The sequence below is a fragment of the Levilactobacillus cerevisiae genome, from assembly GCF_003946245.1.
In the GTDB taxonomy this organism is placed as follows: domain Bacteria; phylum Bacillota; class Bacilli; order Lactobacillales; family Lactobacillaceae; genus Levilactobacillus; species Levilactobacillus cerevisiae.
Genome location: NZ_RHNN01000006.1, coordinates 1 through 115,343, shown reverse-complemented (window position 1 = coordinate 115,343; position 115,343 = coordinate 1). Strand labels below are relative to the sequence as shown.

The window sequence follows — 115,343 nt, the reverse complement described above, 5'->3', positions numbered from 1 at the left end:
GGCTGGGAAAATGTCCCGGTTGGCTCGCACCATTTCAGCCAATTCATCATTCGCTTCCCGGCACAACTCGGCTGCTTGCTCCGGTTCCACGAAGTCCTCGGGATTGAGATTGACCGCCGAAATAATCTGTTGGTGGTCAGCGGGAAGTGCCGCTTTGTGCTGCTCAATGTCCGTTAAGAGGTCGTTTTTCATATAAGGAAACTGATCCATAATTTGCGGATGAATGACTGCCATTCGTGCCAAAAATTTCGGTGGTAAGACGTGGGCAAAGACATCAATGACTGTCATTTGCTGCCCTCCTAGTACCAACTCGGCTTATCACCGGCGGTACCGGCCTTGTCCAGGCCCACGCTCACGTTCTCATAAGTGCTGGGGTCGCTGATCACTTTAAAGGCAAAGTCGGCCACACTCTGGCGAGAAACCTCGGTCCCCTTAAAACCATCGGCCACCGTCTCAACTTCGTAATCGACCTCATCGTTATCGGTCAACCAGGCTGGCCGAATTTCGGTGAAGGTTAGTCCAGACTTTTCAACCAAGTCACTGGTTTTGCGGAAAGCTGGCAGGTAGGCGCCAATCATCTGTTCGTTCCACTCGCCGAATTTGCCAGTGACTTCGTTATGCGCGCCCAGTGAGCTGATGTAGATCAGTCGTTGCTTGCCCGTCTGTTGCATGGCGTCAACCACGCTTTGGGTCTGGGCGTCCAGGTCCTCTCCACCCAAGTTCGAGTAAACAATATCCGCGTCTGCCATGGCGTGGGCGACCACCGCCGTATCGTGGACGTCACCGTCAACCAAGGTCACCCGGGGATTGCTGGCAAGCGGTAAGAGCCGCGAAGCCTTGCGCAAGAAGAGGGTCAAGGTCACATCCGTTTCGTTTAACAAACGGGTCGTTAAAATTTGTGCCATGGCACCGTGAGCGCCAAGAATCATTACGTTTGTCATTAAAATTCCTCCTAAAATAATGCAGGTTCAGCGCTACAATCGCACAGGAACTGCATGACTCGTAATTTTATATCGTTTTTATCTTACCTTATTTAAGCCATTGGTGCTTCCCAGGAGCCTTTGGTATCAACGTTGGCGGCCGCTGCTAAATCCTCTAATTGACTGATTTCAGCAGCGCTCAACGTTAAGCCCATCGCCTTGGCTTCGCTCGGAATATACTTGGCCTTGGTGACGCCAATGATGGGCGTGGTGCCCTTGGTAATCGCGTAAGCCGTCGCTACCTCAGCCGCCGAGGCGTTTTGCCGTGCTCCAATTTCCTTCAGGCCAGCGGTTAACGCACTCACTTGTGGCAGCACCTGGTTGTAGATTTGACCACGCATGCTGTCGGCTGGGAGTGGATTGTCCACGCTGTACCGGCCGCTCAACAGGCCCTGTTCCAGCACCATGTAGGCAAAGAACGTCATGTCATGTTCGCGACAATAGTCAATGATGCCGGCTTCTTCAGATGACCGGTATAACAGGCTGAAATGGTTCTGAACGGCGGAAATCTGAATGCCGGCCTCACCCAGAATCTCGTTGGCTCGCTTGATCTGCGCGAGGTTGTGGTTGGAGACGCCCACCCGCTTGATTTGGCCACTCTTAACCAATGGAATCAGTTGGGGCGTCCATTTTTCCACGTCACCGGGGTTGTGAATCCAATAGATGTCGATGTAATCCGTGTGCAACCGTTTCAAACTGCCCGCGAGCATGTCCGCTACCTCGTGGTCACTGTCGCCCGCGGCCATCTGGGGCGTGAACTTCGTGGAGAGCTGGTAACTGTCACGGGGATAGTCCTGGAGCAGCTCACCAAGTTTGTCTTCGGAAGCCCCGGACCCGTAAGCGTAGGCCGTGTCCCACAGCGTTAATCCGGCAGCCATCGCATCGGCCACGACTGGCTTTAAGTCCGCAGCGGTCAAATGATTGCCAAAGACTTGGCCGTCCGGTGTGTCGCCCCAAGCCCAGGCACCTAACGCAATTTTCGGTTGATTTGTCAGTGTCATTTGATGATCTCCTTCGTTCATTTAATTTGTTGCCATTATCATACGGTTGTTGCCACACAATGTAAAATGCTTAGTCTTCATGCCGTGCCATTCAGTTCCTGTATACCTAGGGGATGCTCTGCGTCGACCACCCGAGGCATGCTTTCGGCCCCAACTTTCGCGCCACCAAGTGTATAATCATTAGCGAATACTAAAAACTTTTTGGGGGGGCTTTCAATTGCATACCGAACATAAATCCTGGTGGGGCGCGCCCCGCACCATTACCAACACCATCGCTAACCGTAAAATTTCCTGGCTGGACCTATTCTCGGACCTGGTCTACGTCGTCATCATCCACAGTTTCGTGGAAAACTTGTCGGCCCACTTCAACCTGTACGGCTTCGTCACGTTCTGGGTACTGTTCCTGTTCTTCTTCAACACCTGGACGAACATGGTCCTGTACTTTGACCTGCACGGAAAAAATAACCTCAGAAACGTCTGCTTCGCGCTCTTGCAAATTGTGGCGATCGCCGTCACCGCTACGTGTTCGCCGGGCACTATACCGGGTTCATCTTGGCATACTCGTTTAACCAATTGATTTACATGTACCTCTACCTGCGGACCATGATTGCCGACCCGCTACACGCCACCACGACCCAGCCGTTTTTGATTGCCTACGTCGTGGGTGAGGCGCTGTTCATTGGCAGTATTTGGCTCCCAAATTTGGCCGTGCAACAGGGTCTCATCGTGGTCAGCTTGTTGATCTTCATCGGTACCGTCATGGCTGAAAATGGCAATTTCGACCGAGAATTTCGCCAACGCCAGATTCCCTTTGAACTGAACTCGGCCGCCAGCTGCCCTGCTAGTCGCCGTAAGGCATGTGAATCAGGTACAAGTCCAGGTAGTCCGTCTGCAGGTTGGCCAGCGTCTTGTTAAACGAATCCATGGTTCGCTGGTACCCAGCGTCTTGAATCCATACTTTTGATGAAATGAAGAGGTCTGAACGCGCCACACCACTGCGTTTGATGGCCCGGCCGACCGCCGCTTCGTTGCCGTACGTCGCGGCCGTATCAATCAGCCGATACCCGGTATGCAGGGCGTCGACCACTGCCTGCTCGCATTGGTCCAGGTCTGTGATTTGAAAAACGCCGTAGCCCTGCAGCGGCATCCGGACGCCATTATTTAAGTTAGTGTAAACCACTAGTCATCAACTCCTTAGTTGGTAAGTGTTCTATCTGCGTTTCCAGGCGATTCAGGGAACCTTGCAAGTGAGCAATTTGGTCGCGCAACACGCCGGCTTGGTTGCGTAAAATTTCACGCTGCGATTCTCCAGTGTCGTCTTGTAAATCCAGCTGCGCCAACTGTTTGATTTCGTCCAGCGTCACGCCGCAAGCCCGCCAGTCGAGAATTTTTTGGAGCTGGGCAATCGTCGTTTCGTCATAGTCGCGCATCCCGCTGATCCGGGTGACCGGCGCAATCAAGGCAATTTGTTCATAGTAGCGTAGCGTCCACGCACTGGTGTGCAGGCGTTTCGCGGCCTCATTAATTTTCACTTGGCATCCCTCCTCGTTTCTATAAGTTTTCTGGTAGAATTTCTACCGTCGCCGACCGCGGTCCCGCCTGCAGCATTGGCAACAGGTAGTCACTCTCCACGTACTTGCGCCGATAAGCGGCGTCCACGGTGGCCGTCAGTGCGGGTTGACTGGCCACCGGGGTAAAGGTGACGTTGAAATTACACCCCGCCAAGTAAATCCGGCCCGCTCGTTGGGCCACCGCGGACTGGTACCATGACGATTGCGGTCCGTTCCAGGCGCGCACGTACAAGTGGTTGCCGACCACCACCGACCAAATCCAGGTCGGTGTGCCATAGGTCCGGCCATCGCTGTAAAATGGCGAGATGCGGAGATCATCGGCGACCGCAAACGCTTGCAGCCGGGTTGACGTCCATTCTTTCATGTTGCTCACTCCAATCATTTTTATTTACCAAGACTGCCGTCTGAGTTGACTTCGCCTATGTGGCATGCTTAGATTAAGGCAAGCACTATACAGATGAGTTATATGGCCCCATCTTCGGGTCAGTCAGCCAAAGGAGTCGATTATCTTGGAACTACGTGTGTTGCGTTACTTTTTAATGGTTGTTCAGGAAAAAAACATTAGTAAGGCCTCCGAGCGGTTACACGTGTCCCAGCCCACCGTGTCCCGGCAGTTAAAGGAGCTGGAAGACGAGCTCGGCACGACCCTCTTTGAACGGGGGAACCGGACTATTCAACTGACCACCGACGGCGAATACTTTGCCAATCAGGCCCGCCAGATTCTCTCGTTGACCGACAAGACGCTGGCCAACATTCATCAGGCCAAGGACATCAGCGGTTCCGTCTTCGTCGGTAGCGCCGAGGCCCGGAGCATGTTGACGGTCGCCCAGGCCATTGGCCACCTCAATCAAGCCCATCCCCACGTTCAAATTAACCTCGTCAGTACCGACGCCGCGAACATCCACCAACAACTCAGCTCCGGGGTCTTTGATTTCGGCGTCGTCATGGAGCCCGTCGATAAGACCGACTACGATTTCCTCCGGTTACCCGGCGAAAGTCGTTGGGGCCTGCTGGTGCAGAACAGCTCGCCGCTAGCGCAACAGGCCACAGTTAGTCTGGCGGACGTGGCGCAAACGAAACTGATCTTGCCTCAACAGGGCGGTGCCAATCGGATCCACGACCTCTTCGGGTTCACGCAAGCCAATTTAACCGTGACGGCCACGTACAACCTGCTCTACAACGCATCGCTATTGGTCTCCGCCGGGGTGGGCAACGCGCTGGGACTCGACGGCATCATTAACACCAATCAATCCGATCTGACCTTCGTGCCACTCGCACCGCGGATGTCTTCCGGCTCCAGCCTAGTGTGGTTGAAGGGCCAGCGTTTATCGGCTGCGGCCCAAGCCCTCTTGGCGCAGGTCAGAACAGAGTTGGCGCCAACCGACAACTAGTCGTTTTGTTCCGCCGCCGTCCCCTTGACGCGCCGCAAAACTCTGGCGGGCGACCCCACCACAATCATATTGGCCGGCACGTCCTTGGTCACGATTGCCCCAGCCCCGACGATGGCGTTTTCGCCCACCGTCACGCCCGGGAGAATCATGGCGCCGGCGCCAACCCAGGCATTCTTTTCAATGTGGATGGCCTGCGCCTGAACGTCGCGTCTGTGGGCGGGGTCTTCCAAATGGTTGACCGTAATCAGCATGGTCCCGGGGCCAATCAGTGCCCCGTCGCCTAGGTAAATGCCGCCCAGATCCACGAACATCACGCCCTGATTCACAAATACGTGGTCACTGATAAAGATGTGCGGCCCAAAGTCGCTGTGGACGGGCGCGTTGATTTCAGCCGACACCGGCACACTGTAGCCGACAACCTGACTTAACGTGGCGCGCCGCTGTTCAGCCGTTTGGTCAATGTGGTTGAACTTTTTCAAGAGTTCCTGGGTCCGCTGGACGGTCTGATTGATTTTTTGAAAATCCTCGCCCGTGAAATCCAAGGGCTTGCCCGCGAGTGCCCGTTGGAAAATTGCTGATTCTGTCATTTTTACCGCTCCTTTACGTGTTTCTATACCGAGTAGTATAGCTGGCGGGCACAACTATATCCAATACCTAGATTAAATCATTATTCATAGCTTTTAGGCATAGATAGAATCTTAAAAATCCCCGGTCACCGCCATTTCGCGGTAGCTGGGGATTTTTGTATACAGCTAACTCTGTTCGTAAATTGCCTTGAGACTGGCGACATCGGCTTTCGCCAACGACGTCCGCCCTTGGTCTAACGGATACATCACTGAAGTTGTTGCATTGCTGTGGTCGAGGCCTAACGCGTGGCCGAGCTCATGAATCGCCACTGAAGCGCGCAATGCCTCGGGATACGTGGCATTCAAGCTGGCCGTGGCCGCGTTACGCGAGGTCAGGCCGCTGATTGAAATCTTCTGCGTAATCTGTGGCCCCCCGTGACCCAATTCCAGGGTCGTGTCGCCCGCCGGCATCTGTTTGTGATAGGCCTTGAAGGTAATCTGGTTGCCACTTTGACTGGCCGTTCCCGGTACCAGCCGGACGATTCCGGTCTGATTATAAACCTGAACAGCCTGCTGAAAGGCCCGTTTCCCAGCCGCCGGGAGATTATCCGCAAACTGATAATGGTACGTGCGCCCCAACTGAACCCCTTGCACAATGGCTTCAATTGGCGTCGTCGTGACCTTAGCCTGACTAGCACGCTCCTTGGTATTGCGCCAAAGCGTGCCCTTGGTCCGCGTCGTTGTCGGCTGACTGCTACTTGACTGATTCGTGGTCGTGGTTGGCACGACCTGCTGGGCCACCACCGCGGTGAGCCGTTGCCATTCTTGACTGGCACGGGTCGTGGCCGCGTTTACCAGTTCCGGTTGCGTTCTCAACCACCCAAACGCCAATACCAGAAGGCCCACAACTGTCAGTCTTCTGAAAATTTTCACGTGACTATCTTCCTCTCTCAATCCCTTAGTAACCTCGGCTGTGCACACCGATTGCGTGAATTTTACCGGGTTTCACTAACGGATGCAATTGCTTGTACCTAGAAATCGTTTGATTTAATAATGTCTTAGGGTTTAAAAGAATCATGCTCACAAATATGAAACTGACATTTCCAACCTCGTATGTGCATAGACGAGTGTCAAAAAATCCGCGCCGATACGGGGGAGTATCAGTGCGGATTTTTTGATTGTTATGTTGCGTGTTGGTTATGGTTTCTTGATGGGAAACCTGGGTGATTCTTTGGGGCTTTGGTTCTTGGTACTTTGAGACTTTGTGTCTTTGGTACCTTAGTACTTTGATTCTTTAGTATCTTGATACCCTCGATACCTTGATTCTTTAGCGTTGCTTTAAATCATCGTTATTGGAAACTTGTTTGGTTCGGGATAGCTTAGGGACTTGGACTGGCTCTCGCCATTATATCCTGGTCCTGGCAGCCTCTGAAACGCGCTCCGCAGGGCAACTGGTTCCGCTTAACAACGCTAAGCAAATAACCCAAGCCCGGGGTTATTCACTTAGCGCCGTTAATGCTCGCCAGCTGACCGCCCTGCTCCGCGCTCTTTTCCCTAATCTCCCACCGGATGCCAGCCATTGGCGTCGCTCAGGCGGTTCAAGAAGGCCATGTCCTTGTCGTTGATTTCGAAATCTAATTGGGCGTTGGCTTCCACGTGGGCCATTGCGCGGGCCTTTGGTAGTGGCGCTACGCCATTTTGGATGACGAAACGTAAAGCCAGTTGTGGAATTGAGACGCCGTAGTTGCCAGCGACGCGTTCCAGTTCTGGACTGTCTACCAAGCCACCGGTTGCTAATGGTGAGTAGGCTTGGACCACGATCTTGTTGGCCTCAGCCGTCTTGACGATGGAGTCCTGCGTATGACCGACGTAGTATTGAATCTGGTCAACGGCAGGCGTCACTGTCAAGCCATCCCACGTTAACAGGTTTTCCAGGTCATGTGAATTGAAGTTCGAGACTCCAATTGACTTGGCCCGGCCACTGTCATAGATGTCTTGCATCGCACGCCAAACGTCGCGATTATCTGCGTCATGGTTGGAACCCATTTGGGCCCATGGCCATGGCGCGTGAATAATGTAAGAATCCACGTAGTCCAAGTTTAAGGCGGCTAAACTGCTGTCAAAATCAGCCAGTGCGGCGTCATAACTCTTGGATTCAGCGGGCAGTTTCGTTTGGACAAAGATGTCTTCGCGGGCCACGTCGCTAGCAGCGATGGCTTCGCCGACACTCTGTTCGTTTTCGTACGCCTTGGCGGTATCAATGAAGCGGTAACCGGCCTTCAGTGCGTTACTGACGGCATCGACCGTTTCCTTGCCTGGGCGCGTTTGCCAGGTTCCAAACCCAACCTTGGGCATCTTGAGTCCGTTATTCAAATCAAATGTATCCGTAATTGTTGGCATGTGTCATTCCTCCTTGATTGCTTATGGTTCTGAGTATAATACCTTCGTGTGGGACTAAGGCAAGGGAAATTTCAAATTTTTTTGCTGGCTTATCACCCAATCAGTTAATTTATTTATCTGATTTTTCTGGCTATTCACTAATCACGTGCTAAACCGTTAGAAATACCGTTAAATCACGGATTGGCGACCATTTAAAATCCTAAAGCGAACAGTAAATTCCACTACTATTTGCCATTTTAATCATGATTTGTATTTGCAATTATATTCAAACGGTATATACTTACGAATTGTAAGTGAAAGACAAGAAATTCTCCCGCGTTCTCGCAGACGCGGCTGACTAACCGTTGACACGAACTCGCAGAATAATGGAGGAATTTACCTATGGATACAACAACTACACAATGGACGACTGAACAATTAGAGATGTTTGCAAACAACCACACGTTAACCATGAAGCCTTACAACCCCGACATGACCACCTTTGAAGAGGAATCCCCTATCTGGGAAGTCATCGTGGATGGTAGCGTTTACTCCCGCGGCTGGAACGGCGACCAAACCAAGTGGTTTATGGCCGCAACGGCACAATGTGCTGGCGAAATCAGCGTAGGCGACAACAACTTCGCCACCCGTTTTGAAATGGCCGACCACTCCGCTGAACTGGACGCCAAGATCACCGCAGCCTACAAGGCCAAGTACGACGGCCAAAAGTCCCTGCCTAAGATGATTTCTGAGGGCCCCGTTTACGCGACGCTGCACGTCTTGCCTCGCTAAAATTACGAAAATAAACACGGACAGGCAATCCCCGCTAATTGAGGATTGCCTTTTTCGTGTTCCTCACCCATCATGACAGTGAACGACTGGCAGCTATTAGAGACGTCATGGTAAAAATTACTATTCTGGTGAGCATTCAACAACTGAAATTTGCCTGATCAACGTAGGCATGAGTGAGCCAAATTTAGGCTCAGCCGTAGGATTTTCCATTGGGGTTTCTTGGAAAATGGCGACTTTGAAACGCCGAGTTTGGCGGTTCAAAGCGAGGATCAAGACCGTCCTTCGGCTTGGGCCGTCCTACCGACAGCGTTCCAGCCTAAATTTGGCGAACGGCAAGCCGGCAGTCACCCACTAGTGTAACCGGTTACCATTGTGTTGCGGCTGGTTTCCGCCTACAATTAGGTTATGCTAAAACGCAAACCATCGTGGCTTACCAGCAACATCCTAATTTAGACGAAAGCGAGACCTAAATATGGCCTACATAGAAGTTAAAAACGAAACCAGATCCTTCACCCAGGGCGACCAGACCACCATTGCCAACGACGCCCTCACCTTTAGCGTGGAACGCGGCCAAGTGGTCACGATTCTTGGGCCCAGTGGCGCGGGCAAGTCGACGCTGCTCAACATTCTCGGTGGCATGGACAGCCCAACCAGTGGCCAAGTCCTGATTGACGGCACCGACATTGCCCGGTTCACGCCCAAGCAACTCACTACCTACCGCCGCCAGGACGTGGGCTTTGTCTTTCAATTTTACAACCTGGTCCCCAACCTGACCGCCAAGGAAAACGTCGAACTGGCCTCGCAAATTACCAGCGATGCCCGCGACGTGGACGAAACGTTGGGACTCGTGGGCCTGGCTGACCGCGCCGGCAATTTTCCCGCGCAACTCTCCGGTGGTGAACAGCAGCGGGTCGCGATTGCCCGGGCGATTGCCAAGAATCCCAAACTGTTATTGTGCGACGAGCCCACCGGCGCGCTGGATTATCAGACTGGCAAGCAGGTACTCCAAGTCATTCAGGACGGCGCGCGCCAGACCAATATGACCGTCATCATCGTGACCCACAACGGCGCCATTGCCAAGATGGGCGATCAAATTATTCATATTAATGACGCCAAGGTGCAGTCGATTCAGCAGAACCCCGACCCGACGCCCATCGCCGCCATTGAATGGTAGGTGGCGACCATGACAAAGAGTTTTTGGAAACTTTTACTGCGTGAAATTGGCAGCTCGAAGGCCCGGTTCATCTCAATCATGCTGATCATCTTTCTCGGCGTCGCTTTCTACACGGGGATTCGTGCTACGGGACCGGACATGTTGCAGGCGGCCACGGATTACTACGCCAAGCAGAACCTGGCCACCAACAGCGTGCAATCAACGGCTGGGGTGACCCAGAGCGACCTAGCCGTTTTGCACCAGCACCGCGACCAGATTTCGTATCAAGCCGTGAAATACTTAGACATCAATCAGTTGAATAACAATCAGGTCGTGCGGGTGGCCGAACTACCCAGCGGTAAGCTCAACCGAGTCACGGTGGTCAGCGGCCATTTGCCCCGGCGCGCAAACGAAATCGTGTTGGACCAGCAGGCGCGGACGTTACAGCCCAACCTCAAGCTGGGCGCGACCTACCGCATCGCTACAACCAGCGCTTTGAACCGCCAGTTTACCCGGCGGACGTTTAAGATTGTCGGCTTCGTGAACTCCCCGCGCTACATTGAGCGGACCACCCGCGGCGTGACGACCGTGGGCAAGGGAACGCTGGATTACTTCGCGCTGGTCAAGCCGGGCACGCTGACACAGACGGTTGCCAGCCGGGTGGATGTTGGCTTCAAGAATCTGCGCGGCGTCACGCCTTATACGGCGAAATATAAGCGCCTAAATAAGACCAATTCAGCCCAGCTCAAACGCTGGTTAGCCCCCCAAGCGGCCAAACGCCAGGCCCAACTCCAGCGACAGGCCCGAGCCAAACTTGCGCCACAAGCCGCTAAGGTCCAAGCACTAGCGCAACAGTTACCGGCCAATTCACCGGTTTTGCAAAAGGCACAGGCCCAAATCACCCACGCCCAGGCCGCCATCACGGCGATTGCCCAACCCACCTACCTGTTCTCGAGTCGCGCCGCCAATCCAGGGTACAGCGAATACCACGAGAATACGCAACGGGTCGTGGCACTGTCCGCGGTCTTCCCGCTATTTTTCATTGCGATTGCGGCCCTGATCTGCCTGACGACCATGACGCGGATGGTCGCCGAGTTGCGGGTCCAAATGGGGACACTGAAGGCTCTAGGCTACAGCAATGCCACCATTGGGAGTGAGTTTATTCTTTACGGCGGGCTCGCCAGTCTCTTGGGAACGTTGCTGGGCGTGGGTTTCGGCGTCAATTTTTTCCCCCGCTTCATCGCGCAGGCGTACGGCAGCATGTACAATCTGCCGGCCATCAACGTGCAATACCTCTGGGGCGACATTCTGATTGCGCTGGTGATTGCGCTGGCCTGCACCATTGGGAGCGCGCTGATTGTCCTGCGGGTCGACTTGCACAGCTTACCGGCCACGTTGATGCAACCGAAGGCGCCCAAGGCCGGGAAGACGCTCTGGCTGGAACGCTGGCACGGTCTGTGGCGGCGGCTGAATTTCAATCAAAAAGTCACGCTCCGTAATCTCTTTCGCTACAAGCAACGCCTCCTGATGACGGTGCTGGGCATCGCTGGCTGTATGGCCATGATGATCACCGGCTTCGGCCTGAAGGATTCTATCGGCGACATCAGTGTGAAACAATTCAATCAGCTGTGGCACTATGACGCCATCGTTGTTCGTAACGGTTCGCAAACGACGAAGCAACGACAGGCGCTCCACCGCCAGTCACTGTACAAAAATGACCTGGTCGTGAAACAATCCCAGGTCACGGTGGAACGTTCAGACGTCGCCAACCAAACGGCCACGCTGGGCGTGCCGCAACATCCCCAGGACCTGAACAGTTTTGTCGTCCTGCGGAACCGCATCAGTCACACCGCCTACCACCTCAACAATCGGGGCGCCATCATCGACGAGAAATTGGCCAAGCTCTACGACGTCAAGGTCGGCGACCAACTGCCAATCAAACTGGGCAATCGGTCACTCAAGCACGTGCGCATCGCGGCCATTGCGGAAAATTACGTCAACCATTTCATCTACCTGTCCCCGAGCTACTACCAGCAGATTTTCGGGGCGAAACCCGTCTACAATGGCAACTTGGTTCAGTTTAACCACCACGGGCAAAAGCAGCAGAACGCCTTTGCCAATAACCTGTTGAAGACTCTGGGCATGTTGAACGTCACCCTGCTGAGCACGGAAAAGAAAAACAATTTCCAGATGCTGGACACCATGAATCTGGTGGTCGTGATCTTCGTGGTTGCGGCTGGTGCGCTGGCGTTGGTGGTGCTGTACAACCTCACCAATATCAACGTTTCCGAACGGATTCGGGAGCTATCGACCATCAAGGTGCTGGGCTTCTATGACGGCGAGGTCACCATGTACATCTTCCGGGAGAACCTCATCTTGACGGGGCTGGGCATCTTCTTTGGCTGCTTCCTGGGCGATTGGCTGCACAGCTACATTTTAACTACGGCCGAGACCGACAGCCTGATGTTCTCCCCCGGCATTCACTGGGTGAGCTACGTCTACGCGGCACTGTTAACGCTGGCCTTTAGCCTGTTGGTCATGGCCATCATGCACCGAAAATTGAAGCGGATTAATATGTTGGATGCGCTGGCTTCGGTGGATTAACATGGCTTGTTTTTTAATACTAGCGTGGGAATTTGGAAAATCCTCACGCTAGTATTTTTTAACAGTTACGATGGTCTCATTACCCGCATTTCTGACGTATAATCAATTTGATAGATAAAGAAATTATTTCGCCCAAAACCAACACTGGAGGCAGCTCTATTGGAAACCGACAAATGGCTTAATGATTACACCAACTGGCTTCGCAGCCAATTCCAAGTCACACATCTTCAGAACAGCGAGAGTGATGAGATCAGTACGCCATTCCACAATAATATTGGCGATAACATTCGTTTGTATGTCTCAGCCCTGCCCAACAATCGTGTCCAACTGGACGATGACGGTGAAACGGTGAATAATCTGTCTTTGCTGGGCATCAATACCGATAGCGCTTTACGGAAACGCGTGATTCATAACACCTGCGAAGAATTTTCAATCACACGACACGAAGACGTTCTTCAAGTTACTGGTACCGTCACAGATTTTCCTGTGATGCAGCAACATCTAATCTCAGCTATTCTCAGGATTGACGACCTTAGTTTTTGAAAATTAGCCCTAGCGCTTCAATCCGACTACCTGCCTTAAAGGTTGCCAGCGAATTTAGCATTTCCTCCGACATTGACATCAGTGATCGTCAAAAGGGGCCGTGACCAACGTCACGACCCCTTTCCTATCTAAAAATTACTCAAACGCCGAATCCAGCGGTTTCACCAATGCTTGTAGCAATTGGTCCACTTGGGATTGGGACGTGAAGACGACTCGGTCCGCGAAGAGGGTGGCCGATTGTTGCGAGTGGTACGTAACCTCTTGCTTGGAGCCGGTTTGCGTGTCGATGACCGTTGCCTGTGCCACGGGATCACCAGCGTTGACGGTTCCCGAACTCATTTGCGCCGGGGTCAACTTGGTTTCCACCTTGGTGGTCAACCCAGCAGTCTTGTTCTGATACCAGACGCCGGCCTGACTATTGGTCGGTTCGGCCGTCACGGTCGTCGCTAACCCATTAGCCAACGAAATCCGCCGATCGGTCAGCGCGGTCGTTTCCAATTGGTACGACTTCTTCAACTGCTTAATCAGCTTATTCATCGCAGAGAACGTGGTGTCGCCCCCCAAAATCGTGGCAATCATCCGCTGCCCATTCACCGTGTAAGTCGCGGTGAAACACAACTTGGCGTTTTCCGTATAACCGGTCTTCAAGCCATCAATATTGGTCGCCTTGTCATAGTGTGACTGACCCTTTAAACACGTGTTTTCGTTATAAATTTCGGTCCCGTTGATGCTAGCTTCCTTCTGACTGGAAATCTGCACGATCCCTGGGTCGGCCTGAATCAGGTGTTGGGCCACCGTTGTAATGGCCTTCGCCGAAACCAGATTTTCTGCCTTTTTGCCCGTGTCTGGAAGCACCAAGTTGTAGTCCTTCAAATCGGTGTTGTCCAAGCCGGACGAACTGATGAAGTTGGCTTCAATGCCCCAGTCCTCACTCTGTTGATTCATCAACTGAATGAATTTGGCATTACTCCCAGCCACGTACTCACCCAAGGCCGTCGCCGCACTGTTGGACGAGGCAATCATGGCCGCAGCCACCAGTTGTTTGACGGTAAACGTCTCGCCCTTTTTCATCCGCAGTGAGGAGTAAGCGTAGCTGTGACTGAGTTTTAAAAGGTCCTGACTAATCGGGACCTGATCATTCCAGTTAATTTTGCCATCATTAATGGCTTTAACCGTCAAATAAACGGTCAGTAATTTCGATAATGAGGCGATGGGGTAGCGTTTGTCAGCGTTTTGCTGGTACAACACTTGCCCACTCTGCGCATCCATCACGTAGGCGGCTCGCGCCTGAACCTTGGTGACGGTCTTGGCAGCCGCACTAGTTGCCGGGCCACCACCCAAAAGGACTGCCAGCAAACTCAGCAGTACTCCCCGGCGGAGCCAACGTTTAAATAACACCACGAGCGTCAACGCTCCTTTCAATTTCGTACAGTCTATTATACAAAACCCACGGAGCGATGGCCGGTTGGCGGACAAACTTGCTAAAATTTTAACTTCTTATAAGTATATTTGTCATATTATTACCATAGTTTTAATTTTCAGAGCTGACACCGCTTCCAGTTTCGGGAATTACATCGGCTTAATCCCTTGAACAAACTGCTTCTGAACTGACGTCAATTGCTTATGGGGCAATTTAATAATGCCATATTTAAAGGTCGGAACGGCTGGCAACCCGAGGCCAGTCAGCTCATGTGCCACTAAGCTGTGTTGTTCAAAATCGTATAACCGATTCCGAACTTGGGTCGTCCGAATGATGGAAACCGCCTGGAACTTCTTCATGGTCTCGAGCACCACCCGGAACGCCGTTGACTGTAAAATCACGTTGAGTGGCCCCGTCTGGGCAGCAATTGCCGCCACAAATTCTGAAATATAATCATCAATGAACAACGCAAATTCCTGTTCCTTCAGCAAATCTAATGGGATGGGATCCGGGTAGTCCGCCAGGTAGTGATTCGTGGTCATGTACAATTTGAACTGTCCCTGCCCAATTTCGGTGAAGTCCAACGACTGGATTGTTTCCAGCTTGGCGGCGTTGACCGCCACAATTCCAATATCAAAATCGTTATTTTTGACGCCCGCAATAATCTGCTCACTGTCTGCTTCCGCCAAGTATGCCTTGAACTGTGGCTGGCGGTCCTGAAAAGCCAGTAGCCAATCCAACAGGGAATTGGGCACCTCGTTCATCACACCGATCCGTAGCGGGGGTTCGGCAACCTGCTTTTGTTGTTCAGCCAGCGTCTGCATCATCTGTAACTGCGATTCGATCTCCTGCGCGTGGCCAATCATCTTCTCTCCCGCCTTCGTTGGCCGGGTGCCGCTGCGGGTCCGGGTGAACAGTTTGACCCCCAGCTCGGCTTCCAAACTGTCCAACGACTGGCTTAATCCTGCCTGACTGATGTTCAGATTCCGTGCCGCCTGGGACAACGTTTGCGTGCGCTTCAGTTCAACTAAGTAGGCCATCTGTTCCAAGTTCATCGGTCATTCCGCCCTTCATTATTAGGTTAATTATACCGCAAAGAGCCGTGCGTCTTAACGGACTCACGGCTCTACCTCATGACAATTTATTTTTTAAACGCATCCAAATTATAGGACGCACTCGTTCCGTTCTTCAAAACGGACTTGTCCAGTGAGCCAGCCACGTGTAGCGGATAAATGGATTCACGACCGGGCAAGTGGGGTTCCATCTTGGGATCTGAGAACAGGTTAACCAGGCCCGGGGTCAACTTCGCTGCCTTCACCTGAGCTGGCGAAATTTCACGGATAATTTCATCCCCGCGGCCCTCACAAATTTTCAGACCAAACTCGGGATCGATCAACGTTGCCCGACCAACTGCGACGAGGTCAGTATCGTTTAAAGCATCGACCGCATCTGCCTCGGACATGACATTCCCCACAATCATCAGCTTGGTAGCTGGTGTTAAATTCGGCTTGGCCATTTGCGCGTACGTCTGCGCAACTCCAGCAGGCCGGGCGTTATATTGTGGTAATGATAAATGGATGTAGTCAAAGTCGAACGTTTCTGTCAGCTTTTTGATCAGTTGGTTGGATTCCTTGTAATCGTACCCCACGTTGTCGCCATGAATTTCTTCAGGACTCAAGCGGTAGCCCACGATAAAGTCGCTGGGGGCATATGCCTTCACCACCCGGAAGATTTCTCGGGCGACTTCCAAAATAAAATGCATCCGGGAATCCAGCGTTTGACCGCCCCATTCATCCGTTCGCCGGTTAGACCAGGCGGAGAAGAATTCCTGCAACAGGTAGTGGTTGGCGCCGTGAAGTTCGACGCCATCAAAACCGCAGTCGATGGCTCGCTTGGTGGCGGCCCCAAAGTCTTGGATAATCTGGCGAATCTCGGCGTCGGTCAACTCTGTCACTTCGTAGTCCAGAAAGCCAAAATCAAAGGCTGACGGCGCGTAAACTTTTTCGCCCTGCTTGGCTCTGTAATTGGACTCGCGCCCGGAGTGGACCAGTTGGAGAATGGCCTTGTTACCATCCTTCTTTAGCACCTTGGCTAATTTGGCAAAGCCTGGTTTCTGATCATCCTTGTATAACCCCAGCTGAAGGCGATTGTCGGCCCAAGAACGGGAGGGACCACCGGCATGACTGACATACGTGTATTCCACAATGACCATGCCGGCCGACTGGGACCGCGCATTATAGTAATCGATTGTATCCTGCGTCACATAGCCATCGTCTTTGCCACTGTTTGTCAGCATTGGCGACTGGACTAAGCGATTATTCGTGGTGGCGCCGTGGCGGAAAGTAACCTGGTCTGTTAAGTGTTTTGTCATGAGTGATTCCTCCTATTTCTTAATAGGTTCAGTGTACACTAGCATTTGTGAAAATAATAACAACTAGTTGTTTAACCCCCATAAGTTCAGCTTATGCTAGTCACTTCGCAAATCGTTGCGGGTGTCAGCTTAACAATCGCCAAAATAATCGCACGTCCGAGTATCCTTATCTTCAGAATTATCCTATTATCAGTCATAGCCCCCTAGTGACGGCCTTTTAATCCACCTGTCTGGCTAGTCCACCACTCACTCGACCATCACTCAGCGAGACTTCCCCCTTGACACTTTGCGTTTACAGATGTAAACTCAAGCCATGAATTAAGAATACACGTCTTACAAAAAAGGAGTTGTTACCCATGGCCACAGCAGTAGCCGTCACCATTTCCGACGCAGAATGGCGCGTCATGCGGATTGTCTGGACGCTCAAACAGACCGACAGCCGCACCATCATTGATTTACTAGAACAGCAACACGATTGGAAGCCCGCCACCATTAAGACGTTGATCGGGCGACTGGTTAAGAAGGGTGCGCTGGCCACCACCAAACAGGGCCGCCAGTTCATTTACACCCCGCTGATTCCCGAGCAAAACGCCATGGATACCGCCCTCACCAACGAGCTCAGTCAAATGTGTGCGATGCACCGGGGAACCGCGATCGCCCACGTGTTAGAGGAAACCGAAATGAGTCAGGCCGACGTCCAGAATTTGATCGACGTTTTGGCCAAGAAATTGCCAACCGCGCCGGCCTCAGTCCACTGTGACTGCCTGCCAGACGGTTGTGAAGGGAGCTGTGAAGAATGAAAAATGAACGAAATTTAGGCATGAGCCACATGAACATGCAGCACGACGCTAAGGGCATGGGTGCCAGCAAGATGGCGACCAGTGCCCCGGACGAAACCGAACACATGGATATGAGCAAGATGGATATGAACGACATGGATATGGACATGGGCGATGGCCACATGATGCACATGGGCAACCTGAAACGGAAGTTCTGGGTCTCCCTGATCCTTACCATTCCGGTCGTTCTGATGTCCCCCATGATGGGCATGCACCTCGTTCCCACCCAGTGGCTTTTTCCCGGGAGTGATTGGGTGGTCGCCATTCTCGGCACGGTGCTCTTCTTCTACGGCGGTGGTGCCTTCTTCAGTGGCGCCAAGGCTGAAATTCAAATGAAGCGGCCCGCCATGATGACCCTGATTGCCATGGGCATTGGCGTGGCGTACATCTACAGCATCTACGCCGTCATTGCCAACAACGTTTACCACGTCACGCCAGTTGTGAACAATTTCTTCTGGGAACTCTCAACCTTGATTGTAATTATGTTGTTGGGCCACTGGATTGAAATGAATACCATTATGAACGCCGGGTCCGCCGTAGATGCCTTGGGCAAGCTCTTACCACAAGAAGCCCACGTCCAGGACGACCAAGGAAATATTACCGACGTGCAGTTAAGTAACTTACAAGTCGGACAAACGGTGGTCATTCGTGCCGGTGAACAAATTCCAGCTGACGCTAAAATTATCAGTGGGACCTCAGCCGTTAACGAATCGCTGGTCACGGGTGAATCCAAGGCCGTGAACAAGTCCATCGATGATGAGCTGATTGGTGGTGCCGTTAATGGTACCGGGACCCTGACCGCTAAAGTCACGGGAACCGGGGATTCCGGCTATTTAGCCCAAGTCATGAAATTAATCACCGATGCCAAAGGGGCCAAGTCCAAGGCTGAAAATTTGGCCGACAAAGTTGCCGGCTGGCTCTTCTACGCCGCCCTCTTCGTCGGGATTCTGGCCTTCGTCGTCTGGTTAACCGTTGGTAACCTCGCCACCGCTTTACCCGTGGCCGTCGCCGTCTTCGTCATCGCCTGCCCCCATGCATTGGGATTGGCCGTACCACTGGTTGTCTCCCGGAGTACGGCTCTGGCCGCCCAAAACGGCCTCTTGATCCGTAACCGGACCGCCATGGAACAAGTTAATCAAATAAAGTATGCCTTAATGGACAAAACTGGCACGTTAACGATGGGTGAATTCAAAGTCAATCACCTGGTTAGTTTGGCCGCTGATTTAGATGAACAAACGGTCTTACAACGCTTGGCTGACCTCGAAAGTGGCTCCAGTCACCCACTGGCTACCGGGATTTTAACGGCCGCCAAAGCTAAGGGCTTAACGGTTACCGCCGCCACGGACACCCGTCAGGAAACTGGGATGGGCCAATTTGGGACCATCGCTGGGACCACGTACGGTGTCGTTTCCGTAAACTATTTGGAGAAAAAGCAGTTGGACTACGACCACGATCAGTTCAGCCAGTTCGCTGCCGAAGGAAACTCCATCAGCTACCTGGTTGCCGGCGATCAGGTGCTCGGCTTAGTCGCGCAAGGCGATCAGATCAAACCGAACGCCAAGATGTTAATTTCCTCACTGAAGCACCAAGGGATTACGCCCGTCATGCTGACTGGGGATAACCAAGAGACGGCCAACAAGGTTGCCGCAAGCATTGGCATCACTGAGGTCCAGGCACGACTCTTACCCGAGGACAAGGAACGCTTAGTCCAAGAGTACCAGCAGAAGGGCAAGATCCTCTTCATCGGGGATGGGGTCAATGATGCGCCTAGCTTGGCCCGTGCCGACATTGGGATGGCCATTGGGTCTGGGACCGACGTTGCGATTGAATCCGCCGACATCATCCTGGTCTCCAGTGATCCGGCCGACGTCATCCAGTTCTTAGACTTGGCTCGCGCAACTCACCGTAAGATGACCGAAAACCTTTGGTGGGGTGCTGGGTACAACCTGATTGCGATTCCACTGGCCGCTGGCGTGCTCGCGCCGATTGGCTTCATCTTGAACCCAATGGTTGGTGCGATCGTGATGTCGTTGAGCACGGTCATTGTCGCCATCAACGCCATGACCCTCAAGCTCAAGACGGTCGCAACTGACTAGCATTGTCCTTGTCCGCGCCTTACCGGGCAGGAAAAATATACTGGAACGCTGGGGGAGGACGCCCGAATCCAAAGTGCGGTCTTCGCGCTTGCTTTGAACCGCTAAAACCGCGTTTCAAAGACACCATTCTCTAAGCAAGTCACTTAGAGAATCCCCGGCTGAATATATTTTTCCTGCCCTCACGGCTGACACGGTGTGCGTCAGTTGCGACGGTGTTGCGAGTCACCTTAGGCTTCACTTTAGATTTATATTCATTTAAACCAAACCACCACGACTTAAAATGGCGTAAGACCTGTCACTTTTGACAAGCCTTGCGCCATTTTTGTACATATTGATTTCAGTAACGATTGCGTTCAGATCCCCACTTCAACGTTGGCGCTCACTCATGCCAGCTAAAAAGAAAACAAGCAGAGACAAGCAAAGCACCACCCGGGCTAAACCAGTCTTAGCCGTGAGGGCGGGGATAATAGGCTCAGCCGGGGATTTTCTAAGAGGTCTACTTAGAAAATGGTGTCTTTGAGACTCGCACTATGAGGCTCAAAGCAAGCCCGAAGACCGCACCACGGCTTCGGGCGCCCTCCCCCAGCGTTCCAGCCTATTATCCCCGCCCGGTAAGGCGAGTCAAAAACCAGTTTAGCCCGCGTTGGTGCGGAAGCGGTGGATTAGGCGAAGCATCTGGCGCCCATTTAACGACAGCACCATCACCGCTAAGATCACCAGTCCCCCGCCAATCAAGTCGAACTTGGTCAGCTGAACACTGAGGAACATCACGGAGAAGATGGTTGCCGACAGCGGTTCAAACGCATCCAGCAGGCTCGCCGTGGTGGGTAAAATATAGGCCAGCGCGTGCGCAAACATCAGGAACGGGATGACCGTGCCAAAGACGATAATGATAGCAATCATGCTCCAACCGACCCAGTTTAACGTGACGTGTTCCTGCCAGACGGGACCGAAAATATTTAGACAGATGCCAGCGACCAGCAGTCCCCACCCGGTAACGGAGACGGCCCCAAATTTTGGCAATAACGGTCGTGGCAACAACGTGTTGGTCGCCACACCAATCGCTGACAGGCCGCCCCAGAAGAGGACGACCGGCGAGATGGCCAGGCTGTTCAAATGGCCGTGGGTCACAATCAGCAGCGTCCCGACGAACGCCATGAACATCCCCAGCGCCTCTGGTCGGGTCGGCGTCACGTGCTTGAATAACAGGAAATACAGACTGATGATGAAGGGCCCGAGAAATTGGATGATGGTCGCAACTGGCGCGTTGCCCACCTTCACGGCCTCGAAGTAGCACAGCTGAACCGGCACCAATCCCAATAGGCCGTAGCTGATTACGCGCAGGCCAGTCGCTTTTTGCCGCCAAATTTCAAACGGCTTGATACCCGCGACCTGGCCGAAGACCAATAAGATCACGCCGGCGCTGATCATCCGAATCTGGGTGAGCCATAATGCCGTCACATGGGGATTTAACGTAAAGAGGGTACTCGCGGCAACCCCAGAGATTCCCCACAAAATGCAGGCCACACTCGCCAACAAGACGCCGCGTAAATGATGTTGTGGTTTCATGCGCGTCCCACCTTAGTCGTTGTTAAATTCATGCTCATTCCTCCCTTTTATTCATTCCCTTATGCCTAGTAAATCCTTCACGACCGCGGGCCTGACACCCACAGTCAGTCGTTCGATACTCATTTATGCAGCATTGACTATTATAACAAAGATGACCAATAATCCTGGCGAATTCAGGAAACTTTCACGAGATTCTTATTGTGAAGCGCTTTCCCTGTGCAACACAAAAACGAGTACCCTGAACAGAGTCCTCGTTAACTGATTAGGTGGTCTAATGACTATATAGCTAAAGCGAATGACTAAACGTCACACTTAATGGCTGGTGCAAAGCAATAGAAAGCCTAACCAATGTCTGCAATGATGGATTGCCATCGCCATTTTCAATCTGACTAATGATGCGTTCACTGATATTCGTCCGTTCGGCCAGCTGACTTCGTGACATTTGGGCCTTTTCGCGCGCTAAGACTAAGCTAAGGGCCAACTCTAGCTGGACCTTCTGTTGTATCATGCCGGGGCGAAAACGCGGGTCTACCATTCTCTCGGCAATCAAATCATCTACGTAGGCTGACACTGTATTTTTCGTCTGACTAATCACGTTCACATCCCAACTTTTCTCAGCAATCGTAGCATGGATACCAGGTAAAGCCACAGCTTTCGGCTTGGCCTGTGTGACCAGCGCTCATATCGACTTCTACTAAGTTTGGACACGCCTATTTTCAAAAATGCACACAAAAACGAGGACCCCCTAACAGAGTCCTCGCACAAAGCTTCATTATTTTTTCGGGCGCACGACCGTAATGAAATCAGTCAGCGCTTGGGGGTCGGTCAGCTGGCGGTTACACTGCGCACTGTCGCGACAGATGTAATTGCCATTACGGGTGTAGGTGCCCAGTCCAGAGCGTTTGGTCGTCGACACAAAGAGTGAGACGTTGCCAATCGTCTGGCAAATGCTGCAGACGCCCTTGACCACTTGTGGCGCCAGGTCGCCCTGGATGCCGATCAGCCGATCCTGATACGGGGCCACCAGATATTTCTTCTGGCTACCGCCGTCGTTCCAACCTAAATAGGTCAGTTCGTGTAAGTTCAAGCTGGGCCATTCCGGCTGCTTGAGCTTCTTCACCTTACGAAACAGCTTGCTCAACTGCTTGACCGACAGCTCCGGAAACGGGATAACTAGCGGTTCCAGCAACGGTAAAATCTCCGCCGCAGCCTTACGGGTTAACCGGTCGGGCTGTAGCCGCGTCAAGAATTCTTGGGCGCGGGGGTCGTCACCTGGCAGTAGCGGCTTAATCCGTTCTAACGTGGTATCGCGGACGATACTACGCATGTGTTTATCGTTAACGGATAGATAAGCGCTGACCAGCGTGTTGATTTGTTGGGTAATATAACTGTATTCGTAGGTGGAAATAGTGGGTTCCATGAATGTTGCTTCCTTTCAGATTTAAACCTGACACTTCTCTGAAAGGGTTTTGCAGAAAAGTGTCGCTAACTAGCAGCACTCATCCGTACAAATAACGATGCCATCATCGTCGATCATCTCCTTGCGTTCAGCTGTTTTAGCTGAAGTGCTTGTAAGTATACCGCAACCGCTGGGCCCGACGCAAGAAAAAGAGACTCCGCGATCACGAAGTCCCCTACTCCCAGCTCTAAATCTATGCCAGCCACTTTGATGGTAGTCGCCAGACATTTTCCATTATTTCATTTTTAAAGCCGAGTACAACCAAACCACGCTGACCGCAATCAGCGCGGCTTTGAGTCTATTCTACGATACTCATCCGTGCCGACACCCCCCTGACCATCCGGTTTGCTTGGCGAGCAAATTAAGGACCACTATCTGTTTGGTAACTGACCATTTTGGTGTCGGATATTTTAACCCCTAATATGGCTGGCTTAGCCACTAATTATTAGTCGAATGACCGGTGACAAACGACGATTTCGCAACAACCTCATTTGCCCACAAACCCATTAGTGGTATGCAATCAAATTTCACAGGATTTAATTTGAAACTAGAAAATTGGGTTGTCCCGTTTTCACGAGCATGCTATACTAACAACAACTTAAAAAGTTTCTGGGGATACCGTTAAACGGCACGAGAGGAAGTTGTGAACTTTGACCCATTGAACCTGTCAGTTAACACTGGCGCAGGGAGAAACGCACGGATGCTCTATCCTGGCGGTGACACTCCCCCGGTTAGGGCTTTTTTGATGGAAAGGTGGTTTTACATGAAACATCGGTTATACCCGCTCGGCAGCCTAGTGCTCCTGCTGGGAATCTGGCAACTCGCGGTGACCCTGCTGCACACGCCCGCGTTCATTTTGCCCAGTCCGGTGGCGGTCGCTCAGGCCCTGGTCACGGATGGGCAAGGCCTGCTGCAAAATTCGTGGGTCACGCTCTACGAATCCTTGATTGGCCTGGGGATTGCCTGTCTGTTAGCGTTCTGCACGGCGTTGGTCATGGACCGTTGGCAGTTGTTGTACCAATCGTTTTACCCGCTGCTGGTCATCTCGCAGACGTTGCCGGTCATGGTTTTAGGACCGCTACTGAGCCTCTGGTTCGGCTTTGGCATGGCCCCGAAGATCATCCTGGTCGTACTCATGAGCTACTTTCCCATTATCGTGGCCTTTTCGGAGGCGTTGGGCAAGGTCTCACTGGATCAGATTCGGTTTCTGCAAACGATGGGCGCGAAGAGTTGGCAGGTCTATCGCCTGTTAAAGATTCCGCGGGGCATGCAGGGCTTCTTCGCCGGCCTACGCATCGCCGCTACCTATTGCGTCAGCGGCGCCATCATTGGGGAATGGCTGAGCGCCGAAGCCGGCCTGGGTTATTACATGATTCGGGTGAAGAACGGCTACCAAATCGACAAGGTCTTCGCCGCCATTCTCTGCGTCATCGTTTTGAGTTTAGGGTTAAACATCGTCACTCGGGGTTTTCAAAAGTTATATTATAAAATAGTTATTCAAGGGAGATTATCATGAAATTAACGAAACTTTGGTTACTGGTGCCAGTCCTACTATCGCTGACTGCGTGCGGCACGTCTAAGAGTCAATCATCCGATTCCAAATCAGCTAAGAAGTTGACGGACGTGTCCATTGTGCTCGACTACGTTCCCAACACCAACCACACCGGGCTCTACGTGGCGAAGGACAAGGGGTATTTCAAGGCTGCCGGCCTAAACGTCAAAATTATTGAACCCGGCGATAACGCCACCAGTATCGGGATGGTTGGTGCCAACAAGGCCCAATTTGGTGTCAGCTATCAAGAGGATGTCACCTACGCCCACGCCGATGGCAAGAACATCCCCGTGAAGGCCATCGGAACCGTGATCAAGCACAACACGTCCGGTTTCGTATCGCTGAAGTCGAGCGGCATCACCTCACCTAAGGATTTCGCGGGTAAGACCTATGCCGGTTGGCAAACGCCTAGTGAAGAGGCCGTCCTGAAGGCAGTCATGAGCAAGGACCACGTCAACCCGAAGTCACTTAAAATTGTCGGTGCGACCGGCGATGGTCCCAAGAGCCTGGGCAAGAAGAACGACCTCCAGTGGTGGTTCCAAGGCTGGGACGTTATTCGGGCGAAGGACGACGGCATCAAGGTGAACTACATGCCGCTCCGCCAGCTGGACAAGCGTTTAGACTACTACACGCCGGTGATCATCACCAACAATACCCAGCTCAAGCAAAATTCCAAGCTGGTGCAGGCATTCATGAGCGCCACCAAGAAAGGCTACCAGGACGTCATCGCTCATCCCAAGGCGGACGCCAAGATTCTCCATAAGTATGCCAAGGACTATGACTTGAGCTTTTTAGAAGAGTCGCAAGCGTTCCTGTCGGCGAACTACACGGATGACGCGGCCAACTGGGGCAAAATGGACGCCAAGGTCTGGAACAACTACACCGGCTTCATGAAGGAATACGGTCTCATCAAGAAGGCCATTCCGGCGGACACGCTCTACACCAACCAGTACGTCGGTAAATAAGCATGACGATCACGCTGAAAAACGTTGGCCTGACGCTGGATAAGCTGGACATCTTAAACGACGTCACCGCCACGATTGCGGATGGCAGCTTCGTGTCGCTGATTGCGCCGAGCGGGGCTGGTAAATCGACCATTTTAAAATTGTTGACGGGGTTGTTACAGCCGTCCATGGGGACCCTCGCCGTCGACGGTCACGCCATCACCGGGCTCAACACCACGTTCAGTTACTTGCCACAGGAGGACATGTTGTTTCCGTGGTACGACGTCGATCAGAATATCACGCTGTATCAACGGATCAACCATCAACCAATCGATCAAGAACGGGTGACGGAGCTCCTCACGATCTGTGGCCTGCTGCCGTACCGCCACTTTCTCCCCCACCAGCTTTCCGGGGGGATGCGGCAACGGGTGGCTCTGTTACGCACGATGTTGAACCCCGCCAACTACCGGTTGCTCGATGAGCCGTTTGGCGCACTGGACGCGATGACCCGGGGCTTGATGCAGGATTGGCTACTGGGGCTGCCGGCGAATTTAAAACGAACGACCCTGTTGGTCACCCACGACATCGAGGAGGCCATCTACCTGTCCGACCGCATTCTGGTGCTCTCCGCGCGCCCAGCCCACGTGGTGCAAGACATCGCGTTGACGCCAGCGGTCCGCAATCGGGACTGGTTAGCGGCGCAGGCACCTTTGAAAGCCGAAATCTACGAGTTGTTGCGTGCGGATAGCTTGGCGAGTGCCAATCCCGATTAGCGGTAAATTGCCACCTGCGGCTGCCAGAGATTCCGGCTGCTATGGGGACCGCCTACGGCCTGAGAGGCGGTCCTCCGGCTCGGTTTGAAGCCTGGCAAAATTCGCCAGTCTCCAAACACGTCCCACGCTGTAAGCTGGTTCCCAGCTAACACCGTTGTCACAGCTGCCTGCATCTCTGGCCTCCTCCGGTTAATCTTGTTCTTCAACATGACGATGCTGTGATCACAGTCCATCTGACGAGGCGTGGGCCTGCATTCTTAGACAATGTTGTCGATATTCAAGTGTCATATCCCTGCCGTGTAGAGGGCGATGCCAACATTTCATCTTTCTATAGAACTCAAAAAATCCTGGATAGTCATCATTGGCTACCAGGATTTTTGATTACAGCATTTTCAGTTTTCTAGCCGGGACGCCGCCGACCAACGTGTTTGCTGGGACATCCTTGGTGACCACGGCACCGGCCGCAACTACCACGTTATCGCCAATCGTCACGCCGGGCATGATGGCCACCTTGCCACCGATCCAAACGTCATTGCCGATGGTGACTGGTGTTGCCTGCGCCAGATACTCTCGCCGACCGGTTGGCGTCAGGGGATGATTGACCGTGTAAATATCCACATTGGGCCCAATCATCACGTGGCTACCAATCGTCACCGGCGCAATGTCTAAGATGGTGAGATTGTAATTACTCAAGAAGTCCTCGCCAACGTGGATGTTCTGGCCGTTATCGCAGTTGAACGTGGCCTGAACGGAAACCCACTCACCGTGACTGCCCAAGATTTCCTTGATTTTAGCCGTCTGAGCGGCGGGATCAGTGGCTGGAATCGCGTTGAACTCCTGACACAGCTTTGCGGCTTGGGCCTTTCGTGCGGCCACCTCGTCGTCTAGAAAATGGTAAGGCTCGCCGGCTGCTAATTTTTGTAGCTCTGTTTTTGCCATTGTCTTTCACCTCGCGTTTAGCTTAACACTTAGAGCTGGCTGTCAGTCAAGGACGCCAAAAAATCCGGTCAGCCAAGACGCAGCGACCGGATTTTCATTTACTTTAACTTAAGCAATCCACCCACCAACGCTCAGGACACTGACCCTACCGGCCGGCGTGACCTTCACCTGGTACGTGTACCCCTGAATGTCAAAGTCCGATTGGGCCTTGAACGTCAGGTTCGTGGTTGTTTGGGTCATCGCTACGGACTGCTTGACCTTGCCCGCTGATGTGCGCGTCGTTAGTTTGACCGCCTTGCCGTCCTTAAAATCATAGACGGCCGTGGTACTGTTTTGCTTCAACAGGGCCACCCGTTGGACTTGGCCATTCTTCAATGCCACGCCAACCTTGACGTGACCGGCCTTATCCACCGTGGTCAACGCCGTCGTGTCGGCTGTCAAATTCCGGTTCAGCTCTCGTTTCAAGAGATCCGGATATTGGCCGCGGATGACCGCGCTCTGTGGCAACCAGCCAATCGCCTTGCCAGCCGCCGTTTCAAAGTACAAATAGCGCTTTTTACTGGTGGTCGTCAACGATTGAATCGCGTAGATTGTCTGGTAGCCGTACGTGTGGCCGTAATGGTTCGCCGCCGTCTTCCCCAAAGACTTGGCGGGCATGTTCCAAAAATCAGTTGTGGTGGTTGGCGTCCAGTAAGCGGTTTTCTTCATGGCCTTCATTTGCGCAATCTGTTGGTGATACTTCAGCTTGCTCAGGGCCACGTAACCGCCGACCAAGGTTGTCTTGGTCTTGGTGGCATTTGGGACAATGGTGCCGTGTGGCAACGCTTTGGCGCTAACCAAAGCGAGCCGCACGTAGCGTTTGCCCTTCACGGTGACCACCTTATCGACCGTCCACTTCTTAGTCGTGCTTTGGTCGGCCCCTAACACATCGCTGTGCTGGTAGGCCGCCCGCGGATAACTGTAAACTTTGGTGCCCTTCGTCTTAAACGTAAAGACCCGCTGCTTCGGATACGCCGGTAACGTGACTTTCTTGGCTGCGCGGGCAGTTGTCACGCCGCCCCACAAACACAGTCCCACACTGCTGGCCAAGATGAATTTCATCCACTTCATGGTTGTCTCCTCCTAGTCTATCCTCAACTTTTCACCACTCACTCTTTTTCTAGCGGCAATCAATTAGCCGCCAAGAGTCTGGGACAAAACCCCAGACTCACCTTGTGTCTCCAAAGCTATATTGTCGAAACGTGCGACAATATGCAGCGGGTTCCGCTTAAACCTGATAGCCAAATAATCCCAACCCGGGATTATCCGGCTATCAGCCTTAATGCTCACCAGCTAACCGCCTTTTGTCCCACTCTCTATTTTGTTACAGGTTTTGACCCTTTTCCCAAGCCGTCTTGGATAACAACAAGCCGTGTTTAACCAGGTCGTCGAACAGTTGGTGGGTTCGTTTGGAAATCTCACCCGCCGTTTCGGCATTGCTCTTGGTCAGGAAGGCTGTCGCGTCGCCCGTGATGCTGGCGTCGGTCGCTGCGACCCGAGAACGAGCATAGGACTGGCAACCTTCGCGGAAGGCGTTAACGGCTTCGACATACTCGTGGAAATGGGGTTCAATAATCACGGACAAGGTCTTATTCAACCAGTAAACGTTCTCGACATCAACTGAAGTCGTCGTGTTCTGGTAATCAACCGGCGTGTCGTCGATGTTCGTGAAGAATGGCACGTAAGGTGCGTAGGCGAAGAAGCCCATGGCGATCCACTGAATGGCGGCGTGATCGGCCGGTACATCGTTTCTAATTTGCAAAATGGAGGAACACTGATTCCGGTCCATCGCGATTGGCCGGTACTTCTTCTGGTCATCGGCTGAGCCGGAAGCGTAGGTGCCAAATGGATCGTACGGCGTGCCGTTGTAGTGTGAGCTCAAGAAGAACTGCACATCCTCAATCGCCAACTTCTTAGCGGGCACGCGGGTAAATGGCATGTCCTGGTCGGTTGGCTGTTGATCCGTAATTTCTGGATTGAATAACTTTTGGCCGTACCAGGTCCGCGGCGTGTTGTAGTACGCATCATCTTCACCGTGCGTGCCGAAGATTTCGCGGAAGTTAAAGGTGCCAGGCGTGGGGTTCAAATGGTTCTTTTCAACAAAGTCGACCAGGTCAGTCGCAACCAAGAAGTTGTCACTGTCGTTGAGGTCAACCTCTTGCATCAACGTCTGGTTAGGCGCGATGGCGTAAGTATTTTCTGGCAAACGCATGGCTGCCCAGTGATGACCACCGGCCGTCTCCAGGTACCAAATTTCATCATGATCGTTGAAGGCAATGCTGTTGCTCTCACCGGTGCCGTATTTTTCAAGCAGCGCACCCAAGCGTTGGGCACCCTCCTTGGCAGTCTTGATGTATGGCAAAACCAGGGTGACCATGGCTTCTTCGTTAATCCCATCGTCAACCAGTGGGTCGTAACCCAGAACGCGGGCGTTGGTCGCCGTGGTTTCGGTGGCACTCATGCCGACGTTTAATTCATTGATGCCGGCTTCTTCGTACTGGCCATCACTCTGGTCAGCCTGGGGCGTGCCGGTGTAGCGCAAAGCATGATCGGGTAAGGGAACGTTAACGCCCGTGGTAATTGACGTGAACGTGGCACCCGGTTGGTCCGTTGCTGGGTGGACCACAAACTTAATTGGATTGATGGGGCCGTAACCATCCTCGTTACGTGCCACAATGGTGGAACCGTCCATACTGGCGGCCTTACCCACTAAAATCTCGGTACAATCGGAACTTTTCTTCAACATTTTATGTTCCGCCCCCTTTTCTACCAGTATAGGATTATCGGGTGCTAAGGGCTAGGGGTTTCGCTAAATATTCCTAGATTGTGTCCCTCAAGGTATAAGGGAAGCCGGTAGTTAACCACAACAATGCCAATAGCTTAGTCTTCTACCTCTGCTATGTCGGTGGGTTATACCTACGTTGTCGTTTTCAGCGTCGTACAGCCAACTATAAAAAAAGAGTCTGGGATAAATCCCCAGACTCACGTTGTATCTCCAATGCTATATTGTTGAAACGTGCGACAAAAGGCAGCTGGCTCCGCTTAAAACTGATAGCCAAATAATCCAAGCCCGGGATTATCCGGCTATCAGCCTTAATGCTCACCAGCTAACCGCCTTTTATCCCACTCTCCCATTTAATTAACGCTTAATACTCACCATTTGGTACACGCAGACAGCGACGATCAGGACCCACCCAATCGTAAAGCCGATGACTAGCCACTCTGGCAAGCTATCGCGACTGAGGTCGACGAAGACCGCTGCGAGGAGCATGATGCCCACCGGTACCCAGTGAATTTTACGTTTCATTTCAACCACCCATCTTTAAACGCACGCCTGACAACAGCTTATTAAAAGTTGCGTTGCTCGCGAGTAACGGTACTAGCGTCGATGCGGTGACGGATGGCTTTCGCAATTTCTGTGACTACCAACACCACGATACCAGCTACAATTGGGATTCCCCAACCATAGACAAAGTTGACGGACGTGGTGTGGAAGACACCCTGCATGGCTGGCCAGTAAATAATCACAGCTTGCAGCACCAGCAAGAGCCCCACAATCGCGAAGCTCATCTTATTTCTGAAGAAGTATTTCGACAGCACGGGATGGTCATTTTGCAGGTTGAACAGATAGAAAATCTTGCCGAAGATGATCACGTTTAGCGTCATGGTACTCCCGATGACGGCGGAGAGACCCTGGCCCGTTAAGAGGTCGTAGGCAAACATCCCCAACCCAGAGATCAGTAGCGACACGTAGGTGACTTCGAAAATATCCAGCTTGGACAAGATTCCCCGGGTGACATCCCGTGGTCCCCGCTTCATGATGCCACTTTCGGCGGGTTCGAAGATGAAGGCAAATTGAATCGTCAAGGCGGACACCATGTTAATCCACAACAGTTGTGTGGGGAACAGGGGCAACTCTTGATCCATCAAAATACTGAGGACCACAATCAATCCTTCGGCGAAACTGGTTGGCAGTAAGAACCGAATCGTCTTCCGAATGTTATCGAAGACGTGCCGGCCTTCCCGCACAGCGCTTAAGATTGAGGTGAAGTCGTCGTCCGCCAACACCATGTCGGCGGAATCCTTGGCAACGTCGGTTCCCCGAATTCCCATGGCGACCCCAATGTCGGCTTGCTTCAAGGCAGGCGCATCGTTGACCCCATCACCGGTCATGGAAACCACGTGACCACGAGACTGTTGGGCCTTCACGATCCGCAATTTGTCAGCAGGTGTCGTCCGGGCAAACACGGTGTACTTGTCAATCTGAGCGGCCAGTTCGGCATCACTCAATTGCGCCAGTTCGGGACCGGTAATGGCCTTGGCCTGTTCGGACAGGTTCAGCTGTTGGGCGATAGCCGCGGCTGTTTCCGGGTCATCCCCGGTAATCATTTTAACTTTAATTCCGGCGTACCGTAATTGCCGCACGGCATCGGCCACTCCAGGACGTGGGGGGTCGATGATGCCGGCCATTCCGGCTAAATGGAAGTTCTGACCGACCGCGATATCGTCGACTTCATCGGCGTCGGCGGCTACGGGTTGGTACCCCAAGGCCACCACCCGTTTCCCCTGTTGCGTCAATTCAGACAACCGAGCTTGCCAAGCGGCTTCGTCCACGGTTTCACCCTGATCGGCCATCAAGCGCGTTAACGTTTGGGGCGCTCCCTTGACCAGCAGGTAGCGTTGGCCGCGGTGATCGACGAGTCGCGCCGAGTAGCGGATGGCGGAATCAAACGGTAGCGAATCAATTTCTTGGGGTGCCGGGTCCGTGCCGACCATCTTGTGGTAGAGCGCCGTTAACGCCCCATCGGTGGGTTCCCCGGTCAAGACCCACTGGCCATCTTCCTCATGGAATTCGGCATCGGAGGTCTGGCCGGCAATTTGGACCAGCCATTCCAAATCACTGTCAGCCTGCCAATCAACTTCTTGGCCCTCGTCATTTTGAATGTGGCCGGCCGCGTCGTAACCCACACCAGACACGGTATAGGTATCCTGCGGCGTCAAAATGTCGGTCACGGTCATTTCATTTTTAGTTAACGTCCCGGTTTTATCGGTGTTAACGATGTCGACGGCCCCCAGTGTTTCCACGGCAGGCAGCGTCTTAACGATAATATTTTGCTTGGTCATCGCCTGGGTTCCCATGGCAAGGACCACCGACGTGCTGGCCGGCAGACCTTCAGGCATGGACCCAACGACCATCGTGATTACGGCAATCAACAGGGTTGGTAAACTGTAGACGTGGGTGATCATCCCCAAGATAAATAACAGGACGGCCGCAATTAGAATGGCAATGGATAAACCCAAGCCTAAACTGTTCAAGTTTTTCATTAATGGTGTCGTCTGTTGCTTAACCTCGGCAACATTTTGCTGGATATGACCAATCTCGGTTTGGGTCCCGGTAACGGTCACGATTCCCCGGCCAGACCCATTGGTAACGGCGGTGGAGGCAAAGGCCTGGTTGGTCCGTTCGGCTAGCGCCAGGTCGGCCACGTCCAAGGGATCCTCCCCCTTTTCCACGGAATCCGTTTCACCGGTCAAGGCGGACTCTTGGATTTTTAAGTTATCCGCGTCGATCAATCGGAGGTCAGCGGGGACGGTATCCCCGGCTTCCAACTGGACGATGTCTCCGGTCACCAGCTCGCGCGCCGGCAACGTAATCTTCTGGCCGTCACGAATGACGACGGCCTCGGAAACCAGTAAAGCCTTGATGCGGTCCAAAGCGTTATCCGCTGAACGTTCCTGGAAATAGCCGATAAAGGCGTTCGCAATGATCACCAGGCCGATAACAATGGAATCGGAGTAGTGATGCATGAAAAACGTCATCAGGGCAGCCGCCGCCAGGATGTAGATGATGGAGTTGTTAAATTGCTTCAAGAAACGCAGTAAATTCGACTGTTTCTTGGCGGTCAACTCGTTGGGGCCATTTTGCTTCAGCCGCGCTTGGGCCTCGGCAGTGGTCAGGCCGGCATCTTTATCCGTGGCAAAGTCGACAAGTAAGGACTCAGTCGAACGTTGCCATAGGGGCGACTGCTGGCTGGGTCCAGGGTCAGTGGTTTCAGCTTCGGTGGGGGTACTAACGGGTTCTTTTGAGTCTTTAGGCATGTAAATAAATCTTCCTTTCTATTTGAAAAAATTCAGCTTAGCGGTCAGGAATTGGGAATGCAGCATACGGTTGGTGCAAGGCGTCCACCTCCAAATCTCATTTTTAGTTAATTAATTTTACCAAGTTTTCATGAAAATTGCATCCCATTAGGTTCGATTGCAACATACTTTTAATAATAGGCTAAAATGATAACGGTCACAATCAAACAAACTATTTTGATTAGCGGTAGAAATCAGCTACCATAACCAGTGAGGCACACAACTATTTTTGCCGGCTGATGCGCTTGACGGAAGTCCCTTTTCCCCGAATTAGTAGACAAACAAAGAAGGATGATTTGCATGAAAGCTTGGACGATTACGGGGCCTGCACCCCACACCTTGGATGACCTTACCCTAACCGATGTTCCCGAACCCACCCCCAGCGCCGATGAAGTGAAAGTTTACGTACGGGCCGTTGGCTTGAACCCGGCGGACTATAAGGTTATCGCAGATAGCACCACGACGGCACCGCGGGTCGTGGGCATGGACTGTGCCGGTGAAATTGTGGCAGTGGGCGCACACGTGACGGACTGGGCGGTCGGTGACCGGGTCATGTACCACGGCGATCTCCGCCGAGCCGGGAGTCTCGCAGAGTTTACGGTCACCACGCCGTTAAGTCTGGCGCCCATTCCCAGCAACGTGAGCTTTGAACTGGCGGCTGCCAGTCTGTGTGGCACATTGACGGCTTACCAGGCCCTGTATCGCAAGGCCAACCTGTCCGAATTACCAACGGTGCTCATTCACGCTGGTGGCGGGGCCGTGGGGATAGCCGCCCTACAATTCGCCCATGACCTGCATTTGAAAACCATTACCACGACCTCGGCGCGCAAACGGCCCTTGATTGAAAAGGTGGGTGCCGACGTGATTATCGACTACCACCAAGAAGACGTGACGGCCGCGGTCATGAAAGCAACGGATGGAAAGGGTGTTGGTCTGAGCATCAACACCATTGGGGGCGCAGAACTCGCCGCCGATGTCGACCGCATGGCTTACAACGGCCAAATTATTGCGATTGGCGACGGCATGCCGGCTGATTTAGACCTAGACAGCAAGGCCCTGGGCATCACCCGCTCCGCGCTAGGTGGCGTCTACCACTCGAACAATTCCCAAGAGATTGCCGACCTCGGTTTCATGGCCGGTGTCGTGGGCCAGAAGCTAGCCGTGGGTGAATTCGACCCCATCGTTGACCGGATTTTGCCCTTTGATGATGCCGCTGAGGGGCTAAAGATCTTACAGCGCGGTGAAAACTTAGGAAAATTAGTCATTCAAATTCAAAGCTAGTAAAAAGTCCGCAATCGTTGGCGTTCAACGGTTACGGACTTTTTAGATGGTACTATTTTGGCGGTACCCTTTAATGCGTGACGACGGTGAAGTTGGTCTGTGGTCGACCGGTCACAACGGGATGTGCCTTAAAATACTGACTGATCAGCTCTGCCATGTCGACATTAATCTCCCGAATGACCTTAGCGGCAGAAAACATGGGATAGTCACCACCGCCGTTGCCCCGGTACTGATTCATGGCAACCTCTAACGTTTGTGTCGGTTGGACCGCAACCCCGTGGTACGTCAATTGGGTCACTCGCTGGCCTACCGGTTGGGTGACATCAAACTGATACGACAGACCGCTGTACACGTCGTAATTGTACAGGGCTAACTTGGGACTAGTGAACGCCCTGGCCACGCCAACTTTTCCCTGATTGACCGCAAAGAAACTGGCACAGCGCTCCAGGGCGTTGCGCAACTCACGGCCGGTCACCCGCTCCACAACCAACGTATTAGGATACGGATAACTGTTGAGGAGTTGCCGGCGCGTCGTGTGACTGGCCAGGCCGCGAACATCGTCGTTGAAGAGGGCCGTCGCGGCAATGTCGACGCCACCCGCCGCCATTTCGACTTCATTCACAAATTGCAAATATGGATGTCCCTGTAGGCGTGCCATCATGGGGTCACTTACGGTTAAGGAGGCCCCGGTCAACTCACCAATTGGTTCGTCCAACCAGTCCTCGACCCGGGTCTTCACCCGTGCCGCGATGTGGCTTAACTGCTGATCAGGGTCTGCGTTGGCCGTGCTTAACAGCTTGGCCGTCTGACCGACAACCTGCTTGTGCGCATCTAAGGTCAGTTCAATCAGCCCCACGGCTGCACCCTTTTCGCCGGGTTGCGTCGTGGGGACGCCCTGATAGACCCCCGCAATCTGGCGGTGTTGGTGCCCGGTAACCAGCGCATCGATGCTCGGAACGGCCGTAAGTAAGCGATAGCCCTCATTTTCCCCGGTTAGTCGTTCGGTCGGCGCGCCCGTCTCCAGGTCAGCCTCAAACCCACCATGGTAGGCAACAATCACCACGTCGGCTTGCTCGCGCAATTGCGGCACTAACCGCTGCGCCGTTGCCACGGCTGAGGTGAATTCTAACCCGGCGACGTGCTCCGCGCGTTCCCAGACCGGAACGTATGCCGTGGTCAGGCCAAGAATCGCGATCTTCACGCCGTGTTTCTCAATGATTTGGTACGGCGCGTCAAGAAGTCCTTGCGCCATACCGCCACTGATGTTGGCGCCCAGCAACGGGTAGTTACGTTGGCTTTCGGCCTGGCGAATATAGGCTTGGCCGTAGTTAAACTCATGATTACCCAACACACCGGCGTCGTAGTGTAGTGCGGCCGTGAGTGCGGTGAATAAGGATTGGTCTGGTGACGGTGCCTGGGCTAGAAAACTTGCTAGCGGAGAGCCTTGAATCCAATCCCCATTTTCAATCGTGACAACAATCTCATCGGCCGTCGCCTCCGCTTGAATTTGGCGAATCACCGTGGCCGCCTTTAACATACCAAATGCCTGGTCATCCTGGCGATCACGGTAGTTGGTCGGATACACGTACCCGTGGACATCACTGGTGGAGAGAATTTTCACTTTCATTGTTAAATTAGCCTCTTCCGCAACTGTTCGGATAACGTATCAATTAAGAGCACCATCAACACGATTCCTAACAGAATAATCCCGACCTTAGGCCAGTTCCGGGTCTGAATCGCAAAAATCATGGGCGTTCCAATCCCACCGGCCCCGACCATCCCGAGGATGGAAGCGGACCGAACGGCTATTTCAAAACGATACAGCGTGTAGGAAAAGAATTCTGGCATGATCGTGGGAACTGTTGCCAAAGCAAAGACTTGCCCTGCTCGGCCACCAGCACTGACGATGGCCTCTTCAGACCCACGATCCATATTCTCAATGGCCTCACTAAACAGTTTCCCCAGCATCCCAATGGAATGGATGCTAACGGCCAAGACCCCCGCGTAGGAGCCCGGTCCAACGGCCTTGATGAACATAATTGCCAGCACAATTTCCGGGAAGGTCCGAATCAAAGTCAGCACGACCTTGCCACTGCCAGAACGGAGGAAAAAGTGCTCATGCGTCCCCCGTGCCGCCCAGAAGGCAAAGGGCACACTGATGACTGCCGAAACAATCGTCCCCAGAAAGGCAATCGCCAACGTTTGTAAAATCAACGAGGTCAGGTCTTCACCCGTCCCATCGTAGACGTAGGACCACTGGGGGTGGGCTAACCCGGCCGCAATCGACCGGGAGACAGTGCCCGCGGACTCTTGGAGGCCGGTAAACTTCAAGCCGTTAACCGTCCAATAATAGAGCCCACCGATGACGACGACCCAAATGAGCCAGTTCCAACGTTGCCAGAGGGTGCGGTGCGACTTTTCAATTAAAGTTGTCGTCATCATTAGAGCAGCACCCGCCTTAAGTGGTTACTAACGCCGTCAATCACCAAGACCACGGCCAACGTTGCCAGAATGATGACAGCCGTTTGACTGTAATTGAACTCGTTGAGCGACCGCTGTAGAAAGACCCCAATCCCACCGGCTCCTAGGTATCCCAGCACGGTCGATGCTCGCACGTTGATTTCTAACGTGTATAGAAAATAGCTGACAAATTGATTGAGAATCTGTGGGAGCACGGCGAACCAAATGATGGTGATCTTACTAGCACCGACTGACTCCAAGGCCTCTAGCGGCCCCATATCAATGGCCTCAATCACTTCATAGAACAATTTGGAGACCATCCCAAACGAGAAGATGGCCAACGTGACGACCCCCGCGGTGGAGCCAATGCCAAAGACGGCAACGAAAATTGCGGCCAGTAACAGATCCGGTAATGTTCGTACCAAATCCAAAAATAGCCGGGTCACGCCCCGTAAAAAGCGGTTGTGAATCAGGTTGCTCGCGCTCAATACGGCAAAGGGGATAGCAAACGCAGCCCCAATCGTGGTCCCTAGAATCGCCATCTGAATGGTTTCCAGTAATGGGCGGATAATTACCGCGGTATAGGACCAGGTGGGTGAAGACATCCGGACTAACAGATTTAGAAATTGACCAAAATTGCTGAAGAACATGCCGACATCAACTCCGGTCATCCGTGAAGATGCCACTAATAGAACCAGTAAAATACCGGTTCCCACCAAGCCCTTAACGTGCCACCGCTGGCTCCACGAGCGGCGAGGAATTTCTGGTAACATCATGCTTTTTCCGCCTCCGCTACGTAGATTTCATTCAAATCTGCTTCGGTAACCTCGGCAATGGGCCGATCATAGACTAGCTCACCCGCGCGCAAGCCAATAATTCGGTCCGCATACTGTCGCGCTAACGGGACCGAATGGAGATTCACAATCACCGTGATATTATCCTCACGGTTCAGTCGCTGGAGCGTATCCATGACCGTCTTGGTCGTTAAGGGATCCAGTGAGGCCACGGGTTCGTCGGCCAAAATAACTTTGGGTTCCTGCATGAGTGTCCGCGCAATCGCGACCCGTTGCTGTTGCCCACCGGATAATTCGTCCGCGCGGGTGTAGATCTTATCAGCCAGTTGAACGCGCTGGAGCGCACGGACTGCCATTTCACGATCTGCCTTGGTAAACAGGCCACAGATTGTCTTCCAGGTTGGGTAGTAGCTCACCCGACCGGACAGCACGTTACGCTCCACGCTGGACCGATTGATCAAATTGAAGCCTTGAAAAATCATGCCAATTTTCCGTCGCAACAGGCGGAGCGACTGGCCCTTGTAGTCGCTGATGGTTTCGTCTTCAATCGTGATCTCCCCGGACGTAATCTCATGCATCCGGTTGATGGTGCGGAGTAACGTGCTCTTCCCCGCCCCCGATAAGCCTACAACCACCAAGAACTGGCCGCGCAGAATATCAAAATTAATGTCCTTCAAACCGACTGTGCCGTTGCTATAAATTTTGTTGACCTCTTTAAACGAGATGATTGGTGCTGGTTTCATTCTGTTAGTTCCCCCATAAAAAAGTAGCAAGGTGCTAAACGCGCTTCCTCACTACTTCTCCCATTCTGCCTGTATTCAACTAATAATTATGCGGTTAACGTGCTATTTATCCAGCTGCTTGGCTTGCTTGTCGTACTGCCGGATAACATTAAAGTTGCTGTCCTTGGAATCGACATAGCCTTGATGGGAGTACACGCTAGAGATAATATCGTGACCTTGCTTCGTCTTAGCGATGGCTTTGAAGGCATTAGAAATCTTCTTTTGCCACTTGTCGCTCATGTCGCCCCGTGCCGTGATGGTATCGTTAGGAATCTTGCCGGTTGTGTAGATGGGCACAACTTTGCTCATGATATCCTTTTGATCTTTCATCACGATGTTGCGGGCACCTTGGAAGACAAAGGCCGCGTCCGTGTTCTTGTTGTAAACTGACAGGACACCTTGGTCATGCCCTTTGACCGTGACCGTTTGGATGCCCGACTTATTAATGTTGACACCGTGCTCCAACATTTCAACGGCAGGGAAGATCCAACCAGCAGTCGATGTGGTATCTTGCACGGCAATCTTCTTGCCCTTCAAATCTTTGATTGACTTGATACCGCTGTCCTTACGCACTAAAATTTGTGAACGGTAGAAGTTGACCAGTTCTTTGGAGGCCTTGTCATCAGGTTCAGTAACCCCGTAGCGTTGCGCCTGCAATAGTACTTTGTCACCATATTGTTTGTGCGCCAAGACGTAGGCATCTGGCGGCAGGAAACCAATATCGACCTTCTTCGAGCCCATGGCTTCAACGATGGTGTTGTAATCGGTCGAAACGCTAACCGTGACTGGAATCCCTAATTCCTTCTTCAAGAGGCCTTCCAGTGGCTTGGCTTTAGCCTCAATGGTGCCGGCATTAGATGACGGCACAAATTCTACCGACAACTTTTTAGGCGTGTACGCTGCTGATTTGGACCCCGCACTGCTTGTCGCTTTCCCACACGCAGCTAGTGTTGTTGGCAAAATTAATAACGTTGCCATGATTAAGAGCAATTTCCCCTTACCCTTTAAATGCATCAAACTCACTCCTCAGAATATGTAATGGATTTCCTTAGCAAGTTCTAGTTTAGCAGAAAGGACGAACAAATCAATGATAATTAAATTTATAGTTCGTTATTAATAATATAATATTTGGTAAATCAACTAATTTCAACCTATAAGCTAGTAATTAAATGAACATTAGTCCGACTTTTCCGAACCCAACTCACCAATTGACGGAAAACAACCGGGTTCTCAGGAAATACTGAATCGCCAACCCAGTAAAATAAAATTTTTCCACGCAATATGAATGCGTTTTCTGTATAACCACCCGTTTTAACTACCACCTGTTGCCATTTATTTCAACACTCATTTGCATTCATTCATAATATGTCACGTCATTAAAACGTCTCAGTAAAATTGTAATATTACAAATCACCAAATTCGCCCGCAAGCCTTGATTTCTCTGTTATAGTAAAGATGTCGTAAACAATTGCTTAACAAACTAACGACAAACTAAAGCTTTTTTGGTAACAGCGATTAAGGTACCCGGAAAATGCCTTAACTCTGTCTGTCCCCAATTGAATAATTAACCTGCTTGAATCAGACTAAATCCCAGTTCGATTCAATCGGGTTAATTTTTTTGTCTAAAACGACAGGTGCTCAGAAATGAGCAAAAGCGGACGCCCGGTAACGCGGACGCCCGGTAACGCGGACGTCCGCTTTTTAGATTGCTTACAACTCGTATTTTGTCGGCTAGGGACCTTGTCAGCGTGCTTTAAGCTAATTTCACACCACCCACCAGCGATCTTCCAGCGGCCAATACAGAAAGCCTAGCCGGTAAACGCGAATGGCCATGGTATTTTGATTCGTTAATGGGTAGCCGCTCTCTCCCAGCAGTGCCGGTTCAGCAACTGCTGGCTTGACCGGATCATAACCGATGTACTGGTCACTCTTCAAGTTGCTCCGATCCGCCGTATACGTGCTGACCACTGCCGGATACGGGGAGTGGTAGCCCGCCACGTACAGTCGAGCACTCGCTTGTGGTGACAGCAGGCAGAGCAAGGTCAGGGCACTCAAAATACCGGCCATCCAGGTCGTTGACCGGCCGAAGGGACACTTCAGTTTAGCCGTCGCCAACACCCAGCCGGTAAACAACGTGAGGCCGGGCAGAATACCGGCCGCGTACCCACTTAAAAATTGACTGGACAAAACAGTTAGCGTCACTAAGGCCGCCGTAATCTGGCCCCAGCCGCCCGAGAAGGCCGCAAACGCCCCCAGAATCAGTGCCCAGGGTGCCAGTAACAACACGCCTTCTCCCAGCAAAATACTGATTGGCCAGCCCGAGGCGCCATTGCCCGCGTTCAGTGCGACCCACCCCACTGTCCGCAACCACCAAAATCCATAAAAGCCAACCATTATCGCACATCGTTGCCAAATTTTTCCGCGTTTTATCATTCGCTCATCTCCGCTGATTACTCGTGGTACGTATTCAGTCCCGTTAAGGTCGTCGCTAACTGCTGCAACACCTGTAACAGCGCCACGCGATCAGCATTCGTGTAGTCTTTTAATTTATCACGCAGAGCGGCTTCACGGGCGACCTTGATCTGCAACAAAGCCCGCTGGCCCTGAGGACTCAACGCTACCTGCCGAATCCGCTGATCACGCCGCTCGACCTCCACGAGCCATCCTGCTGTGACCAACTTATCGACCTGCCGACTGATAGACGAATGATTCCGCCCAATCTGGTTGGCCAGTTCGCCAATACTGATTTCCGGTTGGTGACCGACCCGCACAATAATGGGCAAAGCGGCCGGTTCCAGGGGAATATTGGCTTGCTGTAACAACTGACGATCCTGTTGTGGCTGATTAAAAAACGTCACGATCTCAAATAGTGCTTCAAAAATTTCATTATCCATGTTGCTATTATACCAGAACGGTGCTAAGATGTGTGCATATTGCACGAATAAGTTTAAAGGGGAATTCACATGACGAAAAAAATTGGTTTAATTATCGGCTCCATCCGTCCCAGCCGAATCAGTCCCAGCATCGCCACCTGGTTACAAGAACACGTTGCCCACGAAGGCCTCAGCATTGATTTGATTGATCTGGCCAAAATCAATCTGCCCTTCCTGGATGAAGAAGCGATGCCTTCCGATGGCAATTACCAACTCGACCACACCAAGGCCTGGAGCCAGCTGATTCAAGGCTACGACGCCTTCATTTTATTATTTCCCCAATACAACTGGGGCTATCCCGCTCCCCTGAAAAATGCACTCGACACGCTCTACGCCGAATGGCGCGGCAAGTCCGTCAGCTTGGTTTCTTACGGCGGACACGGTGGTTTCCAGGCCGCATTGGGGATGCAACTCGTCGTCCGTGGCTTGAAAATGCCCATGCTGACGAACAACCTGCAAATCGACTTGAAACGGGACGCCCTGGATGAAGCTGGCCAATTCAAGGACCCCGAAGAAGCCCTGGCACCATACACGCTTGTTGCCGAACAATTGGGTGCAGAATTTGCTCACCGGTTGAACAACTAATCTAGTCACTGACATACGAAAACAGCGAATCTGGCCAACAAGACCAGGTTCGCTGTTCTTCTAAAGTTGACCCGCCCGTTGCAGACTGTCCACCGCCGCCAGCACGGCAGTTTGGGTGTCACTGACAGGTTGCCAGCCCAGGTCACGAGCGCGTTGATTGCTGACGCGATGGCCCAATTTCAAGGTTAAGTCGGCTTCACGAATTGCCTGGTTAAACGGTGCCAGCAGGTGAATCAGCCCATTTGGTAATAAGCGCTTGGGGAGCTTGCCCGCCAAGGCTGGTCGTTGCTGGCGAATCAGGTCGACCATCGCCTGCATGGAAATGGCGCCGTCCTCAATAGCTAAAAACCGCTTACCTGCCGCGCTGGGCGTGCTCATGGCCAACACGTGAATGGCCGCAACGTCGCGTACATCGGCCACGTTGACTGTCAAATTCGGTGTTGGCTGCCCATCCAGTAAGCGCGTGACCAGGCCAAAGCTGCTGGTCACGTGGTCGCCCAACGCCGGTCCCAGCATGGCGCCCGCGTTCACCGTGGCCAACTCTAAGGCCGGGTGTTCGGCAACAAAGTCCCAGGCCGTCCGTTCCGCAATCAATTTTGACTTTTCATAGGCCGATAGCCCCCGTTGGTCCACGGCGGTCCAATCATCCTCGGTGACGACGTGTTGCGCATCAAAATTGCTAAAGCCCACCGCACCCAGATTGGCGGTCATCACCACGCGCTGCACGCCGGCTGCCAATGCCGATTGTAAGATCCGCTTCGTCCCCACGGTGGCTGCGTTTTCGACGTTACCCGTCACGTGCTTATCGTTCACAAAGACGGGGGCGGCCACACTCATGACAGCTGTCACGCCTTGCATGGCAGCCGCCCATCCAGCGTCACTGGTCAAGTCCGCCGCCGCGAAGGTGAGCTGGTCTAAATGGTCGGTTCCCGCCGCCCGCAAAGTTTGTTGTACACCGGCTGCCTTGTCCAATGACCGTAACGTGGCCCGAACGGCATAACCCTGCGCCAATAATTTTTGAATGATGTGGAGCGCCAGAAAGCCATTACCACCGGTTACTAAAACTGTTTTTTGCATATGATCTTCTCCTCACTTGTCAGAACGCTGTTGTTTGAATATAATGAGTCTAAACCCTAGACATAACTCTAGGGCAAGCGATCGGAGGAAAAAATTTTGACCTATACGATTAAAGAGGTGGCTGAGAAGACTGACCTCTCCATTTACACCCTCAGATTCTACGACAAACAGGGGTTGTTGCCATTTGTCAGTCGAAATCCCTCTGGCTATCGGGCGTTTACCGACGGCGACCTCCACCTACTCCACACAATCTGTTGCCTGAAGGATACGGGTATGAAGATCACTGACATTCGCCAGTACATTGCCTACGTCATGCAGGGCACCAGTTCCATTGATCAGCGAAAATCCCTCCTGCAGGCCCACCGCCAGGCCATTTTAGCCAAGCAAGCAGCGATTGCTAAGAATCTACAAGAGATCGACATGAAGCTCAACATGTACGCATCCCCCGCAGCCGAAGAGCTGGTCGGCCAAGAGCTCGCGGTTGCGCAAGCCGAAAAGATTGCCAATGATTTGCCCAATCCCTTTCAAGTTGCCATGCGTGGCTCAGAAAATCATTAGACTGGATTAAGTGTGCCGGGATTTCCGACACGTACTTCGTCGACCTAAATTTGCAAACAAAAATACCCCGGATGCCAATTGACGGCTTCCGGGGTATTTCCATTTAACAGTCGCTTAATTCACGGCCAGCTCGTCGCGCAGAGCGGTCATCGTCACAAAGTCATCGGTGAAAATACCCGCCACACCTTTGCGGAACAATTCTTTCGCGAGCGCCGGATCGTCAACGGTCCAAATCCGCTCGGCGACGGGCACATCTGCTTGATAGTGGCTCAGATGCAGCCCATCCAAGTGTTCACTGGCAACGAAGGCCCCGGCATTGACGACCGGCTTGCCCGTCAACCAACAGTACGACTCGTTGGGTGCTAGCTGTTGACATGTCTTTAGCGTGGGTAAATGGAACGAGGAGAAAATGACGGGATGCTTTAACGGTGTCGCGTGAACCATCCCCATCACAATTTTCTCAATATTTGGATACTGAATCTTATCGGTCTTGAATTCTAGATTTAATTGCACGTCATGCGTGCCAACCAAGGTCAAGAACTCGGCCAACGTGGGAATCGGTTCATTTTCAGCTAAATGAAATTGCCGCAACTCGGCTAACGTGTAATCATTAATTAACCCTTTGCCGTCACTGGTTCGATCAATGTGTTCATCATGCATGATGACTGGCACCTGATCCTTGGTCAAATGGACATCGAATTCCAATCCATCAATTCCATGGTCCAAAGCGTAGGCAAATCCCGCTAAACTGTTTTCTGGAAACTTGGCCGGATAGCCGCGATGGCCAAACACTAACGTTTTCACTGTCATTTTACCGCTCCCTACGAACTCATTTCTCTCTTAATACCGGTTGCCATACCGAACACTCAGTAACCGTTTGCGCGGTTATTCCCTTGAATGTAGGTATTCATTGACTTCTCAGCCGTTGCTAGCGACTTATTGATGTCACTCCCATTATAAATCTGTTCCATGGCGGTTTGGGTTAAGTTTCTCTCTTGAATCAACCCTTGCAGGAAAATCCCAGAATTGGTCTGGTTTGGCGTCGCAGCCCGGAGCTGTTCACCAGGCACCTTCGTCGCTGGCAACTTCTTGTAGAGGTTCTGCAAGACAGCTTCCTTCTGCGAGTCGGTGTTCAACGCCAGATAACCAGTGGCCACTTGCCATTCGGCTTGGCTCTTCGCCGTCATCAGGTACTTGATAAATTCCCAAGCCCCGCGTTGCACGTTACTGGTTTTATCATTGGAAATCCAAAGTGAAGCGCCCCCGATAGCGACCCCATTACTCTTTTGACCGTCTGGATGTGGATAGTAGGTAATTCCCAGCTTATCTGGGTTACCCGTTGTCAGTTGCCCAATTGACGCGGAACTCTGCATGAACATCCCCAGTCGACCGGAAAGGAAGCTAGCGGTTTCGTTGTTCTGTGCGTTGGCCCCGGCACCGTAATTGACGAAGACGCCCTTCTTCAGGTTGTCCTGGATCCACTTCATGGTGTTGACGGTGGCGGCATTCGTGAAGTTGACCGCAGTTGGTGTCCCCGCGTGCCCATCTTCTTGGTTCGCCAAAGAGACACCAGAATTCGCCATAAACTGTTCAAACAACCAGCCGTAAATTTCGACCGTCATCCCTTGAACCTTTTTGTGGGAGCGCTCGGTTAACTGCGTCGCTACCCGAGTAATATCACTGTAAGACGGGTTAACGGGCGGTGGCGTAATCTTGTACTTCTTCAACAGTGTTGCGTTGTAGTACAGGACTGGTTGTGACGTGTTAAACGGCATCGAGAGTTGCGTTCCCTTGTTGGCGTAAAAGGCCCGCGCACCAGGCGCAATCTTGCTGACGTCATAATGATCTTCGTCAATAAACTTTTGCACGGGCGTGGTATAGCCTGTGTGATAAATCTGACTGGTCGAGATATCCATTGATTGGAAGACCGCCGGCGAGGCATCGGTCCCATGCGTGTTGATGATCTTTTGAACCGCTTCGTTGTAGGTCCCTTCAAACTCTGGGACCACCTCGTATTTCGTTTGGGACTTGTTAAATTCCTTCACGAACGTATTGAGTTGGGCTTGCGCTGGCCCGGTCATTTCGTTCCAGAAGACGACCTTTGTGCGCTTGGTCCCTTGGGCTTGAGCGGTCGGTTTACTCAGAATTGACCAGCCGGCAAACACCGCAATCAGCGCCAGCAAGACGCCACCTAAAATCCATAAACGCTTATGAGAGTCAGAGTGTGTTGTCATTTTGTGGCCCCCTCATTTAACCCGTTCTTGAAGTAATGTTGCCCCACGAATAGCACAATTAGCGTGGGGACAACCACAATCACCGCACTGGCTTGAATCATGCCCCAGTTGTTAAACGTTTCCTGCGATTGTAGTTGCCGCAAACCGTCTTGCACGGGACGGAACTTGTCGCTAAACGTGGTCAGCATTGGCCAGAGATATTGGTTCCAGCTTTCCAAGAAGCTGTAGGCCGCCAGCGTAAACAGACTAATTCGGGCATACGGCAAGGTGACCCGCCAGTAAAATTGCCAGTGGTTCAAGCCTTCAACGTCGGCGGCTTCCTTTAATTCGGGTGGAATCTGGCGGAAGGCCTGGCGCAACATGAAAATACCAAAGGCTGAAGTCAAGAATGGAATCACCATGACGGCGTAGTTGTTCAGTAGGTTTAGCTTCCGGACCGTCGCAAAGTTTGGAATGACTTCCGCTTCAAACGGTAGCATCATGGTTGCTAAGATCAGGTAAAACAAGAGGTCGCGGCCCTTGAATTTCAGGAAAACAAAGGCGTACGCGCCCAACGAGCAGAACAACAGTTGCGCCGCCATCGTCAGCGTGGAAATCACAAAACTGTTGAGTAAGTAACGTAGGATGGCCGTTTGCTTCACGGCTTCGGCATAGTTGGCAAAGGAAATGTGGGTGCTCCACAGGGCGCCCTTGGCAATATCAGCCGTCGGTAACAGGCTGGTCCAGAAACCTAAGAGGAACGGCCCGAGGATGATCACGGCCAGCAAAATCAAGACCAAATAACGCAACGGCTTACGGGTTTTCGTCTGAATCATTAGTAGGTCACCCGCTTCTCTAAGAATTTAAATTGCAATAGCGTAAATAATGCGATGATGACCGCTAAGATAACGGATTCGGCACTAGCTAAGCCGTAGTTCCCGTTTAAAAAGGCATCCCGGTAGACTTGATAGACCATCAGGTTCGTGGCGTTGTTGGGACCCCCAGCCGTCATCAGGTCGATCAGACCGAAACTCTTAAACGCCCCAATCAGGGTCACCGTCGACGTGAAGAACAGCGTGGGCGAAATCATGGGAATCGTCACGTGGAAGAACTGGTAGCTCGGTGAGGCCCCTTCAATTGCAGCCGCCTCGTACAGGGGCTGCGGCACCATTTGGAGCGCACCAAAGAGAATCAGGAAGGTAAAGCCTAAGTTCATCCAGACCGTCGAAATAATCACGGCAATCATGGCTGGACCAGGCGTGGTGAGCCATTGAACCAGTGGCAAGTGTAAGAGGTTGCCAATCTGGTCAAACAGACCAACGGAGGGGCTGAAGATAAACAGCCAGAAGATGGCGGCAACGGAGACGGAAACCCCCATGGTTGCGGAAAAAATCGTCCGGAACCACTGAATCCCAGCGAGTTTGCGTACCGCCATTTGGGCCAGTAGGAGTCCTAGAATTAAGGTGAAGGCGACGACGCCAATCACGTAGACCGCAGTGGCCTGTAAGCTGGCCTGATAGGCACTTGAGGTCAGTAAATTCACGTAATTTTGCAGGCCGATGAAGACGGTTGGTCGGCCCACATTGTCGGTTAAGAACAGACTGAGGTACAGGGTTCGGAGCATTGGATAGAAGACGAAGACTCCTAGAATCAGGAGTGAGGGTCCCAGAAAGGCTAGCGCGTACCATTTGTCATTCACGTGCAGGTTAAATCCCTTGGCTCCCGATTGTGGCAATGCTTTTGGCTTAAGCCCCGGCTTGGACGCCGGCGTGATCCCCTCTTGCATGGTTGAGTCCCCCTTCCACCATGAATTGTGCTTGGCCATCGTGGTCAAAAATGTAGGCCTGGCCGTCAATGGCGATCGACAGCCAATCCCCAACGTTATAGATTTCTTGGGCAGCGGCGACCAGTTCAATCGGCGTACCATCTGCCAGTTCGGCTTCTAAAATAATTTCAGATCCCAGGTACTCAACGGTCCGGACTTGCGCGTTCGGCTCGCCGGTTCCCTGCGGTAGGATTCGTAAGGCGTTAGGCCGGATACCCACCACGTATTCCGCAACGGGTAACGGCTGTTGAATCCCTAATTTGAGGGTGTTCGCCAACAGCAATTCCCGGTCAGCTTCAACGCGTGCCGGCAAGAGGTTCATCCGCGGCGTCCCAAAGAAACTAGCCACAAAGGTGTTGGCTGGACGATTGTAAATGTCTAACGGCGTCCCAATCTGCTGAATCTCATGATTGTGGAGCACCATGATGTGGTCGGCCATGGTCATCGCTTCTACTTGATCATGGGTGACGTAGATGACGGTTAACCCCAACTCCTGTTGGAGGTTCCGGAGTTCGGTCCGCATCTTGATTCGCAGCTGGGCGTCCAAGTTGGACAGGGGTTCGTCCATCAAGCAGACCTTGGCGTCGCTGGCAATCGCTCGGGCTAACGCCACCCGTTGGCGTTGCCCACCAGAGAGGTCCCGCGGCTTACGATCCTTGAATTCATCTAGGTTAACTAAGTTGATGGCCTTTTCGACCCGTTCCTTAACTTCATCCGCCGGAAACTTGCGGGCCTTGAGTCCAAACGCAACGTTGTCCGTCACTGATAGAAACGGAAATAACGCGTAGCTTTGGAAAACCATGGTCAGCTTCCGATCCTTAGGTGGTAAATTGGTGGCCACCTGATCGTCAATCTGTAATTCGCCAGCGGAAATGGGAATCAACCCCGCAATCATCCGTAACAGGGTACTTTTCCCGCACCCGGATGGCCCAACGATGGCAAAGAACTCGCCACTCTCGATGTGGGCACTGACATTTTCCAGCACCCAATTTCCCGCAGTATATTCTTTCCCTAAAGCTTTCAACTCAATCGACATTCTGACACTCCCCTTATTTGAGTATGATTTTAGTGTACGCGGCGAATGTAACGAGGTGATGTGGACCTTGTAAATAGTGTGTAAAGTCCAGCTGGTTTGCTCAGCATCGCATTTAGTCGGCGACGGACCGGAATGACGGCGTTTCCATAATTTTCCACATAAAAAAGTGACCGAAGAATGACACTGTTCCTTCGGTCACTTATTCAATTAACCTATCGTTCTAATCTGCTGGCCAAACGGCTTCCGCAACCTTCTTGACCAACGCCAACTTGGCCCACTGTTGGTCCTCCGTCAACACGTTGCCCTCTTCCGTTGAGGCAAACCCACACTGCGTGGAAATGGCCAGGTTCTCTAGTGGCACTTGCTTGGCAGCGTCCGCAATCCGGGCCTTCACCGCCGCCTCATCTTCCAGCTCTGGGAACTTGGACGTGATCAGTCCCAGCACCAAGCGCTTATGCGGGTCGTTGGCCCAAATCTTTTTCAACGGCGTGAAGCTGCCGGCCCGCTCGTTGTCGTATTCCAGGAACAGCCCGTCGTAGTGCAATTGCGCCAGGTAATCCGCGACGTCATCGTAGCTACCAGAGAACAGATACGTCGATTTGAAATTCCCCCGACAAATGTGGGTGGTCACCGTCAAATCTGCTGGCAAGCCTTCCAGCAGCGTATTGATCACGTGTACGGCGTCCTGCGCCAGGTTCACGTAGGTCTGGTGTGCCGTGGCGTCATCGGCCGTCTCGTTCAGTTTACTAATGAGGAACGCCCAAGTCGTATCATCCAGCTGAAGGTACCGGCACCCTAGCTCATAAAAGTGTAAAATCGTTTCGTGATACGCCTTGGCCAGGTCATCCAGGTACGCATCCCAGGTCGGGTAAAACTCGTGCCAGTTGTCACTACGGTTGTCCCGGAACAACATGGTTGGTGACGGGATGGTTTGTTTGACTAGCACGCCCGCTGGCACCAGGCTCTGCAAGTACTGGAAACTCTCGAAGAAGGGATGGTCCGGGTTAAAGGCAATCTTGCCGACTAAATCAGCGTTGTCGGTCCGGGTCTTGCTGCCATGGAATTTATAACTTTGCTTGTAATCATAGTGGCCCACGCCGGTCAGTCCCCAGAGGAAATCGAGGTGCCACCAACTGCGATTGAACTCGCCGTCGGTTACGGCCTTCAGTCCCAAATCAATTTGCTTCTGTACCACCCGTTTCGTTTCAGCGTGGCGAATGGTTTTCAGCTGGTCAGCGTCAATAGCGCCTTGGGCGAACTCGGCGCGCGCCTTTTTCAAATCAGCCGGGCGTAACAGACTGCCGACGACATCGTAACGGTAAGGGTATTTCGTTTCAGTAGTAGTGGTCATAAGCATTTTCCTCCTAAATTTAAATACAGACTAAATCGTTCGACTGGCAACGTGAAGCGCTAGGTTTCGAGTTGCCAGTGACGCCGCAACGTGCACGGCCACGGCGTCAGGGGATTGGTCAACGGCCGTTTACCCGCCGCTGCCAGTCCAGCAATCTAGCCCACAATCTTCTTTCTAACGTCCGCCAAAGGAAACAAAAAAACGCGCTCATCCCCCAAACTAATTGCTTAGTTTAAGGGACGAACGCGCCGTTTTACCACCCTAATTCACAAAGCCCTCACAGACTTTGCCTCACCGGTACCCATTGATACCCGGAAAGTTAACGGTTCCTACCGACCAAGCAGCGTGAACCGCTTGATAGCTATCGGGAGCTCATCTTCATGGTTCGCCGCAGACCCGTTCGCACTCACTCGGGCTCACTGCACAACGACAACGCCACTACTCTTCTCCCAGCTTTATTTATGACAGACTAGTTAGAAATTAATGATAAGTTTAGGACTACTTCTCATTTCTGTCAAGGGGAAAGTTGCTTTTTGTTATTTTCGAATTCAAAAAAAACGCAAAAAATAATACGTATTTCACGAGCATTAATATGGACAAAATACGCATCATTTGTTATCCTTTTACCAATAAGAAAGGGGGGATGATATGCCAATTCGTCCTGCAAAGCTAGAAAAAGAGGTTCTCAGTGCTGGTTTCATTCGAGTTCCCTCTCGTGGTAAGGGAGGACACAGACGTTACCAGCATCCCGATGGTCGTACAACTGAGATTCCCTTTCACGGAGGGGAATTAAAGAAGGGAACCGAAAATAAGATTAGAAAGGACGCAGGTTTAAAATAGCCTGACTTGGCATATCAAACACTATGACGGATAAATTAGTCTACCCAATCATTGCTCAAGAGAATAATGATGAAGACGGACACTATTACGTTGGCTATTCTCCTAATATTCCTGGAATGGTCACCCAGGCCGACTCACTGGTTGAATTGGCCGTTAGTGCAGAAGATGCTATTGCAACAATGTTAGATGGAAAAAAGCTCCCAGAAGTTCAAGATCCTAAAACTTGGCACCTTCAAACCAATGAGTCAACTCTATATGTATCAGTTGATATGGACGCTTGGGCCGGTAAGAGTTCCAAGAAAGTTAAACGCTCAATTACAGTGCCTGAATATCTAAATGACATGGCAAAAAAACGAAAAATAAATGTTTCACGTTTAACAACGGATGCCCTTGAAGATATTTATAACTCCGTAGGAAACTAATATAAAAGAACGTGCGCATTTTTCTCGCCATACTAAAAGACCAGCATCCTCTAACAACAGAGAATGTTGGTCTTTTTTTACCGCTGATAAAGAGTACACTCTAACGGCCTTGAAGTAAAACTAATACTGCTACTATTTAAAAAAATTAGCTACACACCTGTAACAACAATGCTCATTCTCATCTTTCAACCGTCAGCTAATCTGTTGTCACAATCACCTGACCAAGTGGGCGGTCATATTTCATGATGTAGGCCTGTGCTGCTTGAATCTCATCAAGTTTAAAGACCTTTGCAACAGGAATTGTCAGGTGATTATCATGAATCAACTTGAACATTTCAGTGACAATTTCATCATTGATAGCCACGCCATCAAACGCCGTAGCGTATTTTCCACCCAGGCTTTCAAAGGGATCAAAATCTTCCCAAATCCATTTGCCAGCCAGCAAGCCAACCGTTGTAAAGTAACCGCCACGTTTAACGTGGGCCAATGAATCGCCGACAACTGAAGCACCAACCATGTCCAGTAAGCCGTCATATGCTTCATCGGTTTGCAGTTTACCATCTTGATCAATCACGACATCATCTGCACCCATATCTAACAACATCTGACGGCGCTCTTCTCGTCTTGTCGTCGACGTCACTTTTAGACCCATCGCCTTTGCCAAAACTAAGGCCGCCATGCCGACACCAGTCGTGCCACCACGAACCAACAGTGTTTGCCCAGCGTGCAACTTCGTGGTCTTCAAAGCACCAAATGCGGTATAAAATGTTTCCGGATAGTTGGCAAATTCAGCCCATGAACCAGCGAAATCAACCGGATAAATAATCTTATCGGGAACCAAGGCAAACTCTTCTTCACTGCCATCAAATGCCCGACCAAAGCCACCATTCACAACCATAATTCTTTGACCCTTGGTTAACTGACTATTCTTAGAAGGCTCTGAAACCTCACCAACGGCTTCAACGCCAATAACTCTCGGAAACTTGACCGATGGCGAGCCGCCCTCACGCGTTAAAACTTCATAACGATGGACAGCAAAAGCTTTGATATTGATCACCGATTGGTCATCCGTGGCCTTAGGCATTGGCCGTTCTTCAATCTGCAAGACTTCTGGTCCACCAGCTTTATTAACAACAACTGCTCTCATAATTATCTCCTCCACAATCGATAGATTTCTTAACTATTGACGATTAAATCCAGGCCTTGAGCTAACTCCAAATCCTAAAGCACAACCACCTTACCAAAACTCAGCTGGCCCGTCCGCGTAACGCACAACAATGGCTTTCATGGTAAATTCATCCCTTCTAGTTCAACAATCCGTGGCTGCGTAAGTAATCCCGCGCCACCGTGGCGGCCTTTTCGTGCTTGACCGTCACCTTGTAATTCATCTTCTGCATGTCGGTCGTGGTGACCTTCCCCGCCAATTTATTCAGCGTGGTCCGCAGTTCTGGATGTTCCGTCAACAGCTTCTCGGTCATCAACGGTGCGCCTTGGTACGGTGGGAAGAAGTGCTTGTCGTCCTTCAACACAACGAGATGGTATTCCTGCACTTCGGGGTCAGTGGTATAGCCGTCGACCAGGTTAACCTTGCCGTTCGCAATCGCCTTGTAGCGGATCGACGGCTCCATGGTTTTCACGCTGGCAAATTTCAAGCCGTAAGCCTTGCTCAGCCCGGGATAGCCGTCCTTTAACTGGTGGAAATCGGGATCAAAGCCCGCGTGCACCTTGTCTTCGACCGCCACCAAATCAGAGACCGTCTTCAGCTGGTATTTCTTGGCAAACTGCTTGGTCACCGCCAGGTCATAGCCATTTTGATACTGCATTGGCTTCAGGTAAGCCATTTGATACTGCGACTTGAGCGCGTTCTTGGCCACCTGATAGGTCTTCGCCGGATTATGACTCGCCGACTTCTCCCCCTTAACCAGGGACTCCAGCACGGTGCCCGTAAACTCGGGATAAATGTCGATGGACCCCGACTGCAGCGCCTTAAACAGGAACGACGTCGCCCCAAAATTGGCCTTCGTGGTCACCTGCATGTTCGGGTGATCGTGTTCAATCAAATCCTTGTACATATTAATCAAGATTTCCGGTTCACTGCCGAGCTTGCCCGCAATCGTAATCGTGGTCTGCGGGTTCGCCAATTTCCGATACCCAGCAAAGCCACCAATCAGGACCACCAGGGTCAGGAGAACGATCCCAGCCTTTTTAAATGAGAGCTTGCCCAGCCAATCGATGGCCGCACCAAAGACCAGCGCCAAAATCGCCGACAAGACGGCCCCGATAATCAGGAGCGCATTGTTGTTGGTTTCAATCCCCAACAGGATGTAGGTCCCTAAGCCGCCGGCACCAATCAAGGCCGCCAGTGTGGCCGTCCCAATAATCATGACCGTCGCAATCCGAATCCCAGAAATAATCATCGGTAGCGCTAAGGGCAGCTCGATCCGAAAGAGTTTCATCCGCCGAGACAGGCCAAACGCCGTCGCCGCTTCCTCCAGGTTCGGATCAATCGTAGTCAATCCGGAATAGGTATTTTGAAAGATTGGCATCACCGCGTAAATGACCAGCGCAATAATTGAGGGAATCGTGCCAATCCCAACGATGGGAATCAGAATCCCCAGCAACGCCAGGCTTGGAATCGTCTGGAGGATACTGGTAATCTGGAGCATGACCTTGGCCCACCGTTCGTGGTGCATCAACAATATGGCGAGTGGGATGGCAATCAACGCCGCAATCAACAGGGAGATCAAGGACAGACTAATATGTTGGCCGATGGCATGCAAAATGTCGCCGCCCTGCGTTTTCAAGATATGCATGATTTGTGCCAACTAGTCCGCCTCCTTGTTTGCTAAATAATCGAGTAAATCCGGTGTTCCCAGCTGTCGGGCACCCTGATCCGTTGCCACGACCACCGTTGACTGTGTCTTTAAGGCTGCGGCCAGGTCACTCACTGAAGCCGTCGCCGTTAAGGTTGGTGTCGCTGTAGACGCCTCGCCATACCCCTTCGTCAACAGGTCCTGGACCGTCGTTGGCCGCGGTGCATGCTCATTTTCAAAGAAGCCCTGCACAAAATCGTTGGCGGGATGCTGCATGATGTCAGTGCCCGTTCCGATTTGTTGGATGTGGCCCAGCCGCATGACCGCGATGTGCTGGCCTAAGCGGAGCGCCTCGTGCATGTCGTGGGTGACGAAAACAAAGGTCATGTTCAATTCATGATGTAGCTGTAAAACCAGGTCCTGCAGCTGTTTTCGCGAAATGGGGTCCAACGCGCTGAACGGTTCGTCCATCAAAATCACCTTGGGTTTAATGGCCAAGGCCCGGATGATGCCGACCCGCTGCTGCTCGCCCCCAGAGAGTTCGCTGGGCATCCGGGTCGCGTACGTGTCGGGATCGAGGTCCACCTGCTGCAGGAGGGCCCGGGCCCGTTCAACTCGCTGCTTCCGCGGCCACCCAAGGGACTCCGCCTGGATCGCAATGTTATCTTGAATGTTGAGATTAGGGAAGAGTGCAATATTTTGCAGCACGTACCCCATTTGTTGACGTAATTGTTTGATATCGTAATCAATAATCCGCTTATCATCAAAGTAAATGTTACCGCCAGTCGGTTCAATCAACCGGTTGAGCATTTTCAGTGTCGTCGTTTTCCCGCTGCCGCTGGGTCCCACCAACACAAAAAAATCCCCCGTCGGAATGGTCAAGTTCAAGTCGTCCAAGGCTTGATTGCCGGCATAACGCTTGGTAACGTTCTTAAATTCTATCATGACTTCCTCCAACTCATTATTTTCTTAAATTGTCCGTTGTGTCCGCCGCAGGGATGGTGAAAATGAGACCGGATCGCTGTGGGCGGACGCCTGAAGCCGAAAGGCGGTCTTCAGGCTTACTTTGAGCCTCTTTCGAGTCTCAAAGATACCAATTCTCTAAGCGCCAAAGCCCGTCGCTAAGAGAATTCCCACGGCTTGGCTCATTTTCACCATCCCTGCGGCTAACGTTTGTTTAACCCAATCATGATGGCCTCATCTACTTAGTCATCAGTTGGTTCTGACTGGCGTAATGCCGTCATCGAAATTGGCTGCAAATTGGTTCCTGTTGTCCGTATTTTGCGCAATCCGTTCCCGGCGGCGGGTTCAAGGTGCCCTGCTGTGGGGCACGGCTCCAGCCTGAGAAACGGTCTTCCGCCTCGCCTTGAAGCCTCAAGAACCACGAGTCTCCAAGGTCGTCCCATGCTCTAGGCTGAGAAACACTCAGCAAAGACCATCGACACAGCTGGGCACCTTGACCCGCCTCTGGTCACTCACATTGACGCCTCAATGTCGTACAGTTCGTGACAAGTTAATCACCATTTTAACGGCCACAACACTACAGCCGATAATCTCACTTAATAAACACAGTCAGCTGTGACATTCTAAAAAACAGATTCAGGTCACAGAAATCTGTTTTTGTTTCTTAAAAAAGCAACAACCCTGAACCCGTTTCTGTGACTCAAATGTCATGAGTCGTCAACTCTACATTGTTGAAACGTGCGCCAAGAGGCAGCTGGCTCCACTTAAAACTGATAGCCGAACAATCCAAACCCGGGATTCTTCGGCTATCAGCCTTAATGCTCACCAGCTAACCGCCCCTTGGCCCACTCTTTCAGTATCGTAAAGTCAATTATACTAATCTTCGCCGAGAATCCTAAACAAACGGCTTACAAATTTTCTAATGCCATGCCGTCTACTTTACACGTACGAACAGCGACTGTTAATATTGAAACGAAAGACTTTTGACCCGAAAAACTTAGAAAATAAGGTGTTCACCATGCCAGACGAAATTGATCTTGCCATCATCAAACAGCTTAACCGGGACGCTCGCATCAAGGTCAGCCACTTGGCCCAGCTGGTTCACCTCACCGCGCCCGCCGTCGCTGCTCGGATTCAACGGCTCGAGGATGCCGGTATCATTACCCGCTACACCGTGGAAGTCGACCTCGACAAACTGGGGTTTCCGCGACAAGTCTTCATCCAGGTCGCCGTTCAAGACCGGCAACACGCCGCCTACCTTGCCCTGGTCAAGCGCCACCACAACGATTTTCGCCATCACTACCGCACGACCGGCCAATTTGACTACCTCCTTGAGGGCGCCTTCCAGGACCGTCACGTGCTCACTAGCTTTCTCCAAACGCTGGGCACGTTGGCCACCTATGAGGTCATCGACGTGATTGACGATATTTAACCGCTGATTCCTAGCGAAAGCACCCCGTTCGACGAGCCACATTGGTTAGCCGACTTAACTGGTCAGGCCCGGCACCAACCAACTTCCCCCACTTTTTTACGCCAGTTTCTTGACCCCTCCCGCCAAAAGTGCTGTAATCAATTTAGGCACAATAGTTTCTTTCCTTAATCAGTCATAGTATCAGGATATACACTAAATCTAAGGTGGAATAAATTATGGATGAAGTAGTCCAAGCACTAAGCGATATTATCAAATTAAATACGGTCAACGGCCACGAAAAACTGGTTGCCGATTACCTGGCCAAACTCCTCAAGCAACACGGCATTGACAGTAAGCTCATTGCCTACGAACCCGACCGTGTCAGCCTGGTCGCCGAAATTGGTGACGGCAACGGCCCCGTTGTTGGTTTTGATGGTCACGAAGACATTGTCGCACTCGGCGATGCTGCTAAATGGCAAGTTGACGCCCTTTCCGCGACCATCAAAGACAACAACATGATTGGCCGGGGCACCTCTGACATGAAGTCTGGCTTGATGGCCGGCGTCTTTGCCTTGATCAATTTGAAAGAACAAGCCGTTCCCTTACATGGGACGTTGCGTTTCATGGCAACGGTCGGCGAAGAATACGGCCAATACGGCGCCAAGCAACTCGGTGAAGCCGGCTATGCCAATGATCTCGACGCCTTAATCGTCGGCGAACCCAGCGGTGCCCACAAACAACTCTTGTTACAAAAGCCAATCCAGGCCATGCTTCAAAGCGACGAGGCGGGCGCAGAAGCCCTGTTGGCCGCTAACCAGACCAACGAGCAACACTTCATTGAACTGGCGCACAAGGGCTCTCTGACCTACACCGTCCACTCCAAGGGCGTCGCGGCGCACAGCTCCATGCCTGAAATCGGCAAGAACGCCATCACTCCACTGATTACCTTCTACCAAAAGGAAGAAGACTACTTCGCCAGCATCAAGAATTACCGCAACCCCGTCTTGGGTCCCGTAACCCCCGTCGTAACGGTCATTAAGGGTGGCGAGCAAATTAACACCGTGCCCGCCAGCGCCGATTTATCCGTCAAAATTCGGACCATCCCCGAACTGCCCAACGCCGACATCACCGCGGCTATCCAGAAAATCATTGCCGACCTAAACGCCCAGGGTGCCGAGCTCAGCTTAGACATCCTCAGCGACTTGCGGCCCATGCACACCATGGCAGACGCCAAATTGGTCACCACGGCCAAGGAGATTGGCGAGGACGTCCTGCAACAGAAACTGCCACTGATTGGCGTTCCCGGCGGCACCGATGCTTCCTCCTTCCTGGCGTTCAACCCGAACATCGACGTCATCGTCTTTGGCCCCGGGAACATCACCGCTCACCAAGTCAACGAGTACGTCGACCTGGACATGTACCACCGGTTTATCACGATTTACGAACGGTTGATTACGTCATTGTTGAAATAAGGTGGTGTAACTCCACCTGCGGCTGCCAGAGATTCCGGCTGCTATGGGGACCGCCTGCGGCCTGGGGAACGGTCCTCCGGCTCGGTTTGAAGCCTGTCCAAAACCGCCAGTCTCCAAACACGTCCCACGCCGTAACCTGAGAAAATCGCTCAGCTAACACCGTCGACACAGCTGCCTCCACCTCTGGCCTCCTCCGTTTACGATTGTTTTTCACCATAATATTACGGTGCTCATCGCTGGATTGACGGCGTTCGTCCGCGATAGTTGGTCACAGCCTAAATTTGGCTCGCGGTAAGCCGGCAGCCATAACCACTGTAACTGACAACCGCTGAAGCATCACAAAAACAAACGAAAAGGCCGCTTCCCCCAAAAGGGAAGCGGCCTTTTCAGCCTCATCACAACCCACCCATCACGCCGGGCGCCCGGTCGCGCTGGTTTCGCACCCATGATCGAAGTGCGAAATTAGTCGTCCATGACGACCTTTACGGCGTTATGGCGTACCCGCGACATTCCGTGTTGACCGGTAGTGGCAAGTGGTCCGTGAATCAGTTATTGGGGGGCGTTGGCCAGGGCCCACGTAATAGTTCCCTGGTAACGTCCGGTCATGGCAGCGCCGTGCACCCTTAGCAGAACACCCGTATCTGGCTGCCAAACACCAGCGACGTCGTACAACCCATCATCGACGCTATCGTCCGTCACGTGTGAAACCACAGGTGTCGGATTGGCCCCAAGGGGGATTGTCTGGTATTTGGTCACGTACACGGGTTGACCGGCCAGTTGGTGGCCGTCCGGTGTGGTGAACGGTGTTGCTTGCGCGAGCAACGTCCACTCTTCACCAGTTCCGCGCGTATCCTGAACAGCTAACTGCCAATCATTGGTGCGTTTAACCAGCTGACTACTGCCCGTTAACTGGGTCTCCTGAAAGCGCTGATCAGCCGAGATCGTCGCAAATTGGAGCGTGCCGGCCACCGTTATGGGGACAGTCACCGGTCGTGACGCATCGCCCAATACCGTAATGGCGACTAAACTCAGCTGATTCGTGCCGGCCTGAAGTTGGTCAGCGGTCAACGATAGGTTAAAGGTCCCATCCGCAGCGACGGGGACACTCGCGATGCGGCGGCCATTTAAGGTCGGCAACACAATTGTCGTGGGGGGTATCTCTGCGGTGGTACTTACCGTAACGTTCCCCGTTACGGTCGTGCTTGCCCCTGGTTTCAAATGGACTGAATCAAGACTAGTGACCTTAAGTTCCACGTCGGTCCCCGGATTGATGATGAATTCGGGGGTGTCCGCGGAGGTGACCCGGGCTGTGGAAGTAAACGCACTGGTCGCGGCGGAGACCGTGGTCGTGTGCGCAACCTGACCCGCATGCCCGGTGAGCGTGATTGTTGCACCGGCGTTCTCGGCATCTAATTCACTGGTTAGACGCACGGATAGGTGGCCATCTTTCACGTCGGTGGAAGCAATTGTTTGTGATGGCCGTTTTGCATTCTGGTAAGTAATCTTCCCGCCCGTCACGTCAAAGTTCTCGGGGAGCTTGAGGTTTGCCCGGATGTCCGACCACGGTTGCCGGCCCTGATGATACGTGAGCTGGTAAGCGAGTTGGAGCTGGTCACCCTGTAACACCTGGTCGCCGGTCTTGATCAAGCGGTGTCGGGTCAAGTCGGTCAATTCCACCCGACTATCCGCATCAATCAATCCCGGAATGTTTTCCAACACGACCAGATTGTTGCCAGAACGGCCTTCCGTCGCTGAGGTGAATCCCCAGCGAACCTTATTCGTGTGAAACGGGTCAATTCTTGCCGGCATAATGCGCACGGTCCTGCTAACACCCGATAGCTGCTCATCCGTTTGGGGATCACGGTCATTGAACGCGTAGGTCATCATTTCCGCCTTAGCTTCCCACTTGAGTGTCAAATGGTGCCACTGACCGTTCGCCAGAAAGTTGGGAGCGTTAACGTTGGAAATGAGACCGTCGTGGATCATGGAATAGTAATAGTCATTCCCACTGAAAAGGCCATTCCAGAAACCATAATCCGTAAAATGTTGGACGTAAGTTGTTGGCAACGCCGGGAAGTTTGAGGCAATGTGCACCGCTGGATAGCTGGTATCAAAGGCGTTGGCCTTTCCTGCCGGTTCCTTAGCTGTTTCATTATTGAAATGCGTGTCAAATTCTAGCGCCCAACTGTTTTGAATCGCCGTCCTGGGAAATTTGGCGGTAGCGCCTTGCCGGGGGTCGTTGTCGACTGCCCAGACTCCCAGCGTTTCGCCGGGAATCTGGCCACCCTTACCAGCTTGCGGCATGGCGGCTAGTCCGCGCTCGTCGTTTTGGAGGACGAACGCTAGACCTTCCGCCGCCTGTGCATCCTGGTCACCCAGGTAGAGCCACATGGACAGCGTCTGATTCTGATTCAACGCCAGGTACCCGGCATCGGTCGACCACAACGCACCAAACTGGTTGGCGTCCTTTGTCAACACTGCCACCTGTGTTCCCGGCGTTTCTGGATTTGTGCCATTGACCACGGTCGCTGAGCTCTTATTAGTCGTCTCCGTTGTGATAAACGGATTCGTTTGGTTGATCAGAATCCCTTGTGGCGCACGACTTAGCGCGTCAGTGTAGTCATCATCTGCACGGGCAACTCCCGCGCGACTCCCCAAACAAACGGCTAGTAGAATCAAGCCAGCGCTCAACCACCGTTTGAACAACTGTCATCCCTCCTATTTTGCTGATTTTTGATGACGATTGCGATAGAGCAGGTAGCCAATGACGGCTAAGAGCAATGCAATCAACAGGCCTAATACGGCGTAAAGCCAGTAGTTAGGCTGCTTGGCGGGCGTCAAGACGGTCTTGTTCAACCGCTTGACGGTCCGGTTGGCAATGGTGAAGTTACGGGTAAATTGCCAATTTTGCCCGCCAGCCTGAGCCGTGAGATGCAGGGTGTATTGCCCTGCAGGTAGGTTCTGGTTGCCCCACGGAAGACCGAAGTTAAAGTTACTGTTGGGCGCCATCCCCAGCCCACTCTGTTGTTGACGCAAGAGGGTCTGCGTCTGGCCAACCTTGGTGACTTGCGCATTAATCTTCAATTTCTGCATAATGCCAGGCTCCGGGTTTTGCAGGTTAGCCGTCACGTAGTTGCGCCGGTTGATCTGCCCCGCTTGGATCTGATGAAGCACTAGGCTCGGTGCCACGGTCTGGCGACTCTCTTGGAGCTCCAGTCCAATGGCGTAGGCGAACGCGTTTTTCACTGTAAAACGGGCGGTAGCTTTCTTCGTCTTGCCGGGCACTTGTTCAACATACACACCACCGAGAATCATTCCCCGGAGTTTCTTTGCAGGCATAGTATAGGTGAGTGTGACCTGTTTCTGGGCATTCGCGGCAACCGTTACCTTTTGGTCAGACGCCTTCGTGAAGATATCTTTGGTACCCACCTTCAATGATTTGTCTAGCTTCGGCTTCAGCTGACTGTAATCAATCACCCCGTTGTCGTTCGTCACGGCCTGATTCACACTAACGTTAAATGATTGCTGGCGGTTGCTGGTATTTCTGATGTCAATCGTTAGGTGTTGTTGCGCGCCTGGATGCGTCAAGAGGTCAAAGTAGCCGACCTTTTTACTCAACTGGTTGCTTGGTAACAGCGCTTTAACGGTATAGCCCACGGAATCCGCGGCGGCCGTCGGTACTTGGCCGGCCAACGACAACATGGCCAGTCCCATAGCAAGCAAAATTTTAAATCCCCGATTCATCACTGACTCCCCCCATCAGTCATCAGAATAACAAATTTAAGCAACGATCATTGTGGTGTCTCGCTCAGCTGCCAAGTCAACGTTGAGGTGTAATCCCCACCAAGTTGCCCAGCGGGAACGCTTAAGCTGATTTTGTTTGGCACATACGTGGCGTCCCAAACACCTAAGCCACCCTTAGCTGGCGCAGACAAAACAATCTGATTGGCACTCCCACCGTCAAGTGGGGTGCTAGAAGCCGTTGGTACGGCTGAAGGGTTACCCGTGTTCGCCGCAGCGACCGTGGAGTCACCCAAGGATAAGACCGCACCTTCCAGTGTGTCACCAGTCGTATCCGTGAATGGCGTGTTCTTGAGCTGAATTGACCAGCCAGTTGGTACCCCAGGGTTGGATACCTCTAGTGGATTGTCGGCACTGACGCCAACGTAACTGCCGTTGGTCTTGCCGTTAGGTGCTGGGTTGCTCCCAAAACTAATGTTAGGTGCGGAATCCATTGAAACCGCGGCGTTGGGATCAGTGGTGAAGTCCGCTGAAGTCGTCGTATTTTCCGTTGTGGTTGCGGAAGAACTACTACTACTGCTGCTCGTAGCGGTCGTTGCCGCTGCAGCTGGAAGCGCACTTGCAAAACCAACTCCGAGGCCTAAAACTGCTAAGCTACTCAGCAGTGAAACTTTTAATCTGCGAGTCATCATACTCACTCCTCTAAAATTTAGTCCCACAATCTACACGCGTTCGGGTGATCAGCCCCAGCTGACAAACATACCAGCCGGTCGCTGACACCCAGTGACCCGTTGTTTTTCAAACGTATCGACGCGTAAAATGCAGTCTCGTGATTACCAGTTTTAGAGTAAACGAATAGCTCCGGTAATGGTTGAGCCACCCGTAAGCTAACCAACGAACTTGTTCCGTGCCGGCCACTTGGTCCGCCGACGGTCTTACTAAGTAAATCCTTAAGTAGCCTATCGCTTGATTCAGTAATGATGATAACCGCTCTCACACAAAAAGACCAGCTTTTCGCCGGCCTTTCGTACCTAGACATTTAATGGTGAAAGTCCCCCACCGTTAGCGCTAGGAGACCATTTAACCACTCACGGGTCGCGTCATCCGGCGTGCCGGTAATCTGAAAGCCCAACGGCGAAAACAGGGCATCGACCGCCGACCACTGCACCTGGCCGTCACGGAAGAAGCTCTGGGTCAACCGTTCACGCTGTTCAGCAGTGATTGGGGTGGCCATCACGGTTAGTAAGTTCACGGCCAATTGGTCAGCGACCAACGCCGCATAAGCCGTGGCCGTCAGGGGCTTCACGATTTGCCGGGGGGTGGCTAAGGGCACGACTGGTCCTTCACGCAACAGGAGTTTTTGCCAGCGCATGATTTGACCTAACAGGAGACCGTAGAATTGCCACGGCACCTGATTGCCGATGCGCTTCAGCGTGGTTGCCGTGATGGCGGCCACGTCCCACTGCGCCTGTTGCTCGCCTTGAGCCACCGCCGTTGTCAGCCACTCGCTGAAGAAGCGTTGCACCGTGGCGTCAACCACCGGCGGCAACTTGCTTCCCTGCACCAGGTGGTAGCGGCCGAGGAGAAAGTCGGTGACTTGGTCCCAGTCGATCACGTTGCCGGCCTGTTGTTGCTTGCGGCGTTTTAGTTGGCGTAATTGTTTTAGGCGGCTCGATTTGCCGTAGTTCCCTGGACGACTCATATCTTTTTTGCTCCTTCTTTTTGGGGTTTCATTTTTGTTCGGTGCGTTAAGTCAAAAGCAGTGCTGACTGGCCGCCTGCGGCTTCCAGGTACTGCGCCTGCTGTGGGGCCGGTTCCAGCCGGAGGGGCGGGCTTCCACCTCAACTTTGAGCCGCGAAGTGCTTGCGTCTCAAAGGTTGTCCCAGGCTGTAAGGCCGAGAAGTCCGCTCGGTCTAACACCCTCGACACAGCTGGCTCCGTACCTGGCTTCCTCCGGCTCTTGGTTGTGCGTTGATGGTCACACGGCTGGTGAAACCCCAAACCAGGAGCTGGCGATAGGCGTCGCTGGTGGCGGCTAAGTGTTGCTAGCAACTGGCGTGGAACGCTTACCCATTATTTAATCGTTTATGAAATCGATTGTGGTGGCTTGGTTACCTCTTGGCCGACCGTTGACCTGATTTCCTTATCATAACGCAAATTGTGGTCGATTTGAACGGTCTCGGGGATTTAGCGCGACAAAATTAGTGGTCTGACAACAGAGATTCAATCCACAAAATTAGTGGTTAATTGTCACCTGCGGCTGCCAGAGATTCCGGCTACTGTGGGGAACGCCTGCGATTTAAGTTTCAACCTTTTAGGCCATGCAAAAAGGCCCAGTTCAAGGTACGAACCAGGCCCAACAATCTTGATTATCTATTTAAGTGAAAAAATGGGACAGCCTTGTGGCCCGCCGGAGACAGCCAGGTACAGAACCAGCTGTGTCGGTGTCCTTAGACCGAGCGGTTTTCTCGGCCTTAGGACACGGGACGACCTTGGAAACTCGCGAACTTTAGCGAGGTTTCAAGGCGAGCCTGCAGACCGCACTTTGGCTGCAGGCGGGCCCCACAGCAGGTGCCACACCTGGAAGCCGCAGGTGGATGCAGGTGGCGTACCTGGCTGTCGCAGGCACCCCCACAAACCCAGGACTATTTTTTAGCGGCGGCTTCGCGGGGCTGGTACTTCTTGAAGTAGATCACCGTCATGATGGCCAGGAAGACGACCCCCACCAGAATGGAGACCCGCGTCTCTGGATTTAAGAACATGAAGATCAAGGTAACCGCCAAGAAAGCCAGCGTGACGTAGTTGGACCACGGTGAAAATGGCATCTTGAACGGATGCGTGGCCATTTCTTTGGGATTTTGCTTACGGAACGCGATTTCACTGATGAGAATCACGAACCACGGCACCATCCCGGGCAGCACACTGGAACTGTAAACCATGACGAAAATTTGGCTGGCGTCCTTGAAGAACATCGGCAAGACCACGTTTAACACGATCCCAATCGCAATCCCGACTGAGATGGCGATGACGGAGTAAAATGGCACCCCGTGACGGTTGAGCAACGTGACTTTCCGCGGCAGTTGGCCCTTGTCAGCCAGCGTAAACGCCATCCGACTGGCACTGTAAATCCCAGAGTTGGAACCGGACAATGCGGCCGTGACCACCACGAAGTTGATGATGGATGCCGCTGCCGTGATCCCAATCTTCGCAAACGTTTGAACGAACGGCGACCCAATTTGGTTCAATTGGTCCCAAGGGTAAATGGCCACGATAACAAAGATGGCGCCCACGTAGAAAATCAGAATCCGGGCAACCGTCGAGCGAATGGCGGCCACCAGCGTGTGTTGCGGATTCTCGGCTTCACCAGCCGTGACCCCAATCAACTCAATTCCCTGATAGGACGCGAGCACGATGGCCAGCGCGTAAATGAACCCTTTGGCGCCACCGGTAAAGAAGCCGCCGTGCGTCCAGAGATTACTGATTCCGACGGCGTGACCGCCATTGCCAAAGCCAAACAGAATGACGCCCAGCCCGGCAATGATCATCAGAACGATCGTCACCACTTTGATCAGGGCAAACCAGAATTCGAGTTCCCCGAACATTTTCACGGAAATCAGGTTGGCGATACACAGGAAGGTAATCGCCACCAGCCCGGGAATCCAGTCCGGTAGGTTCGGCCACCAGAAACGGAAATACCCACCCAGGGCAATCATTTCACTCATGCCGACCACAATGAATTGGAAGATGTTACTCCAAGCCGTCAAGAAGCCAAAGACGGGATGCATGTATTCAGAAGCGAACGTTGAAAATGAGCCGGTGGTTGGGTGAACGTACAGCATTTCGCCCAGCGCCCGCATAATTAAGTATAAAAAAATGCCAGAAATAATGTACGCAATGAGGACGGAAGGACCCGTCCACTTGATGGTGGAACCAGACCCCATAAATAATCCAACGCCGATTGTACCGCCCAACGCAATCATCTGCATTTGACGGGCACTTAGTTTTCTCTGCAATCTAATTCCTTCTTTCTATACGTATGATCACGCTTGGTCCTGGTTAAACTCGTGTTTTTTTGCGCCTCCGGGCGGGTGAAAATGAGACCGGATCGCTGTGGGCGGCCGCCCGGAGCCGAAGGTCGGTCTCCAGGCTTACTTTGAGCCACTGAGAATCGTGTCTCAAAGATACCAGTTCCCTAAGTGGCTTTGCCACCAAGGGAACTCCCACGGCTTGGCTCATTTTCACCCGCCCTGCGGCTTACACTGGTTTAACCCGTGCGCAAGCGTTTCATCTAATGAACGATAATGTCGTTACTATCTGCCACCTTGTGAACAAGTATGGCATTGGTTAACTCACACAAACATGTATGATTAAAAGTTCATGAGGAAAGGTTACCTGATTTGGGTCCTTTTCGCAATCTTTTTTTATACAAATATTACGTATGTTTACGAATTCTAAGTTTCAGTATGCCGCAAATCGGGACTTGTTTCAATCTGACCCGTATACAAAAAAGGCCGCTAACGGCGGTATACCGGTAACGGTCTTCGCGAAACTTTTTACAAAACCTTCTCATAAACGAAGCAAACGTCGTCTGGATGGTAGACCCCGACAATTTGTCCCGCCTTCACGAACCCAAATTTTTCAATTAAGTGTTGCATCTTGGCGTTGTCCCGGTGCGTGTCGATCCGGATGGTTTCAGCGTCTGGATGGTTCTTGGCGATGTAGTCGAACAGGTCGCGGAACAGTTGTGAGGCGTAGCCCTTCCCCTGATGATGGGAGAAGATGGCTACCCGGTGGACCGTCACGTACTTATCGGTATCCTTCTGCCAAGCGCCTTCCAGGGTGTCATAGGCGTGGTCCGGTGCTTCAATCACAGCAGCAACGCCCAACGTTTCGTGGTCATCACTGTTGTAAATCACTGCCCGGCCGTCTTCGATATCCCCTTTGATCACGTTGCGGTTCGGGTATTCGTTTTGCCATTGGTCGATGCCGGCGTCAGCGAGTTGTTGCTTGCCGTCTTCGATGATGTCACAAACTAGGTCTAATTCTTCAATCTTTGCTTTCCGTAAATACATGGTGGTCTCACCTCATCTTAAATTTTATCTTACATTGTTTTTGGTACTGGTTATACGGTCTAGGGCAGCGCCTTACCGGGCGGCGGAAATAAACCGGAACGCTGTGGGCGGGCGCCTGAAGCCAAAAGGCGGTCTTCAGGCTTACTTTGAGCCTCTTAGCCCGAGTCTCAAAGATACCAATTCCCTAACCGGCAAAGCCCGCCGCTAAGGGAATTCCCACGGCTGAGTTTATTTCCGCCGCCCTCACGGCTTACGTGGGTGGTAACCCCACAATGGTACGTTACCTTTAATCTGGTTGCGTCCAGCCACGTGCATTTAACGTGGACGTTCTGACCAACTATGTATCTTATGCGGTCAATCTCACCGGCTGAAATCGCCTGTGGCCAACTCTCTGACAGGCCCCAGTGACGTGGCCGCCCAGGGCTTCCGGGCTATGCCAATCTGCTGGCAAAACCACAATCAAGAGCCGGAGGAAGCCAGGTCGCAGCCAGCTGTGTCGAGGCTGTTAGACCGAGCGAATTTCTCGGCCTTACAGCCTGGGACAACCTTTGAGACGCAAGAACTTCGCGGCTCAAAGTTGAGGTGGAAGCCCGCCCTCCGGCTGGAACCGGCCCCACAGCAGGCGGAGCACCTGGAAGCCGCAGGCGGCCAATCATCCACAATCCGCCCTAAAACAGCAGTTAAGCCAAAGTGCTGTTAAAGACCTGGGCGGCCAAAGCGTCGACGCGGGCCAGATCGGCATCGTCCGGATCCTGGTCGATCTTGACCGAATCCGCCACCTGCTCACCATTACTGGAATTCAGCTGGATGGTCAGGTAGTCCACGGCGCGGCCGAAGTGGATGTGTTTCTTGGAGCTGGAACCCAGGACAGCGAATTTGGTGCGCGCCAAATCGACTTCCTTCAAGTCCGCAAAGAAGTCCTGCGCCTCGTCTGGCAACTCGCCATCGTGGAAGGTGTAGCTCACCACAATGATGGCGTCGTTGGCGGCTAAATCAAAGGCGTTCACCTGAGAAATCTCCGTAATAACTGTTTGGGCTTTGGAAGCCAGTTGCGCTTGTAAATGCCCCGCAATGGCGCGATTTCGGCCAGATTGACTGGCAAATATAATCTGAATTGATGGTGTCATAAGTTAGCTTTCTCCTCAATCAATTTCAACTAGCCGCGTCACGAAGCGATTTGACGCCACTAGAAACTGCTAAGCATTATAGCCCTTTTTCGCGAATTTCCCTAGTAAAAAGCAACCGTTTGGGAGAACTTTTTTCTGGGCCCGATTTACAATTGAAGTGCAACAGTAATTAAGGGTAAACAAATAGGCCTGGAGACCTATACTTTTAAGCGACCAGACCAAAAAGAAAGAGGTATCTCCATGACCCAGTCAAATTTTACCACTACTGTTAATTACCAACAACTATCTGCCGAAGAACGTGGCTCTAACGAGAGTCTCAATGGGCTCCTTCGTGAGTTCATTCCCAAAGGCATCTCCCTTGAGAACTACGACTTGACAACGATTCAAGCTGTTCAGAACGCACGCAACCATCGCTTACACAAATCCCTGGGCTATGCTAGCGCCGCCCAGGTCTTCCAGGACATATCCTATTCTGTTTACGCTTCATCAGCCTATGTTGCATTTGGTTTGATAGGTAGGTGAAATGATGATCCTAGAATCGATTGTGCCCAATTATCAGTTTTGCACAATTAAATAAAATAAGGTATGCTGATTCTGGAATATCTGTCACCAATAACTTTACGAGGAGAATTCACCATGAAGAAAGCAATTGCTTGGTCACTAATATTGGGGGCCGCTATCAGCGGCATGGCAATAGCTCAGCGACCCCAGGATGCGCATGCAAGCTCTACGCTTGTTAAGATAGTCTCGCTGGACTCAACTGCCTACTACACTAAGAGTAAAAGATCCGCATATGTATGGAATAAAAATCATACACGAAAAATGCACAATTTAAAAAATTATCCCAAAACAACCTGGTATGCCACTGGTAAATATTCTATGAAATCTACCACCCATCGTGGTGTCTATTTGCAGATTTCAAATGGAAGCGGCAAAGCTAAGGGATACGTATGGTCAGGCTATATGAAAAAAGGCGTCAATCCAGCATATCCACAAGGCACTATCGTCGGCCCTACTGGAGTGGCAATGAGCACTTACAATGTTGATAATAAATTAAATCGACAACTATTAAGTTTGTTCCCCGGTAGTATTCCAGACAAGACATTGCAAAAGTTTGCGAACTTGGGTTACATTTATCACAATATTGGCGACGGATTCTACAACTATGGTCATCTCATGATTGGAGATGAGATTGACAGTGAGGTTGGCCTAAGTAGTCAGACTTTGATTGCCGATAAAGGTATTAATTTTAAAACATTTGAAAAAATTCAAATTGCGAAAATTTTAGAATTCAGAGGTAAGACCTTTTCTGACTTTAAGGACTACCGAATTGGCGCATATGCTTTCCCAGCCCATAGTAAATATTATGGTGAACTTTCAATCATTATGTTACCGCCCAAATGAGGGTATTAAAAAGACATGCTCAAATGCATGCCTTTTTATTACCCTCGAAATTATTGGTTACCCAAGTAACTTCTTATCAAATTTAAAAATTTTATTTGCCTTCGTTTTATCATGATCGTTAACATCGTGATAAGCAATATTGATCTGTAAATCTCCACCCAGTTGGATGCCTTCGGTTTCTATTTTCCATGGAGTCCGCCACTCCGAATTACTCAAGAAGACGGTAGAAGAACTTGTTTTATTGCCCAAATAAAACTTAGAAACAGATGGCGTGGCTCCAGGGGCCCCACTGGAAACATAAATTGCATTTCCATCAGACAACTCAAATCCTTGAATTGATGAGTGACCTAATTGATTCGTGAAATTTGGAATATGAAAAGCACCTTGCTTCTTCACTTTGCTGAGATCAACATGCCCATGAGAGCTGTCTACCTCGTCCATTTTTCCACTTAACATTGCCAGGTCGTAAAGTGCAAAATGCATTGTGCCACTTGTATCTAGTCCAGCAGTCAGCAGCTTTGTCTTACTGTAATTAATAGCACCCTCGACTCGTTTCATTTTAAATGAACCGACATCAGTGGCATAATTAAGATGTGATAGACGTGTAATGCTCGTATTATCGTCGTACTCTACTCCATTAACGAATTTTACACGACCCAACTGCGTATCCCAAAATTCAGTGCCATTTTTGACACCTTTTAAATCTCGCAACCAACTAGGAATATTTAAGCATTTTGACCATCGTTCTCTGGCCGCACGTCGTCGAGCGCAAGCCCAACGGAAGATGAATGACGTCGCACTTGAGCTGGTGGATGCGGCGCTATCTGCCGGAATTAAAGCACGTTACGTTCTGTTTGACAGCTGGTATACGTCCCCACACATGTTTGCTGAATTGTTAAAACGTGGTCGGTATGGCATTGGTATGTTGAAAAAGTCTAAGAAGGTTTACTTTCGATACCGTGGGCGTCAAATGGACGTCAAGACCTTGTATGACCAGCTTCGTCGAAGTAAGTGGCCGACCAAAGAGCACTATCTGTATAGCCCAATCGTCATGTTTGACGTCGCTGGTCAGGTGATGCCAGTTAAGCTAGTTTTCGTTACGAAGAAGGGAACGGCTAACGATTATCTGGTCTTAGGAACCACCCAAACTGGACTGCACCCACAAGAAATCATTCAAATGTATGCTCGTCGCTGGCAGATTGAAGGCTATTTCAAAGTGGCTAAACAGTATCTCCAGTTTGATCAGACACAAATTCAAAGCTACGACGGGCTTTGCGGTCACATAGCTGTGGTCTTAATGGGCTATGATATTTTGGCATTAGCTCAAAGAGAAAACCTAGATGATCGAACTTACGGCGATTTATTTTACGAGTACAGTCGACCCTTACCGGACATAAAATTTATCAATGCGTTAAACTGGCTGATGAAAACCTTAACTGGTATAGGTAAAAAGCTTGATATGAACGAGGAAGTTCTCAGTGTTGTTTTCGATGAATTTATAAAAGCCTTACCTAATAATCTGACCAGATTATTAGGTAAGGCTCGATGATGCCAAATGACTAAATTTACTAACTCCAGTCTAAGCGTCCCAAGGGCTGAAGGCTATTTGAGTACTTTCAACCTTTAGAAACAATACCTGAACTCTAATCAATTGTAGCTGTCTCTATTGCAAGTGACTAATTTGTTCTTGTAATTTGCGAATTTATAAACATTATATTGATGGCAAACTCGTTTCTACCGAACATCAGTTTTGCACAATCAACTGAAATAAGGTATGCTTTCCTCAGATTCAGAATGCCAAATAAGCCAAAGGAGCTTGACACATGAAAAAAATACTTGTTAATTCACTACTAATAGGTGCCATAATCGGGGGAATGACCAGCTTACACTTAGCAAACGCTCACGCAGCAGCATACAAGGTTTCAAAGATAACAGCTATGGGCCCTACTTCGTATTACGCCAAAAGCGCTAAAAGTGGCTATCTATGGGATAAGACTCACACGAAGCGTCAACATAATCTTAAGAATTATCCTAAAACGACTTGGTATGCTACCGGAAAGTACACCATGAAGTCTAAAAAAAATAGTGGCGTTTATCTGCAAGTTAAGAATGGTAGTGGCAAGGCTAAGGGGTATGTCTGGTCCGGTTACATGAAGAAAGGTGTCAACCCTGCTAACCCACAAGGTACGATTACCGATCCGTATGGTGCGTCTATGAGCGTCTACAACGTGGATGACAAATTAAATAAACAGTTGATTAGTCTATTCCCAGGGACGATACCGGATAAGTCGTTACAAGCAGCCGCAAATTTTTTCTTCATGTATATTGGTGGCCAAGGTGACAACTATACGAGCGTTATTGAAAAGGAAGTCGGATGGGAAAATGAACCGTCAGTAACTCGATTCGGTTCTAGCATCTCTCTCAAAAAGTCTGATAATTTCATCGTTTTAGAAAAGGAACAAGTGAAGAAACAGTTGTCTGAAAGGAATAAAAATTTTCTGGATTTTAAAGGCTATCGTATTGGTGCTTATGCGTTCCCTAAACATAGCAAAAATTATGGGGCATCAATAATTCTCTTGATGCCGTCAAACTAGCTACAAAATACCGCAAACCCCAATTTATGGTTTGCGGCATTTTTGATTTTTAACATCTAGTCCAGTAATTAACCGAGTAAATGCTTATCCACTTCGTAAACGTTATTAGCGACCGTCGGATTACCTTGACCAATTTGATGGTTAGCTACAGTAATGGACAAAGTGCTCCCCAGTTGAAGTCCTTCGGGTTCGGGAAAGAATCCATTCCAATCACTATGACTAAGAGAGATTAAGCTACTACGAGTCGTGCTATTCCAATAGAACTTAGAAATAACCGGTGCTTTTGCATCAACGCCACCACCAGACACGTAAATTGCTTTTCCGTCAGATAGCTCTAGCCCCTGAATAGATCCATAACTATTGGCAGCTTTAGCAAAAGATGGGATTACTTTCCCAAAAAGACCGCCCTTTACTTCCGACAAAGATTTTTGTCCGTGCGTGCTCTCAACCCGATCCAAAACGGCATTGATTTGCGCAACATCATAGAGTACCGGGTGCATCGTGTCATTAGTGTCAATTGAGGCAATAAGAATCTTTTTCTTGTCGGTACTGACTGCTGCCTCCAGTCGCTTCATCTTAAAAGACGTCGGGTACGCAGAACTGATGTTGGACAAGCGCGTTACGCTGGTATTACCCTCGTGCACCTTCTTGTCAAAAGTGATCCGTGCCACCTGATTACTCCAACTAGTCGTTGCCTTTGCGCTTCTAGTTGTTACTAACCAATATGGCTCTTTATTCTTCCCTTCAAAAAAATCAAGGGTTTGGCAGTGACCAAAGTTATTAAAACGGGTGACTTCGGCCCCCTTAAAGTTAACTTCTGATACTCCAGATCCTGGTTTTAAAGCTCGAGAAATAATCATATTTTGCTGTTGATCAACTAACTGTTGAACGTAAATATACTTTGCGCCAATATACGTCTTTTGAACCGCGACACCACGTAAACCCTTTAATCGATACAACAATTTTGGAGTTGCCATTTTAAATTCTTCCTTTCAGAACGAGTAATGTGTTGTTAGTAAATGAACATTGGCCGACGTTCATTTACACTGCTTATTGGCTAACCAACACCTGTATTCTACGAAGAATTCATGAGCTAGAATTGCTAATTTGTTGCTGTTAAAAGAAGATAATTGATATATATAAGGATTTTTTTGGCATAATACGCGAATTTCCCCGGGACTAAGCGCTATAATACAGACGTACTAGCAAAAAACCTTTCAGGACGAGTGATGTTTGTTAAGTACAGGTTGTTAAGCGGACGTTGGCCGACGTCCGCTTTTTTCTGTTATAAAGGGGCAGTACATCATTTTGGGGAGGCTGCTGAAAGACCCCCGACTATCAAAAAAGCGCTACCTGAATGAAATTTACATTCTGGTAGTGCTTTTTTTACGGAAGAAAATTTTCTGGTCTCGTTTTCAAAATTCTACCAATATCCGGGGCTAATTCCCGGCCTTTCGCAATCGCAACCGCTCTCTAAAAAGAAAAAACACCCGTCAGTGCTTACCGGATGTTCTCATGAAATTCTTATTAAAACGATAAATTATCAAATTCATCTGCGGCCATCACGTTGGGAACCCCAGCAACGCCAAATCCATTTAGTTGCCGGAATTCTTGGCGGAACTGCTGGTAACCGGGTAGGTCAGTCGTGAAGTTTGCGTGCGTGATTTGGGGCATGAGCGCCTCGACCGCGTCTTGGACCGTTGTGGCCAGCTCCCTGGCATCTGGCCGTAAGCGGCCCCGGCTGTCCATTTCCCGGTGCGTGCCGTAGACCATGTCGCGGAAGAGCCGGTCGATGTGGTCGATTGGCTGCTCGTGCCCGCCCAGCGCCTGTTCAACCTGATACAACGCCATGCAGTAGCGCGAGAAGCCCGGAATCACCACGGACGCCTTAGTGGTGACGGACCGGTTGACGCTGACCAACGCTTCGCCACCGGTGGGCGCGAGTTCGGCCTGTAACCGGCGACCACTGGCCTCCGCCGCGCGTTTTGCCTGACCCAACGTCCCATCGTGATAAATGGGAGCCGTCACGCGGGGCCCTTCATAGGAAAAGAGAATCGTTTTGAAATTATCCGCCAAGACCCCGGCCGCCTGAAGCGTGTGGACCCAGAGTTCCCAGTCTTCGCCGCCCATGACATGGTTGGTGGCCGCCACTTCGGCCGCCGTTGCCGGGTCCAGCGTGGTGCTGACCAACCGCTCGTGTTCCAAATCCAACGTGTCGTCGGTGACTGGTTCACCCAACGGCTTAATCACCGAGCGCCAGACCTCATCCGGATCAGTCGGATTCTGCCGTTTAGGCGCCGCAATCGAATAGACTAGCAGGTCGATCTGACCACCGAATTTTTCCTTGATGGCGGCGATCACGTCGCGTTTCGTTGCTGGCAAAAAGACGTCGGCGTTCACGTTTTCCGCGAGAATCCCCGCCTTGTCAGCCACTTGCTTGAAGAAAACCTGATTCCACCAGCCAGCGGTGCCCAAGAAGTCCGGTCGTGGTGGGCGTTCATAGCCCACGGACAACGTCGCCGCGCCCGTGCCAAAGGCCGCTGTGATCCGGCTCGCCAGGCCATAGCTTGAGGAGCCACCGAGAATCAGGGCGTGCTTGGCCCCCATGTAGGCACCGTGATCCACGACCGTTTTAATCTGGTTGACCATCATCTGTTGCAGTCCTAAAGGATTTACCGAGCGGGCCACGTTACCCTGAATTTTTTCCGTGAGCGTCAGCTGAGTCATACCGTCGTCACCTTCCTAAGTCATTTCCTCTAAGGTACCACTTCCAGCCGGGGTGACGGTAGGGATTTGTCTTGATTCACCGTCTTTCTAGTCGACTGCGTGGGTAGTCCCTATCTGAAAATTAGATTTTAATTAGATTGTAATTAAGCTATAATTATTTTACAACTTAGAAAATGATTTTTTTGCGTCCTAGGAGGTTGCCATCATGCACTTACATAACTATTTCCGGCTCGCGGGCAAGCTCGCGGTCGGCTTACTCATCCTGATTCCTTGCGCCTCCGCGATTGAAATTGCGGTGTCCTACCTGCTACAACTGATCACGGATTCCGTCACGGGGCACGGGAGTTTGGCGTACAGCGCGCTGATTGCGCTAGTCGTGGGCTACATCCTGCTAGACTCCGCGACCTACTTCGTTGAAGCCTACACGGAACAGGTCACCCTGAACCGCATCATTTCTGCCGTTCGCAACCGCTTGATGCAGAGATTTTTGCGCCAAGACACTGGTGTGACCCATGACCGGCAGCAGTTGACCACCCGCTACAACAATACATTTACCACCACGGTCGACGTCTTGCGGTCCGATTACCTTCAGGGCAGCGTCAACGCTTATAAACAAATCTGCCAACTGGTGATTGCCCTCACCCTTTCCGTGATGATTCAGCCCCTGCTGAGCCTGATTATCGTGCTCCTCTGCCTGCCCGCACTGGCCGTCCCCTTCCTGCAAAAACGCATCCTGGCAACCAACAAGCGCCATATTTTAACGGCGGGGGAACGCTACACGCACCAGCTCCAGGACATGCTAAATGGGCTCCGAACTATTCAATTGTTTCGGCTGCAGGCCCGTTTGTTCCAACGCTTTCAGACGAAAAATAGCCAGCTGCTGCACGCCCAAAATCGCGATCAGCTCAAGCGCAAGCAGGTCGGTGGTATCAGTCAGCTGCTAGATAACGTGCTGTACCTGGGCACCTGGATTGTCGGTATCTATTTCGTGATGCATAAGGCCGTGACGTTAGGCCAACTGGTGGCGTTTTCGCAATTGATGATTTTCATCGCGGAACCCATCCAATCCGCGTCAGGACTCCTAGCCGACATCGTGGGTGGCCGGGAAGCTGCCAAGACGATTGCGCCCTCACTGCGGGCCGCTGCGCCAGAGACGGCGATGCCAGTGACTGCCGCGTTTCACGACTTGACCTATGACAACGTGTCCTTGACGATTGCGGACCAACCGCTCCTACAACACATCAGCTTGACGTTTGCGGCCGGTCACCACGTCCTCATCGTGGGCAAGAGTGGTAGCGGTAAGTCCACCTTGCTCAACCTGCCACTGAGTCCCCACACCACCTTCAGCGGGCGCCTCACCTTGAACGGCACGGAGACGACAGCGCTGTCGCCAGCCGACCTGTTCGCCCAAGTGGGTCTGTTAGAGCAGACCAGTTACATTTTCAACGATACGATTCAACACAACCTCACCCTTTACGACTCACAGTTTAGCGACGCCCAAGTCACGCAGGTGCTCACGCAGGTCGGCTTGACCGACTACGCCACGGCGGCCGGGCGCCAGCAACTCATCAGTGCGCAAGGCAACACGCTGTCGGGTGGTGAGAAGAAGCGTTTGGCGATGGCCCGCCTCTTACTTCACCGCCACGGCCTGACGTTCTTCGATGAGCCGCTGACCGGACTCGACCCGCACACGGCCCACGACATGGTGGCCCTCCTGACCTTGCCGGACACGCCAGCCTGGGCAACCATCACGCATCAATACGACCACCAGCTATTCGCCTTCGCTGATGACATCGTGATTGTGAGCGCTGGACGACTGGTGGCACGAGGCGCCCTACAGGACCCGGCCATCCAAAATGGCTTAGCCCAACTCGATTTGATTTAAAAAGCACCACCTGGGGTTTAACCAATCACTGGTTAACCCTCAGGTGATGCTTATTTTTAACTTAATCCGTGAAATCGGATTCCGCCAGTAACTTGCGGACCTCATCCGTCGTGTGAGTCTCCATCATCGCGTTCCGTAAACTAGCGGCGTTGCGCTGGTTGCGCACGTAAATTTTGAAGAAGCGCTTGAGCGATGGGAAGCGGGAGGTGTCGAACCGCTTTTCAAAGTCGTCGTACAGGTCGAGTTGGTAGTTCAACAGGCCCAACAGCTCCTTGATGTCGTGTTCCTTGGGTTCCTTTTCAAAGGCAAAGGGGCTGGTGAAGATGCCGCGGCCAATCATGATGCCGTCCACACCCGGGTGGTCCTTAGCCAGTTGCACGCCCTCTTGGTAATTTTCAATGTCACCGTTGATTTGCAACAGAGTGTCAGGAGCAACCTCATCCCGCAATTTCACGATGTCGTCGATCATTTCAAAATGGGCAGGCACGCGGCTCATTTCTTTTTTCGTCCGCAGGTGAATCGTCAGTAGTGGGATGTCCTGGTTAAAGAGGAACGTCAACCAATCGCGCCATTCATCCAGCCGACTGTAGCCCAGCCGCGTCTTGACACTGACGGGCAAGTCCGCCGTCTTAGCGGCCGCAATCACAGCGGCGGCGGTGTCAAAATTGCGGATCAGGTCGCTGCCCCCATGGTTCTTGATGACGGTGGAATCCGGGCAACCCATGTTCATATCAATGGCCTCATAACCCAGGTCCTTCACAGCCACAGCGGCGCGCGCAAACGCATCCGGATCGTTGCTCCAGAGTTGCGCAACCGGCATATGCGCTTCTTCAGGCGCCACGTAAAGCCGCCCCTGAACGGTGAATTTCGCCTTGGGATGCGTCACACTGATGGCATTGGTGAATTCTGTAAAAAACACATCGGGTGCCGCAGCCTTGGCCACCACCCGCCGAAAAATAGCGCTAGTCACGGCCTCCATTGGCGCCAAGCTAAAGAACGGCCGGTTTTCGGCCTTAGCGTGGTCCGCAATATTTTGCCAGTAAGCTGAATCAGACACGATAAAATCTCCTTGTTTAGATAAATTTGATGTTTAGTCCGGTATAGTGCAGTCCATCCATTTTACCACGTTTGCCGGCGAAAGCTAGGAAAAAGAATTGCATGTAAAACCTAGGTTGTGGGTTCGCCCTCGCCTCCGGGATGGTGAAAATGAGACCGGACCGCTGTGGGCGGCCGCCCGAAGCCGAAGGGCGGTCTTCGGGCTTACTTTGAGCCTCCTAACCCGAGTCTCAAAGGTACCAATTCTCTAAGCGACCCAACCCGTCGCTAAGAGAATTCCCACGGCTTGGCTCATTTTCACCATCCCTGCGGCTAACATAGTAGTTGGATATTACTGTAGATTTGCTATCTACCGGCGTTGGTGTTGTTCTGTTCACTGGCAACGTAGCGGTCATCAAGTTTGTGTGTGCCAATTGAACAATCCGACTGGCATCTGACCGGCTACTCTCGAATTGTAGCACCATGTCTGATGGACACTGCTAATCTATAACCCGAATTATAATTAGGTTCATGGAATTGACAGGACAACCAAGGCGGACCTGAGGCTTCAAATTTTTTAGCAGAAAAGTTAGCCCAAGCGCACCAAGCAACTTCTTTACATCCTCACTGAGCTCTGACAATTCTGACTGGGTTCATCTGGTATTTATTATCTTAAGACGTTTCAACTGTGCCAGTTGTAACAGACAAAATAAGACGTAACCAGTCATCTTCACGACAACTGGTTACGTCTTAAAATTAATATCAACTAGACCAATCACAATCTACGAGCGCCAAGCCGCACACCTCGACCACCGTTGTTGCGCGCACTAGCTTCCCGGGCTAACGCCATGTCAGCCGCAGGGATGGTGGAAAATGAGCCAAGCCGTGGGAATTGCCTTGGCGGCGCTAGCCGGTTAGGCAATTGGTATCTTTGAGACGCGCTTCTCAGCGGCTCAAAGTAAGTCCAGAGACCGCTCCCCAGGCTCTGGACGGCCGCCCACAGCGATCCGGTCTCATTTTCCACCATCCCGGAGGCGTTGGCGATTAGCCGAAGCTAGTTCACGCTGACGGTGATGTCGCCGGTTGCGGCGGTGAGCTTGTACTGGGCCTGCGCATCCGGATGGCGCCAGTAGCCGCTATGCTGCGCGTGGCCCTTCACCTTGATGTCACCCATGTCAGCGTCCTTCACCACCGATTTGACCCCAGCGGCCTGGGCAACGTGCGCCGTGATGTCGCCGTCACTCGTGGTGGCCGTTAGTGTTTTGGTCAGGCGGTTACTTTCTAAATGAATGTCGCCATTTTCATTGTTGACCTGACCGCCGCCTAACTTCGTGTCAGACATTAAAATATCCCCATTCTCCGAGACCATCCGATTGTTCGTGGCCGCCAGTCGACTACTGTTGATGGCGGTATCCCCGTTACCAGCGTCCAAGTCCAGGCGGTTCGCCTTGACCTGGCTGACCCACACATCCCCGTTGGTGTTGTGGACCGTCACGTCACGTTTCACCGTCAAATCATACAGGCTCACATCGTCTGAACTACGAACGTTGACCTGATCTACGGTTAAATGGTGCAGTGACACGCCTTTGCTCTCCCGTTTGACGTCAATCGAATCCAACTGTTTGTCGCGTGGCACCGTGATCAACACGCCACCATTGGTATAGTCGCTTTCGCTAAACCCGATAAACGTTTTGCTCATCGCTGCGGCTTGCTTGCCACCGCGGACCGTTAACGTTCCCTTGGACACGGTCGCGGTCGGTCGGCCCGCCGTCTTGTCTAAATAGCTGACGCTGACCCGATCGGTATTGCCCGTTTTGATGGTGACCGGTGCCTGCGCATCCACCACAATTTTGTGGTAGGCCCCGGGTTGGTAACTCATTTTGCTGTGCTGAATCACACGCATGCCCCGCGGATTGCTGGACCACACGACGCCTTTGTTGCCGTGATTCCACCAGCCGATGCCAATTAAAATGGCCCCCAAGACCAGTAAAACAAGTGCAATTTTCGTTGTCCGTTTCATTGTTTCCGCCCCCGTTCAGCGCGGCTTCGTGGGATAAAGCGGTTGTAAATTTTCTTCGCCGCCCACGACAGTGCCCACGCAATCTTACTCCCAATCCATTTCAAAATAAGCCAACCGATCCAGCTGGCGCCGAGCGCAAAGAGCCCGATGCCCAGGTAAAAAGTCCCCGTCCACGGCGTCGTCCAGATGGTGGTGATGCCGACAAAAATCCCCATGGCACCGATCATGATGACGCTCAGGAATACGGCTAAGGCCGCGACGGCCAGGCTGAAAATGACCGCGGCAAACGCCATGAATAAGGCGAGCACGACAATCAAAATGGGAATGGTCACCGGCGTCGACAGTAAGGCCAGGATGATCAGCCAGACCGTTCTCACGTTCTCCTTGGTGGCCTGCACGGTTGAGCGTGGTTGCGTTTGGTCCGTGGCCTGTTCCGATAGTTTAATGGAGTAGTCGGCCAACACCTTGCGCGCCAACGACCGGGGTGTCCCCAATTCATCCACGGCCTGCTCGTAGGTGCCAATGCCGGCATCCAATAAGTATTCCCGATAGTATTCAACGACTTCCTGTTGTTCCGCCGTCGTCAGTTGGCCGAGTAATTTCTGCACGGCCCGAATGTAATCATTCATTTTGGTTGCCCCCTAATAACTTGGTGATTGCTTGATTGAAGTCCTGCCACTCCGTTTGAATTTCCGCTAGCCGTTCCCGCCCGCTGTCAGTCAAACGGTAGTAACGCCGGTTGCGGCCCTGAAACGGTTCGTCGTAGGTGTCCAGCCAACCATTTTTCTTAAGTCGCCGCAGCACCGGGTACAGGGTCGATTCTGAAATGGGGATCACCGCCCGGACTTCCTGAGTCAGCGTGTAACCGTAATGGTCTTCGCGCGTGAGCAGCCCCAGCACACTGCCGTCCAACAACTCCGTGGGTACTTGAATCGCCATGTGACTGCCTCCTCTGCATACTATATCGCGTATAATATCAATTCACTAATAATATACGATAGTGGTTAGCGGTTGTCAAGGTTGGTTGGAGAAATGATGGGACGTCAAAACGACCTCGGCGTTTGGGCTGAGGTCGTTAACTGTTATCGGAACAAAGCGCTATGCGCGTACCAGCGAGGTTTTCTATAACCCTTTTAAAATATTTTTAAAGCGATGAGTGGCACTTACTTGATAACCACTCATTTATGCAAATCACGATTTAGTTCGTCAAAGTTATCGTAACGCTTTAATTCTTTCTTACCAGTGACATCATCAATTGCTTCCTGTAATGAAGCCAAAACTTCGTCATTAGCAACTTCTAAAACAGAATCTAATTTGCCGTTAGCAAGATTAGTCATCATTACTCGCGTAAAATCCGAGAGCGTTAAACCTGTATTCGCAAGTTTGGCTTCAGCCTTCCGTTTCGTATCAGCATCAATTCTGACTTGAATCCGAGCTGTGGTTGCCATAGTATTCCTCCTCTTATTGCACTCCAATTGTAGCACGTCACTGGTCAATACTAGCTAATCACGCTTAACTTGTTTCATCAGATCACACCTTTATAGCTTTTTGTAGCTCATAGGTTAACGCCGTAAAAACACTGCAATTTTTTAGCCAATCCCAAAAAGGATCAAATTCATTGAGAGAACTTGATCCTTTTGGCTGTTACCAATAAGTTTTAGGTGCATGCTTCGCGTAAAGATAAGTCCGAATCTTCTTACCCCGAAGTACCGTCAGGCTAGTAGTTGTAAAGGACTTACTCGATTTTCGGTAAATCTTGTACGTGTGCTTTTCTACTTTCATGAGGCCCGGAGCTTCAATCTTGCCCTTGAGATAGTAATTTTTGCCTCGCTTCTTGTAGTGCACGTTGCTCAGACCCGTATCACCAGCGCTACCAAGCCCTTCCGTTAAGCCCGTCTTACGGAAGGCAAAGAAGTAATAACCGATAATTCTCTTCTTGGAATATATGTTGGCATAGAATGTCTTGTGCCGCAAGAACTTAGGGAAACCCTTGTGCCAGACCTTCTTAGGTAATTTACGTGCAACATTGAAATGATGTTTATAAATCTTAGGCGAAATAGATTGCCAGTCTCGGAGCGAACCTTTTACCCGGTTATGACTAATTGGCACGATTTTAAGATTAGCTCGATAGCCGCCAACCAAACCTACATAGCCAATTTTCCAACCTTTTTTGTAGTGTTTAGCTCCTGCAGAAAAATCATCGTTCTTTGCAATTTTCCCCTTGTTATTTATCTTTAGCTTCGCCCAATTTCCCAGCATATGATAGTGATTCGTCAACTTCACCGCCTGCTTCAAACTCAGCTTCTTCACACTAGCAGACGCCGTCGTTGTTTCGGTAACCTGTGTCATTCCCACTAAGCCAACGCCTAGCCCTAGAACGGCCAAAACGGCCATTAAATATTTACGCCTATTTTTCATCACAATCTCCCTTTAAGTTTACCCGATGGACAATCTAAACAGCTTGGTCGTGTAAGTCACGTCTGGATGATTTGGTATATTTTCAATTGAAACCTTGTAGCTGTGGTTTACCTTCACAGAGCCCGGGTAATAATGAACCGTCGTCCCAAAGCCACCATAATTACCGTCATCCAAACCTACATCTGTAACCTTCATCGCTTTATGCGTCGTGTTGTCGTACACAGAAACATCTGGCTTTGCAGCATCCTTAGGCATCTCAGTTGCAAACGAGTACGACCAGTCACCATCATTAGCAGCTTGAACTGGAAATACCCCCGCTTTAGGAAAAGCAATTGTCTTTGGCGTATCCGCATAGGTATACCCACCGAAGACTTTGTAGTCACTGTAATCACCAGCTTGGCCAATCCCAATTTGAGAAATACCACCCAGTAACCATTCACGATGACCTGGGACCGGATTACCCGAATCAGCTATATAGGCCAGTACATTATCCCCTGGATGCACACGACCACCAGAGAGATTACTACTCTTCGTTGCCTTAGCGCCACGTTGCCAGTCCGCCTCTGAAATGAATGCCGGTCGCGTGAATCCAACCAATCCATGCGAAAGCCCTTTGCCCACAGCAGCTAAGGTAGCGGCACCATACTGAGCTTCTGTATTCCACGCAGCATCCGCCTTGATGTTATTCAAACCATACATATCCCGATAGAAATTAATCCAGTTAACAGAACGGTTAATGTAACTACTGCTCAATTGGCCCACTGAGAAACTGCCCTTCAAAACAGGCTTTTGTGCATACATGCCTTTCGTCCCATTACCAATAGCCTTTGCTTGCTCGCGGTACCTCGCCACATCTGCTCGTTCGCTGGCCGTTAGATTCTTATCTTCAGCGGCCTGTTTTTTAGCCTGAGACTTGACGCGTTTTTTGGAAGCATCAGAGCGAGGGTCACTGTCTTTTAGCAATTTGGCTTTTTTGACAGCCACAAAACCAATCTCCTTGCCACTCTTCTTGATCAATTGACGGTAAGTTGCGTGTTTACCGCTGGGCGTGAGCACCGTAATTGTGGTATCCGAATAAAAAACGTGTTGCTTCGTCTTTAGTTTCTTAGTAATTCTGCCCGTCTTGTAAATAGGCCCCTTCTTAACCGCATACTGTTCCATCCAGGCTTGTATATGAAATCCCGTCGCATAAGAAGCCTTTCTCTTGGCTTGGGCTAACGGATTGCCCACAGCCATTCCAGCTGAGGCTACGACGCCAATCAGTGCGAGTGCTCGCCATCTACTTTTCATTTGACTACCTCCATAAGTATTAGAAGAACTACTTTTGGACGACTATGTATTGAAAATAAAGATTCGTCCTATTAATTATCTTAAGCCCCAAATGCGGCAGAGGGTACTGTGTTCTCACATTTAGACTGACTGTTATCTACACCGTAGTCTTCCCCGATTTACGCCATGGAACGTTGGTTTATATAACAAAATAAATAGCCTAATCCTTTGACTTCACGACAGCGCTTCGACATACTAATGAAAACAATTGAAAACGGGGGATTTCTCATGACAAATCAAGCATTATTGATCATCGATTACACCAACGATTTTGTGGCGGACAAGGGCGCACTGACCTGTGCCGAACCGGGGCAAGTGTTGGCGCCCAACATCGTCAAGCTGGCCGAAGACACCCATCAAGCCGATGGCTGGGTTCTCCTGCCCACCGACGTCCACACGCCGAACGACCCCTACCATCCCGAAACCAAGCTCTTCCCACCCCACAACGTGCGGGGTAGTTGGGGCCGGGAACTCTTCGGACCAGTCAAGGACTGGTTTGACCAAAATCAATCGGCCGATAACGTGTGGCAGTTCGACAAGACCCGCTACAGCGCCTTTGCTGGCACCGACCTCGACCTGCGCTTGCGAGAACGTCACGTGGACACGCTGATTCTCACGGGCGTCTGTACCGATATCTGCGTGCTCCACACTGCAGTGGACGCCTACAACCTAGGCTATAAACTCATCATCCCCCAAAACGCCGTCGCCAGTTTTGACACCGCCGGCCACGCCTGGGCGTTGAACCATTTCAAAACCTGCCTGGGTGCTGAAATTATTTTAAGCTAAACTTATTAGCGTCTGTCACTTTCTTTTTTCAGAAAATGACGGACGTTTTTCATTACTTTTCATTTATTCCAAACACTCATAAATCCCTTAATCAGCAAGCCCTGACCCGCCAATAACATTCAAAATAATCAGCAGCATAGATAGTCGCCGGTTGAAGCGCTTACACCCTTGTGGTTATAATGGCTGTGGTTCTGCTAAATAAATTCTGATTTTCACGGTTGAATTTACCTAGCAGTTTGGTTAATAGATTTTATTGGGAGGTTTAATATTATGTCTTTTAGTTTAACTCGTCATAAGTCGGTGGCTGTGGTGGCCCTGGCTATGACTCTTTTAGCCACGCTTTCTGCGTGTGGTTCCAAACCAGCAGCGTCGCAGCAAAAACTTGTGCGCACGGCTAACTTATCTGCCAACTTTGTGATTCCGACATTGGATATTTCAAAGTCGCGAGGGTTCGACCAAGCTGGCAACATGTTTGATAGCTTATTCTATCTTAACCGGAATCATAAAGTCGTTCCGGCATTAGCTACCAAGTCAACCGTCTCCAAGGATGGCAAGACCTATACGTTTACCATTCGTAAAGGTGCTACCTTCAGTAACGGTGATTCAATCACTGCTCAAAGCTTTGTGTACTCCTGGCAACGTTCTTTGAAGCCAAGTACCAAGTCCTTGCACCCTTACATTTTTAAAGGCATTAAAAACGCAATGGCGGTCAATGCTGGTAAGCTCCCCGTCAGTAAACTAGGCGTTAAAGCTACTGACAGCCACACCTTCGTCGTTTCCCTGGATCATCCAATTGCTTACTTCACCAAATTGATGACCTATCAAGCCTTCTCACCACAGGATAAAAAGATTGTGGACAAGTACGGTAAGGATTACGGGACAGCCCCAGACAAAGTCGTCTTCTCGGGGCCTTACAACATGACCAAGTGGAAGCCACAGGGGACAACGTGGACCTTTGTGAAGAACAACAAATATTGGGATAAAGACAAAGTTAAGATGCATAAGATTAACATGTTTTATGAAGTTGATCCGCAAACTAGTCTGAATCTCTATCAGGCTAAGAAGCTGGATTTCACCATCCTAACTAGTGATCAGTTCAAGAATTTCAAGAACAGTCATCAACTGTATACTGGCCCTTATTCTTACATGAATTACTTGATTTACAACCAAGGCATCAAGAATGCAAAATTGAACAAGGCCTTTAACAACATCAACATCCGTAAGGCCATCTCCTTAACCATTGACCGAAAGCAAATCGTGAAGGACCTCTTAAATGGGTCCGGTCTAGAACCAACTGGTGTGGTCACCCGCTACCTGGGCTACAACGCTAAGAACCAGGACTTTGCGAAACTGCAAGCCGGTGGCGACAGCGTTCGTTACGACACGAAGCTGGCCAAGACTTACTGGAGGAAAGGTCTCAGTCAACTAAATACTAAGTCACTAACCTTCTCACTGATGACCTCAACGGGCGATACATCCAGTAAACTCGCGGAATTAATCAAAGCTAATGCTGAAAAACAACTCCCTGGATTAACCATCAAGCTGCAAAACGTCCCCGACCAAATCGCTTACCAGCGAAGTACTGAGGGCCAGTTTGAGGCTTACCTGGGTGGACGTGGTGCCGATATCGCTGATCCTATTGAATTTCTTCAGCCAATGCTGAGCACGAATCCGCAAAACTACGGTGCCTGGAAGAACAAGACCTACGACAAGTTAATCAATGACTCAACCACAGATAATCTAAGCGCGACCGAACGCTGGCAAAAACTGTTAAAAGCTGAAAAATTACTGTCAGATGATCAAGCTTTGACGCCCCTCTACCAAAACTACAATTACTACCTGAAGCGCTCGAATTTGCACGGTATTACGCACAATACCACCGGCGCGCAATGGAACTACAAGTATATGTACATGACCAAGTAGGAGGAGCAATTCATTATGAAAATTACTAGTGTTGATATCTTTCAAGTCAAGTGGAATCAACAGTATGGCGCCTGGCACCCCATCGTCATTCGAATCAATACCAACGATGGAATCAGTGGTTTTGGCGAGTCTGGTATCTTTTATGGCGACGGTGAATATGGTGCACTGGGAAGTTTAAAGGATTTGTCTCAGCTCATCATTGGCCAAGACCCCCAGAACACCGAAAAAATTTGGCAACAGTTTTACCAACGCACTTTCTGGGGCAAGGGAAGTGGCACCACTTTCTACGCCGCCGTTAGTGCCATTGATACTGCGCTTTGGGACATTAAAGGGAAAGCCCTCGATGTCCCTGTGTACCAACTTTTGGGCGGTCAAACACGAACAGAAATTCCGGCGTACGCTAGTCAGTTGCAGTTCGGTTGGGACCCAGAAACAAGATATTTGGCCACACCAGCAGACTACGCGGCGGTTGCTAAAAAAGCCGTTGCTGAAGGCTATAAGACTATCAAGATTGACCCATTCATGCTAGATGAACACGGTCATTTCGGTCAAAAACTGATTGGCCTGCAAGACTACGCTCAACTTCAGCTCCCAGTCGACCGGTTGAAAGCTACCCGCGATGCTGTTGGCCCTGAAATTAATTTAATTGTCGAATGCCACGCTGGCCTTGATGTTAATTCCGCCAAACAGTTTCTACCACTGATTGAGCCCCTGAACATCTTCTACCTAGAAGAACCCTGTTCACCGTTGAGCTCAGAATTAACAAAACAGTTGAAAGATGTTACCGCAATGCCGTTAGCTAGTGGTGAACGTATCACGACTCGCTTTGGCTTCCAGCCATTTATCACCAATCGTTTGCTGGACGTCATTCAACCGGATGTTGCTATCTGTGGTGGGATTAGTGAAGCCAAGAAGATTTGCGACATGGCTGCCGCTTTCGATATTGGTGTTCAGCTCCATACCTGCGGAACCCCCATTGCTACGGCGATGGCCTTGCAGCTTGAAGCCACCGTGCCAAATTGCTTTATTCATGAGCAACACGAAATTTCATTGAAGCCTGACAACGAATGGATTGGTAAATTTGCCCAACAGCCGCAAGATGGCGTCTTCACCTTCTCCTCTCGTCCAGGGATCGGTCAAGAACTGAGTGACGCAGCCATTAAAGAGTCGCACTGCGAAACAATTAAATAGTCCGTCTACTCAAAAGGGTATTCGCCACAGCGAATACCCTTTTCTAGTACATTCTTTGGATTACTGCAACTTAGCCGGAATCACCATTTTATCTGGTGCCACGACCTCCCCCGCCAGCTGGCGCAACATGAGTTCGGCCGAGCTGGCACCCATCAAAAAGGGATTCTGGGTGATCAACGTGAGCTTGGGTTCCATCCGGCGAATGAAGTCCGTATCGGCAAACCCCGTCGCCGTCACGTCTTGGTTATCAATGAGTCCCGACACAATCAGGTTGGGGAAGAACTCCAGCAACCAGCGTTCCTTCAGGGCAAATGCCACCGTCTTCTGGTCACTCTTGGTGATCAATTGGGTCAGGCGTTGGTGGACGTCGCTGTGGTTGTACGAGGACTCGGAGACCTCCACCACGTCAACGTTTTGCGCCGCCGCCAAGATGCCCCGGTAACGTTTCTGCCGCGTGCGGCTCAGTTCGAGTTCGGACGTCAACACGACCACGTGCTGGTAGCCCTGTTGCTGGAAATATTCGGTCGCGGTCTTAGCCGCCACAAAGTTATCCGTCACCACTTGCGGCCAGGGGCACGCATCCATTTCCCGGTCGACACTGATCACGGGAATCTGTTGGTGCAGAATTTCCTGGACCGTTTGGGGATTACTAAACGACTGCAAAATTAACCCGTCGAATCCCCGCGACCCGATGGCCCGTAACAGTTTCTTTTCTCGTTCAATATCCGCGTTGGCATCGAAGAGCACGCCAATGTATCCCTGACTCTCCAGCATCGAGCTGATTCCCTTAAACAATTCCGTCGAAAAGTAGTCGTCGATGTTGGCCACCATAACAGCAATCAATTTACTGGATTGCGTAATCATCTGGCGGGCAACCGAGTTGGGGACGTAGTTCAGTTTGGTAATGGCCGCTTGCACCTTGGTAGCCGTCGCCGCCGACATCCGGCCTAAGTTGCCGTTTAAGAACCGCGAGACGGTCGCAATCGACACGCCCGCCAGTGCCGCGACGTCCTTAATATTTGCATTTTTATTCGCTTTTCGTGCCAATGTCCTGTCACTCCAGTCTCACAATTTACCGCTATCGCTGGCGTTGCGTTGCTTCCGGACTCGTTAAAACAAGCCCGGCGCCACTTAATTTCTATTCTTGGATGTGCCCATCTGCCTCGTCGATTGCGACATAACCCGGCGACGCGGGCACTTATGTACGAACGCGTTTACGCCCCGCCAACAGCGAGGGTAAGCATCGTTCACTAGTTTATCATGGTTTGACGCCTTCGCAAAATCAATCTGTTACCTGTAGATTGGCCGGCGCACGTTTGGCGTTAAGTCCCTACGCAAAGAGCCCGGGGACAGTCTTGTCCCAGGCTCCACAATCGGCTTTGCCCAATATCGTTTTTGGCTTAACCACCAGTTCATCGTTCACGAAATAGGTTACGTGAAAAACTTCCCAGTCTCACCTAAAGCTGACGCCTACCTAGCAACGCTAGTCAGGAGAAACTCCCAGCCTGATACGTGACCATAGCAACTGCTGACACCAATCGAATGGCGTAAACACTGTCGTAGCCGGAGAATGCTGGAGATGCAGGTAGCTGTGACGACGGCGTTGGCTGAACGGTTTACTCGGCCTACGCCGTGGGACGTGTTTGGAGACTGATGGTCTTTATCAGGCTTCAAACCGAGCCGGAGGACCGCCCCTCAGGCCGCAGGCGGTCCCCACAGTAACCGAAATCTCCAGCAGCCGCAGATGACCATTTTTACTCCATATTACTATGCGCGGCGGCCGCAGAAGCGTTGGACACGTTGTCGCGGCGACTAAGCTTCAAGCACAGCACGTCCAGCGTCAGGTGAACACTCTGGTCAAACAGCGTGCTCAGCAGTTGAATCGACTTCACGCCATCCCCGGCCTTGGTCGCACCAGGCACAACAATCACAGCCTGACCCACCTTGCCCAGGGGCGAATCCGCGTGGCTGGTCACGGAAATGACCGTCACGCCATTTTCAGCGGCCTTGGTCGCCAGTTCAAAAATGCTGGCCGTCTTGCCCGAACCGGAAACGGCTAGCAGGACATCCCCCGCCTGGATGGACGGCGTAATCGTTTCGCCAATCACGAAGACCGTGTAGCCAATGTGCATCAGCCGCATCGCAAAGCCCTTCGCCATCAAACCGGAACGTCCTGCGCCCAGAACAAAGATCCGTTGATCCTTTTGAATTAATTTTTCCGCTTGGTCCAATTGGCTTTCGTCAATCAGCCCCATCACTTCCGTAACCTCTTGCGTAACCTGATCAATCAATGTCATTAGTGAATTGCCTCCATAAATTTTTGTGCCGCCGCAACTGGGTCGGCCGTCTTCACGATGGCGCTGCCGACAATCACGGATTCGGCAATGCCCTGCGTCGCCAACTTCTGTGCCATCGCCAGGTCGATGCCCCCGGCCACGGAGATGTGTTGGACCGCTGGAAAATCGGTGTGGAACGCCGCCACGGTCGTCGCGGCATCGAAGTCCGCGCGGGAATCCTTGGCGTGATGAATCCCGTAGATGGCAGCCGGGTGGTCGACAATCTGGGCCGTCTTGGCCGCCGTAATTTCCATCATGTCGATGAACATCTGCTTGCCACGCGCCTGGGTCAGTTCGTAAACGCTGGTGAGCGTGTCGGGTGACGCCGCGCCCATCACCGTCAGAATGTCGCCGACCGCAAAGCCCTTGTCAAATTCGTAGTCGCCCTCGTCAATCGTTTTCAGGTCCAGTAACAGCTTGGCGTGCTGCAATTTTGGCAGCCGCGCGTGAATCTGTTCCAAGCCGTAATCCTTGATCAGCGACGTGCCAAATTCAATGATGTCCACTTGCCCATCCAATTGCTGTGCCAGGTCGACCGCCTTGTCCAGCGTGACCCGGTCGATTGCTACTTGTAAGTCCATTAGTCTTCGACAACTCCTTCTCGTTGGTAAAATGCCTGTAATTCAGCTGGCGTCGGGTACCCGTCGTTGTCGCCATAGGTCTGAACCTGCAGCGCGCCCACGGCATTGCCCCGCATAACGGCTGAACGTAGCGCTTTGTGTTCCAGTAAGGCGGTCAAGACGCCCATCGCAAAGCCATCCCCGGCGCCAACCGTGTCGGCCACCTGGGCCACCTTGAAGCCGGTCACCGTGTAGCTTTCGCCGCTATCCCGTTTGACGTACGCCCCGGCTGGTCCCACCTTCACGATGACGACCTTGGTGCGAGCCCCTTGCAAATAGAAGTCGGCAATCGCCGCCGGATCGGCGGAGCCCATGAGGATTTCGCCCTCCTCAACGCCTGGCAGAACAATGTCGGCGTGACCCGCCAAGTCGTTGATCGTGGCCACCATTTTTTCGTGGCTGGACCACAGGGTTGGCCGTAAATTCGGGTCGAAGGTGGTCAACACATTTGCCGTCTCCAAGCGCGTCAACAGTGCTCGGAAAGCCGCCTCGGCCGTCGCTGAAATGGCGGGAAAAATGCCGGACATGTGGGCCGCCTTCACGCCTGTCAGGTCAATCTGATCCACGATTGCCGGGGTGAGGTGGGCGGCCGCCGACCCGCGGCGGTAGTTGTGCGTCGTCGGGTTGCCTTTGGTCACGCGGTCCTTCAGCTGAAAGGCCGTCCAGTTCTGGTCGTCGCGACTAATGTAGTGCGTGCCCACCTGATGGGCCTTGATGGTCTTGATGACGTAATCGCCCAGGGGTTCCTCCCCCACTTGGGAAATGTAATCCACCGAATGACCCAAGCGTTGGGCGCCAATCGCCACGTTGAGTTCGGCACCACCCAGAATTTTATGAAATTCCAGGGCATCGCGGAGGGAGACGTCGGGTTCCTTGGAGGCAAACGTGACAATCGGTTCGCCAATCGTAACTATTTCACTCATTGTTGTGTTCCTCTTTTCTATATTTTTAACCGAAGAAGACATAAACCAATAATTCATTAATAATGGAAACGACCCACATGATGGGCACGCCGTGTTTTAAGAAATCGCGGGTCTGGACCTTCATGTAGTCCAGTCCCCACACGTTCCAGGACTGGGTAATGTCGGTCGAAACGGCCAGGAGCGTGGGCACGTACAGTAACGGCAGGAGAAACGCGTCTGGGAACAAGCCGATGCCGGAGAGAACGGCGGCAGTGGCGGCCCCGGCGCCCCACACGTGAAACGGCCCGCGGAACAAGGCCAACGGCGCCAACACCCCAAAAGCCAAGGCCAGGATCAGCATGTTGTGGGGCAAGACGGCTTCAAATAACGGCCGGAACCGTACGGCATCCATGGAAGCGGCGCCACTGAACATGATCAAGGCCATCAAGAACATGATCAGCCCGGCAATATCGCCGATGGCTTGCTTGATGGTGCTGTTCAGGAAGGTGACGAACTTCTGATAGCCCTTGAACTTACCGGTCAACAGCATGGCCAGCAAGGTCGCTAGCGTCAGCGCTGGAATGGCATCCCACTTGAAGAGCATGTTCATCAACACTGGGACGATGGGCACGACGAACGCCAACTTCGGTACCTTGACGTCGGCAACCTGTTGCGTTTCGGCGCCAATGATTTTCAAATTTTCATCGGCCTTGGTGGGGTCGATCTTTTTGCGGTTCCAGAAGATAAAGAGCATGACCGCCGCCAACTGAACCAGCGTCGCGCACACCCCGAAAATCAGATAGGTGCCGCCGTATTCGGCTTTAGGGAAGAACGCCTTGATCTGGTTGTAGAGCACTACGTTCAGGTACATTGGCGCCCCAATCGCCATGGAAAATGCCGAGAGCGCAATGTCGCGGGGCAATCCCACCGAGAGCATGATTGGCAGAAGAATGACCCCAATGGCAATCACAGAGCCCACGCCATACGCGCTGACGAAGATGAAAGCGGTGACAATGATGACCAGGAAGACGGCCAACAAAGGACGTTTCTTGCCGACTTGATTGGTCGCTTCGGAAATGGCGGGCGCAATGCCGCTATCTACCAGCACCCGGCCAAACCAGGAGCCAAAGACAATGTAGATGATGGTCGGTCCGTAGTTTAGGGCGGGTTCGGCGAAGACCTTCTGGATGACCTGGTCCGCTGGAATTTGCCCAATCACGGCCCAGAGAATCGCCATCACGAAGAAGCCAATCATCAGGTTGCCACCCTTAACGATGTAGTAAATGAAGCCGCCAAACGTCAGCAGTAACAGGACGGCACTAATCGTTGACGCCATGTTAATCACCCACTTCCGCGCGGAGCAGCTGCAGTTGCTGGGTAATCTCAGCGTCGGTCGCCATTGGGTATTCCAAGGCAAACGGCACGGCGGCTGGCAGTAATTTCAGCAGCGCCCGCCAATCGTAAATGCCCGTATCCAGGTCGGCCGTCGTGGCCAAGGTCCCGTGGTCGTCGCTGGTATTTTTCAAATGAATGTAGTGGGTGTCGGCGGCTAAGGCTTGGGCTGCCGCGGTCGCATCCCCGTGCGTGAACGCCCAGTTGCCCAGGTCGTACACGTAGCCGATCTTGGCTGATGTGGCCTGATGAGCGGCGGCGAGGAATCTTTGAATGGCTGGGATGGTGCCGGAGACCGGCGTCTGGTCGTTCTCAACGTTCATTTCAATTTGATCAAGGGGCAGCTTGGCCAATTCACTGGCAAGGTCGCCGGTGAAGCGGTCGAAGTGGCCCGTGTTGAATTTAATTTTGGCGATACCCATGGCCTGGCCTTCGGCGAAGTAGGTTGGCAGCAAGGGGTTCAGGGCACCAGCCGGGGTAAACACCTCGTCAGGCACGCTGTAATTGACGATCAAGCCCAATTGGCGCGCTAATTTGCCAATGGCCGCCGTTTCTTGGGGGGTATCCGTGAAGTACTCGCGGCGGACCTCAATCCCGTCCGCACCCAGGTCGGCGGAGTGCCGAGTCAACGCGACCTGCGAGGTACCCTGCTGGACCAACGCTTCAAAAACCCACGTGTTCAAAATAACTGTCATGCTGTGTGCCTCCTAGTATTTGTTGAGCTGACTGACGCGCTCGAGTAACTGTTCAAAACTCATATCTTGAAATTTAACTGCCGGCGTGGCTAGGTTCTGGGCCTCGGCCTGATTAAAGTCGTTGGCCAGGTAAAACGCCGTGAGATAACTCAGTAGGTACGTCTTCGCTGCCGGGGTAATCTTATTCGTGTCAATGCCCGCCTGCGTTGCCGCACTGGCGAAGCCCCGCGCAAACGTTGCGGGATCGATTACGGTTCTGTCTGCCATCTTAAGACCCTCCATCATCCTTTTTGGGAAATGCTTGTTGGTGATTTCAAAAGCTATGGTAAACGTTTTCCCAATTTGTGTCAAGCGTACATTCAGCGACCCCGGTTACTAGCAAGCGCCGTGAATCACTCGAATCGTTGGGCCGCAAGTTTTCATTTAGGTAAACGTTAACCTAAAAATAATTTTAGCCACTTCCCACTCCAACCGGATGACGTGCTGTCCCGAATCTGCAAAAGCTGAGCACTTCCGCTCCTCTTCCCTTCCCAGCCGACAATCGGTGACCGCCTGCATTTAGGCTAACCACCTTGCACAACGGCTTTTCTTTGTGAAGAACACACGCAGCTCATCCTGACAAACGCCGTAATAGCAGCGTTTATCTCAACTTTTGCCATTGTTCCAACTGTGAAATAGCGGTACAATAAGACACGTCAAAACCATTATTTTGGCGGACTATCCGCTACCTAAATGATTTCAATACATATAAAGGGGAAATTTTACATGAAACGTTTCATCGGGAGTCTCGCCGTGCTCGGCCTCGGGCTCTTCTTGGGGACGGCTACCAGCGGCCCGGCTTATGCGGCAACGGCCACGTCGACGGCTACGTCAACCAAGACCACCAAAACCGCCAAGACGGCGACCAGCGAGTCCAACTCGACCACAACCAACGCGGAATCCTCATCAGTATCATCTTCCGAATCGTCGGAGTCGACCTCATCGTCTTCTTCATCGGCCAGTTCAGAGTCAAAGCCCAAACCTAAGCCAAAGCCAAAACCGGTTTACCGCAAAGTAACCAGCAAGCAGACCGTCAACTACTACACCAAGATTGGTACCAACCAGAAGCACAATTACAAGGTCTACAAAACTGGCGGCGCCAAGTCTTCGGCTAAGAACATGACCGCCATTGCGATCGGTCGGGTCTACGCCAACAAGAAGGTGCACGTGACCCGCGAGGAAGTTATGGCGGACGGCACGTGGCTGAAATTTACCAGCAATCACCAGACCGGCTGGATTCACCGCAACGGGACCGTCAAATCTTACCGGTGGCTAAACGTGCCACTGATTGCGCAACGCCCTGAATTACCAACTGGGTGCGAGATCACGGCAACCACGATGATGCTGCAGTACGCCGGCGCCAAGGTTACCAAGATGTCGTTGGCCAAGGAAATGCCGCGCAGTTCTAATCCAAACAAGGGCTTCGTTGGCAGTCCCTATTCCGCTTCCGGCTGGTGGATCTATCCCAAGGGACTGATGTCCACCGTCAAGGCTCACCTGGGTTCGGCCAAGGACATGACCGGCGCTTCGTTTAGCAAAATGAAGACGCAGATCAACCAGGGCCACACGGTCGTCATCTGGGTCGCGGGTGTCGATGGCTTCGTCAATCACGCCATCACCCTCACCGGCTACAGCAGCACCCGCGCCTACTACAACGATCCGTGGACCAAGAAGAAGACCAGCATGACGTTGGCTAGCTTGAATAACCACCGTAAGCACGACGCCTACCGAGCTTTGAGTTATTAAATTGGCAATAAATAGATTCATATCACAGATCAAAGGAGCGAAATACATTGAAACAGCATTGGCTATCCACATTACTTATTGTTGCCGGCCTTGCCAGCGTTGGTACCACAGCCACCGCGCAGGCCAAGACTAGCTACTACACCACGAACCCCGGCATCATCCGGGTCAAGAAGACCGTCGCCTATTACAAGGATGCGGCCAAGACCAAGCACGCGGCCACGGTTCAAAAGGGCCACTACGCTAAGATTTCTAAAGTCGTGACGGTCAAGGGCCACGCGCCCGTTTTAAAGACCAACACTGGCAAATACGTCACCGCTAACAAGGCGTTCGTTGCCAAGACCAAGGGCTACCAAAACCCTAAGAAGTATTACCAGGTCAACTACAAGCAGATCAAGGCTTATGGCAAGGTTGGCTACACCGTCAAGCGCGGTTACGAAGGCATCAAGACCTGGAAGATCATGCGGCGTTTAGGCACGGCCAACGGTTATAACAAATATAATTCTGCGACTTACTACGCGGTGAAGAGTTTCCAACGGTCACACCACTTGAAGGTCACCGGGAACGTCAACGAGAAGACCTGGGTCAAGTTGGGCTTCTCCAAGTCTAGCTGGACCAGCATCGATTCTTACGTGGCGCCACTGGGTGCGCACGCCTGGAATGGCCGGACGGCACACATCGAGGCCATGATTAAGCAAGCTTACAAGTACAAGGGTAACCCGTACTTAGTCGGCTCCTCATCCAAACCCATTTACGGAACGGATTGCTCCGGTCTGGTGATGCAAGCCCTTTACGCTGGTGGGATTAACCCAGCACCAATCAGCTCGATTCATCACGCTTACCCTGGTAACGAATGGAACTCCCGCAACCTCTGGGCTAGCAAGAAGTTCCAGCACGTGGCCTACAGTCAAAAGAAGCGTGGCGACCTGGTCTTCTACTACGAACCCGGCACCCACACCATCTGGCACGTGGCGCTCTACTTAGGTAAGGGCAAGGTCATCGAAAGCTGGCCACCACGGATCATGGTGCAACCAATCAAGGACGGTCAACGCTCATACGTGGCCGGAATTGCTCGGGTTTTCCACTAAAAATTAAACTTTAAGCACAACAGTTAAGCGGCTAATCCGATTGGGGGTTAGTCGCTTTTGTTGTGGCGTTTCGTTGCTATTGTGGGGGTGGCATGGTAAGGTTCGTGTACAGTGTTTGACCTCGTTTGGCGTTTATTGAAAAATAAATAAAAATATTCTGCTCTCATTTACGGAGTTAACTTTAGAACCTAAATTTGACGAAGATCTGAGGTAACCACCATGAATCGTGAGCAGAAAATCCAATTAACCATTCACCGGCTGCAACAAGACTACTCGCAAAATCGAATAACGATTTACCTGCACAAAAAATCCACTGATTACTTACGGTCACAGCATCTTCGTGCAGACTCAGCGCTTAAATTTGCCATCCAGCAACTGGCCACTAGCCATTATTATCGGGGACCCTCGCCCCATCACTGGCTCCCAAACTTTTGGGTTTATGAGTTTATTGAGACTATTTTAGAAGTCAACATGTACGTAAAATTTGATTTATCAGCCACAAATAGTCGCTTAGAATCGGTTCATCCCCGCGAAAAAGCTTTGAACCTCACCTGGACTTGGCATTAATTTGGAGGTCAACGATATGCCCAAAATTATTGGTCACACAACCTATTCATTTGATGAACAGAGTTTTGATTTCACCATCATCGAATTACGGGAAACCGTCACAATCGGTAGCCTTGACGCGTTGGAGAACACCCACCGCTACTGGGTTCCTGCGGGTAAGGATTTGGCCGACCCAACCACCTACATTGAGCCCATCACCAATCCTGACTATAACTTAGACGCCGATTACCAACTCTACCGACAGCAATACAACTTTCTGTCTCCTGCTGCCATCAAGGCCGCCCGCCAGTATTTAGACCTTTCCGTCCCCACAACCGCTTTACTGTTAGACATGCCTGAGGAAGTCTTTCTAGCCATTGAAAATGGTGACTTACTGCAGTCACTGGAACAAGAGATCAATCTGCGTTTTCTTCAGCATCCCCAACAACTACTTGCCAGCATTCGGCCTTATCAGGACCTGCTGACGCAACGCGCTGCTCGGATGCACATCGATCTCGACGACGTTTGCCAGCAACTCTCTCAAAAAATTGCTGACAACGACTGATTGATTGGCTCCTGACCACCTGGCAAAGAAAGTAGGTCTCAAATGAAAATTATTGGCCACACAACCACGACCGACATCATGAACAACGACGTCGCCTACATGATCTTACGGAAACGGATATAATTGGGGGCGATCCTTTGGAAAACACCCACCGCTACTGGGTTCCCGCGGGCGCTGATATTTACGACTCTGCCAACTATTTAGAACCGCTGGATGAGATTAATATTAATTTCGACGCGGACTACCACCTCTACCGGCAAAAGTTCGGATTCCTTTTCCCGGCCGAAATCACTGCCGCCCGAGAAAAGTTGGAACTAACTCTGCCCGAAGCCGCCTTAGTGCTTGACCTGCCATTAAAAATTCTCACCCGCATTGAGCAGCATCTGCAACTCCAGTCCTATCCCCAGGAAATTGCGCTACGGCTTTTGTCGCAACCAACGAGCCTGCGAACGCTGATCCAGCAACACCGAGCCTTGATTGTCGCCCGGGCTGACGCGAACCAGATTGATTCGACGGCGCTGTTTGCTAAGCTTGATTTAACCGAATAAGACTGACCCCCGAGAGGCTACGACCACGGTTGTAGCCTCTTTGATATGTCCAAATTTATCTACCCCCGGGCAAGTCACAACAATGAACACAACCCTGCCAACTCCAGCGCCGCCACCTTGACGACGACCAGTGCACGCCAAAAATGTAACCGTTTCCTAAGAGATTCTTATTTAACACTTAGGAAAGGCCAATAGTTGCGGGGCCGAATTACTTGTACACTACCCTTAGAGTTACGGCGGTGGGCCCTTTTGCCGCCAAACGTTGTCCAATCTGCCTAGGAGGCTCCCCCAATGCAAAAATCAGCAACACTGTCCCCCGCGCTTCCCCCGAAAGCGAAAACGCGGTCCTTTTCCTACAAGGGCTTCTTACCTTTCCTCATCCCCGTGCTAGTCGTTGTCATCTGGCAACTCAGCAGTAGCATGGGCTGGCTGTCCAGCAACATTTTGCCCTCCCCCTGGGCCGTGTTGCAGGACGGCATCACGCTCACCAAGACCGGTGAACTTCCCAAAAATATGAGCATCAGTCTCTACCGGGCCACCCTTGGCCTGATTATCGGCGGTGGCCTCGGCCTCATCCTGGGCTTTCTCAACGGGATGTCCAACACGGCACGCCTACTGTTTGACTCCTCGATCCAAATGGTCCGGAACATTCCCCACCTGGCCCTGATTCCGCTCATCATCATCTGGCTAGGCATCAACGAGTCCGCCAAGATTTCCCTGGTGGCCATCGGAACCATGTTTCCCGTCTACATCAACACGTTCAACGGGATTCGCAACGTCGACCCCGACCTGATTGAAATGGGTAAGTCCTACGACATGTCCAACCGGCAATTATTTCAGAAAATTATCTTTCCGGCGGCCTTGCCCCAAGTCCTAGTCGGTGTCCGCTACGCCCTTGGCGTGATGTGGACCACCTTGATTGTGGCCGAAACCATTTCCGCCAACTCCGGTATCGGCTACATGTCGACCAACGCCGAAGACTTCGTCGACATGGAAACCGTCATCTTGTGTATCGTCATTTACGCCATCCTCGGGAAAATTTCCGACCTCGTCGCCAAGAGTTTTGAAACGCTCTTCCTGGACTGGCAAACGCTGGGAAGGAGTGGCAAATAATGGCCGACACGAAACCTGAAATTACGATTGATCACATTGGTAAGGACTACGGCGAGTTGACCGCTTTGAGCGATGTCAGTTTTAACATTGAGCCCGGCGAATTCCTGGCGATGGTCGGCATGAGTGGTGGCGGGAAAAGTACCCTACTGCGAATGATTGCGAACCTGGAAACGCCGACCCGTGGCCAAGTCCTGTTCAACCACCAAACGCGCGAAGAATCCCAGGTCGTGATCCGCATGATGTTCCAAGAAGACCGGCTGTTACCGTGGATGACGGTGCTCGATAATCTGTCCTTCAAGAGCCACGACACCACGCAACAGGCCGAAGCCAAAAAGTTGCTCCACCTGGTCGGTCTGGACGACTACGCGCAACACTTCCCCAACCAGCTGTCTGGTGGGCAGAAGCAACGGGTCGCCTTGGCCCGTGCGCTAATGTCGCACCCGCAAGTCCTACTGTTGGACGAACCCCTCGGCGCCCTGGATGCCCTGACCCGCCGGAAGATGCAGGACCTGATTTTGCACATCTGTGAGCAACAGGAACTGACCACCGTGCTGGTCACCCACGACGTCAACGAGGCGGCCCGGATGGCTGACAGAATCGTCGTCATGAAACACGAAACCAACTACGCGGAGTTCACGGGCCCCGCCGACCGCCACGATGCTGGCCAAGTTGGGGTGGTGGCCGAGAATGTCTTGGCAGCCATTTTGCATGACAAGGAAGAACTGAACGCCTAACTAAAAAATCCCGACTGCCAATTTGGCGTAGTCGGGATTTTCTTTCGGAACTTTTTATTAAACGCCTTAGCGGCGACATTATCTAAACCTGCTGATGGCCTCTTTTCAAAGTTAAGCCTCCGTAGACAGTCATCACTTATTGTGGCTGAAAGTCGCCAGTCCAGCGATGATTGCCATTAAAATAATGGCGAAAAACTGTTCTAACCGGAGGAGGCCAGAGATGGAGGCAGCTGTGTCGACGACGTTAGCTGAGCGGTCTTCTCAGGTTACGTCGTGGGACGCGTTTGGAGACTGGCGAACTTTGACAGGCTTCAAACCGAGCCAGAGGACCGCTCCTCAGGCCGCAGGCGGTCCCCACAGACGCCGGAATCTCTGGCAGCCGCAGGTGGCAATTTTCACCTAATCTAGTTGTTTAGTCCTTTGTTAGCTGGATTTTCTTTCGCAATTTTTTACTTAAAAATGCTAATCTCGCTCAGGGCATTTCGCAAATTGATGGCATCCCACGGCATGTGCTCGGCAATGCTGAAGCCCACCACATCCGTGTGGGCACTGACATCGCGCATCAAGCGCACCACTTGTCGTAGGGCCAGTTGCCCCACGGCTGCGCCAAAATCGTTCACGTCCGTGTTGGGTTGCGCTGGCAAAATGGACCGGAAATCCGCTGGCGTGAGCGCGTCTAAGTCAAAGTGCACGGCCACGTGGTCGATCTTTTCCGCCGCTAGCCAATCCAATACGGACTGACTGTCGCTGGCGATGTCTTCCGGGGTGGCGTAACGGATGCCCAGGGTGTCGACCGACTGATCCATCGGCCGCAACGCTGCGTGGTCCAGTCCGGCGTACATAATTTGGCGTGGCAACAGGGGGTTCTTCACCGCCCGGCTGAAATCAGGCTCCCCTTTGCCCAGTAAGTCCGCAACCACCATTTCATGTAGGTGATGCGAGGTGCTGGGGTCGGCGATGTCCGGGTGCACGTCCAGCCAAATCACGCCGAAGTGTTCCCCGTACTTGCCACTCAGATAATCGAAGGGCGCCTCTGAAATGGAACAGTCCCCGCCGGCCGTGATGACGCGATCGGGGTGCTTGACGGCCAGGATCGACCGGGTCTCCGCCATCTGTTTCAACAGGACCGGTTTGCCATCGACGCCATCCGCCGCGGTGTTGTGCTCACTGGTCTCGGCCACCGGCACGTGAATCGTTTCCGCCGCAGTATCCGGTGGTAACACGGCCGCCAGAAGCTGCGCGCCAAAGAGGTAGTCGGGGTTCGCCCCACCTTGCCACTGCGGTAAAATCAACCGAACTGTTCGTTGCTTCGTCATGAGAAACTGCCACCCTTCCATTTGTGAAATAACTAACTACCCATAGTTTATTTCACCTGGTCCGGATTAGCAAATACTTCGATGCAGTAGGCCTTCTGACCACAGTGGGGACAGGTCAGCTTACGCGCTCGCGGATTGTGGCCAGCCCAGAATGCCGCCCAGAACCGCGGTTGAAAGGTCGTCTGACAATTTGGGCAGACGTAGGCTACGGCGCGCATGTACCCGCGCATCAACCAGGTGGCCACGATGACGGCAACCACCATGGTGCCACCGAAGACCCACCAGTTGCCCGTCTGCCAGGAATAAACCAATCCGGCAACTTCCAAGGCATCCATGACCAGGCCGCCGCTAACTAATTTCACGCGTACTTGTTTCAAACGACGATGGTTTTCCATGAGTCGATCCATGTCCTGAATGGATTTGAGGGATAAATTGGTCGCGCCGGCCAAGCTCTTCTGGACCGCCGCTACCGACCGTAACTGGGCGGTTACCACGTCCCGGTCGTGCGTCAGCCGTTTGGCCTGTTCCGCCAGCAGAAGCGTCAAAACCTGTTGGCCGTTGTCGCTGGTCAAAATTTCTTGAATCGCCGCCAGCTTCAGCCCCAGACTTTTCAGTAACAAAATCAATTTCAAACGTTCATAGTCGGCGTCGCCATAAATCCGGCGGCCACCGTCTGAAATTGTGCGGGGGGTTAACACGTGCTTTTGATCATAGTACTGCAGCGTCCGCACAGAAACGCCGGCCAGCTTGGCCAATTCTCCCGTCGTGTATGTTGGCATGGATCTCACCTCCTGAGTCTAGTTATAGCGGATGACGCCGCGTAACTAGCAAGCCTTTTGTTCAATTATACGAAAATAACCTGGGAAATATCAACGGTATCCGATATTTCCCAGGTTATTTTAACTTACAGCAATCTTCTTTCACTAAAAGGTCCTACTGTTTCAACCGCTATCTGAAGCACTCCGTGACACGGAATTCACTTACTGAGTGACGACTCCTGACGTAACATATGATTTAGATTAAATGACTTCATTGCAGTATAGCCCGCCTGCGTTAGTAAGGGGCGTACATTATGAATGGCTTGATCGACAGACATTGGTGATACCGTCGAAGAGAGAACAAGATCAACGCCAGCATCATACACAGTTCGAATGTTTTCTCCAATACTACCTGCAATTAAAATCACTGGTAAACCATGTTTTTTAGCCAAGCGAGTAACACCAATTGGTGCTTTTCCCATAAGAGACTGACCATCAATCTGGCCCTCACCCGTAATAACTAAGTCCACTTTAGAAATCTGATCATCAAGCTGTGTCAGCTGAATGATTTGGTCAATTCCTGACTCTAGGTGTCCACCCAAAAATACGAGAATTCCAAACCCTGTTCCGCCAGCGGCCCCTGAGCCCGCGACTTCAGCACAATCAAGCCTTTGATGTTGCTTCAAAACTTGATTTAAATGACCCAAGCCACTATCCAGCAAATGCACTTTCTCTGTATCAGCACCTTTTTGAGGACCAAAAATAGCTGATGCCCCTTGAGGACCTGTTAGTGGGTTTCCGACATCCGTCAACCCAATAATAGTTGTTTCTGCCAACCGACTATCCATTCCACATAAATCAACATGGTCTAACTGTAATAGGCCAAAACCACCCAATGGTAATTCTTGATTAGTAGCGTCGTAGAAATGTGCGCCCAATGCTTGTGCCATGCCAACCCCACCGTCATTGGTTGCACTGCCACCAAGACCAATATAAATTTTCGAAGCGCCATGATTCAGCGCTGAGTGAATTAGCTGACCAACACCATAGGTCGTCGTTAGCAACGGATCAAGATCACCTTTGGCCAAATTTAGCCCTGCCGCCTCAGCAACCTCAATAATAGCCGTCTCTTCATCGATCATCCCCCAATGAGCTATCACATTATTTCCCAAAGGTCCCATAACCGCTTCGTTCTGAATTTTGCCACCAACTGCTGTCAAAACACTGGTGACAGTCCCCTCACCGCCATCAGCAATAGGAACAGTCGTCACTTGAATTGTTGGGTCAGCTTGATGGGCCCCTGTGGCAATATAATCTGCCACCTCAACTGATGTGGCGCTTCCTTTAAAAGAATCTGATGCAATCAGTACCCTAGTCATAAGAAAAACCTCAATTCGTGGTCTCAAACCCCACTAATTTATTAATTTCAATCTTCATGTCATCAAGTACTTCACCGCTCGAAGGTAAGCTTGGTAACATCGGGTTGCCAACATTCATTCCTAATAAATTGGCCATATCCTTAGTCGCAACAGGGAAGCTGGCGTTATTCTGAACCAGTCGCGCAGGATTAAACCGATACTGTGCTTTTCGTGACCCCACATAGTCACCGTCTTCAAATTTATCATAGATATCAACAACTTCATTTACTAGCCCATTGGCTGTCGAACAAACACTCCCATATGAACCGGCACAAAGCCCTAAGAAAATCAATGTATCTTTGCCAGTAAACGCATGAAAGTCAATGTCCTGAGTCATCCGGACGACTTCACTAAAGTAAGTCATATCACCGCTTGAATCCTTAACACCAACAACGTTCTCAACATCATGTGCCAAGTCACTAACTAAAGACGCATTCAGGCGATATCCTACTCGGGGATTATTGTATAACAGCATCGGCAAATTGGGAACCGCGCTAGCAATCCGCTTAAAATGTCCGTACAATTCTTTATCCGTTGGCTTAAGAAACATGGGTTGCAACACCGAAATTCCATCCGCACCCAATTTTTCAGCCATCTTGGCAAGTTTAACCCCGTGACTGGTTCTAATAGGTCCCATGCCAAAATAAACTGGAACTCGACCGTCAGTTTCATCAATGATGACTTTAAAAATAGTGGCCATTTCATCGTCCGTGAGCATATAGAACTCAGAATTACTCCCAAATGCCAATATTCCTTGCACACCACCATTTATAACATGATCAACTACTTCTCGAAGCTTAGTTTCGTTCACACTCTCGTCATCATTAAAAGGGATCAATAGTGGAACAATTATACCTTTTATTTTACTAATATCCATGATTAATTTTCCTTTCTCTTAACGAACCAGTGCTGGTTGCTTTGGATTAAATTGCCAATTAGGAATCAAGTACTGCATAGTTTTGGCATCATCACGGGCGCCCAAATTATTCTCAACGTATAACTTATTAGCCTCTTTAATCGCCTCTAAGTCAATTTCCACTCCCAATCCTTCATTCGAAGCTGGCACGGATAACTGGCCATCGTCAATCTTGTATGGATTCTTTGTTAGATTTTGACCATCTTGCCAAATCCAGTGGGTGTCAATAGCATAAATATCTCCAGGAGCCGCAGCGGCTGTATTTGCCACCATTGCTAACGAAATGTCAAAATGATTGTTTGAGTGGATACCCCAGTTCAATCCGAATTCATGGCACATCTGAGCAACACGAACGGATCCTTCCATAGTCCAGAAGTGAGGATCAGCTAAAGGAACCGAAACACTATCAAGAGCAATAGCATGGGCCATTTGGCGCCAATCAGTATCTACCATGTTTGTAGCAGTTGGCAAGTATGTTGCCTTCCGAAACTCCGATAAGATTTCTCTACCGGAAAATCCTTCTTCTGCACCACAAGGATCCTCAGCATATGTTAGAATTCCTTCGAGTTCTGACGCATAATGAATGGCATCCTTGAGTGACCAGGCACCATTAGGATCCAAGTCCAGTTTTGCTTCGGGAAATGCTTCATGCAGTGCCTTAATAGCAGCAACTTCTTGTTCACCATCGAATACGCCACCCTTAAGTTTGAAGGTTTTAAATCCATACCGACTGTATGCTGCCTGCGCTTGCTTAACAATGGCATCTGGCGTCAACGCGGGCTCGCGTCGAACACGCCCCCAATCATCACTGGCGTCATCATGAGTAATATAGTCTAAGTCCGTCTTAGATTTATCGCCGACGTAGAAAAGATAGCCTAAAACATCAATTTTTTCTCTCACCTGGCCATCGCCCAATAGTGCTGCCACTGGCACGTGAAAATGTTTCCCTAGAAGATCTAGGAAGGCCGCCTCCACTGCTGTAACAGCATGGATAGTCGTACGTTGGTCAAAAGTTTGTTGTCCTCTGCCACCCGCATCTAAGTACGAAAACTTGTCACGCATTGTTTGCAGCACGCTTTTGTACTCGCCTAGAGTTTTACCAACTACTAAGTCGCGTGAATTTAGTAGAATTTCAGTAATTTTCTCCCCGCCAGGAACCTCACCAACTCCAATTTGATCATTCTCAGTAGTTAATATCACCACATTGCGTGTGAAGTACGGTCCATGAGCCCCGCTTAGGTTAAGTAGCATACTGTCCTTACCTGCAACTGGGTAAACATCCATTTTTACAATTTTAGGAACTGACATATTGCTCATCCTTTCGCTTTTTGAGGTAAAAGAAAATGGGATAACAAATTAATCCCATTTTTTAGTTCTAATAGCGCTTAGTTAATCAATCGTCAAGTCGTTCATTTTTTCATAGAACTTAGCAATGGCAGCGTGATCATCACTCCCATTACCATCATTCTTAACAACCTGTAAGATTTCCATTACTTCAGCAGTTAATGGTAATCCAACGTTTAGAGCGTGTGACGTATCCAAAGCATTTTGTAAATCTTTGATGTGTAAGTCAATCCGAAATCCCGGATTGAAATTCCGATCAATCATCATTGGGACTTTAGCATCCATGACCGTGCTACCAGCTAAACCAGTATGAATCGCATCAAAAACCATCTTTGGATCAAGCCCAGCCTTTTTAGCCAAGGCAAATCCTTCGCTAACTGCAGCAATATTCAAGGCTACAATAACTTGGTTTGCTAACTTTGTCGTATTCCCAGCACCCACTGCACCGACGTAAGTTACTGAGCCACCAATTACCTCCAGCAACGGTTTATTCTTTTCATACAGATTCTTATCACCACCAACCATGATTGCAATGGAACCATCGATTGCTTTGGGTTCTCCACCAGAAACAGGCGCATCCAAGAAACCAACTTGCTGCTCTGCCAGACGTTTGGCAAATCCCTGACTAGCTAACGGATTAATTGAGCTCATATCAATAACGGTTTTACCTGCTGACAACCCTTCAGCAACCCCACCCTCATCAAAAAGTGCTGCTTCCACGTTTGGGGAGTTCGGAACCATAGTGAAAATAACATCCGAGCCTTGCGCAACTTCTTTCCCAGAAGTCGCGGCAACCGCACCCATTTCAACCAGCTCTTGGACAGCTTTTTTTTCGAAGTCAAACACAACAAGATCATGACCCGCCTTAACCAAATTCTTTGCCATTGGCTTACCCATGATACCTAATCCAATAAATCCAAGTTTCATAATAATTTTGCCCCTTTCAAATCTTACTTCTACACTTAGAAGTATAAGTTAAATTACCTATGAATTAATTAACCAAATTCTCTAAGTTTCCAACACTAATTTGTGCAATTACACAAATGATAGCGGTTACATTCGTCTAACGAAAGGCCCCCGTTAACAATCCCAGTCCAATCCAGACGAGGCTCATTCCCCAAATTGGAATGAATGCATATTTTACATACTGTTGCAGATCAACTGCCCCGTGCGTTAAATCAATACCGATGTAAATTTGTGGTTGAGCGATTGGCGTTAACAATGCCCCCATGTTCATGAACAACGTCACGATAACAATATCCGCGGGAACACCATATGCTTTCATCAAAGATACAATAATTGGCATCAACACATAATACCAGGTATCGTTGGTAAAGATGAACATTAACGGCGTACTGAACACAGCGATGATGATGTAAATCCACGGCCCCATTGAACTTGGAATGATTTTAACTAACGTATCAACCATGGCTTTCATCATGCCACTGTATTGCATGACCCCAACAACAACTCCTGATAGTAAAATTGCTGGCATAATTGGCAAGAGTGAACTGGCATACTTCTTCAGCAGCTTATTCTGCTGCTTTAAGTCTGGAAAATTGTAAGCTAAGGCAATCACAAGTCCGAAAGCGAAAACATAATAAGAAGGAATGGACGGCATTAAGCATAGTGCCATAATAACCAAGATAGTCAAGGTGACATTAATCCAAAAAAGCTTAGGACGACTGAGCTCTGGATCATCCACGATATCACTAATGTCGACCTTTCCAGCAGTCATATCACTCGTAGCACACTCTTTTTTGATTAGGCGTTGCTCACGAAAGCCTAAGTATGCCGCCATTAAAAATAGAAGAACAGTGAAAATGATTTGTGTTGGAAACATCATTCCAAATAAGTGATTCGCCCCACCAGAAATATTGGGAATCAGCGAAGCACTTCGAAGCATCCGTGCACTCCACGGAACGTCAAACGTATTAATTGCCCCAACGGTTGTCAAGAACACCAAGATGATTGGCTTCATATGTAACTTCTGGTAAAACGGTAACAGTAACGGAATCGTGATTAAGTAAATTGAAGTAATACTGACGTCAAAACCGGTAATCATTGCAATTAGAAGTGTTAGACACGTTAAAACAATTGGATTCAAATTAATATGTTTTAGAATTCTGCGGACGATACCGTTAAAGAATCCGGTATCTGCCATCAAAAGAAAATACGGCAAGGAAAACAGCATGATCAAAGCGACCGGAGTTGTCATACCCAGTCCTTTGGTCAGATAACCACCAATTTGAGTCGGGGAAGCTCCAACCAGGATTGCGCCAAGGATTGGGATTACGGTGAACGCAAACATCGTACTCGTTTTCTGCTTCAACAAGACCCAAACAATGACAATCATCATAACAAAACCAATAATTGCTGGATAACTCATTCAAATTCGCCAACTTTCTAAGATTTGATTCGTTAATGTTATTTTCTGAGCAAACGATCAAGTAAGCACGCCTTACGTTTTTTATATTATCTGCAATGAGTCGCTTCAGCAACGGACAAAACGCCCAAATTTTTTTATTCTTTTTTGTAAAATTGAATGCGCTTCCTTTATGGCGCGAAAAGCAATTAACCGGCTATTGAAAAAATTCTATTTATGGGTTTAAATGAAGTACAGACATTTCTTTTTTCTAAATCAATATTAGTAAATTGGTTCGAAAGTGATTGAGCCCGATTGAAATCAATATCACAAGCACTTGTTTCAAGAGAAAAGTGACACTGACCCATTTTTTATTTGATTTATTTTAGCATTGAGAAAGTAGGGAAATTTATGACAATTGATCCTGTATTAGCACAATCTATTGTTAACAAGATGATGGCTCAGATTCCATATAATATTAATATGATGGACGAACATGGTTATGTAATCGCAAGTGGGGATGACACTCGAATCAACACGTTACATGTTGGTGCACTAAACGCCATCGAACAAAAAAAGACACTTCCAATGGATCGTTCATTTGGCCAACATGGACAGCCAGGAATCAACATGCCAGTTTTTTTTGATCAGAAAATTGTCGGCGTGATTGGCATCACAGGTGATCCCGATAAAGTAACACCATTAGCTTCACTACTTCGAATTGCAACCGAGCTTTTATTGAGTCAAAATCAAATCAATTTACGGGAGAAGAAAAAGGAAAACGCCTTAAATCGTTTTTTATATCAGTGGTCTCAAGTAAGTAGTGGCATCGAAGCCAAAACAGATTTACTGCTTGAAGCTAGCCAACTGAGTATTGACGTCTTAAAAAAACGAACCGCCATAGCCGTTGAACTCCATACACTTCCAATGAGTCTGCTGGATCCAACTGATTTTCAGCTCTCGCTATCTGCTAGTACAATTATTGTACTGACAACACAGACCACAACAATCAATCGGTTTTGTGCTTATTGTCAAAAGGAAAAAATTAGCATTGGCATTGGCTCTGCGCAGCAGAATATTGGAATATCAGTCACACAAGCCTTAGAAACAATTAAAATTAGTCATATTTTTAATCGCTCTGATTTAATTCAATTTTCACAAGTAGCTTTTATTAATACCCTGTTAAAAAGTCATCTTTCAATTGCAGAAATCATGCAGAAATTCCAGAAGACCAGTCAAAGTGAATCAGGTCTTGATCTTATAAAGACATTAGGAATGTACATTCGTCATAGTGGCAATATGGCGCAAACAGCCAAAGCAATGCATATTCACAGAAATACACTAGGATATCGCCTGAGTAAAATCCATGATGACTTCAACTTAGATCCGCATGACTTTGTAGAACTTTTTGAGTTATACTTAGGCTACATTTACTACAAGAATGCTAACTACCAGTTCACACAGCACACAACTAAAACTCTCGACTAACTCCTAGCGTGGTGTAGCTGCATAGTTTGCAATTGAATTTTAGCGGCTGTTGACGATCAAATAGGTTCCTGGTTCAACATCACACCAATTGACACTCACTCCATTTAACAAGATGACCAGCAACTTTGCAATAACGCCCTGACCATTCAAAACGGAAATTTGTAATCCCAAGGTGTCTAGGGTTGGGTATCAATACTAGTCTTACTAAATGGGCTGCCACTCAAAGCTCTATAAAGGACTTAGTTCACATGACCGGAGTAACGCTATAATCATGCGACATTTAATTTCTCACCAGTTATTTGAATCTTAAGATACCAGCTTCACAGCACTAACTCTGCTATACCTTCTGCTGATATGTTAAAGTGCCTAAAATTCCATCTAATTTCTTGATAAGCCTGCCTATTGTATGCGAATAGTGAAAAAGATAACATGAAGTTGCAAGATTGAAAGCGCTTCACTTTCTTTTTTTCTGTACGTTTAGTTAATACTCGACCAAGGAGGTTTTCATTCTATGTTAAAACACGTTGTTAAAATGAGACCAGAAGACAATGTTGCTATTGCTGTACACGACTTACATATTGGTGACAAAATTACTGGTGATATTGTGGCAAATGCTGAAATTCCGCAAGCACATAAAATCGCCCTGACAAACTTGACTAAGGGCCAGCCCGTTCTTCGGTATGGTGTAATTCTGGGCTACGCTAAGGAAGACATCCATGCAGGTGATTGGATTAATGAAACAAGCCTAGAACTTCCCCCTTCACCTGACCTCAGCAAACTCACCTATGGCGAGAATATCAAAAAAGACCTGCCCAAGCCTGATCGCACAACATTTATGGGCTATGAAGTTCCCGGTAATCAATATTCTGGAACACGAAATATTTTGGGAATTCAAACAACTGTTCAATGCGTTGTTGGGGTTCTAAAAGTAGCAGTTGATCAAATAAAGGCAGAACTCCTTCCAAAATATCCCAATGTTGACGATGTCGTTGTAGTCAGTCATGCTTATGGCTGTGGTGTAGCCATTGATGCTCCAGAAGCTAAATTTCCTATTCGTGAAATTAAAAATATCATGAAGAATCCTAACTTTGGTGGGCAACTAATGGTCATCGGTTTGGGATGTGAAAAGCTCACACCCAATCGGATTATGGAAGCCGAAGATATTAATGATGACAACTTATTATTTCTACAAAATTTTAAAGGTTTCGAAAAAATGATTCTTGCCATAAGACAAATGGCAGAAAAAAAACTAGCTATTCTGAACACTCATACCAGAACTGAACAGCCTCTCAGCAAATTATCAGTAGGCTTCCAGTGTGGTGGTAGTGATGCTTTCTCTGGTGTCACTGGAAATCCTGCGGCAGGCTATGCTTCTGATCTATTAGTTGCTGCAGGTGGTACCGCCATGTTTTCCGAAGTTACTGAAGTTCGTGATGGTGTTAACTTTATCGCTCAACGAATTCCCGATCAGCCCAACTGCAATAAGTTAGTAAAGGAGATGTCCTGGTACGACAACTACCTTGCTAAGGGTGGTGTTGATCGCTCCGCAAACCCAACCCCTGGAAATCGTAAGGGCGGCCTCTCAACTATCGTTGAAAAATCTATGGGATCAATTGCAAAATCGGGAACAGCACCAATTTCGCAAGTTGTTAGTGCTGGCGAAATTCCTACAAAGCGTGGATTGATTTTCAATGCAACTCCCGCTGGAGACTTCACTTGTGGCCCGATGCAACTGGCTTCTGGTATGGGTCTTGAAGTCTTTGTAACCGGTCGCGGAACACCTTACAATTTAGAGGCCGCACCTGTCATTAAGGTCTGCACACGGACTGATCTCAAAGAATTTTGGCAGGACTTAATTGATGTAAACGCCGGTAAAATTGCAACTGGTGAGTTGAGCGTTAAGGAACTGGGCACAGAGCTTTTTAACTTCATCGTTGATGTTGCCAGTGGTGAAAAACCCGCAGCTGAACGTTTAAAGCTTTTTAATGACATTGTCATTTTCAATCCGGCACCAATGACATAATCTTATTTTTCTCTTACCATCCAGTAGAAGCGGATGCATTAAATTCTATGTTTCCTATTTATAAAAAAATCGATCAAGCCTCGAGAGGCTGATCGATTTTTCTTTGTACACTACTTATTAAAGTAAGTCACCGCATCGCTAACGGTAATCTTCTTCGTCGTAATGCCATTCTTGTAGAAGTTATCCGCCATCTCTTGTTGTTCCTTAACCACGCTAGCGTACATGCCGCGAATGCTGTAATGGCGCCGTTCAACCATCTTGCGAACGACGGACTTCTTCAGCTTCAGCGACTTGCTGAGCATGTTGATCAGCTTGGTGTGGTGGGTATCCGCCCACTGCATGTCGTCTTCCAGATAGGAAACCAAGTACTTGGAAACGGTCTTATGCGCCTTAGCATATTTTTGCAAGGACAAAATATAATCCCGGTTATTACTCATCCCGACCCCGGTGCTCAGCGCCTTGGCGTTTTCCGTCAATTCTGCTTGCGCCGTGTAGGGATCCCAGGTGACCCACGCATCAATCTTACCCTTGGCAAAGGCCACGCTGGCCGACGATTGGTCCATGTTGACCCAGTCGACGTCATCGACACTCAGGCCGGCCTTCTCAACCAGTTGGAGCAACAGGTATTGCGAACTGGTTCCTTTGGTGTAGGCAATCTTCTTGCCCTTCAAGTCCTTCAGCGAGTTGATGCCGCTGTTCTTCTTGACCAGGATGCCGGAACCCTTGGCCTTCGTCGACCCCACGGCCACGTATGCCAAGTCCGTTCCCGCAGATTGCGCCGTCACGGGTGGCGTGTCACCGGCCCGGGCGTAGTCAATACTCCCGGACTTCAGCGCCTGCATTAAGGCGTTCCCGTCTTGGAATTGCTTGAGGACTAATTTGTAACCCTTGGCTTTCATTTTCTTAACGAGTTGGCCGCGTTCCTTGGCAATATCAAAGGGATCCCCCTTCTGGTAGCCGACCGTGACCGTGGTCAAACCGTTACTGTGACCGCTGGTAGCGCTATCCGTTTGGCGATAGCCGTAGTAAGCCACACCGGCCCAGAGGACCAGAACGATACCCACTACCCATTTTAAAAATGTCCGCTTGGTTTTACTCATGCACCCTCACCTAACTGTTCAGCATCGTTAACCACTAAATCACGTAACTTCGGCCGCAAGACCTTCCCCGTCGCGTTCCGGGGGTAATCGTGAACGAACAGGACCCGCTTGGGCTGTTCGTAGCCCGCCAAAGCCTTCTTCGCTTGGTCGAAAATGGCTGCTTCCTGTTCCGCTTGCGAGCCACTGCCCGGCCGACTGATGACGACCGCCGTAACGGATTCACCGTACAAGTCATCGGGCGTACCGATCACGGTGATTTCCTTAATAAATTCAAGTTCGCTCAAGACATTTTCCACCCGCGCCGGTGCAACTTTTTCGCCACCCACGCTGATGATGTCCTTCTTTCGCCCGTTGATGTAGAGGTAGCCATCATCATCGAAGTAACCGAGATCACCAGTCAGGAACCAGCCGTCCTTGAAGGAATCGGGATGGGGATCCATATAAGACTTGATCACGTGGTCGCCGCGCACCGCGATTTCCCCAGATTGGCCGGGCTCCGTGGTGAAGTCACCGTCGACCAGGATGGCCATGTCGGTGCCCACGGGCAAGCCCACGGAGCCAACCTTAGGCTTATCAAATGGGTTCAACGTGCATTGGCTGGCGGTTTCGGTCATGCCATAGCCTTCCAAGATCCGCGTGTGATAGGTGTCCTCGAAGTCCGTCAATTTTTCTAGGGGCAAGGAAAACGAGGAGCAACGGACGAACCGCAGATGGGTCTGGTCGTTGTAGGCCGCCTTGGCCTTGTCGTTTAACAGCAAAATGTTGATGATGGTGGGGACAACGGAGGCCCAGGTGACGCCGTTCGTTTGGACCTGGGGCCAGAAGCGACTCGCAGAGAACTTAGGCGTGATCACCATTTTCCCACTGGACAAACGGGTGGACAGAACGGAAACGACCTGCGCGTTGATGTGGAACATGGGCATGGTGATCAGCGTAGTGTCGGCGGCCGTTAACTTGTGGGCGTCGATGTCGTGCTGGGCGCCGTGCCGGATCAGGTCGTGAGTCAGGCCCACGCGTTTGGGCTTACCAGTCGTCCCGGACGTGTGTAAAATCAGCGCCAAGTCTTCCTCGGTTGGCGTTGCGGCAACGTGGCCGGTCACCGCCGTGTCACGGATGACCGTTAACTGATCAGCGGTGTTCAACGTCAAATCGGCCCGGGTCGTTTCCCGGTTGTCCACAACGGCGTCGACCAAATCAGCCGCCACAATCACAGCGGCGTAGTCGTGTTCCTTCAGGTCGGCCAACATTTCTGCGGCTGGCGTGTTGGCGGAAACGGGATTCATAACGGCTCCAATTTCCCAGATGGCTTGCGTCAAGACCGGGTACAACCCAGAGTTGGGCAGGCAAACGTACACAACATCGCCATGACCGATGTTTAAACCGCGGAGTTGATCGTCGAGTTGGTCCACGTCGGCAGCCAATTCAGCACCGGTATACCAGCGGTCGCGGGCCTCGTCCTTGATGATCTGGACGTTGGCATTTTCTTTTAATTGATTGGTTAATTTAAGCGTTATTTTTGACATGTGAACGTGCTCCTTTCGAGAACGGATGCCATTGTGGTCGGCCAATCAGGATGCCAAATGGCGGCACCTTGAAGCAGAACCAGGAGATCAGCAGTGCACCGCCGGCAACGAACAGGTACCCGACTGGCAGTAACAGCAGCAAGACCCAGGCTGGCAAATTAATTTGCGATAGAATCCCATCTAAAGCGAAGATGGGTAAACTTTGACAGAGATAAATCCCGAAAGAAACCTTGGAGAAGGCCTGGATCAGGTTGTCCAGCCAGTTCGGTAACCCGTGTTGGCGCGCCTTGGCGTACTGCAGGCCGAACCAGAGAACAAATAAAATCATAAAGCAATCGTAGATGAAAATGTACGGTTGGTGAACGGAGAAAATACCGGCGGGACTTAATTTCAGAACGTCACGGTCCCCAAAGAACAGGAAGACCGTCCCAATCGCCAGCAACCCGGCCATCCAGTTGATGAATCTGTGGTTCTTCTCAATGAACGCAATCACGTCATCGTAGTGAATCGCCACGAACCCACCCGCTAAGAAGTAGAACTGGTAAACAAACACGTTGTTCCCATAAGCCCGGAACCACCAGAGCCAGTTGCTGGTATCGACGTGGGGTAGCCAGTACTTGATGGCAATCATCAAGAGTAACTGGAAGCCCCCACTGATGCCGACAATGGCCAAATGGTGTTTCGGCAATTTCTTATACATGTAAACAATTGCCGGGAATAACAGGTACAGCTGGAAGGTTACCATGATGTAGTACATGTAGTATTCATTCCCGTACTGTAGCGCGTTTCCCAAATGGGCCCAATACTGCGGCCAATTAATTCCGCCGCTAGCAATCAGCGTCGCCACAATCATGATGATGGCGTTCCACGCAATGTAGGGAACCCCTGAACTGATATACCGCTTCTTCCAAAATCGTAGCCACTGATGATCACGGTTGTAGTAGTTCAGGACCAACACTAACCCCGTCATGAACATAAAGCCCATTCGCGTAAAATGTAACGCCAAATGGGTTGCTTCCAAAAGTAACTGACTATTCGTGGTATCAACTAGGCGACCCTCAAACGCTGTCGTGGTGTGGTTAAGCAACACCCCACCGATAAAAATGACCCGCATGAGATCAACCTCGTGTAAATACCGCCGTTTTTTCCGTTCGGCCACGGTCTCACCTCTTCAAATTATAACGGGCTCCCCCGTATTTAGTACGCCTTTAGTTATATCATCCAACCAACGCTGGCGTCCTGATGGTTTCTTAAACGCTAAATAAGAATTTCTTAGATAACGTTTACATTCCTTAACAAATCCAGCTAGGTAAACACAATCCTCTGTACAAACGGGAATATCGTCCAAAATTAGCGGCAACACTGTCTAAACCTGCCGGCTTACCGTTCGCCAAATTTAGGCCGGAACGCTGTGGCAAGAGTGTGGCAGATGGCGGTTAGCTGGCGAGCATTAACGGTGATAACCGAATAATCCTGGGCTTGGATTGTTTGGTTATCAGTGTTAAGCGGGTCTACACTTTCTGGTATTGGTGAATAACTAATACCGGTTTTTTGTCTGTTTTGAAAATCAGAAAAATAAAAAAG

107 protein-coding genes, 1 pseudogene and 1 riboswitch (1 of these 109 running past the window's edge) are annotated in these 115,343 nt (G+C 50.9%); of the genes and pseudogenes, 35 read left to right on the top strand and 73 right to left on the bottom strand.

The features are described from left to right. The 3 genes from EKM99_RS04010 to EKM99_RS04000 all read right to left on the bottom strand — a co-directional run. Positions 1–288: the beginning of an amidohydrolase family protein gene (locus EKM99_RS04010; RefSeq protein WP_125581178.1), read on the bottom strand. The gene continues 624 nt to the left of window position 1, outside the view; 288 of the gene's 912 nt are visible here — the first part of the coding sequence; its start codon is at positions 286–288; the stop codon falls past the left edge of the window. 11 nt (positions 289–299) lie between these two features. Further along, positions 300–941 carry an NAD(P)H-binding protein gene (locus EKM99_RS04005; RefSeq protein ID WP_125581176.1) on the bottom strand — a complete coding sequence of 214 codons (642 nt, stop codon included), beginning with the start codon at positions 939–941 and terminating at the stop codon, positions 300–302. A 92-nt stretch (positions 942–1,033) separates the two neighbouring features. Further along, positions 1,034–1,981 carry an aldo/keto reductase gene (locus EKM99_RS04000; protein WP_225419777.1) on the bottom strand — a complete coding sequence of 316 codons (948 nt, stop codon included), beginning with the start codon at positions 1,979–1,981 and terminating at the stop codon, positions 1,034–1,036. Positions 1,982–2,198: 217 nt separating this feature from the next. On the opposite strand from EKM99_RS04000, the gene EKM99_RS03995 reads away from it, so the two are divergent. Beyond that, positions 2,199–2,558, top strand: coding sequence for a low temperature requirement protein A (locus EKM99_RS03995; protein WP_164511512.1), 360 nt, complete (start codon positions 2,199–2,201; stop codon positions 2,556–2,558). Positions 2,559–2,599: 41 nt separating this feature from the next. Here EKM99_RS03995 and EKM99_RS15755 read toward each other — a convergent pair whose 3' ends face one another. Genes EKM99_RS15755 through EKM99_RS03975 form a run of 4 tightly spaced genes read right to left on the bottom strand, consistent with a single transcriptional unit; the run spans position 2,600 to position 3,916 of the window. Then, positions 2,600–2,779: a hypothetical protein gene (locus EKM99_RS15755; protein WP_164511511.1), complete on the bottom strand. Its 180-nt coding sequence runs from the start codon at positions 2,777–2,779 to the stop codon at positions 2,600–2,602. A gap of 43 nt (positions 2,780–2,822) precedes the next feature. Further along, complete coding sequence (locus EKM99_RS03985; RefSeq protein ID WP_225419776.1) at positions 2,823–3,161, bottom strand: aldo/keto reductase; 339 nt, start codon at positions 3,159–3,161, stop codon at positions 2,823–2,825. Then, a complete protein-coding gene (locus tag EKM99_RS03980) occupies positions 3,148–3,513 on the bottom strand; it encodes a MerR family transcriptional regulator (protein WP_125581172.1) in 366 nt (121 codons plus the stop codon). The genes EKM99_RS03985 and EKM99_RS03980 overlap by 14 nt, the downstream gene beginning before the upstream one ends. Before the next feature lie 19 nt (positions 3,514–3,532). Then, positions 3,533–3,916 (bottom strand): DUF2255 family protein, encoded by a 384-nt coding sequence (locus EKM99_RS03975; RefSeq protein WP_125581170.1) that lies wholly within the window; start codon positions 3,914–3,916, stop codon positions 3,533–3,535. A 145-nt stretch (positions 3,917–4,061) separates the two neighbouring features. On the opposite strand from EKM99_RS03975, the gene EKM99_RS03970 reads away from it, so the two are divergent. Beyond that, positions 4,062–4,943 (top strand): LysR family transcriptional regulator, encoded by an 882-nt coding sequence (locus EKM99_RS03970; RefSeq protein ID WP_125581169.1) that lies wholly within the window; start codon positions 4,062–4,064, stop codon positions 4,941–4,943. On the opposite strand, the gene EKM99_RS03965 is transcribed toward EKM99_RS03970, so the two are convergent. The 3 genes from EKM99_RS03965 to EKM99_RS03955 form a co-directional block, all read right to left on the bottom strand. Then, a complete protein-coding gene (locus EKM99_RS03965; protein WP_125581167.1) occupies positions 4,940–5,530 on the bottom strand; it encodes a sugar O-acetyltransferase in 591 nt (196 codons plus the stop codon). The two genes, EKM99_RS03970 and EKM99_RS03965, sit on opposite strands and share 4 nt — an antisense overlap. A 165-nt stretch (positions 5,531–5,695) precedes the next feature. After that, positions 5,696–6,442 carry a matrixin family metalloprotease gene (locus EKM99_RS03960; RefSeq protein ID WP_225419775.1) on the bottom strand — a complete coding sequence of 249 codons (747 nt, stop codon included), beginning with the start codon at positions 6,440–6,442 and terminating at the stop codon, positions 5,696–5,698. A 621-nt stretch (positions 6,443–7,063) separates the two neighbouring features. After that, positions 7,064–7,909 carry an aldo/keto reductase gene (locus tag EKM99_RS03955; protein ID WP_125581165.1) on the bottom strand — a complete coding sequence of 282 codons (846 nt, stop codon included), beginning with the start codon at positions 7,907–7,909 and terminating at the stop codon, positions 7,064–7,066. Positions 7,910–8,290: 381 nt separating this feature from the next. On the opposite strand from EKM99_RS03955, the gene EKM99_RS03950 reads away from it, so the two are divergent. The 4 genes from EKM99_RS03950 (at position 8,291) to EKM99_RS03935 (ending at position 12,980) form a co-directional block, all read left to right on the top strand. After that, on the top strand, positions 8,291–8,680 hold the full coding sequence (locus EKM99_RS03950; protein WP_125581164.1) for a DUF2255 family protein: 390 nt from the start codon (positions 8,291–8,293) through the stop codon (positions 8,678–8,680). A gap of 472 nt (positions 8,681–9,152) precedes the next feature. After that, complete coding sequence (locus tag EKM99_RS03945) at positions 9,153–9,854, top strand: ABC transporter ATP-binding protein (protein ID WP_125581162.1); 702 nt, start codon at positions 9,153–9,155, stop codon at positions 9,852–9,854. A 9-nt stretch (positions 9,855–9,863) separates the two neighbouring features. Further along, positions 9,864–12,437 carry an ABC transporter permease gene (locus tag EKM99_RS03940; RefSeq protein ID WP_125581160.1) on the top strand — a complete coding sequence of 858 codons (2,574 nt, stop codon included), beginning with the start codon at positions 9,864–9,866 and terminating at the stop codon, positions 12,435–12,437. 159 nt (positions 12,438–12,596) lie between these two features. Continuing rightward, on the top strand, positions 12,597–12,980 hold the full coding sequence (locus EKM99_RS03935; RefSeq protein ID WP_164511510.1) for a DUF1828 domain-containing protein: 384 nt from the start codon (positions 12,597–12,599) through the stop codon (positions 12,978–12,980). 135 nt (positions 12,981–13,115) lie between these two features. On the opposite strand, the gene EKM99_RS03930 is transcribed toward EKM99_RS03935, so the two are convergent. From EKM99_RS03930 to EKM99_RS03920, 3 genes are all read right to left on the bottom strand, one after another. Next, positions 13,116–14,381: a D-alanyl-D-alanine carboxypeptidase family protein gene (locus tag EKM99_RS03930; RefSeq protein ID WP_125581156.1), complete on the bottom strand. Its 1,266-nt coding sequence runs from the start codon at positions 14,379–14,381 to the stop codon at positions 13,116–13,118. Positions 14,382–14,549: 168 nt separating this feature from the next. After that, positions 14,550–15,455, bottom strand: coding sequence for a LysR family transcriptional regulator (locus EKM99_RS03925; RefSeq protein WP_125581154.1), 906 nt, complete (start codon positions 15,453–15,455; stop codon positions 14,550–14,552). An 86-nt stretch (positions 15,456–15,541) separates the two neighbouring features. After that, positions 15,542–16,771, bottom strand: coding sequence for an oxidoreductase (locus tag EKM99_RS03920; RefSeq protein WP_125581152.1), 1,230 nt, complete (start codon positions 16,769–16,771; stop codon positions 15,542–15,544). A 356-nt stretch (positions 16,772–17,127) separates the two neighbouring features. On the opposite strand from EKM99_RS03920, the gene EKM99_RS03915 reads away from it, so the two are divergent. Further along, complete coding sequence (locus EKM99_RS03915) at positions 17,128–17,571, top strand: CopY/TcrY family copper transport repressor (RefSeq protein ID WP_125581149.1); 444 nt, start codon at positions 17,128–17,130, stop codon at positions 17,569–17,571. Between the two features lie 56 nt (positions 17,572–17,627). Further along, entirely contained in the window at positions 17,628–19,706 is a 2,079-nt protein-coding gene (locus EKM99_RS03910) for a heavy metal translocating P-type ATPase (RefSeq protein ID WP_191983294.1), read from the top strand. A gap of 633 nt (positions 19,707–20,339) precedes the next feature. On the opposite strand, the gene EKM99_RS03905 is transcribed toward EKM99_RS03910, so the two are convergent. From EKM99_RS03905 to EKM99_RS03895, 3 genes are all read right to left on the bottom strand, one after another. Further along, positions 20,340–21,275 carry a DMT family transporter gene (locus EKM99_RS03905; RefSeq protein WP_125581147.1) on the bottom strand — a complete coding sequence of 312 codons (936 nt, stop codon included), beginning with the start codon at positions 21,273–21,275 and terminating at the stop codon, positions 20,340–20,342. 286 nt (positions 21,276–21,561) lie between these two features. Next, on the bottom strand, positions 21,562–21,924 hold the full coding sequence (locus tag EKM99_RS03900; protein WP_125581145.1) for a helix-turn-helix domain-containing protein: 363 nt from the start codon (positions 21,922–21,924) through the stop codon (positions 21,562–21,564). Positions 21,925–22,047: 123 nt separating this feature from the next. Continuing rightward, a complete protein-coding gene (locus EKM99_RS03895) occupies positions 22,048–22,695 on the bottom strand; it encodes a FusB/FusC family EF-G-binding protein (RefSeq protein ID WP_125581143.1) in 648 nt (215 codons plus the stop codon). 639 nt (positions 22,696–23,334) lie between these two features. After that, positions 23,335–23,440, top strand: a riboswitch (TPP riboswitch). A gap of 57 nt (positions 23,441–23,497) precedes the next feature. On the opposite strand from EKM99_RS03895, the gene EKM99_RS03890 reads away from it, so the two are divergent. From EKM99_RS03890 to EKM99_RS03880, 3 genes are read left to right on the top strand one after another with little or no spacing between them, the layout of a single operon-like run. Continuing rightward, positions 23,498–24,250, top strand: coding sequence for an ABC transporter permease (locus EKM99_RS03890; protein ID WP_125581142.1), 753 nt, complete (start codon positions 23,498–23,500; stop codon positions 24,248–24,250). After that, the gene (locus tag EKM99_RS03885) at positions 24,247–25,251 is read left to right on the top strand and encodes an ABC transporter substrate-binding protein (RefSeq protein ID WP_125581140.1); all 1,005 of its coding nucleotides are present in this window, start codon (positions 24,247–24,249) and stop codon (positions 25,249–25,251) included. Before EKM99_RS03890 ends, EKM99_RS03885 begins: the two co-directional genes overlap by 4 nt. A 2-nt stretch (positions 25,252–25,253) precedes the next feature. After that, a complete protein-coding gene (locus EKM99_RS03880) occupies positions 25,254–26,003 on the top strand; it encodes an ABC transporter ATP-binding protein (RefSeq protein ID WP_125581138.1) in 750 nt (249 codons plus the stop codon). A gap of 381 nt (positions 26,004–26,384) precedes the next feature. On the opposite strand, the gene EKM99_RS03875 is transcribed toward EKM99_RS03880, so the two are convergent. The 5 genes from EKM99_RS03875 to EKM99_RS03860 form a co-directional block, all read right to left on the bottom strand. Continuing rightward, positions 26,385–26,942 (bottom strand): sugar O-acetyltransferase, encoded by a 558-nt coding sequence (locus EKM99_RS03875; RefSeq protein WP_125581136.1) that lies wholly within the window; start codon positions 26,940–26,942, stop codon positions 26,385–26,387. Between the two features lie 108 nt (positions 26,943–27,050). Continuing rightward, complete coding sequence (locus EKM99_RS03870) at positions 27,051–28,052, bottom strand: GW dipeptide domain-containing protein (RefSeq protein WP_125581134.1); 1,002 nt, start codon at positions 28,050–28,052, stop codon at positions 27,051–27,053. Positions 28,053–28,305: 253 nt separating this feature from the next. Beyond that, complete coding sequence (locus EKM99_RS03865; protein WP_125581232.1) at positions 28,306–29,724, bottom strand: C69 family dipeptidase; 1,419 nt, start codon at positions 29,722–29,724, stop codon at positions 28,306–28,308. A gap of 396 nt (positions 29,725–30,120) precedes the next feature. Beyond that, positions 30,121–30,288 carry a hypothetical protein gene (locus EKM99_RS15750; RefSeq protein WP_164511508.1) on the bottom strand — a complete coding sequence of 56 codons (168 nt, stop codon included), beginning with the start codon at positions 30,286–30,288 and terminating at the stop codon, positions 30,121–30,123. Between the two features lie 41 nt (positions 30,289–30,329). After that, positions 30,330–33,080, bottom strand: coding sequence for an HAD-IC family P-type ATPase (locus tag EKM99_RS03860; protein ID WP_125581132.1), 2,751 nt, complete (start codon positions 33,078–33,080; stop codon positions 30,330–30,332). A 339-nt stretch (positions 33,081–33,419) separates the two neighbouring features. Between EKM99_RS03860 and EKM99_RS03850 the strand changes: the two genes are divergently transcribed. Then, positions 33,420–34,400, top strand: coding sequence for a zinc-binding dehydrogenase (locus EKM99_RS03850; protein ID WP_164511507.1), 981 nt, complete (start codon positions 33,420–33,422; stop codon positions 34,398–34,400). Positions 34,401–34,470: 70 nt separating this feature from the next. On the opposite strand, the gene EKM99_RS03845 is transcribed toward EKM99_RS03850, so the two are convergent. The 7 genes from EKM99_RS03845 to EKM99_RS03815 form a co-directional block, all read right to left on the bottom strand. Continuing rightward, positions 34,471–36,027, bottom strand: a complete 1,557-nt coding sequence (locus EKM99_RS03845; protein ID WP_125581126.1) for a bifunctional metallophosphatase/5'-nucleotidase — start codon at positions 36,025–36,027, stop codon at positions 34,471–34,473. A 2-nt stretch (positions 36,028–36,029) separates the two neighbouring features. Beyond that, positions 36,030–36,842 (bottom strand): phosphonate ABC transporter, permease protein PhnE, encoded by an 813-nt coding sequence (gene phnE / locus EKM99_RS03840; RefSeq protein ID WP_404819770.1) that lies wholly within the window; start codon positions 36,840–36,842, stop codon positions 36,030–36,032. Beyond that, positions 36,842–37,636 (bottom strand): phosphonate ABC transporter, permease protein PhnE, encoded by a 795-nt coding sequence (gene phnE / locus EKM99_RS03835; RefSeq protein WP_125581122.1) that lies wholly within the window; start codon positions 37,634–37,636, stop codon positions 36,842–36,844. The genes phnE (EKM99_RS03840) and phnE (EKM99_RS03835) overlap by 1 nt, the downstream gene beginning before the upstream one ends. Next, complete coding sequence (phnC, locus tag EKM99_RS03830; RefSeq protein WP_125581120.1) at positions 37,633–38,397, bottom strand: phosphonate ABC transporter ATP-binding protein; 765 nt, start codon at positions 38,395–38,397, stop codon at positions 37,633–37,635. Before phnC ends, phnE (EKM99_RS03835) begins: the two co-directional genes overlap by 4 nt. Before the next feature lie 102 nt (positions 38,398–38,499). Continuing rightward, the gene (locus EKM99_RS03825) at positions 38,500–39,450 is read right to left on the bottom strand and encodes a phosphate/phosphite/phosphonate ABC transporter substrate-binding protein (protein WP_125581118.1); all 951 of its coding nucleotides are present in this window, start codon (positions 39,448–39,450) and stop codon (positions 38,500–38,502) included. A 750-nt stretch (positions 39,451–40,200) separates the two neighbouring features. Then, entirely contained in the window at positions 40,201–40,830 is a 630-nt protein-coding gene (locus EKM99_RS03820) for a hypothetical protein (protein WP_125581117.1), read from the bottom strand. 56 nt (positions 40,831–40,886) lie between these two features. Beyond that, the gene (locus tag EKM99_RS03815; RefSeq protein WP_225419774.1) at positions 40,887–41,330 is read right to left on the bottom strand and encodes a MarR family winged helix-turn-helix transcriptional regulator; all 444 of its coding nucleotides are present in this window, start codon (positions 41,328–41,330) and stop codon (positions 40,887–40,889) included. Positions 41,331–41,399: 69 nt separating this feature from the next. On the opposite strand from EKM99_RS03815, the gene EKM99_RS03810 reads away from it, so the two are divergent. Further along, a complete protein-coding gene (locus EKM99_RS03810) occupies positions 41,400–41,954 on the top strand; it encodes an NADPH-dependent FMN reductase (protein ID WP_125581114.1) in 555 nt (184 codons plus the stop codon). Positions 41,955–42,014: 60 nt separating this feature from the next. On the opposite strand, the gene EKM99_RS03805 is transcribed toward EKM99_RS03810, so the two are convergent. After that, complete coding sequence (locus tag EKM99_RS03805; protein ID WP_125581112.1) at positions 42,015–43,031, bottom strand: NAD-dependent epimerase/dehydratase family protein; 1,017 nt, start codon at positions 43,029–43,031, stop codon at positions 42,015–42,017. A 96-nt stretch (positions 43,032–43,127) separates the two neighbouring features. Between EKM99_RS03805 and EKM99_RS03800 the strand changes: the two genes are divergently transcribed. After that, a complete protein-coding gene (locus EKM99_RS03800) occupies positions 43,128–43,589 on the top strand; it encodes a MerR family transcriptional regulator (protein ID WP_125581110.1) in 462 nt (153 codons plus the stop codon). A gap of 114 nt (positions 43,590–43,703) precedes the next feature. Here the strand turns inward: EKM99_RS03800 and EKM99_RS03795 are convergent, their stop codons facing one another. From EKM99_RS03795 to EKM99_RS03770, 6 genes are all read right to left on the bottom strand, one after another. Beyond that, positions 43,704–44,399, bottom strand: a complete 696-nt coding sequence (locus tag EKM99_RS03795; RefSeq protein WP_125581108.1) for a glycerophosphodiester phosphodiesterase — start codon at positions 44,397–44,399, stop codon at positions 43,704–43,706. 56 nt (positions 44,400–44,455) lie between these two features. Further along, positions 44,456–45,823: an ABC transporter substrate-binding protein gene (locus tag EKM99_RS03790; RefSeq protein ID WP_125581106.1), complete on the bottom strand. Its 1,368-nt coding sequence runs from the start codon at positions 45,821–45,823 to the stop codon at positions 44,456–44,458. Next, positions 45,820–46,638 (bottom strand): carbohydrate ABC transporter permease, encoded by an 819-nt coding sequence (locus tag EKM99_RS03785; protein WP_125581104.1) that lies wholly within the window; start codon positions 46,636–46,638, stop codon positions 45,820–45,822. The genes EKM99_RS03790 and EKM99_RS03785 overlap by 4 nt, the downstream gene beginning before the upstream one ends. Next, complete coding sequence (locus EKM99_RS03780; RefSeq protein WP_125581102.1) at positions 46,638–47,588, bottom strand: carbohydrate ABC transporter permease; 951 nt, start codon at positions 47,586–47,588, stop codon at positions 46,638–46,640. The genes EKM99_RS03785 and EKM99_RS03780 overlap by 1 nt, the downstream gene beginning before the upstream one ends. Beyond that, entirely contained in the window at positions 47,548–48,663 is a 1,116-nt protein-coding gene (locus tag EKM99_RS03775; protein WP_125581100.1) for an ABC transporter ATP-binding protein, read from the bottom strand. Before EKM99_RS03775 ends, EKM99_RS03780 begins: the two co-directional genes overlap by 41 nt. Before the next feature lie 220 nt (positions 48,664–48,883). After that, positions 48,884–50,014 carry a vitamin B12 independent methionine synthase gene (locus EKM99_RS03770; RefSeq protein WP_125581098.1) on the bottom strand — a complete coding sequence of 377 codons (1,131 nt, stop codon included), beginning with the start codon at positions 50,012–50,014 and terminating at the stop codon, positions 48,884–48,886. 648 nt (positions 50,015–50,662) lie between these two features. On the opposite strand from EKM99_RS03770, the gene EKM99_RS03765 reads away from it, so the two are divergent. Together EKM99_RS03765 and EKM99_RS03760 are read left to right on the top strand one after the other, a co-directional pair. After that, positions 50,663–50,854, top strand: a complete 192-nt coding sequence (locus EKM99_RS03765; protein WP_125581096.1) for a type II toxin-antitoxin system HicA family toxin — start codon at positions 50,663–50,665, stop codon at positions 50,852–50,854. A 23-nt stretch (positions 50,855–50,877) separates the two neighbouring features. Beyond that, complete coding sequence (locus EKM99_RS03760) at positions 50,878–51,276, top strand: type II toxin-antitoxin system HicB family antitoxin (RefSeq protein WP_125581094.1); 399 nt, start codon at positions 50,878–50,880, stop codon at positions 51,274–51,276. A 196-nt stretch (positions 51,277–51,472) separates the two neighbouring features. On the opposite strand, the gene EKM99_RS03755 is transcribed toward EKM99_RS03760, so the two are convergent. The 3 genes from EKM99_RS03755 to EKM99_RS03745 all read right to left on the bottom strand — a co-directional run bounded on the left by EKM99_RS03755 (position 51,473) and on the right by EKM99_RS03745 (position 55,034). After that, positions 51,473–52,423 (bottom strand): zinc-binding dehydrogenase, encoded by a 951-nt coding sequence (locus tag EKM99_RS03755; protein ID WP_125581092.1) that lies wholly within the window; start codon positions 52,421–52,423, stop codon positions 51,473–51,475. Positions 52,424–52,580: 157 nt separating this feature from the next. Next, positions 52,581–54,101 (bottom strand): ABC transporter permease/substrate-binding protein, encoded by a 1,521-nt coding sequence (locus tag EKM99_RS03750; protein ID WP_125581090.1) that lies wholly within the window; start codon positions 54,099–54,101, stop codon positions 52,581–52,583. Beyond that, the gene (locus EKM99_RS03745; protein WP_125581089.1) at positions 54,102–55,034 is read right to left on the bottom strand and encodes an ABC transporter ATP-binding protein; all 933 of its coding nucleotides are present in this window, start codon (positions 55,032–55,034) and stop codon (positions 54,102–54,104) included. Between the two features lie 985 nt (positions 55,035–56,019). Between EKM99_RS03745 and EKM99_RS03740 the strand changes: the two genes are divergently transcribed. Further along, on the top strand, positions 56,020–56,484 hold the full coding sequence (locus EKM99_RS03740) for an Lrp/AsnC family transcriptional regulator (RefSeq protein WP_225419773.1): 465 nt from the start codon (positions 56,020–56,022) through the stop codon (positions 56,482–56,484). A 215-nt stretch (positions 56,485–56,699) separates the two neighbouring features. Next, complete coding sequence (locus EKM99_RS03735; protein ID WP_125581087.1) at positions 56,700–57,935, top strand: ArgE/DapE family deacylase; 1,236 nt, start codon at positions 56,700–56,702, stop codon at positions 57,933–57,935. Between the two features lie 549 nt (positions 57,936–58,484). Here the strand turns inward: EKM99_RS03735 and EKM99_RS03730 are convergent. The 7 genes from EKM99_RS03730 to EKM99_RS03700 form a co-directional block, all read right to left on the bottom strand. Then, positions 58,485–60,641 carry a WxL domain-containing protein gene (locus EKM99_RS03730; protein WP_125581085.1) on the bottom strand — a complete coding sequence of 719 codons (2,157 nt, stop codon included), beginning with the start codon at positions 60,639–60,641 and terminating at the stop codon, positions 58,485–58,487. Positions 60,642–60,653: 12 nt separating this feature from the next. Beyond that, positions 60,654–61,679, bottom strand: coding sequence for a DUF916 and DUF3324 domain-containing protein (locus tag EKM99_RS03725; RefSeq protein ID WP_225419772.1), 1,026 nt, complete (start codon positions 61,677–61,679; stop codon positions 60,654–60,656). 47 nt (positions 61,680–61,726) lie between these two features. Beyond that, entirely contained in the window at positions 61,727–62,368 is a 642-nt protein-coding gene (locus EKM99_RS03720; RefSeq protein ID WP_225419771.1) for a WxL domain-containing protein, read from the bottom strand. Positions 62,369–62,715: 347 nt separating this feature from the next. Continuing rightward, positions 62,716–63,378: a hypothetical protein gene (locus EKM99_RS03715; RefSeq protein ID WP_125581081.1), complete on the bottom strand. Its 663-nt coding sequence runs from the start codon at positions 63,376–63,378 to the stop codon at positions 62,716–62,718. 943 nt (positions 63,379–64,321) lie between these two features. Further along, positions 64,322–65,689 (bottom strand): amino acid permease, encoded by a 1,368-nt coding sequence (locus EKM99_RS03710; protein WP_125581079.1) that lies wholly within the window; start codon positions 65,687–65,689, stop codon positions 64,322–64,324. Positions 65,690–66,229: 540 nt separating this feature from the next. Further along, positions 66,230–66,748: a GNAT family N-acetyltransferase gene (locus EKM99_RS03705; protein ID WP_125581078.1), complete on the bottom strand. Its 519-nt coding sequence runs from the start codon at positions 66,746–66,748 to the stop codon at positions 66,230–66,232. Positions 66,749–67,428: 680 nt separating this feature from the next. Continuing rightward, entirely contained in the window at positions 67,429–67,875 is a 447-nt protein-coding gene (locus EKM99_RS03700; protein ID WP_125581076.1) for a flavodoxin domain-containing protein, read from the bottom strand. A 240-nt stretch (positions 67,876–68,115) separates the two neighbouring features. Here EKM99_RS03700 and EKM99_RS03695 point away from each other — a divergent pair, with 240 nt between their 5' ends. After that, a complete protein-coding gene (locus EKM99_RS03695) occupies positions 68,116–68,397 on the top strand; it encodes a hypothetical protein (protein ID WP_125581074.1) in 282 nt (93 codons plus the stop codon). 114 nt (positions 68,398–68,511) lie between these two features. After that, positions 68,512–69,279: a D-alanyl-D-alanine carboxypeptidase gene (locus EKM99_RS03690; RefSeq protein WP_125581072.1), complete on the top strand. Its 768-nt coding sequence runs from the start codon at positions 68,512–68,514 to the stop codon at positions 69,277–69,279. Positions 69,280–69,336: 57 nt separating this feature from the next. On the opposite strand, the gene EKM99_RS03685 is transcribed toward EKM99_RS03690, so the two are convergent. Continuing rightward, a complete protein-coding gene (locus EKM99_RS03685; RefSeq protein WP_125581070.1) occupies positions 69,337–69,990 on the bottom strand; it encodes a helveticin J family class III bacteriocin in 654 nt (217 codons plus the stop codon). A gap of 13 nt (positions 69,991–70,003) precedes the next feature. On the opposite strand from EKM99_RS03685, the pseudogene EKM99_RS03680 reads away from it, so the two are divergent. Further along, a pseudogene (locus EKM99_RS03680) lies at positions 70,004–70,828 on the top strand (IS4 family transposase); the annotation flags it as partial. A 274-nt stretch (positions 70,829–71,102) separates the two neighbouring features. Continuing rightward, positions 71,103–71,873: a D-alanyl-D-alanine carboxypeptidase gene (locus EKM99_RS03675; RefSeq protein WP_125581068.1), complete on the top strand. Its 771-nt coding sequence runs from the start codon at positions 71,103–71,105 to the stop codon at positions 71,871–71,873. 68 nt (positions 71,874–71,941) lie between these two features. On the opposite strand, the gene EKM99_RS03670 is transcribed toward EKM99_RS03675, so the two are convergent. Then, entirely contained in the window at positions 71,942–72,850 is a 909-nt protein-coding gene (locus tag EKM99_RS03670; protein ID WP_125581066.1) for a helveticin J family class III bacteriocin, read from the bottom strand. 550 nt (positions 72,851–73,400) lie between these two features. Continuing rightward, complete coding sequence (locus tag EKM99_RS03665) at positions 73,401–74,600, bottom strand: trans-2-enoyl-CoA reductase family protein (RefSeq protein WP_125581064.1); 1,200 nt, start codon at positions 74,598–74,600, stop codon at positions 73,401–73,403. Positions 74,601–74,805: 205 nt separating this feature from the next. Here EKM99_RS03665 and EKM99_RS03660 point away from each other — a divergent pair, with 205 nt between their 5' ends. Further along, positions 74,806–76,485 carry an ABC transporter transmembrane domain-containing protein gene (locus tag EKM99_RS03660; protein WP_125581062.1) on the top strand — a complete coding sequence of 560 codons (1,680 nt, stop codon included), beginning with the start codon at positions 74,806–74,808 and terminating at the stop codon, positions 76,483–76,485. Positions 76,486–76,546: 61 nt separating this feature from the next. Here EKM99_RS03660 and EKM99_RS03655 read toward each other — a convergent pair whose 3' ends face one another. From EKM99_RS03655 to EKM99_RS03625, 7 genes are all read right to left on the bottom strand, one after another. Beyond that, positions 76,547–77,542: a tRNA dihydrouridine synthase gene (locus EKM99_RS03655; protein WP_125581060.1), complete on the bottom strand. Its 996-nt coding sequence runs from the start codon at positions 77,540–77,542 to the stop codon at positions 76,547–76,549. 1,032 nt (positions 77,543–78,574) lie between these two features. Beyond that, on the bottom strand, positions 78,575–79,540 hold the full coding sequence (locus EKM99_RS03650; protein WP_125581058.1) for a DUF4097 family beta strand repeat-containing protein: 966 nt from the start codon (positions 79,538–79,540) through the stop codon (positions 78,575–78,577). After that, on the bottom strand, positions 79,537–80,169 hold the full coding sequence (locus tag EKM99_RS03645; protein ID WP_125581056.1) for a DUF1700 domain-containing protein: 633 nt from the start codon (positions 80,167–80,169) through the stop codon (positions 79,537–79,539). The genes EKM99_RS03650 and EKM99_RS03645 overlap by 4 nt, the downstream gene beginning before the upstream one ends. Beyond that, positions 80,162–80,479, bottom strand: a complete 318-nt coding sequence (locus tag EKM99_RS03640; RefSeq protein ID WP_125581055.1) for a PadR family transcriptional regulator — start codon at positions 80,477–80,479, stop codon at positions 80,162–80,164. Before EKM99_RS03640 ends, EKM99_RS03645 begins: the two co-directional genes overlap by 8 nt. A gap of 239 nt (positions 80,480–80,718) precedes the next feature. Then, entirely contained in the window at positions 80,719–80,988 is a 270-nt protein-coding gene (locus EKM99_RS03635; RefSeq protein ID WP_125581052.1) for a type II toxin-antitoxin system RelB/DinJ family antitoxin, read from the bottom strand. Positions 80,989–81,184: 196 nt separating this feature from the next. Then, entirely contained in the window at positions 81,185–81,958 is a 774-nt protein-coding gene (locus EKM99_RS03630; protein ID WP_125581050.1) for a hypothetical protein, read from the bottom strand. Between the two features lie 18 nt (positions 81,959–81,976). Beyond that, positions 81,977–83,248, bottom strand: a complete 1,272-nt coding sequence (locus EKM99_RS03625) for a CAP domain-containing protein (RefSeq protein ID WP_125581048.1) — start codon at positions 83,246–83,248, stop codon at positions 81,977–81,979. 267 nt (positions 83,249–83,515) lie between these two features. Here EKM99_RS03625 and EKM99_RS03620 point away from each other — a divergent pair, with 267 nt between their 5' ends. The 3 genes from EKM99_RS03620 (at position 83,516) to EKM99_RS03610 (ending at position 87,187) form a co-directional block, all read left to right on the top strand. After that, positions 83,516–84,073 carry a cysteine hydrolase family protein gene (locus tag EKM99_RS03620; RefSeq protein WP_164511506.1) on the top strand — a complete coding sequence of 186 codons (558 nt, stop codon included), beginning with the start codon at positions 83,516–83,518 and terminating at the stop codon, positions 84,071–84,073. A 270-nt stretch (positions 84,074–84,343) separates the two neighbouring features. After that, a complete protein-coding gene (locus EKM99_RS03615; protein ID WP_125581044.1) occupies positions 84,344–85,996 on the top strand; it encodes a peptide ABC transporter substrate-binding protein in 1,653 nt (550 codons plus the stop codon). Positions 85,997–86,011: 15 nt separating this feature from the next. Then, the gene (locus EKM99_RS03610) at positions 86,012–87,187 is read left to right on the top strand and encodes a mandelate racemase/muconate lactonizing enzyme family protein (protein WP_125581042.1); all 1,176 of its coding nucleotides are present in this window, start codon (positions 86,012–86,014) and stop codon (positions 87,185–87,187) included. Positions 87,188–87,247: 60 nt separating this feature from the next. Here EKM99_RS03610 and EKM99_RS03605 read toward each other — a convergent pair whose 3' ends face one another. From EKM99_RS03605 to EKM99_RS03575, 7 genes are all read right to left on the bottom strand, one after another. Further along, positions 87,248–88,234 carry a LacI family DNA-binding transcriptional regulator gene (locus tag EKM99_RS03605; RefSeq protein ID WP_125581040.1) on the bottom strand — a complete coding sequence of 329 codons (987 nt, stop codon included), beginning with the start codon at positions 88,232–88,234 and terminating at the stop codon, positions 87,248–87,250. Between the two features lie 707 nt (positions 88,235–88,941). After that, positions 88,942–89,484 (bottom strand): 6-phospho-3-hexuloisomerase, encoded by a 543-nt coding sequence (gene hxlB / locus EKM99_RS03600; RefSeq protein WP_125581038.1) that lies wholly within the window; start codon positions 89,482–89,484, stop codon positions 88,942–88,944. After that, positions 89,484–90,104, bottom strand: coding sequence for an orotidine 5'-phosphate decarboxylase / HUMPS family protein (locus tag EKM99_RS03595; protein WP_125581036.1), 621 nt, complete (start codon positions 90,102–90,104; stop codon positions 89,484–89,486). The genes hxlB and EKM99_RS03595 overlap by 1 nt, the downstream gene beginning before the upstream one ends. Further along, positions 90,104–91,066 (bottom strand): sugar kinase, encoded by a 963-nt coding sequence (locus EKM99_RS03590; RefSeq protein WP_125581034.1) that lies wholly within the window; start codon positions 91,064–91,066, stop codon positions 90,104–90,106. Before EKM99_RS03590 ends, EKM99_RS03595 begins: the two co-directional genes overlap by 1 nt. A gap of 25 nt (positions 91,067–91,091) precedes the next feature. Beyond that, positions 91,092–92,381 carry a gluconate:proton symporter gene (locus EKM99_RS03585; protein ID WP_125581032.1) on the bottom strand — a complete coding sequence of 430 codons (1,290 nt, stop codon included), beginning with the start codon at positions 92,379–92,381 and terminating at the stop codon, positions 91,092–91,094. 1 nt (position 92,382) lies between these two features. Next, positions 92,383–93,132, bottom strand: a complete 750-nt coding sequence (locus EKM99_RS03580; RefSeq protein WP_125581030.1) for a sugar phosphate isomerase/epimerase family protein — start codon at positions 93,130–93,132, stop codon at positions 92,383–92,385. A gap of 12 nt (positions 93,133–93,144) precedes the next feature. Beyond that, a complete protein-coding gene (locus EKM99_RS03575; protein WP_125581028.1) occupies positions 93,145–93,399 on the bottom strand; it encodes a hypothetical protein in 255 nt (84 codons plus the stop codon). A 498-nt stretch (positions 93,400–93,897) separates the two neighbouring features. On the opposite strand from EKM99_RS03575, the gene EKM99_RS03570 reads away from it, so the two are divergent. The 7 genes from EKM99_RS03570 to EKM99_RS03540 all read left to right on the top strand — a co-directional run bounded on the left by EKM99_RS03570 (position 93,898) and on the right by EKM99_RS03540 (position 99,508). Next, positions 93,898–94,917: a C39 family peptidase gene (locus EKM99_RS03570; protein WP_125581026.1), complete on the top strand. Its 1,020-nt coding sequence runs from the start codon at positions 93,898–93,900 to the stop codon at positions 94,915–94,917. A gap of 77 nt (positions 94,918–94,994) precedes the next feature. Then, positions 94,995–96,002, top strand: a complete 1,008-nt coding sequence (locus tag EKM99_RS03565) for a DUF5776 domain-containing protein (protein ID WP_225419781.1) — start codon at positions 94,995–94,997, stop codon at positions 96,000–96,002. A gap of 219 nt (positions 96,003–96,221) precedes the next feature. Then, positions 96,222–96,569, top strand: coding sequence for a hypothetical protein (locus tag EKM99_RS03560; protein ID WP_125581022.1), 348 nt, complete (start codon positions 96,222–96,224; stop codon positions 96,567–96,569). Positions 96,570–96,585: 16 nt separating this feature from the next. Further along, on the top strand, positions 96,586–97,113 hold the full coding sequence (locus EKM99_RS03555) for a hypothetical protein (protein ID WP_125581020.1): 528 nt from the start codon (positions 96,586–96,588) through the stop codon (positions 97,111–97,113). 137 nt (positions 97,114–97,250) lie between these two features. Further along, positions 97,251–97,661, top strand: a complete 411-nt coding sequence (locus EKM99_RS03550; protein WP_125581018.1) for a hypothetical protein — start codon at positions 97,251–97,253, stop codon at positions 97,659–97,661. A 291-nt stretch (positions 97,662–97,952) separates the two neighbouring features. Further along, on the top strand, positions 97,953–98,774 hold the full coding sequence (locus EKM99_RS03545; RefSeq protein ID WP_125581016.1) for an ABC transporter permease subunit: 822 nt from the start codon (positions 97,953–97,955) through the stop codon (positions 98,772–98,774). Continuing rightward, positions 98,774–99,508 (top strand): ABC transporter ATP-binding protein, encoded by a 735-nt coding sequence (locus EKM99_RS03540; RefSeq protein ID WP_125581014.1) that lies wholly within the window; start codon positions 98,774–98,776, stop codon positions 99,506–99,508. The genes EKM99_RS03545 and EKM99_RS03540 overlap by 1 nt, the downstream gene beginning before the upstream one ends. Before the next feature lie 449 nt (positions 99,509–99,957). Here the strand turns inward: EKM99_RS03540 and EKM99_RS03535 are convergent, their stop codons facing one another. From EKM99_RS03535 to EKM99_RS03505, 7 genes are all read right to left on the bottom strand, one after another. Next, entirely contained in the window at positions 99,958–100,824 is an 867-nt protein-coding gene (locus EKM99_RS03535; RefSeq protein WP_125581012.1) for an arginase family protein, read from the bottom strand. A 47-nt stretch (positions 100,825–100,871) separates the two neighbouring features. Continuing rightward, the gene (locus tag EKM99_RS03530; protein ID WP_125581010.1) at positions 100,872–101,603 is read right to left on the bottom strand and encodes a MerR family transcriptional regulator; all 732 of its coding nucleotides are present in this window, start codon (positions 101,601–101,603) and stop codon (positions 100,872–100,874) included. A gap of 197 nt (positions 101,604–101,800) precedes the next feature. Beyond that, positions 101,801–102,961: a glycerate kinase gene (locus EKM99_RS03525; RefSeq protein ID WP_125581009.1), complete on the bottom strand. Its 1,161-nt coding sequence runs from the start codon at positions 102,959–102,961 to the stop codon at positions 101,801–101,803. 10 nt (positions 102,962–102,971) lie between these two features. Then, complete coding sequence (locus tag EKM99_RS03520) at positions 102,972–103,877, bottom strand: dihydrodipicolinate synthase family protein (protein WP_125581007.1); 906 nt, start codon at positions 103,875–103,877, stop codon at positions 102,972–102,974. Between the two features lie 18 nt (positions 103,878–103,895). Beyond that, the gene (locus EKM99_RS03515; protein ID WP_125581005.1) at positions 103,896–105,224 is read right to left on the bottom strand and encodes an enolase C-terminal domain-like protein; all 1,329 of its coding nucleotides are present in this window, start codon (positions 105,222–105,224) and stop codon (positions 103,896–103,898) included. Between the two features lie 81 nt (positions 105,225–105,305). Then, positions 105,306–106,187 (bottom strand): 2-hydroxy-3-oxopropionate reductase, encoded by an 882-nt coding sequence (garR, locus tag EKM99_RS03510; protein WP_125581003.1) that lies wholly within the window; start codon positions 106,185–106,187, stop codon positions 105,306–105,308. A gap of 136 nt (positions 106,188–106,323) precedes the next feature. Beyond that, complete coding sequence (locus EKM99_RS03505; RefSeq protein ID WP_125581000.1) at positions 106,324–107,649, bottom strand: transporter permease; 1,326 nt, start codon at positions 107,647–107,649, stop codon at positions 106,324–106,326. A gap of 387 nt (positions 107,650–108,036) precedes the next feature. On the opposite strand from EKM99_RS03505, the gene EKM99_RS03500 reads away from it, so the two are divergent. Both EKM99_RS03500 and EKM99_RS03495 read left to right on the top strand, forming a co-directional pair. Then, a complete protein-coding gene (locus EKM99_RS03500; RefSeq protein WP_125580998.1) occupies positions 108,037–109,113 on the top strand; it encodes a CdaR family transcriptional regulator in 1,077 nt (358 codons plus the stop codon). A 511-nt stretch (positions 109,114–109,624) separates the two neighbouring features. Further along, on the top strand, positions 109,625–111,136 hold the full coding sequence (locus tag EKM99_RS03495) for a UxaA family hydrolase (protein ID WP_125580996.1): 1,512 nt from the start codon (positions 109,625–109,627) through the stop codon (positions 111,134–111,136). A 110-nt stretch (positions 111,137–111,246) separates the two neighbouring features. Here EKM99_RS03495 and EKM99_RS03490 read toward each other — a convergent pair whose 3' ends face one another. The 4 genes from EKM99_RS03490 to EKM99_RS15985 form a co-directional block, all read right to left on the bottom strand. Next, positions 111,247–112,236, bottom strand: coding sequence for an aliphatic sulfonate ABC transporter substrate-binding protein (locus EKM99_RS03490; protein WP_125580994.1), 990 nt, complete (start codon positions 112,234–112,236; stop codon positions 111,247–111,249). Further along, a complete protein-coding gene (locus tag EKM99_RS03485) occupies positions 112,233–113,759 on the bottom strand; it encodes an AMP-binding protein (RefSeq protein ID WP_125580992.1) in 1,527 nt (508 codons plus the stop codon). Before EKM99_RS03485 ends, EKM99_RS03490 begins: the two co-directional genes overlap by 4 nt. Further along, the gene (locus EKM99_RS03480) at positions 113,740–114,918 is read right to left on the bottom strand and encodes an acyltransferase (protein WP_125580990.1); all 1,179 of its coding nucleotides are present in this window, start codon (positions 114,916–114,918) and stop codon (positions 113,740–113,742) included. Before EKM99_RS03480 ends, EKM99_RS03485 begins: the two co-directional genes overlap by 20 nt. A gap of 221 nt (positions 114,919–115,139) precedes the next feature. Then, positions 115,140–115,343: hypothetical protein (locus EKM99_RS15985; RefSeq protein ID WP_225419769.1), on the bottom strand; the 204-nt coding region annotated here is incomplete at its 5' end.

Excerpts from the sequence above, each read along its gene's own strand:
- EKM99_RS04005 (WP_125581176.1), bottom strand. The coding sequence starts at position 941 with ATGACAAACGTAATGATTCTTGGCGCTCACGGTGCCATGGCACAAATT.
- EKM99_RS04000 (WP_225419777.1), bottom strand. The coding sequence starts at position 1,981 with ATGACACTGACAAATCAACCGAAAATTGCGTTAGGTGCCTGGGCTTGG.
- EKM99_RS03975 (WP_125581170.1), bottom strand. The coding sequence starts at position 3,916 with ATGAAAGAATGGACGTCAACCCGGCTGCAAGCGTTTGCGGTCGCCGAT.
- EKM99_RS03965 (WP_125581167.1), bottom strand. The coding sequence starts at position 5,530 with ATGACAGAATCAGCAATTTTCCAACGGGCACTCGCGGGCAAGCCCTTG.
- EKM99_RS03955 (WP_125581165.1), bottom strand. The coding sequence starts at position 7,909 with ATGCCAACAATTACGGATACATTTGATTTGAATAACGGACTCAAGATG.
- EKM99_RS03950 (WP_125581164.1), top strand. The coding sequence starts at position 8,291 with ATGGATACAACAACTACACAATGGACGACTGAACAATTAGAGATGTTT.
- EKM99_RS03945 (WP_125581162.1), top strand. The coding sequence starts at position 9,153 with ATGGCCTACATAGAAGTTAAAAACGAAACCAGATCCTTCACCCAGGGC.
- EKM99_RS03940 (WP_125581160.1), top strand. The coding sequence starts at position 9,864 with ATGACAAAGAGTTTTTGGAAACTTTTACTGCGTGAAATTGGCAGCTCG.
- EKM99_RS03925 (WP_125581154.1), bottom strand. The coding sequence starts at position 15,455 with ATGAACTTGGAACAGATGGCCTACTTAGTTGAACTGAAGCGCACGCAA.
- EKM99_RS03920 (WP_125581152.1), bottom strand. The coding sequence starts at position 16,771 with ATGACAAAACACTTAACAGACCAGGTTACTTTCCGCCACGGCGCCACC.
- EKM99_RS03915 (WP_125581149.1), top strand. The coding sequence starts at position 17,128 with ATGGCCACAGCAGTAGCCGTCACCATTTCCGACGCAGAATGGCGCGTC.
- EKM99_RS03910 (WP_191983294.1), top strand. The coding sequence starts at position 17,628 with ATGGGTGCCAGCAAGATGGCGACCAGTGCCCCGGACGAAACCGAACAC.
- EKM99_RS03905 (WP_125581147.1), bottom strand. The coding sequence starts at position 21,275 with ATGAAACCACAACATCATTTACGCGGCGTCTTGTTGGCGAGTGTGGCC.
- EKM99_RS03895 (WP_125581143.1), bottom strand. The coding sequence starts at position 22,695 with ATGGAACCCACTATTTCCACCTACGAATACAGTTATATTACCCAACAA.
- EKM99_RS03890 (WP_125581142.1), top strand. The coding sequence starts at position 23,498 with ATGAAACATCGGTTATACCCGCTCGGCAGCCTAGTGCTCCTGCTGGGA.
- EKM99_RS03885 (WP_125581140.1), top strand. The coding sequence starts at position 24,247 with ATGAAATTAACGAAACTTTGGTTACTGGTGCCAGTCCTACTATCGCTG.
- EKM99_RS03880 (WP_125581138.1), top strand. The coding sequence starts at position 25,254 with ATGACGATCACGCTGAAAAACGTTGGCCTGACGCTGGATAAGCTGGAC.
- EKM99_RS03875 (WP_125581136.1), bottom strand. The coding sequence starts at position 26,942 with ATGGCAAAAACAGAGCTACAAAAATTAGCAGCCGGCGAGCCTTACCAT.
- EKM99_RS03870 (WP_125581134.1), bottom strand. The coding sequence starts at position 28,052 with ATGAAGTGGATGAAATTCATCTTGGCCAGCAGTGTGGGACTGTGTTTG.
- EKM99_RS15750 (WP_164511508.1), bottom strand. The coding sequence starts at position 30,288 with ATGAAACGTAAAATTCACTGGGTACCGGTGGGCATCATGCTCCTCGCA.
- EKM99_RS03860 (WP_125581132.1), bottom strand. The coding sequence starts at position 33,080 with ATGCCTAAAGACTCAAAAGAACCCGTTAGTACCCCCACCGAAGCTGAA.
- EKM99_RS03850 (WP_164511507.1), top strand. The coding sequence starts at position 33,420 with ATGAAAGCTTGGACGATTACGGGGCCTGCACCCCACACCTTGGATGAC.
- EKM99_RS03845 (WP_125581126.1), bottom strand. The coding sequence starts at position 36,027 with ATGAAAGTGAAAATTCTCTCCACCAGTGATGTCCACGGGTACGTGTAT.
- phnE (WP_404819770.1), bottom strand. The coding sequence starts at position 36,842 with ATGATGACGACAACTTTAATTGAAAAGTCGCACCGCACCCTCTGGCAA.
- phnE (WP_125581122.1), bottom strand. The coding sequence starts at position 37,636 with ATGATGTTACCAGAAATTCCTCGCCGCTCGTGGAGCCAGCGGTGGCAC.
- phnC (WP_125581120.1), bottom strand. The coding sequence starts at position 38,397 with ATGAAACCAGCACCAATCATCTCGTTTAAAGAGGTCAACAAAATTTAT.
- EKM99_RS03825 (WP_125581118.1), bottom strand. The coding sequence starts at position 39,450 with ATGCATTTAAAGGGTAAGGGGAAATTGCTCTTAATCATGGCAACGTTA.
- EKM99_RS03820 (WP_125581117.1), bottom strand. The coding sequence starts at position 40,830 with ATGGTTGGCTTTTATGGATTTTGGTGGTTGCGGACAGTGGGGTGGGTC.
- EKM99_RS03815 (WP_225419774.1), bottom strand. The coding sequence starts at position 41,330 with ATGGATAATGAAATTTTTGAAGCACTATTTGAGATCGTGACGTTTTTT.
- EKM99_RS03810 (WP_125581114.1), top strand. The coding sequence starts at position 41,400 with ATGACGAAAAAAATTGGTTTAATTATCGGCTCCATCCGTCCCAGCCGA.
- EKM99_RS03805 (WP_125581112.1), bottom strand. The coding sequence starts at position 43,031 with ATGCAAAAAACAGTTTTAGTAACCGGTGGTAATGGCTTTCTGGCGCTC.
- EKM99_RS03795 (WP_125581108.1), bottom strand. The coding sequence starts at position 44,399 with ATGACAGTGAAAACGTTAGTGTTTGGCCATCGCGGCTATCCGGCCAAG.
- EKM99_RS03790 (WP_125581106.1), bottom strand. The coding sequence starts at position 45,823 with ATGACAACACACTCTGACTCTCATAAGCGTTTATGGATTTTAGGTGGC.
- EKM99_RS03785 (WP_125581104.1), bottom strand. The coding sequence starts at position 46,638 with ATGATTCAGACGAAAACCCGTAAGCCGTTGCGTTATTTGGTCTTGATT.
- EKM99_RS03780 (WP_125581102.1), bottom strand. The coding sequence starts at position 47,588 with ATGCAAGAGGGGATCACGCCGGCGTCCAAGCCGGGGCTTAAGCCAAAA.
- EKM99_RS03775 (WP_125581100.1), bottom strand. The coding sequence starts at position 48,663 with ATGTCGATTGAGTTGAAAGCTTTAGGGAAAGAATATACTGCGGGAAAT.
- EKM99_RS03770 (WP_125581098.1), bottom strand. The coding sequence starts at position 50,014 with ATGACCACTACTACTGAAACGAAATACCCTTACCGTTACGATGTCGTC.
- EKM99_RS03765 (WP_125581096.1), top strand. The coding sequence starts at position 50,663 with ATGCCAATTCGTCCTGCAAAGCTAGAAAAAGAGGTTCTCAGTGCTGGT.
- EKM99_RS03760 (WP_125581094.1), top strand. The coding sequence starts at position 50,878 with ATGACGGATAAATTAGTCTACCCAATCATTGCTCAAGAGAATAATGAT.
- EKM99_RS03755 (WP_125581092.1), bottom strand. The coding sequence starts at position 52,423 with ATGAGAGCAGTTGTTGTTAATAAAGCTGGTGGACCAGAAGTCTTGCAG.
- EKM99_RS03745 (WP_125581089.1), bottom strand. The coding sequence starts at position 55,034 with ATGATAGAATTTAAGAACGTTACCAAGCGTTATGCCGGCAATCAAGCC.
- EKM99_RS03735 (WP_125581087.1), top strand. The coding sequence starts at position 56,700 with ATGGATGAAGTAGTCCAAGCACTAAGCGATATTATCAAATTAAATACG.
- EKM99_RS03725 (WP_225419772.1), bottom strand. The coding sequence starts at position 61,679 with ATGAATCGGGGATTTAAAATTTTGCTTGCTATGGGACTGGCCATGTTG.
- EKM99_RS03720 (WP_225419771.1), bottom strand. The coding sequence starts at position 62,368 with ATGATGACTCGCAGATTAAAAGTTTCACTGCTGAGTAGCTTAGCAGTT.
- EKM99_RS03715 (WP_125581081.1), bottom strand. The coding sequence starts at position 63,378 with ATGAGTCGTCCAGGGAACTACGGCAAATCGAGCCGCCTAAAACAATTA.
- EKM99_RS03705 (WP_125581078.1), bottom strand. The coding sequence starts at position 66,748 with ATGTATTTACGGAAAGCAAAGATTGAAGAATTAGACCTAGTTTGTGAC.
- EKM99_RS03700 (WP_125581076.1), bottom strand. The coding sequence starts at position 67,875 with ATGACACCATCAATTCAGATTATATTTGCCAGTCAATCTGGCCGAAAT.
- EKM99_RS03695 (WP_125581074.1), top strand. The coding sequence starts at position 68,116 with ATGACCCAGTCAAATTTTACCACTACTGTTAATTACCAACAACTATCT.
- EKM99_RS03690 (WP_125581072.1), top strand. The coding sequence starts at position 68,512 with ATGAAGAAAGCAATTGCTTGGTCACTAATATTGGGGGCCGCTATCAGC.
- EKM99_RS03675 (WP_125581068.1), top strand. The coding sequence starts at position 71,103 with ATGAAAAAAATACTTGTTAATTCACTACTAATAGGTGCCATAATCGGG.
- EKM99_RS03670 (WP_125581066.1), bottom strand. The coding sequence starts at position 72,850 with ATGGCAACTCCAAAATTGTTGTATCGATTAAAGGGTTTACGTGGTGTC.
- EKM99_RS03665 (WP_125581064.1), bottom strand. The coding sequence starts at position 74,600 with ATGACTCAGCTGACGCTCACGGAAAAAATTCAGGGTAACGTGGCCCGC.
- EKM99_RS03660 (WP_125581062.1), top strand. The coding sequence starts at position 74,806 with ATGCACTTACATAACTATTTCCGGCTCGCGGGCAAGCTCGCGGTCGGC.
- EKM99_RS03650 (WP_125581058.1), bottom strand. The coding sequence starts at position 79,540 with ATGAAACGGACAACGAAAATTGCACTTGTTTTACTGGTCTTGGGGGCC.
- EKM99_RS03645 (WP_125581056.1), bottom strand. The coding sequence starts at position 80,169 with ATGAATGATTACATTCGGGCCGTGCAGAAATTACTCGGCCAACTGACG.
- EKM99_RS03640 (WP_125581055.1), bottom strand. The coding sequence starts at position 80,479 with ATGGCGATTCAAGTACCCACGGAGTTGTTGGACGGCAGTGTGCTGGGG.
- EKM99_RS03635 (WP_125581052.1), bottom strand. The coding sequence starts at position 80,988 with ATGGCAACCACAGCTCGGATTCAAGTCAGAATTGATGCTGATACGAAA.
- EKM99_RS03630 (WP_125581050.1), bottom strand. The coding sequence starts at position 81,958 with ATGAAAAATAGGCGTAAATATTTAATGGCCGTTTTGGCCGTTCTAGGG.
- EKM99_RS03625 (WP_125581048.1), bottom strand. The coding sequence starts at position 83,248 with ATGAAAAGTAGATGGCGAGCACTCGCACTGATTGGCGTCGTAGCCTCA.
- EKM99_RS03620 (WP_164511506.1), top strand. The coding sequence starts at position 83,516 with ATGACAAATCAAGCATTATTGATCATCGATTACACCAACGATTTTGTG.
- EKM99_RS03615 (WP_125581044.1), top strand. The coding sequence starts at position 84,344 with ATGTCTTTTAGTTTAACTCGTCATAAGTCGGTGGCTGTGGTGGCCCTG.
- EKM99_RS03610 (WP_125581042.1), top strand. The coding sequence starts at position 86,012 with ATGAAAATTACTAGTGTTGATATCTTTCAAGTCAAGTGGAATCAACAG.
- hxlB (WP_125581038.1), bottom strand. The coding sequence starts at position 89,484 with ATGACATTGATTGATCAGGTTACGCAAGAGGTTACGGAAGTGATGGGG.
- EKM99_RS03595 (WP_125581036.1), bottom strand. The coding sequence starts at position 90,104 with ATGGACTTACAAGTAGCAATCGACCGGGTCACGCTGGACAAGGCGGTC.
- EKM99_RS03590 (WP_125581034.1), bottom strand. The coding sequence starts at position 91,066 with ATGAGTGAAATAGTTACGATTGGCGAACCGATTGTCACGTTTGCCTCC.
- EKM99_RS03585 (WP_125581032.1), bottom strand. The coding sequence starts at position 92,381 with ATGGCGTCAACGATTAGTGCCGTCCTGTTACTGCTGACGTTTGGCGGC.
- EKM99_RS03580 (WP_125581030.1), bottom strand. The coding sequence starts at position 93,132 with ATGACAGTTATTTTGAACACGTGGGTTTTTGAAGCGTTGGTCCAGCAG.
- EKM99_RS03575 (WP_125581028.1), bottom strand. The coding sequence starts at position 93,399 with ATGGCAGACAGAACCGTAATCGATCCCGCAACGTTTGCGCGGGGCTTC.
- EKM99_RS03570 (WP_125581026.1), top strand. The coding sequence starts at position 93,898 with ATGAAACGTTTCATCGGGAGTCTCGCCGTGCTCGGCCTCGGGCTCTTC.
- EKM99_RS03560 (WP_125581022.1), top strand. The coding sequence starts at position 96,222 with ATGAATCGTGAGCAGAAAATCCAATTAACCATTCACCGGCTGCAACAA.
- EKM99_RS03555 (WP_125581020.1), top strand. The coding sequence starts at position 96,586 with ATGCCCAAAATTATTGGTCACACAACCTATTCATTTGATGAACAGAGT.
- EKM99_RS03545 (WP_125581016.1), top strand. The coding sequence starts at position 97,953 with ATGCAAAAATCAGCAACACTGTCCCCCGCGCTTCCCCCGAAAGCGAAA.
- EKM99_RS03540 (WP_125581014.1), top strand. The coding sequence starts at position 98,774 with ATGGCCGACACGAAACCTGAAATTACGATTGATCACATTGGTAAGGAC.
- EKM99_RS03535 (WP_125581012.1), bottom strand. The coding sequence starts at position 100,824 with ATGACGAAGCAACGAACAGTTCGGTTGATTTTACCGCAGTGGCAAGGT.
- EKM99_RS03530 (WP_125581010.1), bottom strand. The coding sequence starts at position 101,603 with ATGCCAACATACACGACGGGAGAATTGGCCAAGCTGGCCGGCGTTTCT.
- EKM99_RS03525 (WP_125581009.1), bottom strand. The coding sequence starts at position 102,961 with ATGACTAGGGTACTGATTGCATCAGATTCTTTTAAAGGAAGCGCCACA.
- EKM99_RS03520 (WP_125581007.1), bottom strand. The coding sequence starts at position 103,877 with ATGGATATTAGTAAAATAAAAGGTATAATTGTTCCACTATTGATCCCT.
- EKM99_RS03515 (WP_125581005.1), bottom strand. The coding sequence starts at position 105,224 with ATGTCAGTTCCTAAAATTGTAAAAATGGATGTTTACCCAGTTGCAGGT.
- garR (WP_125581003.1), bottom strand. The coding sequence starts at position 106,187 with ATGAAACTTGGATTTATTGGATTAGGTATCATGGGTAAGCCAATGGCA.
- EKM99_RS03505 (WP_125581000.1), bottom strand. The coding sequence starts at position 107,649 with ATGAGTTATCCAGCAATTATTGGTTTTGTTATGATGATTGTCATTGTT.
- EKM99_RS03500 (WP_125580998.1), top strand. The coding sequence starts at position 108,037 with ATGACAATTGATCCTGTATTAGCACAATCTATTGTTAACAAGATGATG.
- EKM99_RS03495 (WP_125580996.1), top strand. The coding sequence starts at position 109,625 with ATGTTAAAACACGTTGTTAAAATGAGACCAGAAGACAATGTTGCTATT.
- EKM99_RS03490 (WP_125580994.1), bottom strand. The coding sequence starts at position 112,236 with ATGAGTAAAACCAAGCGGACATTTTTAAAATGGGTAGTGGGTATCGTT.
- EKM99_RS03485 (WP_125580992.1), bottom strand. The coding sequence starts at position 113,759 with ATGTCAAAAATAACGCTTAAATTAACCAATCAATTAAAAGAAAATGCC.